Source organism: Corynebacterium sp. HMSC072A02, assembly GCF_001810085.1.
Lineage (GTDB): Bacteria > Actinomycetota > Actinomycetes > Mycobacteriales > Mycobacteriaceae > Corynebacterium > Corynebacterium hesseae.
In genome coordinates this window covers 52,642-137,562 of record NZ_KV799822.1, presented here as the reverse complement: position 1 = coordinate 137,562, position 84,921 = coordinate 52,642, and the positions used below count along the sequence as shown (strand labels likewise).

General features: G+C 59.3%; 71 protein-coding genes, 2 tRNA genes, 1 other RNA gene and 2 pseudogenes. 47 read left to right on the top strand and 29 right to left on the bottom strand.

Annotated features, from left to right (window positions below; genetic code table 11):
• Positions 1 to 174 precede the first annotated feature (174 nt).
• From HMPREF2698_RS03230 to HMPREF2698_RS03195, 9 genes and pseudogenes are all read left to right on the top strand, one after another.
• Positions 175 to 1,398, top strand: a complete 1,224-nt coding sequence (locus HMPREF2698_RS03230) for a glycosyltransferase (RefSeq protein ID WP_070562047.1) — start codon at positions 175 to 177, stop codon at positions 1,396 to 1,398.
• 41 nt (positions 1,399 to 1,439) lie between these two features.
• Positions 1,440 to 2,552 (top strand): hypothetical protein, encoded by a 1,113-nt coding sequence (locus HMPREF2698_RS03225; RefSeq protein ID WP_070562045.1) that lies wholly within the window; start codon positions 1,440 to 1,442, stop codon positions 2,550 to 2,552.
• 1 nt (position 2,553) lies between these two features.
• Entirely contained in the window at positions 2,554 to 3,372 is an 819-nt protein-coding gene (locus HMPREF2698_RS03220; protein ID WP_070562043.1) for a glycosyltransferase, read from the top strand.
• Positions 3,373 to 3,408: 36 nt separating this feature from the next.
• Complete coding sequence (locus HMPREF2698_RS03215; protein WP_141748917.1) at positions 3,409 to 5,931, top strand: glycosyltransferase; 2,523 nt, start codon at positions 3,409 to 3,411, stop codon at positions 5,929 to 5,931.
• Position 5,932: 1 nt separating this feature from the next.
• Entirely contained in the window at positions 5,933 to 7,882 is a 1,950-nt protein-coding gene (locus HMPREF2698_RS03210; protein WP_168164020.1) for a glycosyltransferase, read from the top strand.
• Between the two features lie 145 nt (positions 7,883 to 8,027).
• On the top strand, positions 8,028 to 8,933 hold the full coding sequence (locus tag HMPREF2698_RS03205; protein ID WP_070562038.1) for a UTP--glucose-1-phosphate uridylyltransferase: 906 nt from the start codon (positions 8,028 to 8,030) through the stop codon (positions 8,931 to 8,933).
• Between the two features lie 168 nt (positions 8,934 to 9,101).
• Entirely contained in the window at positions 9,102 to 9,464 is a 363-nt protein-coding gene (locus HMPREF2698_RS13580) for an APC family permease (RefSeq protein WP_246819429.1), read from the top strand.
• Positions 9,465 to 9,479: 15 nt separating this feature from the next.
• Positions 9,480 to 10,400: pseudogene (locus HMPREF2698_RS03200) on the top strand (APC family permease); the annotation flags it as partial.
• Positions 10,401 to 10,624: 224 nt separating this feature from the next.
• The gene (locus HMPREF2698_RS03195; RefSeq protein ID WP_083303778.1) at positions 10,625 to 12,391 is read left to right on the top strand and encodes a DUF726 domain-containing protein; all 1,767 of its coding nucleotides are present in this window, start codon (positions 10,625 to 10,627) and stop codon (positions 12,389 to 12,391) included.
• Positions 12,392 to 12,406: 15 nt separating this feature from the next.
• On the opposite strand, the gene HMPREF2698_RS13395 is transcribed toward HMPREF2698_RS03195, so the two are convergent.
• Positions 12,407 to 12,559, bottom strand: coding sequence for a hypothetical protein (locus HMPREF2698_RS13395; RefSeq protein ID WP_168164019.1), 153 nt, complete (start codon positions 12,557 to 12,559; stop codon positions 12,407 to 12,409).
• Positions 12,560 to 13,356: 797 nt separating this feature from the next.
• Between HMPREF2698_RS13395 and HMPREF2698_RS03185 the strand changes: the two genes are divergently transcribed.
• The gene (locus tag HMPREF2698_RS03185; protein ID WP_070562036.1) at positions 13,357 to 14,784 is read left to right on the top strand and encodes an APC family permease; all 1,428 of its coding nucleotides are present in this window, start codon (positions 13,357 to 13,359) and stop codon (positions 14,782 to 14,784) included.
• Positions 14,785 to 15,225: 441 nt separating this feature from the next.
• Positions 15,226 to 16,698 carry an ApeA N-terminal domain 1-containing protein gene (locus HMPREF2698_RS03180; RefSeq protein ID WP_070562034.1) on the top strand — a complete coding sequence of 491 codons (1,473 nt, stop codon included), beginning with the start codon at positions 15,226 to 15,228 and terminating at the stop codon, positions 16,696 to 16,698.
• A 193-nt stretch (positions 16,699 to 16,891) separates the two neighbouring features.
• Here the strand turns inward: HMPREF2698_RS03180 and HMPREF2698_RS03175 are convergent, their stop codons facing one another.
• Complete coding sequence (locus HMPREF2698_RS03175) at positions 16,892 to 19,156, bottom strand: DEAD/DEAH box helicase (protein WP_070562032.1); 2,265 nt, start codon at positions 19,154 to 19,156, stop codon at positions 16,892 to 16,894.
• A gap of 217 nt (positions 19,157 to 19,373) precedes the next feature.
• On the opposite strand from HMPREF2698_RS03175, the gene HMPREF2698_RS03170 reads away from it, so the two are divergent.
• The 4 genes from HMPREF2698_RS03170 (at position 19,374) to HMPREF2698_RS03160 (ending at position 21,738) form a co-directional block, all read left to right on the top strand.
• Entirely contained in the window at positions 19,374 to 20,510 is a 1,137-nt protein-coding gene (locus tag HMPREF2698_RS03170; RefSeq protein WP_070562051.1) for an AAA family ATPase, read from the top strand.
• Positions 20,511 to 20,642: 132 nt separating this feature from the next.
• Complete coding sequence (locus tag HMPREF2698_RS03165) at positions 20,643 to 21,185, top strand: DUF4276 family protein (RefSeq protein ID WP_070562030.1); 543 nt, start codon at positions 20,643 to 20,645, stop codon at positions 21,183 to 21,185.
• An 8-nt stretch (positions 21,186 to 21,193) separates the two neighbouring features.
• A complete protein-coding gene (locus tag HMPREF2698_RS13390) occupies positions 21,194 to 21,346 on the top strand; it encodes a hypothetical protein (RefSeq protein ID WP_168164018.1) in 153 nt (50 codons plus the stop codon).
• 170 nt (positions 21,347 to 21,516) lie between these two features.
• Entirely contained in the window at positions 21,517 to 21,738 is a 222-nt protein-coding gene (locus tag HMPREF2698_RS03160) for a hypothetical protein (RefSeq protein ID WP_049064468.1), read from the top strand.
• A gap of 20 nt (positions 21,739 to 21,758) precedes the next feature.
• Here HMPREF2698_RS03160 and HMPREF2698_RS13680 read toward each other — a convergent pair whose 3' ends face one another.
• Complete coding sequence (locus tag HMPREF2698_RS13680; protein WP_083303776.1) at positions 21,759 to 22,034, bottom strand: HNH endonuclease; 276 nt, start codon at positions 22,032 to 22,034, stop codon at positions 21,759 to 21,761.
• Here HMPREF2698_RS13680 and HMPREF2698_RS03155 point away from each other — a divergent pair.
• The gene (locus HMPREF2698_RS03155) at positions 22,015 to 22,377 is read left to right on the top strand and encodes a hypothetical protein (RefSeq protein WP_168164016.1); all 363 of its coding nucleotides are present in this window, start codon (positions 22,015 to 22,017) and stop codon (positions 22,375 to 22,377) included. The two genes, HMPREF2698_RS13680 and HMPREF2698_RS03155, sit on opposite strands and share 20 nt — an antisense overlap.
• Before the next feature lie 160 nt (positions 22,378 to 22,537).
• Here the strand turns inward: HMPREF2698_RS03155 and HMPREF2698_RS03150 are convergent, their stop codons facing one another.
• The 6 genes from HMPREF2698_RS03150 to HMPREF2698_RS03125 all read right to left on the bottom strand — a co-directional run bounded on the left by HMPREF2698_RS03150 (position 22,538) and on the right by HMPREF2698_RS03125 (position 31,621).
• Positions 22,538 to 23,692, bottom strand: coding sequence for a DUF3322 domain-containing protein (locus tag HMPREF2698_RS03150; protein WP_246819426.1), 1,155 nt, complete (start codon positions 23,690 to 23,692; stop codon positions 22,538 to 22,540).
• On the bottom strand, positions 23,685 to 27,083 hold the full coding sequence (locus tag HMPREF2698_RS03145) for an ATP-binding protein (protein WP_070562024.1): 3,399 nt from the start codon (positions 27,081 to 27,083) through the stop codon (positions 23,685 to 23,687). The genes HMPREF2698_RS03150 and HMPREF2698_RS03145 overlap by 8 nt, the downstream gene beginning before the upstream one ends.
• On the bottom strand, positions 27,076 to 27,741 hold the full coding sequence (locus tag HMPREF2698_RS03140) for a DUF4194 domain-containing protein (RefSeq protein ID WP_070562022.1): 666 nt from the start codon (positions 27,739 to 27,741) through the stop codon (positions 27,076 to 27,078). The genes HMPREF2698_RS03145 and HMPREF2698_RS03140 overlap by 8 nt, the downstream gene beginning before the upstream one ends.
• On the bottom strand, positions 27,738 to 29,210 hold the full coding sequence (locus HMPREF2698_RS03135; RefSeq protein ID WP_070562020.1) for a DUF3375 domain-containing protein: 1,473 nt from the start codon (positions 29,208 to 29,210) through the stop codon (positions 27,738 to 27,740). The genes HMPREF2698_RS03140 and HMPREF2698_RS03135 overlap by 4 nt, the downstream gene beginning before the upstream one ends.
• Before the next feature lie 260 nt (positions 29,211 to 29,470).
• Positions 29,471 to 30,172 (bottom strand): DUF3800 domain-containing protein, encoded by a 702-nt coding sequence (locus tag HMPREF2698_RS12885; protein WP_246819425.1) that lies wholly within the window; start codon positions 30,170 to 30,172, stop codon positions 29,471 to 29,473.
• Positions 30,173 to 30,286: 114 nt separating this feature from the next.
• Positions 30,287 to 31,621 carry an AAA family ATPase gene (locus tag HMPREF2698_RS03125; protein ID WP_070562016.1) on the bottom strand — a complete coding sequence of 445 codons (1,335 nt, stop codon included), beginning with the start codon at positions 31,619 to 31,621 and terminating at the stop codon, positions 30,287 to 30,289.
• 150 nt (positions 31,622 to 31,771) lie between these two features.
• Between HMPREF2698_RS03125 and HMPREF2698_RS03120 the strand changes: the two genes are divergently transcribed.
• The 10 genes from HMPREF2698_RS03120 to HMPREF2698_RS03075 all read left to right on the top strand — a co-directional run bounded on the left by HMPREF2698_RS03120 (position 31,772) and on the right by HMPREF2698_RS03075 (position 40,465).
• Positions 31,772 to 32,197 (top strand): hypothetical protein, encoded by a 426-nt coding sequence (locus HMPREF2698_RS03120; RefSeq protein ID WP_070562014.1) that lies wholly within the window; start codon positions 31,772 to 31,774, stop codon positions 32,195 to 32,197.
• A gap of 211 nt (positions 32,198 to 32,408) precedes the next feature.
• Positions 32,409 to 32,482 (top strand) — tRNA-Ile (locus HMPREF2698_RS03115).
• 132 nt (positions 32,483 to 32,614) lie between these two features.
• Positions 32,615 to 33,064, top strand: a complete 450-nt coding sequence (locus HMPREF2698_RS03110; RefSeq protein ID WP_070532722.1) for a Panacea domain-containing protein — start codon at positions 32,615 to 32,617, stop codon at positions 33,062 to 33,064.
• Positions 33,065 to 33,138: 74 nt separating this feature from the next.
• Positions 33,139 to 33,495 (top strand): hypothetical protein, encoded by a 357-nt coding sequence (locus HMPREF2698_RS12880; protein WP_083303775.1) that lies wholly within the window; start codon positions 33,139 to 33,141, stop codon positions 33,493 to 33,495.
• 100 nt (positions 33,496 to 33,595) lie between these two features.
• Complete coding sequence (locus tag HMPREF2698_RS03100) at positions 33,596 to 34,669, top strand: trimeric intracellular cation channel family protein (protein WP_070520138.1); 1,074 nt, start codon at positions 33,596 to 33,598, stop codon at positions 34,667 to 34,669.
• A 38-nt stretch (positions 34,670 to 34,707) separates the two neighbouring features.
• Complete coding sequence (locus HMPREF2698_RS03095; RefSeq protein WP_083303773.1) at positions 34,708 to 36,306, top strand: peptide ABC transporter substrate-binding protein; 1,599 nt, start codon at positions 34,708 to 34,710, stop codon at positions 36,304 to 36,306.
• A 43-nt stretch (positions 36,307 to 36,349) separates the two neighbouring features.
• Positions 36,350 to 37,930 carry a mechanosensitive ion channel family protein gene (locus HMPREF2698_RS03090; RefSeq protein WP_070519701.1) on the top strand — a complete coding sequence of 527 codons (1,581 nt, stop codon included), beginning with the start codon at positions 36,350 to 36,352 and terminating at the stop codon, positions 37,928 to 37,930.
• A gap of 256 nt (positions 37,931 to 38,186) precedes the next feature.
• Positions 38,187 to 38,807 (top strand): excalibur calcium-binding domain-containing protein, encoded by a 621-nt coding sequence (locus HMPREF2698_RS03085; RefSeq protein ID WP_070562010.1) that lies wholly within the window; start codon positions 38,187 to 38,189, stop codon positions 38,805 to 38,807.
• A gap of 20 nt (positions 38,808 to 38,827) precedes the next feature.
• Positions 38,828 to 39,631, top strand: a complete 804-nt coding sequence (locus tag HMPREF2698_RS03080; RefSeq protein WP_070562008.1) for a serine hydrolase domain-containing protein — start codon at positions 38,828 to 38,830, stop codon at positions 39,629 to 39,631.
• A 399-nt stretch (positions 39,632 to 40,030) separates the two neighbouring features.
• A complete protein-coding gene (locus tag HMPREF2698_RS03075; RefSeq protein ID WP_070562006.1) occupies positions 40,031 to 40,465 on the top strand; it encodes a hypothetical protein in 435 nt (144 codons plus the stop codon).
• Positions 40,466 to 40,468: 3 nt separating this feature from the next.
• Here HMPREF2698_RS03075 and HMPREF2698_RS03070 read toward each other — a convergent pair whose 3' ends face one another.
• A complete protein-coding gene (locus HMPREF2698_RS03070; RefSeq protein WP_070519713.1) occupies positions 40,469 to 41,248 on the bottom strand; it encodes an HAD-IIA family hydrolase in 780 nt (259 codons plus the stop codon).
• On the bottom strand, positions 41,245 to 41,547 hold the full coding sequence (locus tag HMPREF2698_RS03065) for an acyl carrier protein (RefSeq protein ID WP_070519714.1): 303 nt from the start codon (positions 41,545 to 41,547) through the stop codon (positions 41,245 to 41,247). The genes HMPREF2698_RS03070 and HMPREF2698_RS03065 overlap by 4 nt, the downstream gene beginning before the upstream one ends.
• 26 nt (positions 41,548 to 41,573) lie before the next feature.
• Here HMPREF2698_RS03065 and HMPREF2698_RS03060 point away from each other — a divergent pair, with 26 nt between their 5' ends.
• Positions 41,574 to 42,587, top strand: a complete 1,014-nt coding sequence (locus HMPREF2698_RS03060; RefSeq protein WP_070562004.1) for an alpha/beta fold hydrolase — start codon at positions 41,574 to 41,576, stop codon at positions 42,585 to 42,587.
• Positions 42,588 to 42,768: 181 nt separating this feature from the next.
• Here HMPREF2698_RS03060 and aceE read toward each other — a convergent pair whose 3' ends face one another.
• Positions 42,769 to 45,525 (bottom strand): pyruvate dehydrogenase (acetyl-transferring), homodimeric type, encoded by a 2,757-nt coding sequence (gene aceE / locus HMPREF2698_RS03055; RefSeq protein ID WP_070532701.1) that lies wholly within the window; start codon positions 45,523 to 45,525, stop codon positions 42,769 to 42,771.
• Between the two features lie 173 nt (positions 45,526 to 45,698).
• Between aceE and HMPREF2698_RS03050 the strand changes: the two genes are divergently transcribed.
• Positions 45,699 to 46,136 (top strand): DUF3052 domain-containing protein, encoded by a 438-nt coding sequence (locus HMPREF2698_RS03050; RefSeq protein WP_070562002.1) that lies wholly within the window; start codon positions 45,699 to 45,701, stop codon positions 46,134 to 46,136.
• Between the two features lie 109 nt (positions 46,137 to 46,245).
• Positions 46,246 to 46,321: transfer RNA gene (locus HMPREF2698_RS03045), tRNA-Val, on the top strand.
• 507 nt (positions 46,322 to 46,828) lie between these two features.
• Here HMPREF2698_RS03045 and HMPREF2698_RS03040 read toward each other — a convergent pair.
• Together HMPREF2698_RS03040 and HMPREF2698_RS03035 are read right to left on the bottom strand one after the other, a co-directional pair.
• Positions 46,829 to 47,812, bottom strand: coding sequence for an SURF1 family cytochrome oxidase biogenesis protein (locus tag HMPREF2698_RS03040; RefSeq protein ID WP_070562000.1), 984 nt, complete (start codon positions 47,810 to 47,812; stop codon positions 46,829 to 46,831).
• A 31-nt stretch (positions 47,813 to 47,843) separates the two neighbouring features.
• Positions 47,844 to 48,335 carry a low molecular weight protein-tyrosine-phosphatase gene (locus tag HMPREF2698_RS03035; RefSeq protein WP_070519723.1) on the bottom strand — a complete coding sequence of 164 codons (492 nt, stop codon included), beginning with the start codon at positions 48,333 to 48,335 and terminating at the stop codon, positions 47,844 to 47,846.
• Positions 48,336 to 48,437: 102 nt separating this feature from the next.
• On the opposite strand from HMPREF2698_RS03035, the gene HMPREF2698_RS03030 reads away from it, so the two are divergent.
• From HMPREF2698_RS03030 to HMPREF2698_RS03010, 5 genes are all read left to right on the top strand, one after another.
• A complete protein-coding gene (locus tag HMPREF2698_RS03030; protein WP_070519725.1) occupies positions 48,438 to 49,286 on the top strand; it encodes a Nif3-like dinuclear metal center hexameric protein in 849 nt (282 codons plus the stop codon).
• Positions 49,287 to 50,003, top strand: coding sequence for a zinc ribbon domain-containing protein (locus HMPREF2698_RS03025; protein ID WP_070519727.1), 717 nt, complete (start codon positions 49,287 to 49,289; stop codon positions 50,001 to 50,003).
• Entirely contained in the window at positions 50,000 to 51,181 is a 1,182-nt protein-coding gene (locus tag HMPREF2698_RS03020) for a bifunctional RNase H/acid phosphatase (protein ID WP_070561998.1), read from the top strand. Before HMPREF2698_RS03025 ends, HMPREF2698_RS03020 begins: the two co-directional genes overlap by 4 nt.
• A 15-nt stretch (positions 51,182 to 51,196) precedes the next feature.
• An RNA gene (gene rnpB, locus HMPREF2698_RS03015) (RNase P RNA component class A) lies at positions 51,197 to 51,630 on the top strand.
• 37 nt (positions 51,631 to 51,667) lie between these two features.
• Complete coding sequence (locus HMPREF2698_RS03010) at positions 51,668 to 53,071, top strand: RNB domain-containing ribonuclease (protein WP_070561996.1); 1,404 nt, start codon at positions 51,668 to 51,670, stop codon at positions 53,069 to 53,071.
• Here HMPREF2698_RS03010 and HMPREF2698_RS03005 read toward each other — a convergent pair.
• Positions 53,068 to 54,339, bottom strand: coding sequence for a galactokinase family protein (locus HMPREF2698_RS03005; protein WP_070561994.1), 1,272 nt, complete (start codon positions 54,337 to 54,339; stop codon positions 53,068 to 53,070). The genes HMPREF2698_RS03010 and HMPREF2698_RS03005 overlap by 4 nt on opposite strands.
• A 146-nt stretch (positions 54,340 to 54,485) precedes the next feature.
• Here HMPREF2698_RS03005 and HMPREF2698_RS03000 point away from each other — a divergent pair, with 146 nt between their 5' ends.
• Entirely contained in the window at positions 54,486 to 54,674 is a 189-nt protein-coding gene (locus HMPREF2698_RS03000; RefSeq protein ID WP_070519735.1) for a hypothetical protein, read from the top strand.
• A 135-nt stretch (positions 54,675 to 54,809) separates the two neighbouring features.
• On the opposite strand, the gene HMPREF2698_RS02995 is transcribed toward HMPREF2698_RS03000, so the two are convergent.
• Both HMPREF2698_RS02995 and HMPREF2698_RS02990 read right to left on the bottom strand, forming a co-directional pair.
• A complete protein-coding gene (locus tag HMPREF2698_RS02995; RefSeq protein ID WP_070561992.1) occupies positions 54,810 to 56,534 on the bottom strand; it encodes a CYTH and CHAD domain-containing protein in 1,725 nt (574 codons plus the stop codon).
• Positions 56,535 to 56,644: 110 nt separating this feature from the next.
• Positions 56,645 to 57,514 carry a DUF2786 domain-containing protein gene (locus HMPREF2698_RS02990; protein ID WP_246819424.1) on the bottom strand — a complete coding sequence of 290 codons (870 nt, stop codon included), beginning with the start codon at positions 57,512 to 57,514 and terminating at the stop codon, positions 56,645 to 56,647.
• Positions 57,515 to 57,919: 405 nt separating this feature from the next.
• Here HMPREF2698_RS02990 and HMPREF2698_RS02985 point away from each other — a divergent pair, with 405 nt between their 5' ends.
• The 4 genes from HMPREF2698_RS02985 to HMPREF2698_RS02970 all read left to right on the top strand — a co-directional run bounded on the left by HMPREF2698_RS02985 (position 57,920) and on the right by HMPREF2698_RS02970 (position 63,282).
• Positions 57,920 to 59,257, top strand: a complete 1,338-nt coding sequence (locus tag HMPREF2698_RS02985; protein WP_070561987.1) for a glutamine synthetase family protein — start codon at positions 57,920 to 57,922, stop codon at positions 59,255 to 59,257.
• A 7-nt stretch (positions 59,258 to 59,264) separates the two neighbouring features.
• A complete protein-coding gene (locus HMPREF2698_RS02980) occupies positions 59,265 to 62,324 on the top strand; it encodes a bifunctional [glutamine synthetase] adenylyltransferase/[glutamine synthetase]-adenylyl-L-tyrosine phosphorylase (protein WP_070561985.1) in 3,060 nt (1,019 codons plus the stop codon).
• A gap of 174 nt (positions 62,325 to 62,498) precedes the next feature.
• On the top strand, positions 62,499 to 62,816 hold the full coding sequence (locus tag HMPREF2698_RS02975; protein WP_070519746.1) for a hypothetical protein: 318 nt from the start codon (positions 62,499 to 62,501) through the stop codon (positions 62,814 to 62,816).
• Positions 62,817 to 62,850: 34 nt separating this feature from the next.
• A complete protein-coding gene (locus HMPREF2698_RS02970; protein ID WP_227485674.1) occupies positions 62,851 to 63,282 on the top strand; it encodes a hypothetical protein in 432 nt (143 codons plus the stop codon).
• 309 nt (positions 63,283 to 63,591) lie between these two features.
• Here HMPREF2698_RS02970 and HMPREF2698_RS02965 read toward each other — a convergent pair whose 3' ends face one another.
• Positions 63,592 to 64,893 (bottom strand): MFS transporter, encoded by a 1,302-nt coding sequence (locus tag HMPREF2698_RS02965; RefSeq protein WP_070561983.1) that lies wholly within the window; start codon positions 64,891 to 64,893, stop codon positions 63,592 to 63,594.
• Between the two features lie 38 nt (positions 64,894 to 64,931).
• Here HMPREF2698_RS02965 and thrC point away from each other — a divergent pair, with 38 nt between their 5' ends.
• From thrC to HMPREF2698_RS02945, 5 genes are all read left to right on the top strand, one after another.
• Positions 64,932 to 66,377 (top strand): threonine synthase, encoded by a 1,446-nt coding sequence (gene thrC / locus HMPREF2698_RS02960; protein WP_070530154.1) that lies wholly within the window; start codon positions 64,932 to 64,934, stop codon positions 66,375 to 66,377.
• Between the two features lie 4 nt (positions 66,378 to 66,381).
• A complete protein-coding gene (locus tag HMPREF2698_RS13385; protein WP_168164017.1) occupies positions 66,382 to 66,534 on the top strand; it encodes a hypothetical protein in 153 nt (50 codons plus the stop codon).
• A gap of 61 nt (positions 66,535 to 66,595) precedes the next feature.
• Positions 66,596 to 67,375 (top strand): trypsin-like serine protease, encoded by a 780-nt coding sequence (locus HMPREF2698_RS02955; RefSeq protein ID WP_246819423.1) that lies wholly within the window; start codon positions 66,596 to 66,598, stop codon positions 67,373 to 67,375.
• 17 nt (positions 67,376 to 67,392) lie between these two features.
• Positions 67,393 to 67,923: an NUDIX hydrolase gene (locus HMPREF2698_RS02950; RefSeq protein ID WP_070561981.1), complete on the top strand. Its 531-nt coding sequence runs from the start codon at positions 67,393 to 67,395 to the stop codon at positions 67,921 to 67,923.
• Between the two features lie 127 nt (positions 67,924 to 68,050).
• Positions 68,051 to 68,632, top strand: a complete 582-nt coding sequence (locus HMPREF2698_RS02945; RefSeq protein WP_246819422.1) for an META domain-containing protein — start codon at positions 68,051 to 68,053, stop codon at positions 68,630 to 68,632.
• A gap of 36 nt (positions 68,633 to 68,668) precedes the next feature.
• On the opposite strand, the gene HMPREF2698_RS02940 is transcribed toward HMPREF2698_RS02945, so the two are convergent.
• Complete coding sequence (locus tag HMPREF2698_RS02940) at positions 68,669 to 69,628, bottom strand: TDT family transporter (protein WP_083303770.1); 960 nt, start codon at positions 69,626 to 69,628, stop codon at positions 68,669 to 68,671.
• Between the two features lie 148 nt (positions 69,629 to 69,776).
• Entirely contained in the window at positions 69,777 to 69,920 is a 144-nt protein-coding gene (locus HMPREF2698_RS13380; protein ID WP_158011570.1) for a hypothetical protein, read from the bottom strand.
• Between the two features lie 438 nt (positions 69,921 to 70,358).
• Between HMPREF2698_RS13380 and HMPREF2698_RS02935 the strand changes: the two genes are divergently transcribed.
• Both HMPREF2698_RS02935 and HMPREF2698_RS02930 read left to right on the top strand, forming a co-directional pair.
• Complete coding sequence (locus HMPREF2698_RS02935) at positions 70,359 to 71,516, top strand: EcsC family protein (RefSeq protein ID WP_070519761.1); 1,158 nt, start codon at positions 70,359 to 70,361, stop codon at positions 71,514 to 71,516.
• 197 nt (positions 71,517 to 71,713) lie between these two features.
• Positions 71,714 to 72,034 (top strand): annotated as a pseudogene (locus tag HMPREF2698_RS02930) (transposase); the annotation flags it as partial.
• 273 nt (positions 72,035 to 72,307) lie between these two features.
• Here the strand turns inward: HMPREF2698_RS02930 and glnA are convergent.
• Positions 72,308 to 73,741: a type I glutamate--ammonia ligase gene (glnA, locus tag HMPREF2698_RS02925; RefSeq protein WP_070561975.1), complete on the bottom strand. Its 1,434-nt coding sequence runs from the start codon at positions 73,739 to 73,741 to the stop codon at positions 72,308 to 72,310.
• 128 nt (positions 73,742 to 73,869) lie between these two features.
• On the opposite strand from glnA, the gene HMPREF2698_RS02920 reads away from it, so the two are divergent.
• Positions 73,870 to 74,304: an RDD family protein gene (locus HMPREF2698_RS02920; protein ID WP_070530143.1), complete on the top strand. Its 435-nt coding sequence runs from the start codon at positions 73,870 to 73,872 to the stop codon at positions 74,302 to 74,304.
• 320 nt (positions 74,305 to 74,624) lie between these two features.
• Here the strand turns inward: HMPREF2698_RS02920 and HMPREF2698_RS02915 are convergent, their stop codons facing one another.
• The 8 genes from HMPREF2698_RS02915 to sucB form a co-directional block, all read right to left on the bottom strand.
• Positions 74,625 to 75,410: a DUF4191 domain-containing protein gene (locus tag HMPREF2698_RS02915; protein WP_070519767.1), complete on the bottom strand. Its 786-nt coding sequence runs from the start codon at positions 75,408 to 75,410 to the stop codon at positions 74,625 to 74,627.
• Positions 75,411 to 75,452: 42 nt separating this feature from the next.
• Positions 75,453 to 76,526, bottom strand: a complete 1,074-nt coding sequence (lipA, locus tag HMPREF2698_RS02910; RefSeq protein WP_070519769.1) for a lipoyl synthase — start codon at positions 76,524 to 76,526, stop codon at positions 75,453 to 75,455.
• Positions 76,527 to 76,635: 109 nt separating this feature from the next.
• Positions 76,636 to 77,442 (bottom strand): lipoyl(octanoyl) transferase LipB, encoded by an 807-nt coding sequence (lipB, locus tag HMPREF2698_RS02905; RefSeq protein ID WP_070561973.1) that lies wholly within the window; start codon positions 77,440 to 77,442, stop codon positions 76,636 to 76,638.
• A 70-nt stretch (positions 77,443 to 77,512) separates the two neighbouring features.
• Positions 77,513 to 77,905, bottom strand: coding sequence for a glycine cleavage system protein GcvH (gene gcvH, locus HMPREF2698_RS02900; protein ID WP_070561971.1), 393 nt, complete (start codon positions 77,903 to 77,905; stop codon positions 77,513 to 77,515).
• A 42-nt stretch (positions 77,906 to 77,947) separates the two neighbouring features.
• Complete coding sequence (gene gcvT / locus HMPREF2698_RS02895; protein WP_070519776.1) at positions 77,948 to 79,060, bottom strand: glycine cleavage system aminomethyltransferase GcvT; 1,113 nt, start codon at positions 79,058 to 79,060, stop codon at positions 77,948 to 77,950.
• Positions 79,061 to 79,063: 3 nt separating this feature from the next.
• Positions 79,064 to 81,931, bottom strand: coding sequence for an aminomethyl-transferring glycine dehydrogenase (gene gcvP, locus HMPREF2698_RS02890; RefSeq protein WP_070561969.1), 2,868 nt, complete (start codon positions 81,929 to 81,931; stop codon positions 79,064 to 79,066).
• A 73-nt stretch (positions 81,932 to 82,004) separates the two neighbouring features.
• Positions 82,005 to 83,159, bottom strand: coding sequence for an MFS transporter (locus HMPREF2698_RS02885; RefSeq protein ID WP_070561967.1), 1,155 nt, complete (start codon positions 83,157 to 83,159; stop codon positions 82,005 to 82,007).
• A gap of 260 nt (positions 83,160 to 83,419) precedes the next feature.
• Positions 83,420 to 84,921: 2-oxoglutarate dehydrogenase, E2 component, dihydrolipoamide succinyltransferase (sucB, locus tag HMPREF2698_RS02880; protein WP_070561965.1), on the bottom strand; the 1,502-nt coding region annotated here is incomplete at its 5' end.

The window sequence follows — 84,921 nt, the reverse complement described above, 5'->3', positions numbered from 1 at the left end:
CCAGAACACCGGTACCAAAAACTCGCATCTGACAGTAGTCTTCCCTTCAGAACAAAGGGAAGTTCGTGAAGTTCGTGAATGCAGTGTAATCTAGCGTTGGGCCGCTGAAGTCATTGGTGGTGAAAAGATATTCTAAAGTGTCACCAATTTTCACCTATCTAGGAGAATGTAAAAATGTTCATAGGAGCGACTAGATTCAGTATCTTCCAACCGAGTTCCCATGCTTGGAACTTGACGAAAAATGCTGGAAGGGGCACCCCAGACGAACTGAAAAGCGTATTATATTCTCCTCATCGGATTGAGCCTAGGCTCGACATATTCCTCAATTTCTCGTTGCCCATAATCGCGAAGGCTGCCGAGCATCACTTCATTAGGCACGTTGTAATGTACTCGGAAGAAATGCCGAAACAGTACAAGGAAAGGTTGGAGGAAGCCGCTGCAAGGTGGGATTTTCTTGTGCTCAACAAGCACGTTGACGGAAAGTCTGATGAGACCGTGCCTGGGCCTCATATGATCGCCAAGAAATACTTGGGTGATGAAGGCACTTATGGTATTTACCGACTGGACGACGACGACTTGTTATCTGAATCGTTTTTTAGCCGAGCTGAGCGCTTTATTAAACCCGCCTTTGCGGGGATGAGGTTGAGCTTTGCGAGTGGTGTCACCGGATTCTACGAAAATGGTGAATTCTCCTATCTGAAGACTTGCTATCACCCGATGATTGCCATTGGACTCTTAAATATCTGTCATCGAGTTGACGCGCACAATATTATCCAACCCAGCGACGCGCCTCATATATATTCGGACCGGTATGATCCTGTGATCCTTGATTCAGAAGAGCCGATGTACTTTTGGACGCGTCATTGTAATCAAGATACAAATGTCGCCGACGAGGGCGATAGTCGCGCTAGTATCCTAAAGGAGCTAAATTCTCGCCCCAGTTTCGGAGGCACAGAAAAAGCAATTGAACTGTTTCCTACTCTAGAGGGGAACCTAAGACCTATTAATTTCAAGCCCATTGTGCAGAACGCAATGGAAATCGGTGCTTCACCTGTGTCTCTGGCAGTAGAGGTGAATTCCTCAACCTTTGAGGTGAAGCTGGAAGTAGAAGCCCCACTAGGGACTGTGTCTCGCGCTGGCTTGGTTTCGTTTCAATTTGAAGACTCCGAGGGAATGCCGGTTAAGGCGAAGGACGTGGTTATTGAAGGCTTAACGTCCTCGCCCAACGATGCAATCGGGTGGTATAAATATTTGCAAACTGATGCGGGTCGAGTCTGGCAAACTTTTACGGTGGGCGTCGAGAGCGGACATCGTCTATCGCAAATAACTGTTATGCAATTCGGCAAAAATTCCCGAGATTTCACTGTCCACAATATCCAGATCGGCTCTGTCGAATAGAGCACGCGGTTCGACAGCAGACAACCTAGCGGAGCTAACACATGATCTATCAGTTTATTTGCGAGCTTGAACGAAATGTCGACAATATCAGGAGTTGGGACAATCACTATTCGGAAAAGCGAGTAGTTGAAGCTGCGCCAAAGAACGACCAAATTTCATTTTTGAAACATGTGGCTTTACCCTGGTATGAGAAGATTGCACAAACAAAAAAGATCGTCTTTAAGATCGTTGCGGGCGAGATCACGGGAGAGTTAAAAGAGGAACTCTATAGTCTTTCGGGCCGATATCCCTTTGTCGTTTTCCAATCCATAATTGACACAGACGATGCTGCGGCGAATCGATTTCAGGAAGATAAATGGCGGGAACCGCTGGCACTTCTGCCGATCGTGCCATGGCAGCTATATACCGAGCAGGCCCTCGATCTACTGGCGAGCGAGGGTGCCCAAGTGGGCCGAACCCGATGCTATACATTTGAGAGCAATTACTGCGCACGTTCGGTGGCACAGGGCTTCAAGCGTATTAGGAAGTTGGAAGCGCCGAGTATGGTGGTGTCCGTATCATACTCTAATGAAAGCGATCCGCGGGCATTCAGCTACAAGAGCTTGGACGCGGCAGCCTATTACCATCCCATCATTCACGTTTCAAATTGCCCCGGGTTTCTGTTAGCCGCCCCAGCGATAAATGAACAATTGCAAGGCAGTATACGACCTCTCGATGAGTATGAAGAGCAAGCCCTGCCGTACGGTATTAGAGAACTTTTAATCGAGCCTCGAAGGGAAATCGTAGTAGATGAGCCAGCTCGCCTGGCCGACACCATTGAGGTGAGCGCAGATATTACGGGCCCATTTGAACTAGAGACGACCTTGGAACTTGGGGAAGGGATCGAACCCAAGAGCGCGTTGTTTTCATTCGATCTCGTCGACTTCGACGGTAGACAGCTGTCTACCGAAGTCGAAATCGAAGGGCTGGCATGCTCTCCTTCGCCTGCTATCGGCTTCTTCTTCTATCTTCTTAGCTCGAATCCGGGAATAAATACTTTTACTCACAAAATTCAACTGCCAGAATCTGTTCGATGTGTCAAGATCAAGTTGCTTCGTTGGGGCAACTCTGACGCGGCCATTGCTCTCAACTCGCTAGCAGTCAAGGAAAATTAGTATGACTATAGGCGCTCGCAAATTTGCTTACGTAACGGCTCTTAATTCCGAAAACTACCTCGAGGGCGTATTTGCCTTGGATCGCAATCTTCGAGCGGTTTCATCGAGATATCAACTCGTAGTGACAGTGCCAGAAACGCGCGAAGATTTGGTCGAGAAGCTCGGCGAAAGAAACATAGCTACGGTTACGTTTCCGGAAATAGACTTGAAGTGTCTGGAAAAGTTGGGAAGCCACTACTGGGCAAAGACGTTTTTCAAATTGCAGGTGTTCAACCTTGTGCAATTTGACAAGATTGTCTTGCTGGATTGCGATATATTACTGCTTCGAAATATCGATGATCTTTTCGCGCTGCCACATATTTCTGCTGCAAGCGTTGGACCTGCTATTGGCTTGCGCGGCGCAGCTTGGCAAGGACTCACTTCGGGTGTTCTGGTCCTGGAGCCTAGCCCTAGCTCCTACGAGAATGTATTGAAGGCTGTGGAGGACGTAGTTGAGCGAAAATTGGCGAAAGGACACAAGGCCGGCGACCAAGATGTAATAAACATGGTCTATGGCGCTATTTGGGCTAATGATGACCGTCGGAAATTACCCGAAACATACAATCTGATTTGGGCCTTTTTGGAAGAATACTGTCGAGATCACCTCGTCGGAGGCTTGGCGGACGTAGCAGTCGTGCACTTTGCTGGCAGCAAGAAGCCTTGGCACTATAGCGAAACCGAGGTCACGCAGCTTAGGCATGACCTTGCGAAAGAGGGAAAGTTTTGTATGCTCGAGACCTTTGAGCGCTACTTAAACCTGTTCGATGACGTGAGTCTCTAAGACTACAGACAAATACCGTGCATAGGGAACAATAAATTGAGGAAGCTAATTAAAACTTTAGGAAAGAAAAGTTTATTCATTTCTGCAACGGGTCTAATTCTGGCGGTGTTGGGCCTTAGTTTGTTTACGAGTAGTTTTTCGCGCTGGATTTATATTCTATTCTTGAGCTTAGTCTTCGTTTATGTCTTAGGCACGGGCCTTTATGTGACGTTGATTATGCGCAACTCTTTGAGCCGCTTGAACACGCGGGTTAATGGACTCCATCACTATTCGAAGGGGGTTCGGGATACCTTGAGGGATATGGACGAGTCGTTGCAGCGACAATATATTGAATCGACCGGTCAGATGGAATCCCTCAGGTACCTCTCCAGCCGCACCGGCGTCCTAATTTCGCAGTTAGAAAATATTGACGCTGTTCTTCACAGCAAGGCTGCACTTCCAGTAGTGACACGAGAGAGCAAGGTCGAGGAAGACCGTACTGGTGCGCAGGATCTTGAAAGAGTGCCAGAATGGCGCTCTGTGTGCAGTTGGCCTAGAGCCGATAGTCGTGCGAAGTCGGGAAGCGTTGAGCATCCAACGGGTTTCTCTTCGTCTATCGACGAGATTGTGCCGCATGAATCCGAAAACGCATCCATCCCGCGGTTCGTGGATGAGGAATCGATTATCCAATGGAGACATCAGTCTGCCAGCGATCTCCCAACGCAAATTACGTTGGAAAAGGGCGGTAACGGTGTGGAAGTGAACTTCGATGCTAAGCCGGGGGACGTCTTGGAAATTGAAGTTCCGGTTATCGCGGATCTTGATTCCGATGGTTCCAATAAAGCAGGGCTTATTTGGGCGAGGGCCTTTGCTGCGGATGGCGAGCCCATCGACGCGCAGTTACTGTCTTCGCCAAATCCTCGGCTCGGCAGTTACTCCTATTTAGACGACCGGCGGTTTAGTAACAAGTGCGTTGACCTAGTTATACCTACTGGTACAACCCGTCTTCATATTGGTATTGAGCCGTGGGAAAAGAACATTTCCGTAGCGCCGACCTTTAAACTACGCCGTAGCGTCCCTAATCGAGAGTGGCTCCAAGCTCGTAATCTTAAGGATCTTCGGGTCGCGGTTGTTTTGGACGAGTTTTCGTTCAAGAGCTTTGCCCCAGAGTTTCAACCTATCGTGGTCTCGCCGTCTAACTGGCGGGAAAAGTTCTTAGTGGAGCGGCCAGACTTATTTCTGTGCGAATCGGCTTGGAGTGGGCCAGATTCCGTAAACCGAGAATGGAAAGGAAGTGTCTATTCCTCGATCAACTTCGAGAAAGAAAACCGACACGCCTTGCTATCAATTCTCGAGTACTGTAATGAGCACTCAATTCCCACAGTATTTTGGAACAAGGAGGACCCGACTCACTATACGGACAAAGTACATAACTTCGTAGATACTGCCGTTCGATTTGATCATATTTTCACCACAGATGCTGAGTGCGTTGAACGGTATAAACAGGACTTTAATCACCCCAGCGTCCATTGTCTGCCCTTCGCGGTTCAACCGAGATTGTTTAATCCGATAGAAGATTCTTCAAGAACCAGTGCTCTCGTCTTCGCAGGGGGATGGTATTCCAACCATGAAGATAGAAGCGCCAGTATGACCCGAATCTTCAGGTCTGCGCTCTCAAGCGGCAGAGGCCTAAAGATTTATGACAGGTTCCACGCTTCTGGTGATCCTTTGCATATGTATCCGGAGGAGTTCGAGGAATTCACGGTGCCGCCAGTGTCGTACGACCAGGTCTCCCGTGTTTACAAGGAGTCCGAATTGGGACTTACTATAAACACGGTAGTCGACTCAGAGACTATGTTCGCGAGGAGAATTTTCGAGCTGATGGCCTGCAATACTTATGTAGTATCTAACTACTCTAAAGGGGTCGAAGATTTTTTCGGCGACACTGTTACCTTTGCAGATCTGCATCCTGACGAGCTGAAGCTGATTAGCCGTGAGGAAATCGCGAGGCGTCGTCGAGTGAATTTGAACCGGGTTCTCCAGGAGCATACTTATAGGAATCGCTTTCAGAGCATTGTCGATACGGTGGGGCTGAAGTATCGGCGAGAGCACAATAACGTCGACTTGGTGGTTACTGTAGCTACTGAAGCGGACTGTCGTGAGACGCTCTATCGGTTTGATTCTTTGGGCCTTAACAGGGCTCGCCTCTTCCTGATGGTCCAGCGAGACTGCCCAGGAACTCAAGCTGCCAAGTTGTTTGAAAAATTCAATCGAAACAACACACTGGTTTTCTCCGAACGCATGTTGGTTGACGGAAGGCTACGAACGTCTGCGCTGTTTGGTAGTAGTGCAGAAATCCTTTTCTTTCCTGCGGGTGTTGGGCTTAGTACGTCCAATGAGGAGATACGTATGTTACGAGCCCATCGCCAGTATATTTCCGACCCAATTGCTCCGGTCTCGTCCCAAAAGTATAAGTACCAGTTGTGGAATGGAAATACCCCGATGCTTGTAGCTACGGATGGGTTTGAAAGGTTACTACAGGTAGTTGGTGAACCGACCGTGCGAGTATATGGAGTCTAAGATGCCTACTGTAGATGTATCATTTGTAGTACCGTGCTATAACGCGGAGCGCAAGATGCAATGTTGTCTCGAGTCGCTGGAATCTCTATCGAGGTCTGGTGTAAAGATCGAAGCGATTTTCGTCGACGATTGCTCGACGGATCATACTCGGGAGCGGTTGGATGAATTCTGTAGTGGCCGGGGGAGTGGTTGGGCTGTAGCGGCCACAACTAGTAGTAACTCAGGATCTCCTTCGGAGCCGCGCAACCTCGGGATGTCACTTGCAACTGGTGAATACATCTATTTTTTGGATGTAGATGATGGTTTGATTCAAGCCGGATTTTTGAAAGCGTTGGAAATTGCTCGGATACATGATGCCGATGTCGTTCGGGCACCATTGATGAGGCGTGAGGAAGGTAGTGAACGTCTTTTTAACGAATTGCGCTGGAATGATAGTGTTGCCCGCAAAGACGCAATCGCAAACATAATTAGATACCAGAGCACGACTGTCGGTGGGTTAATCAAGAGGGAATTGATTAAGTCCAATTCGCTAAGCTGGCGCAGCGATTTGAGAATGGGAGAAGACACGCTTTTTCTCTGTTCCGTGCTTAAAGTTGCTGAGACAATTTGCTATTCTCCTGACCCTGACTACCTCTACAACGTCAAGCGTGTGGAAGGCTCTGCGTCCTCGACGCAGATGTACGATGACCGAGAGTTGGAAAATCACCTTGAGGTGTGGCGCGAAGCTGAAAAGTTACTTAAATCCATTGGGCTTTCATATTTTTCACTGCGAGGTAAGGTTGCCCTCCAAACGGTGATGCTGAATCTTATTCACGTTAACCGTGGTGGTGTGTGTGAACGGCTTTTTCTTCAACTTCGGGATTTTCTAAAAACTCACAAAAAGACTGTAAATGGATTTAGGTACAACGATCGTCTTTCCCGTGTTCTGAGTTTAATCTTGTCGGGGAAATACAGCCTTTTCCTCGAGGAGATTAAGGAGCGGCTCCTCGTTGCCGGATATGATTTGAAATTTATTGAAAAATCGTTTCCGAAATTGAAGCGTTTTTACCAACTGAAAGTTGACAGATGGAGTGGGCATGATCGACACGATGAGGCGGAGAGCCGCAAGCTTTTGGAATGGGCCGAAGTTATTCATTGTGAGTGGCTCCTAGGGAATGCTGTGTGGTACAGCGAAAACAAGAGGCAGGGACAAAAGCTGATTGTGCGTTGTCATCTATTTGAGATGACGCGGGACTTTGGCGACCGGATTCGTGTTGGTGCGGTAGATAGATTCGTTGTGGTTTCCCTACCGACTCTTGAGGATTTTGTCGAGAGGTTCGATCTGCCGCGTGCGCGGACGAGGCTCATGCCTAACTTCCTTGATGTGGATTCATATGAAAAGGGGGAAGGCGAAGATCGTTGTTTCAATTTGGGAATGGTGGGCATTCTTCCTGCCCGAAAAGGATTTCATAGGGCGATTGAGCTGCTGCAACAGCTTCAATGGGTTGATGACCGCTATAAGCTCGTCGTGTTCGGTAAAACTGTCGAAGATGTCGATTGGGTAGCAAACAATCCTGTTGAAAAGGAGTATTTTGATCGTTGTGAAAGCTTGATTTCCTCTTATGGGTTATCTGACAAGGTTGAATACCGAGGCTGGCAGGATATGCGTTCGGCTATCTCTGAAATTGGGTTTTTGCTTTCGATGAGTGATTTTGAAAGTTTTCACGTCGCCCCTGCAGAGGCATTTGCTGCCGGAAATGCTGCGTTATTTCTCCCTTGGAGAGGGGTAGAGTTCATCTATCCTTCTAAGTATATCGTCGAATCCATAGGGCAGATGCTGGATTCTATTGTGTCAGCCAACACGAGTGAGGCCATTGAGGACTTTGCAACCGAGGGGCGCGACTGGGTGCGCAACAATTTTGACGTGGAGAAGTTTGTCATCGAGTATGATCGAATGGTTCTAAATATCTAGCCGACTGGGTAAAATCCCAGTCGGCTAACAGCCGTGCCAAAACAACACGGCTAAACAACCCCGGCTAATCCACCCGCGAGGTTGACAAAACTAAATGGGAACACCCCAGAGAGTTTCGCGGCGCGTCGTCCTCTAAGATTGGTTTATGGCTAATTCCACTTCCGTCCGCACTGTTGTTGTCCCCGCAGCTGGTATGGGTACGCGTTTTCTGCCTGCTACGAAAACTGTCCCGAAGGAATTGCTTCCAGTCGTGGACACTCCAGGCATTGAGATGATTGCCGAGGAGGCCGCAGGGGTCGGCGCGACGAAGTTGGCAATTGTAACCTCGCCTTGCAAAGACGAAGTGATGCGGCACTTTGATGAGTTCCCGGAACTTGTGGAGACTCTCCGCGCTCGTGGTAAGGATGAGCAGGCGGTAAAAGTTGAGCGTGCTGCGCAGATTATTCAGCCGGTGGCAGTTGTGCAGGACAAGCCTTTGGGGCTAGGGCATGCGGTTGGACTGGCTGAGGGAGTGCTCGATGATGACGAGGATTTCTTTGCCGTCATGCTCCCGGATGATGTCATCGAGCCCACTGCTGCTATGAGCGAGATGATTCGTGTGCGCCAAGAACAGGGAGGCTCCGTGCTCCTAGCGGTTGAAGTGGATCCTGACCATGTATCTAACTATGGCGTGTTTGATATTGAGGATACTGACAACGACCGCGTAAAGAAGGTCGTGGGCATGGTGGAAAAGCCCGCGGTGGAGGATGCGCCCTCAAATCTGGCGGCTACTGGGCGCTACTTGCTCGACAGGGCGATTTTTGATGCTCTGCGGCGCATCACTCCCGGGAAGGGTGGAGAGCTTCAGTTAACCGACGCAATTGATTTGCTTATCTCTGAAGGCCACCCCGTCCATGTTGTTGTGCACAACGGTATTCGTCATGACCTAGGAAATCCCGCCGGTTTTATCCCGGCGAGCGTGGAGTTTGGCCTGCGCCACCCGAAGTATGGGCCGACCCTCTTCCGAGACCTTGAGGCGATTATGGAGAAGTACCGGCCACAGTTGGGGTAGCGGTTAGTATCGCGTCCCCAAATCATTGGGTCTGTAGCGGCACCTAATTAGTGATCTCTAGACTTGTCAGGATCTCGCTGGGGATGACGGCGTCGGCAAGCTCCTGCACAATCGGTTAATCGTCTGGGATGAAGCCAGCCGTCGGACAACACGACCCTGCGGAAAACTATGAAGCCCTCATGGGTCTTCGCCATGGCGCTCGGCGCGGCAATTGGTTGGGGCGCCTATATCTTGCCCTTCGATTGGATGCAGAAGGCGGGGCTGGCTGGTACGGTCATCGGCTTTGTCGTTGGTGGCCTGATGATTGCCATTATTGGTTTGAGCTACGGCTTTACAATTCGCGCGCTGCCGCTGACGGGTGGTGGGGTGGCTTTCGCTATGGCGGCGCTCGGCCGGTCTCATGCGTTTATCGCGGGGTGGGCGCTGACGCTAGGGTACTCGTGCGTCGTCGCGTTGAATGCGTCGGCGGTCACGCTCGTCTTCCGTGTCACGCTCCCTGAATTGGTTATGTGGGGCGCGCTTTCTGGCTAGTTCCAGTTCTTTGCCGTTGTGATCATGGTTGTGGCGGTGGTGGTCATTGTGGCTTCGATGGTGGTGTATTACGTCGCCAAGCGCCCGGAGCTTGCCCCCGCTTTCCCTGTCGACGTCCCGCCGGCGGCAGCGGTTGCGACCATTATCGCTTTTGCCCCGTGGGCCTACGTAGGCTTTGATTCTATTCCACAGCTAGCGGGCGAGTTCAATTTCTCGCCGAAGAAGGCGCTAGGCCTTTTGATGTGGGGAATCATTGCGGCGACCTTGATCTACTTGGCGATGATGCTCGCGACCTCCATCGCTGTGGGAACCCATCACGATGCTTATGAGGGGGAGCCATGGCCGCCGGCGGCAGCGATTAGCGAGGTGATGGGGCCTGCCGGATTGGTGCTCATGGTTGTAGCCGTCAGCGCCGGAGTTCTTACTGGGTTGAACGGATTCTTCACTGCGGCAAGCCGAGTCTTGTTTACTCTTGGCCGCGCCAACCTAGTCTCGAGTCGGCTGGGTGAGCTAAATGGTAAGCAGCGCACCCCGCGCAACGCGATTCTTTTGGTGTGCGCGGTGTGCTTGGTAGCTCCTTGGTTTGGGCGCGCGGCGTTGACGTGGGTCGTCGATATGTCCAGTGCTGGTATCACGGTGGCGTACTTCTATACGTGCTTCTGTGCATGGAAGATTGCGCGTACCGGGCAGGTTCCCGGGATGCCCAAGCCGATAGCACCGAACCAGTTTTACGAGTACTTCGCGCTGGCAGGCTGCATTCTCTCCGTCGGGTTCTTGGCGCTGCTCTTCGTTCCGGGCTCGCCTGGCATGCTGGGAACAGCCCCGCTGATCGCGCTGGTGGTCTGGGTTGTGCTGGGGTTGGTGTCTTGGGCTATCAAGAGCCGTCAGCTGAAGGGCGTGCCGCTGGAGGAGACGGCGGCGTTGATTCTGGGATAGCAGATCGATATCGCAGGTACGTTCTTACATAAGTACAGGATTTGTCGCTTTGAACGGGGCGGGGGAGAGGCGTCGTCAAGCGCCCGCTCATTATGCCCAGCTCTATTTGAGCTCGTGCAGTACTCGGCACGGGGCGTCGGCAGGCTGCTCTAACGCGATACTTTCAGAAGGATTGGTTTAAGGTTTATATTATTCCTTTTTCCTTTACTGAAAGGTTACGCGCCATGGCCAAGAAGGACTCCATTGAGTCTGCTGCAGTTTCGTTTAGCACCGAGGATGATGGCTCTTTTTCCTGCGAGCTGCGTTCCAATCTTGGGCGGGTTGTGCGCGTTGCGCAGCATGGTGACAGCCAGTCACCGGAGGTAGAGGGCGACGCCGAGCTTACTGGGTCGCCGGCTATTGTTGAGGCGCTGTGGTCTGCCGCGGTGGGGCAGAAGGAATCGGATGATGCGGAAGCGCAGCTTCCGTCTGTCGTGGCTGCGGTTGAGGAAGACTTCAATTTCAATAACGATTCTATTAGCCCAGACGACCAAGGGGACTCCGCCGCTAAGGCGGTAAAGCGCGCAGTCAAGCGCCATGAGCGAAAGGTCCAAGAGCTTAGGAAGCAAGCTATTGCTTCCGCAAAGTTGGCCACGACTTTGGCCGAGCTCATGGACACTCTCAGTAGCGACACCGAAGAAGGCTGGTGCTCTCGTTGCCTAACCAAATCCAGCCACAGGAAATCTAAGTCTAAATCGCTGTACGTGTGCGAGAGCTGCGGCTCGGCCACGTCCCACTGCATCGTGCCTCAGTGCGATAACTTCGCTGCTGCTGGCCTCGGCTTGGTGGCTTTGCCGGCCTTGTGTGCAGAACACCTTCATCAGGTTCCGGCTTTTGAGCGCCTTAATTACCGCATCGATGACCTCACCCAATGGCGCGAGCTGCGCGCATTCAAGGAAGCTGATGTTGGCCGCGCAGCCAAGTTTGCTGCTGTTGGTGTCGGCGCTTTAGTTCTCGGAGCTGCCGGTGGATGGGTTGCCGCACCGATGGTAGGCAGCGCTTATGGAACCACGATTCTTGGTTTATCGGGCGCAGCTGCTCACAATGCTGGCCTAGCTGCGCTCGGCTTCGGCTCCTTGGCATCAGGCGGATTTGGGATGGCCGGCGGAAGTATGGTCGTCGCTGCTGCTGGTGGGCTGCTCGGCTCCGCGTACGGAATAAAAGCGCTTAACTCTTATATCGGCGAGGATGATTCCTTTGATATTCAGCGCGTCCGCAAGGGAGGCGGCACGCCAGTTCTCATCGCCCGTGGTTTTACTACTGAAAAGAAGCTGGACTGGCGTACCGAAGTTAAATCGGTTGAAGCCGCGTACCCAGATTCCCCGATTTACCTGGTGACGTGGGGCAGCAAGGAAATGTTGGAGCTTGCTGGCTTCCTTTTCCCAGGTGTTGGCCTCGCTGGCGGCGCCGTGTTGAAAGGGAGGGTTAAACATGCTGGAAAGAAGCTGGCCAAGAAGGCAACGCCTGTCGGCTTGGCGCTTGGTGCCGTGGATCTGGTCAAGAACCCGTGGACGGTTGCAGTTAACCGAGCGAATAAGACCGCCATGGCGCTCGCAGCAATTGTTCAGCGCTCCAACCTAGAGTCCGTGGTACTAGTAGGGCATAGCTTGGGTGGCCGCGTCATGCTCAACCTCGCTACCGCACTTGCGGGCGCTGCCGAAACCGAAAACGAGGTGCAGGTTGAAGCCGTGCATCTTCTGGGCGCGGCCATTGGGCAAGATGCGAAGTGGGATTCTCTTAGGGAGGCGCTTTCTGGTGTCGTCCACAATTACCATTCTTACAATGACTGGGTCCTCGGATATCTATACCCTGCAGCAATGGGCGGAAGGAAGGCGATAGGCTTCGAGGGCCTGGACGCGAGTTTCGCGGTCAATCACGATGTGAGCGAGGCGGTCAAGTCGCATTCTGCTTATTACGAAAATGTGGAGTTAATTAGCGCCGTCTCAGGCTAGGCAGTGGATTGCTGCCTACCCGATAACTACTGGCAACGCAAACGCCATCCCGGTGCTCCAGACCAGGCGCAGCGTGGTGGCGGAGATGAGGTTGTCCGCGCGGCGGGCTTCGAGAGCTGCGATGCCGCCGATGAGGACGGAGGCCACCAGGAGCAGAGGGACGCCCATGGCAGTGGTGACGGCGGTGTAGAGGGCACTTTGAAGATGAGTGAGGGGGTGGGGGAGGAGGCGTCGGCAAGTGCGCGGCGTGCCACGTCGCGGAAGAAGAGTTCCTCGCCCACGCCGTTGATGATCAGCGTGGCCAGCGTCATGGGGACACTGCCGTGGCGCATGTTGTCCAGCAGGTCACTCACCGGCCCGGCTAGGGCGGGGATGGAGCGCACGATGAGGGCGCCGAGGAAAACAGGATGATGAGCAAGATGCCGATGACAACACCCCGGGCCAGTTCACGCGGGGCGTGGCCGGAAAAGCAGCGGCGGTCGCCCCACTTTAGCCACGTGCCCAGCCAGACGGCGGCGGTAAAGAACGTGGCCAGGTAGAACTGCCGGGAGCCGGGGTCCGCGTGGCAGTCCGCCCCTGAGCATGGAGTGGTGCTTGCGCCCTACGCCGCGTGGACGGGCTTTGCCACGCTGCTCAGCGCGGAGATTGCCCGACGCAACCGGCGGTAGGCAACGCGAGGATAGACGCTACGGCCTGGGCGTCAAGTGCCCGGTGCGGAGTTAGAGCACGATCCTTGGGCCAATACGTAGTGGCATCGGAAGGGTGCAGGGCATGCGGGTGGTTGGTAACGGAGCTCTGCAATGGCCAACATTGGTTACGTTTGAAGAATGAGCTGTAGAACTCGATGTTGAATCTGTGAGATCTGCAGCACGGTTAATCAAGAATCTCTAGACTTGCCAGAAACGCGCGCTGGGATCGTCCGCAAGGTCCTCGCGCTTAAGGTGAATTGTCTGGAGTGAAACTACATGTCGGAGAATGCGACACTGCGGAAATCTATGAAGCCCTCGTGGGTCTTCGCGATGGCCCTTGGGGCCGCGATTGGCTGGGGTGCTTATATCTTGCCCTTCGACTGGATGCAGAAGGCGGGACTTGCCGGAACGGCCATCGGCTTTGTTATTGGCGGCCTGATGATTGCCATTATTGGTTTGAGTTATGGCTTTACCATTCGTGCGCTGCCGTTGACCGGTGGTGGCGTGGCGTTCGCCATGGCATCGCTCGGCCGGGCTCATGCGTTTATTGCGGGATGGGCGCTGACGCTGGGGTACTCGTGCGTCGTCGCGTTGAATGCGTCGGCGGTCACGCTCGTCTTCCGTGTCACGTTCCCTGAATTGGTGATGCGGGGCGCGCTTTACGACGTCGCCGGGTGGACCATCTATCTTCCCGAAGTAGCGATCTGCTCGTTGTTTATCATTGGGTTCGCGTGGTTGAACTCTAAGGGTGCTGCGCTATCCGGCCGGTTCCAGTTTTTTGCCGTCGTGCTCATGATTCTGGCAGTGGTGGTTATCGTGGCGGCGATGGTGATCTATTACGTCGTCGAACGACCGGAGCTTGCCCCAGCTTTCCCTGTAGATGTGCCGCCGGCTGCGGCGGTGGCGACGATCATCGCATTTGCCCCGTGGGCTTACGTGGGGTTTGATTCCATCCCGCAGCTGGCGGGCGAGTTTAATTTCTCTCCGCGGAAGGCTCTTGGGCTTTTGCTGTGGGGGATTACTGTAGCGACGCTGATTTACTTGGCGATGATGCTCGCGACGTCGATTGCCGTGGGGACCAATCACAGTGACTTTGAGGGTGAAGCCTGGCCGCCAGCGGCAGCCATCAGCGAGGTTATGGGGCCAGCCGGATTGGGGCTCATGGTCGTTGTGGTGAGCGCGGGTGTACTGACAGGTCTCAATGGGTTCTATACCGCGGCGAGCCGTGTGCTGTTTACCTTGGGGCGGGCAAACTTGGTCCCGCGCCGTTTGGGTGAGCTGAAGGGCAAGGGGCACACACCACGCAATGCGATTCTCTTGGTGTGTGCGGTGTGTTTGGTGACTCCCTGGTTTGGGCGCGCGGCATTGACATGGGTCGTCGACATGTCCAGTGCCGGCATCACGGTGGCGTATTTCTATACCTGCTTCTGCGCATGGAAGATTGCGCGTACTGGGCAGGTGCCCGGGATGCCCAAGCCGATTGCGCCGAACAAGTTCTATGAGTACTTCGCGTTGGCTGGATGCATCCTCTCCATCGGGTTCTTGGCGCTACTCTTCGTTCCGGGCTCTCCTGGCATGCTGGGAACGGCTCCGCTCATCGCGTTGGTGGTCTGGGTTGTGCTGGGGCTGGCGTCGTGGGCCATCAAGAGTCGGCAGCTGAAGGGCGTGCCACCGGAGAAGACCGCGGCGTTGATTTTGGGGTAGTGGGCAAGGAGGCGTAGCGGCTAGTCACAAGCTACTGAGGTGAAGAGAGTGAACGCGTTTGGCGGTGTCAGTTTGCGCCAACTCCGACCTGCTAAAACCTGCCCAACTGAGAAGTGGGCGGATTACACTCGCCGATGATGTCGCGACCACAAGGAATCGTTAGCCGAAGGGAACGAAGCTAGAACGTGCATCGTGTCCAAAAACGCAGACACTAGTTCAAAAAGGTGCCGATTGGGTGAGGGTAGTTTTAGATAATGGATTGCACCGAAGCGATCATGTTCGTTCTTTCCTACAATCGGTCTTGGAGAAGCTCCCCGAAGAAAATGAAGCGAGCTTCTAAGAGACAAGCGATTCGATCTAACAGTCACCGTCAATATGCCGGGAATTCTTGCTTGGTTTCCAAAGTAGCCCGCCGTTTTCGGATCCTGTGAGGAGAGAAAAATGAATACGGAGTATTTAAAGCAGCTTCGCCGAGGCGAACACCTTTCGGGGTTCCTAATGTGGTGCGATGGAGAAGAGACATTTTCGGTACCAGGCGTGATTCTTCTTGAAAAGTCCGGCCAAGTAGTCATCAGACTAATTCTGCATAGTGAGTCTCCGGTCAAACTCGGATTCGAACCGGGCACATATGCCGTAGCCAACGGCGTAGAGATCAAGCCGATTCTTATTCCTGAAGTCTGTTCATTTGATTCCAACGGCGGTGTGCTGACTTTAGTACAATCGCGTAGTCACCGCCGATTTACCGAGCTAATTGGGCACCCTGTCGAGCTTGCTATATGTCCGCGGTATGTGATTGCCAGTCATATTGAATCGCCACATTGGAAACACCCAGTTGAGATGCGAGCGGAGATTGAGGGGCTGGACGCTTGGATATGTAGTGGAATTTTTGGGCGTTCAATCAGTGTAGATAGGGACTCTGAGACCTACCCGTCGAAGGATCGGGTGACGCTAGAGAGCTTCGACTACCAGGCCCAAATTTTTTCGGGCAAAGCGTCGGGGAGGGACTTTCGTCTTAGAGTTGTGCCTTTATCTGAGTCTTTTCGCGGCGATAATGGGGAAGAAATTGGTATAAGATTCCGCAGCGTACTCGAGGTGTCTTCGCAAGGTGAGATAATGACTTGGGATGACGCATTAAAGGAGCTTCGGTATTTGAGGGAATTGCTGATGCTTCTAGCATGGAAAACCCTGCATGCTATGAACCTTCAAGGACGATTTGGTCAGAGCCAAGGTTGTAACAAGGACTTCTGGGAAAGTATCGGGTTTCAGGCTCCAGAAGTGCCGCCGGTAGGTGACTGGGCCGATATTTTCAATTCTAGTTTTTCTCTGTCGAAGCCATCGAATACACAGAACTCGAGGTATTCCTTTATCATTCCATTTCACGAATTTGACCAAGAGATGCTTGATAAGTGGCGTCATACCCGCGAATACTATTCGCATCCCATCCAGCTATTCATTCAAACTATCGACAACTATCAGATGGCACCTGAGGTAAAAGCCCTGCAATTAGGTGCAGGCATCGAATCTTTGGGGTTCAAAGTTCAGGAGAAAAAGACCAGCATAAAATCAGCTGATGGGAAAAAGGCGATTCAGTTATTCCGTCGGGTAGAGGAGCCAGCAAGAAAGATTTTTCCACATTTATTCGAGAGCTGGTCGACCGATGCCAACGAGGTCTATCAAGCCATGAAACACTTGAATCGAGAACTTTCGGATACAGGAGAAATCGCGAAAACAAACTACCAATCGATCTTGGTAATCCAGATATGGCTGGCCCATGAACTTGGTGCAAGCGAATCGAGTATCAAACGTCACGTCGAAGAGCGGATGGCTCAGGTGCCTAAGTACTCAAAAATTGAAGACCCATCGATGCTGGACGATAACGCAACTACCATCATGAATGACGATTCTGCTCGCTAAGCTAGATTTGCAATACTAAGGCTAGGACTGTTATGTCTAGAGACTTTTTGGACATGGAGTCCAGGAGGTTTTGGACAGGACCTCAATACTGCCCATGAAATACCTTGAACGCGACTTTTCAAGGACTCCAGGGCGGGCGCTGTAATGTGCACGGCCTCTAATCCAGTAGCAATGGGTCATGAATGGGGCAGCTCTAACCGTTGTTGCGAGTGAATCCTTGCTTGGCTATGGTCGAGCTTCTCTTTCTGAAAGCCGAGGCGAGGGCATGGACGTTGGCATCGAAAAAGTCGTGGACGGTGGCAGAGATGCTCTCCTTGTCATCGGTTTCGCGAGTGACTCGGCCAACCTGCTGAATGACAACGCCGCGGAAGCTTACTGGTGCGGCCAGCACGAGGGTATCCAGCGTGGGAAGATCAATACCTTCACCAGCCACCTGGGACATGGCTAAAAGGACGAAATGCGGTGTTGCCGCAATTTGTTCACGGACGGCTTGCCGCTCAGTGGCTTTTTGCCCGCCATGAAGTTGGAGGACGGGGAAGGGGGCGTCGGTAAGCAGGGCGTTGAGGGCAGCGAGGTGTTCGCGTCGTTTCACCAGGACGAGGACCGTGTGCTCGTCTTGCGCTGCTTGTGTGATGACATCGGCGATGAGGCGGTTGCGGGGCTCATCCGCCGCCAGAGTGGTGTCGAGGTCGGGCCAGAACAGGTAAGGGGAGTCGTACGTGAACTCGGTGTTGTGGACTACGTAGTCGCGGCGTCCGGGGCGCTCGAGCTCGACGGTATGGCGGATAGGGCCGCAGATCAAGGGAAGCAGCTTATCGAGGCCATCGGAGCGGTACGGTGTCGCGGTCATACCGAGCATGAAACGAACATCGAGGTGAGCTAGAACGTTGGTTAATCCGGCGGCGCCGACTCGGTGGCATTCATCAACGATGATGTGGCCATAGCTGGAGAGAAAGTCAGTCTTGGAATCGCTCCGGCTGATGGACTGAGCTGTGACAATGTCTATCTCTCCACTGAGCTTCTTCTTGGTGCCCGAGTATTGCCCAACCTGAACTTCCGGGAGGAACTGCTTGAGGGCTTGGCGCCATTGGGTAGCAAGCTCCCTGGATGGAACAATCACCGCAGTGGGAACTTGGCGCCGGGCGATGATTGCACACGCCATGACGGTCTTTCCGGTGCCAGGAGGAGCAATGAGCATTCCAGACTTGTGTTTGAGCATCTGTTTGACGGCCGAATGCTGGTAGGGGCGTAGTTCGCCGGCAAATGACGCATCGATGCGCCGGGGCTTGGGCGTATGACCACGACGTGTGACGGTATATCCTGCAGTCTTCAGGATGTCGAGGACGTCATCGAGCGTGCCGCGGTCGAGTGTGAGGACTTGGTCCTTTTCATCAAAACGTACGATGAGCCGTGGAGTGCCGAAAGTGGAGAAACGTTGGGCCTGTTTTATATAAAACTGCGGGTTGGCAATAGCGCCTAGGTGCCGCAGGGCCGTACGAGTGGTGGCATCGACGCCTGATAAATCGACGTGGACGTGCGAATCGTGCGTGACGTTGACTTTTCCGGAGGCCTTGAGCTTCTTTAGCTCTTCGCGGGTGGGTGCCTGGGGAAGGGACGTCTCGGGATCGGGCTGAAGCGCAGCGTAGATTTTCTTGAGCTCGGAAAGCGATGACTTCTTCGTTCTTGCCAAAGCCTCAAATTGGTCTGGCAAAGGTTGAAAATTACTGTCGACGAAGACCGTTGTGCCTTCGGATCGATGGTGGCCTGCTAATGGGAGGGCAATAAGGTTGCCGAAACCGCGGCCTTTCGCCGGCAGCGTGTCTTGGGACGGAAAGAATCGGTCGAAACTGGAGAAGTAGGAATCCGGGCTAGCCTTGGCAAGAAGCCCGATGCCCACGGAACGAGCGAGGCTGGCGGGAATAGGTTCGCCGAAAAACACCCAGACGTGAGCTCCGTTCCCAGAACGCGATACTTCAATGAGCGGATCGAGGCCCTGGTTCCTGCATTCCTTCGCGTAGGCGCGGGCAGCTTGCTTGAAGTCGTCATCATCAAAATCGCAGACCAACAACCGGCAACTGTCATCTGTGCACAGTGGGTAAAGCCCGACGTGGAAGCGGTTGTCCCGGCGCAAATGTCTTTCGATCACTTTCGGCGTCAGGGGTTTTAGGTCGGGATTTCTTCGGTCATAGTAGCCATTGCTAGCCGGGTACCAAGCCTTCTTTCCCGCAGTATTTTTGGCCACTGCGTAGACGTCTGTCCTCCCCGTGAAGTAATCCATGAAGAGCGCGATCTTTTCCTCCGGTGAGCGGTTTTCAGAGTGAACATTCGCCGGCGGCGGTGTGTCTGCAGTACTAGGGCGCGAAGGACCATGACCGAGGGCTTTCAGTAATTGGGCCACCTGGGACTCCAATTCGCTAACGCGAGTTTCAAGTGCTTGGAGGCGTTCCTGTTCAGTCATGGTGCGTGTTCCTTGTGCGTCGGAACTAGTTTATCGGACGGTGTGCGGCTAAAAGCCCCAATTAATCGTGGAGTCCAAACTTACTTGTTCGACAAATATGATGTTGAACGCAAAAGCGTGAGGACACTCTCCGCCCCAATTGAACGGGGGTATGCCGACGGTGGGCTTAGCCCACGGTGACGCGCCCGGCGGGGAACAAGATTGTATTGTTTCCTGTATGAGCACCATTCAGCCAATTGAGTACGTCGCCGTTAAAGGCTTTGCGTCCATCAAGGACGTAAAGCTCACCTTGGCACCGGACGTGACAGTTCTTATCGGTGCAAACGGTGCAGGCAAATCCAACATCATCCGAAGTTTTGAACTGATGGCCCACATCATGAAGAGTCGACTTCAAAATTATGTGCTCGCACGTGGCGGGATGAATAATCTCCTCCACGTTGGACCACAAGGGCGTGATTCAGCTCTTTCCTTGAATGTGCAGTTCAGCCCCAACGATGCCGACACATCAAATGGATATATTGCGCGTCTCAGGAGCACAGATGAGGATAGCGCTTTTCTCGAGGAGTGGTTGACCTTCCACGACCGCAAGAAGTATACGGCGCCGTACGATAGCCCGCTGCCGGCTGGAACTGAGACTGCTTTAGAGAAACTCAGCGGTAAGGAGCAGCGCTTTGCTGAATATGTTCGCCCACTTCTTGCCGGTATTCGGGTATTTCACTTCGACGATGTCGGTTCCCAGGCCCCACCGAAAACCTTTTCTTCGGTGGCCGACAACTTAAGTCTTCATCCCGATGCTGGCAATATAGCTGCGTACCTTCTGCGGCTAAAGGACGAGCTTCCTGATGACTACTTTGAGATTGTCTCGGCAATACGCAACGTGGCTCCTTTTTTTGATGACTTCGTCTTGGTCCCGGAAGGAGCCTCTCAAGACAACGTGCGTTTGAGGTGGGCACAGAAAAACCTTGATACGGTTTTTAATGCTGCACAGCTTAGCGATGGCACACTGAGATTTATCTGCCTGGCAACGCTGTTGCTTTCGCCAGGTAGACCACAATGCATTGTTCTCGATGAGCCTGAGTTGGGTTTGCACCCACACGCAATTGTGCAGTTGGCGGCACTGTTACGCAAGGCTGCCCATGCTGGCCGTCAGTGCGTGGTCGCTACGCAATCGGCCCTCCTTCTCGATGAATTCTCTGTGCACAACGTGGCGGTGCTCACTAGGAACAACGGAGAAACCCAAGTGGTTTCTCCATCTGAAGATCAGCTGGAAGCGTTCTTGAGTGATTACACCCTAGGGGAGATGTGGCGGATGAACTTATTGGGCGGAAATCTACGATACGAGGAAGCTCTGTAATGATGTCTGTGCGTCACTTGATTGTAGAGGGACAGACTGAACAGCAGTTTGCCCAGCGTATTTTGGTTCCGCTTGCGGACTCTAAAGGCATCTATGTAGTCACGAATCCTCCAAAGACAGGCACAAACAAACGTGGCATCAGCGCTCGTGGTGGAGGCGCGTGGAAGCACATGGTGGATCCTGCGCGGAAATTTCTTAAAGAACCCAGGGATAGACAAAGTAGGTGTTCTCTTCGATGTCTATGGGTCAGAATTCCAGAAGAAGCACTCTGAGCTTGCTGGCCCTGAACTCCGGAATGCGGTGAAAAGTGACGCAACGGAATCGATCCTCAAAGGTCTTGACGTTGACGAGAGCAGATTAGTGGTTGGCCCCGTCCTCTATGAGTTTGAGACACTCGTGATTGCGGCTCTGGCCTCTGGAAACACTAGGGAAAAGCCCACTGTCGTCCGAGAAGCGCGAGCAGCTTTAAAGAAGGCGCACGGTGATGTCGAAGCTATTAATGGGTCGGTATCAACGTCACCATCTCATCGTGTTGCTAAGTGGTGGGAAGACAGCCTAGGCAAGCGCTATGAAAAACATATTGATGGACCACGAATACTCAATGAGGTCCCGTGGCCTGTCGTGAAGAAAGCATGCCCCACCTTTGCGCAGTGGGTGGATGCGTTTCTTGATTAGGAGTCCGATTGGACGCTTTTCGCTACGGTGCGGCTAATACGCCAGTCAGCGTGGCCTTCACTGAAGCCGGAGAAGTAAAACTCAAAGGTGAGGTCATCGCCGCTGCCGTGCGGGACGAGGGCGGACTTGTAGAGGTTGGGGTAGCCGGACTCTTCATGTGAAATGATTGGCGTGTCTGAGCGCTTCCAATCGATGCCGTTTTGGAGCGAAGTAGGTACAGGTTGCCCCTCTGGACAGTTTGAGCATGCTTTGGTCTAGCATTGAATAGTAATAAGAATAGTAATAAGAGTCGTGTTACATTGTCGCCGCTGCGGGAGAAGAAAGAGTATCTATGTCAACGATCTACACTACCAATGAGTGGAAGGGCTACGGCAAGCAGAACTACTACTGGAACGAGTATCGACTCGAGGGCGGCACTGTCTACAAGTACAAGTGCAACCGATTCAAGTTCTTCGACGGTCATGAGAACAACTGGGAACGCGACGAAAAACTTGTCGAGTCATGGAACGTTGACGATCCGAGCATGCCCGAGTGGCTTAAGGGCTACCTATAACAATATGTTCCCCGATCCCGCTACCGATCTCCGTCGAGAGCAGAGATTCGTGAGTGGCAGGGCTTGAACAAGGCCAAGAGATTAGTGAAATCGTGGCTTCCTCCGCGTGAGAGTGGGAGCACGCGGTGGACTTCCTGGGTCGGGGTGAGCTGTCCTTCTTTCTGACACTGCTTGCATACTGGATGGAGTGCTACGTAGCGGGCACGTATCTTGCGCCACTGACGTCCATAGCGTCGGTTGATCTTCGGGTCGCGCTGGTATGAAGTGCCCCGAATTTTGGAAGCAGACCCCGCCACAGGAAATAATAGAAATCAAGGCAAACGCCGTGGGACAAAACTCGGGGCACTTCAGTTTAAAGGCCGCGAGATGTACAGCCAGTTCAATCGATCAGTGCGCCACAATGTCGTCCGCCAAATTGAAATAGCGATGTCAGCTGATATTGGAAGTCGTGGCAATGCAATTGAAACCTACGAGGTGGGTATCCGAACCGCTATCGCGGTCGGTGCGGCAGCATTCAGCCTGAAGGAGTTCCGGCACTGCGACGACGTTGATGAAGCACCGTTACATCTGCTTGCTGACGTTTTTAAAAGTTGGAGCGCGTACCTTGATCGGCTTGGTGATGATGGCTTCGTAGATTGATGTTCGCTTCATCGAGATGATTGCCTGCCGGCTCATTACTGTGACACAGGCGTTGACTATCTCTGCGCTCGTTCGGCATAATTCTCGGCAGGAGCAGCCCTACATTGCGTACAGCTGCTCGACCCTCACCGGGGCTACTGGCAGGTGAGGGTCATTTTTTCTAGCGCGGTTCGGAAGTTGGTGCGCTATTTGGTCCTAGTGCCTTATAAATCGCCATACTCGCATGCGTAAACGGAATCCGCTCCTGCTCAATGCGCAGCCTTCCTTTGGTGAAGAGGAGGCGGTAGGCGCGCTGCTCTTCGGTGGTGAGGTGGGTAAGCGTGGCGGAGCCATCGCCGGGGTCGGGGACGGCGAGGTGTTGGAATGTGGTGACGGTGGCGGTGTCCATGAGTAGTGACGTCGTGTGGGGGAAGTGGGCGCGCACGGCGTTGAGGATGGCAAAGCCGGCGGCATCGAGGTCGCCCCAGTAGGTGATGTCGGTGCGGTGGAGCCAGTCCAGTGCCTGGAGCTGGTGGGCGGCGGTGCCGGAGCCGAGGAGGGCGATGGTGGGAGGGGAGGCGTCGGCAAGCGTGGGCAAGGCCAGGAAGGTTTGTTTGTTTTCCACGATGAGTACGCGGGGAGGGGTATCCGGGAAGAGTTTGGCGGCGTCGGCGAGGGGGATTTCGATATCGGTGAGCGCTGGTGCGTGGTTGAGGTAGCGCAGGCGCACGCGGGTATCGCTGCGGCGCAGGCCCAAGTCCGCGATGCCGAAGGGCGAGAGGAGTGTGAGGAGTAGGCGGCGGTGGTTGCCAATCCACTTGCCGTCGACACCTTCCACCGGCACGGCGCGCTCCCACTCACCGGAGTGGGGGTTGGCGCGCAGCCAGGTCAAACACGGTCCAAGGCAGCGTAGATCGTAGGCGCTTAAATCCTTCCATTGGTTGTAGGAGCGGTGGACGGCATGGGTGAAGTCCGGGGAGTCCGGGAAGATGACGGCGATGTCCTGGGCGTGCTGCCGGGCGGTGGAATACTCGCGTTCCAAGCCCGCGGCGGTGGCGATGCGCGCGGCGCCGGTGAGTTCTACGCGGGTGGGAACATCGTTGGTGCCCAGGCCCGCGCGGGACCAATTGCGTGTTTCATAGATGACTTCGTCCTGGTGCGGCCAGCGCTGCCAGGCGCGGATGAAATCCTGGGTGGTGCTGATATCGCGGGCGGCGGCAGTGGCCGTTGGTGGGTGCAGGGGCCACGCCAGGTGCAGCGCATCCGGTTCGGAAAGTGCTTCGGCAAAGTGATTGCGCAGGTATTTCGCCGCATGCGCCTGCAGGTCTTTAGGCATCCGCATCGGCGGGCTCCTCGGGGTGGGGCGGTTCGGAGTTGGGGGAGGAGAGAGTGGAGGCGTCGATAAGCGAATAGCCCGTGCGCGCCTGCGGGCGGCCGTTGATAATCGGCTCGTCGTAATTGACCACGATGGTGCCATCCACGTAGGGGGAGAGCGTCTGGATGAGCTTGAAAGGCGTGGCCAGAATCATGTGGAAACCAAAGGAGGCGAAGACGGACATGGCCGTGCGGGTAAAGGTGGGATCGGCGCGGTCAAAGGCCTCATCCAAGATGATGGAGCCATAGGTGGGCACATCTTGGTCCGGCTCCGCCAGGCGGAAGCGCAGGGCCGCAGCCAGGCAGAAGAAGACGAGTTTTTGTGCTTGGCCGCCGGAAAGTGACGCGGAATCCTGGTAGGTATTGGCCGTCGAGCCGTCGGGATAGAGCTCGCGGCCGATGAAGCTGACGTGGCGGCGGGTATCCAAGACCACGTTGCGCCAGCGGATATCCTCCGGGTGGCTGGAGCCCAGGCGGCTCAAGATCTTGTCGAGGGCGTGGTAGCGCTGCAGGGCGGCTTCGTGCTCATCTTCGCTGATTTCGGCCAGGCTGTGGGAGGTGACAGCATCCAGGTCCCGTTGGAAGTCGTGGACCACCTGTCCGCGGGCATCCTTGACATCAATGCGCAGGGTGCGCTCACCGTTGAAGGGCGAGCGTTCCAGGGACTTGTTGATGAACTCCATGCGCGTTTCAATATCGCTGCGCGCATGGCGCAGGGAAGAAGCCAGATGGGAGAGGTTCTGGACCGTCGTGCCGTTGAGCAGCTCGAGGAAGCGGGCGCGGAAATCCGCCAAGCGGTCGGCCCGGAGGTACTTCAGCTTCTCAATGCCTTCGCCGGCGAAGCTGGCCTGAGGTTCCAGGTCGGCGGCTTCTGACGGCCACTGGGACAGGTATGTGTGGAGGACGGAGACGATCGTGCCGTTGGTCTCCTCGATGCGGCGCGCGGCTGCGCGGGCAGCGTCCTGTAGGGCGGCCTGGACTTCATCGCGGCGGGCGTCGATGTTATCGATGGTGAGCGTACGTTTTCCCTTGTGCAAGGCCTCCTCGACGGCTTTCGCGATGTCTTTGTCGGTGATCTCCGGTACGGTGCCGATGACGCGGCGGCGCTCGGTGGAGCGCTTCAGCTCGCCTTCGACGTCCCCAAGGTGCTTCTGTGCCTGGGTAAGCCGGGCGCGGGCCGCATCCAGTTTTTCCTTAGCGCGCTGATGGGTGGCTGCCAAAGCTTGGGCCTCTGGGGAGGATGCCAGGGCATCGTATTGTGCTTGAAGGTCTTGCTTGCGGGCCTTCGCGGAGGCGGTGTCAATGTCTTGGAACTGCGTGTCCAGCACCTGCTGGGCTTTATCGCGCTGGGTGCGCAGGATGTCCATCTTCCGGCTGAGATCGTGGACCTGCCTGGCCGTGGCGCTGACGGTGGCTTTGGCCTGCGTCAACTGGGCACGCAGAAGCTCAATCTTGGCAGTGTTGGTAGAGCCCACCCGGTACCATGCGGTACCGGCAAAGCGCGTGCGGTCATCCTTGATGAAACGCGTGGAGCCGTCCTTGTCCTTGGGGCGGCTTTCCAGGCCATCGCGGGTAACGGCCGGAGTTGTGGTGACCTTGTCCAGTTCCGTAACCGACTCCACGCATTCATAGTTGAAGCGGCGGGAAATGTGCTGGCGTACCCACGCCGCCATGGGGTGATCCTGGAATTCCAGCTTGTGAATGAGCTGCCGTGGGCTGCGCGCGGAGGCAGGCGCTGACGTGAACTCCGGGATGGTGCGGTATTCCAGACGGGTGCCCACGTTGCGGGAGTTGACCCACTGGTTAATAGCTTTCCGTGCTTCCTCCGGTATGAGGAGCGTGGCGGCGAAGCCGTGCAACAGCTTTTGGATGACCGGCTCCCAATCCGCCTGCTGCGGGCTGATGTCGATGAGTTCGCCGGCGAAGGGAAGCTCGGATTCGGCATAGCCGGTATCGCGGGCGAGCTGGGAGCGCAGCTCCACCAAAGCCTTGTCGATGTTGGTGCGCCGCGAGCTAAAAGAGCGCAGTTCGCTATCCAGCCGCGCGCACGCGGTGGCTGCGTCGCGGGCGGCCACGCCAGCTTCTTGCTGCTGGTTCGTCAAATCGGCGGAGTCGGTCTCGAAGTCGGAAAGGCGCAGCTGTGCGTTGGCCTGCAGCTCGGCGAAACCTTGCGGGCTGAGCTCATAGTGCTCGGTCCACTGGCCCGCGGCAGCAGCAAGACGCTGGAATTCTTTTAAGCGGTGCTCAATCTCCTTGTCCGCTGTCTCCATCTTGGCGCGCAGGGCATCGAGCTCGCCGGCGCTGAGCTGGGAAACGGCCATCGCGGCGCGGCGCTCCGCATCATCGAGGTGGGCGACATCGGCCTCAAGGGATTCCACTTCCGACTGGGCTTCTACCTGCTGGGCGCTGAGTGCACGAATGCGAGAGTCCAGCTCCTCTGCCACCAGGCGAGCGCGCACAGCAGGTAGCGCCTCGCTCATGGCTTCCGCCTTGTGCTTATCTGCCTCCGCGGTGGCGCGCTGGGAATGCAGCTGGGGCAGGGGAGCGAGCGTATCAATCTGGGCCTTGACGTCCTCGACCCGCAGGTACGCTTGGCGCAGATCCTCAAATTGTTCCACGGCTTCCTCCGCCCTGGAGAAGGTCGAGGGCCGGTCCAGCATGTAGTCCCGGAAGAGCTGATCCAGGCTGGACAGCGACTTCGCGGACTGCGTGCGGTGGAGCAACAGCTGGCCCTCCACGTTCTTGATGCCAAGGCGCTTGCGGAAACGATCCGCAAACGTGGTATACGTCGGCGTAAAGGACGCGCCGGGTCCCTTGTACAGGGTTTTGATCTTGCGGGTGTCCAGGCTGCGAGACAGCAAGGGGCTGAGCTTATCGACGTCCTCATCACCCGGCACCAGCCCATACAACTTCTTGATCTGGCCTACTGAGTTCTCACCACCGTTGAGGCGGAAGATAGCAATGAGCGTGTGTTGCTTGCCTGCTCCGTTGTCATAGGTCAGGGCAACCACCGAGTTGGTCGCACCCTCCCGTAGGTACTCGGGGGCGATTTCACCGGTCTGTGCGTTTTCTTGCTGCCGCCATGCGCCGCGCACGTAGGAGACCAGGCTGCGTCCATTGTGCCGGCCGAGGTCCTGCTGCGAAGCCGCGTTGAACTTCAGGTGGCTTTGTGGAACCAAGACCGCCGACATCGCATCCAACAGCGTGGACTTGCCGGAGCCCGATCCGCCGGTGATGAGGAAACCTTTGCGCGCCACCGGGATGGAAAAGTAGCCGTGGAAGGTACCCCAGTTAATCAGCTGAATGCGGCTGATGCGGAACTGGCCGGGGTACAAGCTAGTGTTGCTAGTCATCGGAAGCTTCCTCCTTCTCCTCATCTACCTGCGCTTCCTCGGCCTGAGCTAGGCGGGCGTATTCGTCGCGGATGGCGGTGACGGTGGAGGCGTCGAAAAGCTGGCGGAGCACCGGTGAGACCTCCAAGCGTCCTTCGGTCTCGGTAGCGCTCAGCAGTGAGTAGTCGTTCTGAATACGCTTGATGGCGGCGTTGAAGCGGCGGTTGAAACCGGCTTCATCGCGGTTGTCCACCGCGCGGACATAGCCGATGCTCTCCCGGAGATCCTCCACGTCCACGATGACGCGCTCGCCGGGCAGCGCAAGGCCTAGCTCTTGGCGCAGGTTCAAAAGGATGGCGGTGTCGATGTGCTTGAGCTTGTCCGTGCGCAGCACCTGCGGGATGGCCAAAGTTTCTTCTTCCACCATCCGCGTAAACGCGAAGCCCTCGGTCTCGTCCACGACGAGTTCTAGGAATACGTCATGCAGCCGGGCGCGGAGGTTCTCCTCGTCCGAGATGATGGCGGCCCACAGCACTGGTTCCTTCTGTGCGCGAATGAGCGGGCCCTGCAGGAGCTGTACTAATGCGCGCCGCGAATGGTAGGTCAGCGTTCCTTTATCGTGTTCCCACAGCGGCGGCTCGTGCGCGGCATCGACGCGGGGGCTGTTGGCGGCGGTCACTGTAGCTCCTTAACGGTTGTGTGATCGAAAAACAGAGTAGGTATATGGGCGGAGCGCACCGTGCCGTCCTCTTCGGTCCATGTGACCTTCTCGCGTGACTGGCGCAGCACCGGCACGGGGTGTTGGTCTGCGATGTGCACCAAGCCCACCACGCTGGCAAGGCCCTGGGTTGGAGGATGGGCTTGGAGAACCTGGCCCACCGTGCAGGGGCCGGACTGGGCGACTGCCGCGCGTATCGCCTCGTGCAATTCCTCAAAGTCGATTTCTGATTCGCGCACCAGCTCATACAAGGCTTGAGGGTCTTCGGCCTCCGGCTGGTATGCCACTGGTGATTCTTCCACGACTTCGCGGCCTGGGTTGGCCAGGCGGATACGGGAGACGGAGTGAACTGACATACCGATGCGCTGTAGTGGTGTCTCCATCCGGTGAAAGGCTTTGAGCTCGGAGTTTTGCGCGGCATCGATAGCCATACCGCGGGCCTCTCGCAGTAGCTCAATCATGCGCCGGTCTTCCGCGAACTGCTCGGAGGAGACATAGTTGCGCAGGCTGCGTGCCAGCCCCGTCATGGTCTGATTGACCTCGAAGCTGGTTTCTTCCATATCGCGGAAAAGCCTGCGCAGCCGCTGCCTTCTCTCTGGGGGCAGCGCCCGCCCGGCTTCGCTGTCAAGGACCTCCATGATCCACTGATCCAACCAGGCGCTGCGCTCCCTATCCATCAAAAGGGAATAGAAGCCGCGGAAACTGCGCCCGGCGTCCGACTCCGCGATGTGGTCCACGCCGTTAAAAATCTCCTCTAGCACCTCGCCGCGGTAACCCTCTGGATCCAGAAGCTGGCGGCGCAGCTGGTGGTTGAGGGCCTCGAGCTCGTGGCGCACCCGGGCGAAATCGCTCGGCACGGCCATGGCCATGTTCAGCACGTCCTGGACGCGTTCCTCTGCCTCCGCGGCGGTGAGCCTTTCGAACTGCCCGAGGTGCGCCTTCTCAATCTCACGGTCGATGCGGGCGCGCTCTTCCTCCAAGCTTGCTACGCGGCTGGCAATGTCCTCATTGGTGTCCCGCGCTAGCCTTTGCAGCGCGGAGCTAATCGATTCCACGCGTGACGCCGTCACCGTTGTCACTGGAGCTTCCCAGCGCTCAATGGCTTCGAGCGCGGACAGGGCCTCCTCGCTGGGCTCGAGCGTTTCGCCGTGGGAGCTCTTTCCGGATTTTCTGATGAGCCACCCGGCCTTGACCCAGTCATTGCAGTAATTCTGTGGCGTGCGGGGCATGGAAAACTCACTGGCCAAGACCTCGAAATCGGTGACCATGAGCTCGTAAACCTCGGCCGCTGGGCGCGCCCTAGTACCGCGTGGGAAGTACTCCGCGATCAACGCCAAAATCACGGGCGCGTTGTCCGCGGCCAGGAGCCGGATCGCGGCGGAATCGCGCATCAGGCGCCGCAGCGATAGGGCGCGTGCTTCAACAGACATGTCTTGATTCTGACAGGTGTGCCGAACATGCGCAGCGAAGACTGGCTCAAATATTCGACGCCCTATTATGTGTTCTTGAGTTCAGGTTGCTCTGACCTAACTGGAATGCATAAACCTACTTTGTAACAACGATTTTTAGAGCTCGGCTCTTGAATTAGAGCTGCTGAATTGTTTAGAATATAGGCACGACGAGCCGGTCACCGGAACGTTGTCGCCTGGAGCCGCGTAGGCTCCAGAGCTTTCTTGGGGGTCTTTAGGTTTCAGGGAATCCATTTTCGCTCGTGTACAAGTGCAGGACCCAAGGCTTTCATGAGGCGTCTAGTGGCGCGAGCTGCAGATTTACTGCCGTGGTTTTCCTCTCTGTGGCGCCTCAAGATGTAAACAGCCATGTCAGCGGCCTGAATGCCGCGGCTGGTTCTCGAATCTACGAAATGGATGTTTCCCTCTACGCAGAGAAGGCGTTGACTGCGAAATCCAGGGGTTTCAATTTCGGTAAACCGCTGAATACTTTCGTTGAATTCGTCTTGTCCTGGCACGGTATCGGCAATGACCTGGCATCGATGGCCGGAACTTGCGCAATACTCATTTACTCTTTCGAGTAGGTGGCGCAGTGTGACCTCATGAGGGCTTTGGGGGTAGCGGTAGCGTGCATTGAGGCGTCTTACGTCAACGCCTTCGAGAAAGACTTTTGCTCCTGAGTTTTGAATAGCATGCATCACTGATTGATATATTGTTATGCAGGCTCCAAAGTGCTCTCGTAAATCTGTCCAGTCGTCGAGACCGTTCATCAGCGCGTGGCCGTGAAATTCAGGCGAGTGTTCCCAGTGATTCCGTGCTTGGGCGTGATCAGCCAAACGATCGAGGCGTTCTATCAAGATCGATTCTTGCTTCTCGTTAACTAAGACTCCTGCGACGTAATAGTGATCGCGTTGGTAAGACTCGTCAATGAAAAGCTTAAGCAATTCTACTTCCTTAAAATGGGACGTGAGTTAGATTTTGCGCTGCGTAAGCGGAGAGATCAATGTTTTCGTGAGCAGCTATGAGAAAGGGGAGTCGTCGCCAAGCGCCCGCCCCTTTCATGCACCGTCCGTGACAAGCTCCCGCAGCGCAGTCAGCGCCTCCCGTGAGGCGGTGCCGTAGCGCTCGCGCAGGAAGTGGTGGGTGGCGTCGGGATTGCCCAGGGACACGGGCGCGTCGCTGAGGTTGTGCAGTTCCGATTCGCCGGCGGAGGTCTTCTCCACGGACCAGAAGCTCTCGGGGTGCAGGCCCAGCTCGCCGGCGCGCTCGAGGACGCTGAAGGTGTGGGAGGCAAAGATGAGCTGCGCGCCGTTGACGTTGATACTGGGCTCGCGGAAGGCCTGGATGATGAAGTCAAGGAGCGCTGGGCGCAGGGCGGAATCCAGCTCATCGGCCACCAGGATCCCGCCGCGGCGCAGAGTATCGAGAACCAGGGGAGCGGTGGCCATCCAGTTCTGCGTGCCGCCGGATTCATCGGTCAGCTTCAGCTCGTAGAAGGAATCATCGGACTTGTGCTCCACGATGATGGCGTGCAGCAGGGATTCAATCTCCGCATCGGAGTAGGCACCAAACTCATCGGGGCGGCGGATGCTGCCATAGCTGTGGCTGAGCGCATCGATGACCGGGCGCATCTGGCGGAAGACGTGCTCGGGGATGTGGTCCTGGTTGAGCCGTACGGAGTGGATACCGGCATCGGCCGCGCGCAGCAGCGCGGCAGCCTCATGCAGGCGCAGCTTGCCCTCACGGATAAGGGTGGTGATGCGGGAGGCAGTGCTCATGGAAGTATGGCCGTGCGGCAGGTAAGCCACGTCGTGCACCAGGGCGCTAGCCAGCGGGGCGAGGACAGGGTGCTCGTCGCGCAGGCCGGCGGAGAGGATTAGCTCGGTGTCCGTAACGGGGCCGAGCTTGGCGACGTCCCCCTTGTCCATGAAGGACCTCGTCCACTGCACCTCCTCACCGCGGGTCCGCACGAAGCAGGGGCTCCACCTCGTCGATGGCACGCGGCTGAGCCATTCCGCGTGCACGCCGGTGAAGCTCCACTGGAATCCGTAGAGGTAGCGCACGCCATCGAGCTCAAAATCCAGCTCGAAGGTGCTGGGCAGGCGCTGCGTGCGGGGATCCAGGCGGTACGGGGCGTGGGGGAGTTGGTTGGGTGGGGCGTCGGCAAGCCAGGTGGTGGCGGAGGATTCGATGGCGAGCAGGGCGAAGGCGAGAGCATTGAGGACGCTGCTCTTTCCCGACGCCGTGGGGCCGATGAGTACGGTGGTGGGCTCGCTGACCTGTGCCCATCCTTCCTCCGGGGCGGTGGAGTGCTGCCAGTGGTGGTACAGCGAGAGCGTTTGCGTCGCGCGGATGCTGCGGAAGTTAGACACGCTAAAGGAAAGGAGCCTCATGGTCGCGACACTACAGGCTCACACATGCCGGATCATAGACAGCTGTCCTAGGCCCGGGTGCGTGCCCTCATCCGGATTTCAGACTCACCCCGGCGGGCGCTGGTAGCGTTTACTACACACCGCAACAGCAACCACAGGAGGCCGCATCCTATGGACGGAGATATCACTGGGCTGCTTGTGTGTGTCGGTTTAGTGCTGGTCATGGTGGCCTATTGGACCTTTTATATCCGGTACGTGCGGAGGAATCCCCAATCAGAAGAGTGGTACGACTCAGCTGATGCAACAGGTGCAGAAAGCGATGGCGTCCTTTTCATTTATCCTTATGGCACGCTCATTATGGGCGCGGCCGGTGCCACAGGGTTGGTGGCAAGTGCGAACCTTCCCGAGTCCGTCGAAACGGTGCTGATTGTTCCGCTCGTGGCAGCTTTCGTCATTGGAGTTATTGGGTTTACGGGGGCGATTGGGATTCCGCTTCCGTGGCCTTTTGTTCCGCGGTGGGTCGTGGACATCCGCACAGCAAAGCGCGCGCGACGCCGCGCGCGCAGACAAGCCAGAAAAATGAAGAAGAAAGAATAGGCCTGGCCGTTATCCCAGCGCCCTGAAACTCAGCCCGGCCAAAATTGAGCAGAAGCGTGCCGTGGCTCCGTCCTGGTGGTGAAATGGCGGAGGAGCGCTGCTGAAGCTTAGACAGCGATTTCAGGGGCCTAAATTGTCGTTTTCTGGGCCCGCCGATTAATGTTGCTGGGAGCGGATTCGCTGTGTGCATAAAAGCAGGCGGGGAATACGCGGGGCTATAGCTCAGTCGGTTAGAGCTACGGACTCATAATCCGTTGGTCCCGGGTTCGAGCCCCGGTGGCCCCACAGCTTAAAGCTCTCATTGCGCCCTCTTGATGCTGCCCTTATGACGGGTGTTCTTACTCCTGCTCGATCGTTGGGATGGTGCCGTGTCTTGGGCCTGTTGTACTCTTGGCAGGAACCGGAAGGAGGGCAGACATGGAACAATATACGGCGCGGCAAATAGCTGAATGGTTCGTAGCGTGGGCTGATGAAACTGACGATGCAGAAATTACGCAGCTCAAGCTTCAAAAGCTTCTTTATTACGCCAAAGGTCTGCATATGCGTTCTTCTGATGGCCTGCCGCTTTTCCCTGACCGAATGGAAGCATGGGCGCATGGCCCAGTAGTTGTAGACATCTACCATGACGTCAAGCACTACGGAAAGCTTCCCATAGACCCCGATGAGTTCATCTCAGATGACTTTGATTGGGATGATTACCGTGACGTCGAGCAGGATCTGATTGAGGTGTGGGACAAATATGGCCCATACTCTGCATGGGCATTGCGTAATAAAACCCACACCGAATCTCCTTGGAAAAAGAACTTCGTCGAGGGCAAACGAGGGCTAGAGATTACGGATGCCGATCTGAAGAACTATTTCTGCTAGCCGTGGGCAAGAAAAGTAAACGGCGGGGGAGCAGGCCAACCAGAGGGGCGAGGAGCGCCCCAGAGTCGAGTGTTGTGGATGCTCTTCGCAGTTCTAGGGCTGACTATCCGCTCCTGTCAACGCGGTTCCTGCAGAAGGGGTGGGGCTTCGGGGAGCTAGATGACTCGATGCGCGCGGAGTTTTTGGAAAAGTGGCACAAGCGGTCAGTGCTGTCATGGAAAGAGCTGGCACAGCATCCCAAGCACGGACTTGGCTCAGAGTTTATTCCGGCAAGCGCGATCATTCCTAAGATTCCTCGGCAGTTTCAGGACGTCGAGAGGTTCCGGGTTTACCGCCACAAAGGGAATCTCCCTTTTGCGGGCTGGAAAGACGGGGAAGTGTTTTATGTCATTTGGATTGAGAAAGCCTACAACGAGCTCTACGTGCATTAGCGCCTTTTCTAAGCGTCCGTGGCCCGCCAGCCAGGCGGCGTATTTCAAGGAATAGCTCCTCAATGCGAGATATCGCACAGCACCCGATACGATGACCACCATGAGCGTTGTCGAGATGGACCCTTTGATCGAGTCGCTGTACTACTGGTCCGACATCATTGGTGTCCTCCTCATGGGCATGATTGGCGGCACCATGGCCCGCCAGCGTGGCTATGACATCGTGGGCTTCTTCTTCATTGCGATGTTCTCGTCTCTCGGCGGCGGCATGATCCGTGACGTGCTGATCAACCGCGGCACTGTCGCCGCGATGAGCCAGCCGGAGTATCTCTACCTGGCGTTTGCCGGCGCAATCATCGCCCGCTTCGTCTACTTCAAAGGCAAGACGTGGGACTATGTCCAGTCCCATGGGGATGCGGTGGTCTCGGCGCTGTGGGCGTCGACAGGCGCGCTCAAGGCCATTGCTTATGGGCTGCCGCTGATTCCTTGCATCATGATGGGCGTGTTCACTGCCACGGGAGGTTCCATGATCCGTGACATCGCCATGGGGCGCGAGCCCGCCGTCTTTGGGGATAACACACCCACCGTGATCCCCGCGGTGGCCTGCGCTTTGGTGGTCCTCGGCGCGGATTCGGCCGGCTACTTGGCCTGGGGAGTCATTCTTGGTCCGGTTGTCTCTTTCGTGATGACCATGCTGGGTATCTGGGCCGGGTGGCGCGTGCCCGCCCGCCAAGAGTGGGCGCCGGTTAATGACACCGCGGCCTACGTCATGGTGATGGCGCGCAAGGCGGAGAGCAAGGGCAGGGCCGTGGGGCGTCGCCTAGAGCCCTCCAAGCTCCGTTCTTGGCGCCACAATCAGATGGAAAAGGCACTGCAGCGCCGTATTGAGCGCGAGGTGCGCGCCGGCAAGCGCCGTTCGGAAGCAGCCATCGACGCCACCGAGTTCCTCGATTCCTTCAATGAGGAAGTGGCGGAGATGTCGCAGATGATGAAGCCGCCTGCCGCGGAAGCGGAAACCTCCGATTTCGGCGTGGACTTGAGCGGCGATTCCTACGAGACCCCGAGCGCCGAGGGGCCGACACCACGCGAGCTTTTGGATCGCATTTTGGCCGATGACCAGCTCACCGATGAATTGGTGGAGAGGCTCATGCGCCGTTATGAAAAGAGAGATGATTAGATCCTTTAAAGTATTAGTGAGAGTGAGGTGATGAACGCGTGACTTCGAGGCGTTCTTTTCTAGGCATGCTGGCGGCGCTAGCGGCGTCGGGCGTCGTGGCGCCCACGGTGGCGGGATGCACGGCGGAGCCTGGCAACGTCGACACCTCTGACATGAACCTCATCACCACGGATATCTCGGAGCCACAGCGCACCCTCATCCCGGCTGATTCCAACGATGCGCCGGGGCAGACCATCATCAACCTTGTGTACTCGGGGTTGATGTACCTGGATGAAACCGGTGGCGCTCACTATGACTTGGCGGAATCCATCACGCAGGTCGATGACACGACATATGACGTGGTGATTCGAGATGACGCCGTGTTTTCCGACGGTTCAACCGTGGAAGCAGAAGACTTCGTCGATACGTGGAATACCGCGGTGCGCCAGTCGCTGCTCTCCGCGCATCACTTTGAACCAATCCGTGGCTTCCACGAAGGCAGGAAGTCAATGCGCGGCCTTAAGGTGACGGGGCCGAAAACTTTCCGCATTGAGCTCTCACGCCCCACGGCGGGATTCCTCGAGCGCCTGGGATACTCGGTCTTTTTCCCCATGCGCTCCGAAGACCAGGATAGGCTGAGTGATCGCGGAACGGATCCCATCGGCAGCGGGCCTTATGTGCTGGCTTCCTGGGAGCGCGAGAAAGCTGTGACCCTCGTGCCGAACCCTCGCTACAAGGGGCCGCGAACGCCGCAGAATGAAGGCATCAAGTTCGTGGTGTATTCCTCGGAGGAGCAGGCCTACCAGGACCTCGTAGATGGCAAGCTGGACGTGCTCACGCGGATCCCGGCGGAGAAGCTAGGCAGCTTCGAAAAGGAACTGGGCTCCCGCGCCTTGACCAAGCCCGGCGGCTCCATCATGGAAATCACCATCCCCGCCAACGATGCGAACTTCCGCGGTGAGGCCGGACGCTTGCGCCGTCGCGCGTTGTCCATGGCAATCGACCGCGAAGGAATGGCCCGGGACATCTTCCACGGTATGGTGCTTCCCACCACCGGCTTCGTCGCGCCGCTGGACGGTTCCATTCCACCAACACCGGAGGGGGCCGACGTCTTGACCTACCAGCCGGAGAAGGCCCGCGAACTGTGGGAGCAGGCGGAAAAGCTGGAACCGTTTGATGGGATTTTCAGCATTTCCTATAACACCGACGGCGGCCATAAGACGTGGATCGACGCCGTGGCGAAGCAACTGTCGGATACCCTCGGCGTGCCGGCGGAGGGCCATGAGTTTGCCACTTTGAAGGACCTCAGACAAGAGGTAATTGCCCGTCATCTCACCGGTGCCTTCCGCACGATTTGGCAGGCGGAGTTCCCAGAGGAATCTACCTTCCTGGTGCCGCTATATGCGTCCTACTCTTCGGAGAATGAATCAGGCTTTAACAGCTCTGAATACGATGAGCTGCTGAAGAAGGCGGGTCAGGCGAAGAGCCGGGAGGAAGCCCAAAAGCATTACACGGAGGCTCAAGGCCTGTTGCTGGAAAAGATGCCTGCGATTCCACTGTGGACGACGAAGACTTTCTGCGCTTTCGGCGAGGACATCGTCCCCGCGGGCTACACGTGGAAGCCAACCCCGAATTACTATCTCATCCACCGCGCTTAAGGCTCCAAGGGTTCTGTCAGGCTGAAGGACTAGGCTTGGCGCAATGCTGAAGTATTACTTGTTCGCCGTGTGGCAGGCCATCGTGGATCACGGCCTGCCGCTGTTGGGAATGCTGTTGTTGGCGATTCTCATCCCGCGCATCGGCCGCTTGGCAGTGCGGGTCATTGAGTCCCGTCTGGATGAGAATCAAGAATCTACCAAGGCGCGTTTGGCGCTTGCCGGTGCACTGGTCTACGTGGCGCAGGCGGTGGCCTATTTCCTTCTTGTGTTGGCTGCGCTGGCCAACCTCGGGGTGCCGCCCCTCGGCGCGGCTATCCCGGCGACAGTCGTTTCGGCCGCCGTCGGTTTTGGCGCGCAGGCCATCATCGGTGACTTCCTTGCGGGATTCTTCATCCTCTCGGAAAAGCAGTTCGGCGTGGGTGATTACGTCAGCTTCGACGGTGTAACTGGCGTGGAGGGCACCGTCGTTTCGCTGACGCTGCGCACGACGACTGTGCGCACACCTACCGGTGAAGTGGTCATGGTGCCGAATGGTTCCGCGGGCGTGGTCACGAACTTCTCGCAAGAATGGTCGCGCGCGGTGGTGGATATCGCTATCCCGGTCCACGAGGGCGAGTCCTTGCCGGAGATCACCGAACAGGTGGAAAAGATTTCGAAGCGAGCCCTTGAAGCCCCAGACATCCACGCGGATGTGGCCGGTGAGCTCGACGTTCTGCCCGCCACTGGGCTCACGGCCCCCACTGCGGCCGGCCAGCCATGGCAGGTGCAGTACCGCGTCCTTGTGCAGGTCAACCCCGCCCGCCAGTGGGCGGTGGAGCGCGCGATCCGCTCGGCGCTGCTCTCCACCTTCTGGGATCTGTACAAGCTTCCCACCACTGAGGGCGTGCCGGGGGATGCCTCGCAGGAGCTTGGCGACGTCTCCGCTGCCGACGCCCCCACCACCATCATTCCGGCGGCAGATACTGCGGAGCCTTCGCACAAAGACGTGGCATCGGATGCGGAGACGCAGGTCATTGCTGCCGACGCCGTCGCTGATGCCGGCGCTATGCCCCAAGACAGCAAAGATGACGGGCCGGGCCGGCCGGCTTATGCGGGCGACTCCGAGGAGGAAGAAGAAGACGATTATCAGCGCGGCATCTGGCGCGACGATAAGCCGGACAACAAGTGGAACTATTTCTGGACTCTAGGCGGGCGCGTGCGGGCCTCAACGACGGGGCTCATCGCCGGCCTCGGTGTGGTTGGCCTGTTGCTGCTTTCCTCCGCTAACCCTGATGGGGTGGACGCTGGGTGGCTATCGCCCTCGCGGTGGATGGGGCAGTCCGAATCCACTTCTGAGTCGGCGCAACCTTCTGCGTCTTCCTCCGCGCCACTGACCACACCTCAGGAGGCGCCGGCAACTGACTCCACGGGCTCCGCAGAACAGGAGCCGACGGCAGAAGTTGATCCGGACACGCCAACTGATAGCACCCCGGACAGCGAAGCTGTGTATGCCCCCGCGGATCCGCAGGACGCCGAAACCCAGGCCCCAGTGGAGCAAAACTCCGAAACGCCCGCGCCCACGGCGAACGAGCAGCCTTCCGCGATCGTTTCTGAGGGAGCCGCAGAGCCGTCCACCGTGATGTAGCTCCGCGGCATCACCGAGAGGCGCCACAAAGAGATGAGAGAGGCGCGTGGAGAGGGCGCACCAGAGATATGAGTGATAGGGAAGTGCAGCGACGAAATGCGCTACATTTTTGATATCGGCGCGGCGGGCTCATCCGTTAACTCATGCGGTGTAGCCCGCTGCTGACTTCCAGCTCGCTGTGGCTTTCGGGCGTGATGTAGCCCTCGGATGAGCGCGATTTCCTGCGGGGTAGTGCTGCAGGATATAACTTGAGTTTATGAAGAAGTTCTCTCGCGCGGTCCTCGCCGCCTCTGTTTCTGTATCTGTCGCACTGTCCGTTGTTGTTCCTGCTCAAGCGGAGACCACGGCCCCTAACGCCGAGGCAACCGCAACGGTTTCCTCCGAGTCTGACTCCTCCTCCCAGGAAGCTGATTCCTCGAGCCAGGGTTCTGGCTCCTCCAACATGGACGAGGATGACGCCGAATTCCAGCAGTCGTCCGAAGGCGAAATGATTGCGCTCGGCGTGGGCATTACCGCAGCGGTCCTCGCGGCTGCCGCCGGTGGCGTGTACTGGGCGGTGCAGCAGCGCATCATTCCGAACCCGCTGCCGGGCATCATCCCTTCTCCGCCGGCACCAGCTCCGGCACCTGCTCCTGCACCGCAGCCTGCCCCCGCCCCCGCGCCGAAGCCAGCTCTGGCTCCTGCTCCAGCCCCGGCGCCCAAGCCGGCTCCCGCACCTAAACCGGCTCCGGCACCGAAGCCTGCCCCCGCGTCCTTTACTCGCTGCGCAGACGTGTGGAACGCACTAGGCCGCCCGATCTATGCGGGTGAGCCAGGTTTCCGCTCCAAGTTCGACCGTGACGGTGACGGAGTAGGCTGCGAAATCGATCCGCGCTAAGTCCCGTTAAGCTTGGGCGCATGAGCGCATTTTCTTCCCTTGAGTCCTGGCCCGTCGATACCGTTGCCGCCGCCTTGTTGCACCGCGGCGAGGTAGTAGAGCAGCTGGGGGATGTCTCCCGCCGCTTCCCGGTGGCCTCCGTGACCAAGCTGGTGACCGCCTATGGGGTGATGGTGGCCGTGGAAGAAGGGGCGGTGGAGCTGGATCAGCCGGCAGGCCCTGAAGGCTCCACGCTGCGCCACCTCTTGGCACATGCCTCGGGCGTGGGCTTTGATTCCCGCGAGCCACAAAAGCCCGTAGGGGAGCGCCGAATCTACTCCTCGGCCGGCTATGAATGGGCCGCCGAGGAAGTAGAAAAGGCCACCGAGATTCCATTTGCTGAATACCTTGCTGAAGGCGTGTGTGCTCCTCTGGGCATGCGGGCCACTACCTTGGAAGGCTCGGCCGGGCACGGTTTGGTTTCTAGTGTGGAGGATCTCGCTGCCTTTGCTGCTGAGGTCTACTCGCCGCGCCTGCTCGATCCTTCGACGGTGGAGGAAATGCGCAGCGTTCAGTTTCCGGGACTGCGGGGCATCGTGCCCGGCTATGGCAGCTTCAAAGACTGCACGTGGGGGTTGGGCTTTGAAATCCACGGTGAGAAGCAGCAGTGGATGGGTGGCTTGCCCGCCGATGCCGTGGGGCACTTCGGCATGAGCGGTACCTACCTGTGGGTGGCTGGTGACTGGGCCATGGTTTCGCTGACGGACCGCGATTTTGGCGAGTGGTGCAAGCCTTTGTGGGCCGAGACCAACACGGCCATCTGGCAGGAGTGCCAGGCGGGCTAGCCGGGGTGGCATGACGGTGTTGAGCGTCGTCGCGGCGTACCGTAGGGCGCCGCAACGGGGGTAGTGGGGTAGCTGTGGCGACAACGCGCGCGTGTTACACACGTTGACTTATGTGACTGAAGTGATTGATGGGGCGAATTTCGGGGTGAAAGTCTCAAGTTCTTGTTGAGGCTGTGGGGGCTTAAGCGCAGGTTGAGGGTTGTTGTGGCTCAAGTGGCGGGGGAAAATTGTGGGCACACAACGACGCACCGTGTGGCCGCATACTGCGGTCGCACCAAGCGGTGTTCGCGCCTCGGCGCGAGTGACGTGATGAAGACAAGTTCGTAGGGGAAGACGAAGCTCGTCTTGCGTCGGCACATGCCGGCGTGCCATCACTCGCACGTCAAAGGAGTTTAAGGAGTGAATCAACGCGTTCACCCGCAGCTGGCCGGTGCCACCGCGCCGGCCGCTTCAGCCACCCCACTTGGCAGCCCGGCAGATAGCTGGCCCAACCGCGCCTGCGGTGAGGTCTGTACCGCCGTGCTGCAGATCTCGGGCATGCCGCGCAGTCTGCGCCCTGCCATCGAGCGCGCCATGGCGCGCTGCATCAGCAGCGAAAGCGAGTTCATAGTGCCTGGTGATGACCCGCTGACCGCCCAATGGTGTACCCGTTGGCACCGCGACCCAGTATGGGATCCGCTTAGCGGCCGCGTTCCTGACAACGCAGGCGGCCTCGGGATAGGCTGCCAGCAAGTTATTACGGGAACGCCCAGCGAACTGGACGCGTTAGGCCGCGCCGTAGAGATGTTGGCGGGGGAGTACGGATTCAGGGGCGTCGTCAAGCGTGCGGTCTAAGTTCTAGTCCGCGAAGGGATCCAGGATGCGCTCCGGAAGCTCCGCCACGGAGTCGATTACGTGAGTCGGGCGGAAAGGGTAGCGCTCGATGATGCTGTCATCACTGATGCCTGAGCGCACCAGGATGCTGCGCATGCCTGCCTCCAGACCGGACTTGACGTCGGTATCCATGCGGTCACCGATCATGACGGTATTTTCCGAGTGCGCGCCGATGTTATTCAACGCGCTGCGCATCATGACGGGGTTCGGCTTGCCCACGTAGTAAGGCTCGCGGTTGGTCGCCGCAGTAATGAGTGCCGCGACCGCACCCGTGGCTGGGAGCACGCCTTGCGGGGCCGGGCCCGTGACGTCCGGGTTGGTGGCAATGAAGCGCGCGCCGTCGCGGATAAGGTTGATCGCCGTGGTGATGGCTTCAAAAGAATACGTGCGGGTCTCACCCAAGACCACGAAGTCCGCGTCGCGGTCGTTGAGAATCCAGCCGGCCTCGTGTAGGGCGGTGGTCAGCCCGGACTCGCCCACGACGTAGGCCGTGGACAGGCCAGCTTGAGTGGACAGGAAGGCCGCCGTGGCCGTCGCCGAGGTCCAGATGCGCTCCGCCGGGATGTCCAGGCCAGTGTTCTTCAGACGTGCGGAGAGATCCCGCGGGGTGGACATCGAGTTGTTCGTTAGCACCATGTACTCGATGTTGTTATCCTTCAGCGCCTGGATGAATTTATCCGCGCCGGGAATCATCTCCCCTTCCTTGATGAGGACGCCGTCCATGTCTGAGAGATAGGAAATCACGAGTGTTCCTCCACATAATCAGCAAGTTCGCCCACCGTGGTGACGGAGAGCATGGTTTCTTCGTTGAGGCGGACTCCGCAGGCTTCCTCGAGGCGCACGGCTAATTCGATGCGCTCGAGTGATTCAACCCCCAGGTCCTCTAGTTTCGCTTCGCGCTCTAGGCCTTCCTCCACGCCGGTCACCTTCGTGATGAGGCGAGTGAGCTCGCCGTATGCGTCCCCGGCTGGGGAAGCTTCTTTTTCTTCTGCCGGCGCGGAGCCGAAGCGGGCTTGGAGTTGCGCTGAAAGGTCATTAGCCATGGGGCCCAGTCTAGTATTGAAATGTCATGGTTATTCGAGCACGTTCCTCCGCCATCGCCCGCAGCTGGTCGCGCCGGGCCCGCCCCCGCATGCGCTCCATCGAGCACACCGTCCACGATCAGTTGCATGATCTCACGACAGAGCCGGGCCTGACCGGGGTGAAGGACTCGGGCTTCGTGGACAACGACGGCGTGCGCGTGGCATGGTACGAGGTAGGCCCGCAGGACGCGGAGGTCACCGTGGTTTTCATCCACGGCTACTGCTTGTCTGCTGAGAGCTTCTACTCCCAGGTCAACGACGTGCGCCGCAACTACCCTTCGGTGCGCTGCCTGCTTGTCGACGTCCGCGGCCACGGCCAATCCACCCACGTCACTCCCGCGCAGTGCACGGTTCGGGGCGCGGCCGACGACGTGCTGGCCGTCATCGCTGAGCGCGCCGCCGAGGGGCCGTTGGTGCTGCTTGGGCACTCGATGGGCGGAATGATTGCGCTCAACCTGCTGCGGCGCGCCCCGCGGGAGGTTTTTCACCGCGTTAAGGGCATGACGCTGGTGGCTACCTCGATGCAGCGCTTTGCGGCCGAGGGCGTGGCGCGCGTCTTGGAATCGAAGACGCTGGGCATGGTCTATCGCGCTTGTTTGCGGTTGCCGAGCCGGCTCAACCGCGTGCGCTTCGAGGCCGCGGCGCTTATCGCCCCGGCCTTCGCGGCACTGTTGCAGGGCTTCCCGCAGATGGACAAACTGCAATTCCACGTGGCGATGCTGCTAGATACCCCGATGTCGAGCTACGCAGGCTTCTTCGACGATCTGGTGGAGCACTCCGAGTTCGGCGCGGCGGCCAGGCTTAGAAACGTGCCGGGCGAGATTGTGGTGGGCAGCCTGGACATCGTGACCCCGCACCGCCAATCGGAGGTCATTGCCCGCCACTGGCCGGACTCCACCCTGACTGTCATCGACGGCGCCGGGCACATGGTCATCTTGGAGGAGCCCAGCGAGGTCTCCAAGGCTTTGGGGCGCGTCCTCGATGGAGTGCTGGGCAGCTAGGGTCTGCTGTGGTGGTCGAACTGCCCGTTCTGCCAAAGTTATAGCCTCTGATTCAAGATCTGGCCCGATCTTTGGCAACAAGGGCAGTTGCCCCTCGGCTTGAACATGAGTTGAACATGAGAAAGCCCCTCCTGCTCAGGCAGAAGGGGCTGGAAAGCTTGAGGCTCTTAAGGCCTAAGCCTTAGTCCTCATCGGAGGACGTGGAGAGGGTGGACGTCGGGTCGTCGAGCTTGAGCTCGCGAGCCGCCTTCTCCACGGTGCTGCGCTCCACCTTGCCCTCGCGAGCCAAGCCCTCGAGGACTGCGACGACGATGGACTCGGCGTCGGTGTTGAAGTAGCGGCGGGCACCCTCGCGGGTATCAGAGAAGCCGAAGCCGTCTGCACCCAGGACGATGTAGTCACCCGGGACGTAGGGGCGAATCTGCTCCTGCAGGTCCGTGGCGAAGTCGGAGACACCAACGAACGGTCCCTCGAAGCCCTTGAGCTGGGAGGTGGCGAATGCCTCGGTCGGCTCAACGCCCTTGCGCAGAGCTTCCTTGTTGCGGGCAGCGCCGTCGCGCGCCAGCTTGACCCACGAGGTGACGGAGAACAGCGACGCCTTGACGTCGTAGCTTTCCGCCAGGATTTCCTGTGCACGCAGGGCCTCGTACATGCCCACACCGGAGGCCAGGATGTTGGCCGGGATGGAGCCGGACTCAGCGGTGTTGTAGTGGTAGATGCCCTTGTGCAGGCCCTCGACGTCGAGGTTCTCCGGCTCGGCAGGCTGCTTGACCGGCTCGTTGTACACGGTGATGTAGTACATGATCGGCTCGTTGTCCTCGCCGTACATGCGCTCGATACCGCGCGGGACCAGGTGCGCAATCTCGTAGCCGAAGGCTGGGTCGTAGACCTCCACGGCCGGGTTGGTCGACGCCAGGATCGGGGAGTGGCCGTCCATGTGCTGCAGGCCCTCGCCGGTCAGGGTGGTGCGGCCGGCGGTAGCGCCGATGATGAAGCCGCGGCCCAGCTGGTCGCCGGCAGCCCAGAAGGCATCGCCGGTGCGCTGGAAGCCGAACATCGAGTAGAAGATGTACAGCGGAATCATCGCCTCGCCCTGGGTGGCGTAGGAAGTAGCAGCTGCGGTGAAGGATGCGGCTGCGCCTGCCTCAGAAATACCCTCGTGCAGAATCTGGCCGTCGGCAGCCTCGCGGTAGGAGAGCATGAGGTCATGATCCACCGGGACGTAGTTCTGGCCGCGCGGGTTCCAAATCTTGAGAGTCGGGAACCAGGAGTCCATGCCGAAGGTGCGGGCCTCATCCGGAATGATCGGAACGACGCGCTTGCCCAGCTCCTTATCGCGCATGAGCTCCTTGAAGGTACGCACCAGAGCCATGGTCGTTGCCACGTCCTGCTTGCCCGAGCCCTTGCGCACCGAACGCAGCTTGGACAGATCCGGGGTGGTGAGAGTTTCGAAGTTCTCACGGCGCTCCGGCAAGAAGCCACCCAACTCGTTGCGGCGCTCCAGCATGTACTTGATTTCCGGGGCGTCCTTGCCCGGGTGGTAGTACGGCGGCAGGTACGGATCGGCTTCGAGCTGCTCGTCGCTGATCGGGATTCCCTGCTTATCGCGGAAGAGCTTCAGATCCTCCAGCGTCAGCTTCTTCATCTGGTGGGTCGCATTGCGGCCCTCGAAGTTGTGGCCCAAGCCGTAGCCCTTAATGGTGTGGGCCAGGATGACCGTCGGGCGGCCGGTGCCCGCGTAGCTCAGCGCCTTGTCGTATGCGGCGTAGATCTTGCGGTAGTCGTGGCCGCCGCGGCGCAGTGCCCAAATCTCATCATCGGACATGTCCTCAACCAGCTTGAGCGTGCGCTCATCACGGCCGAAGAAGTGCTCGCGGACGTAGGCGCCGTCGTTAGCCTTGAACGTCTGGTAGTCACCATCTGAGGTGGTGTTCATGATGTTGACCAGGGCGCCGTCCTTATCGGCTTCAAGCAGCTTGTCCCAGCCGCGGCCCCAGACAATCTTGATGACGGACCAGCCGGCACCGCGGAAGAAGGACTCCAGCTCCTGAATGATCTGGGTATTGCCGCGCACAGGGCCGTCGAGACGCTGCAGGTTGCAGTTGACCACGAAGGTCAGGTTGTCTAGCTCGTAGAGGGACGCCATTTGCAGCAGACCGCGGGACTCCGGCTCATCCATCTCGCCGTCGCCGAGGAAGGCCCAGACGTGCTGCTTGGAGGTGTCCTTGATGCCGCGCTTCTCCAGATACTTGTTGAAGCGTGCCTGGTAGATGGCGTTGATGGGGCCAAGGCCCATGGACACGGTGGGGAATTCCCAGAAGTCCGGCATCAGGCGCGGGTGCGGGTAGGACGGCAGGCCCTTGCCTTCGCCGCGCGAGTGCTCCTGGCGGAAACCATCGAGGTCTTCCTCGGTGAGGCGGCCTTCCATGAAAGCACGTGCGTAGACGCCCGGTGAAGCGTGGCCCTGGAAGAAGACCTGGTCACCGCCGGAGGGATCATCCTTGCCCTTGAAGAAGTGGTTCAGGCCCACTTCGTAGAGCGGGGCAGCACCTGCGTACGTGGAAATGTGTCCACCGACGCCAATGCCCGGGCGCTGTGCGCGGTGCACCATGATGGCCGCGTTCCAGCGGATCCAGCGGCGGTAGCGCTTCTCCAATTCCTCATCGCCCGGGAACTCCGGCTCGAGGGAGGTCGGGATGGTGTTGACAAAATCCGAGGACGTCAGGGACGGCAACGGCACGCGCTTGGCGGTAGCGCGCTCAAGAAGACGCAGCATGAGGTAGCGGGCGCGCTCCGGATCGGAAGAGTCCAGAAGACCGTCGAGGGAGTCCATCCACTCGCGGGTTTCTTCCGGGTCGGAGTCGTGCAGGTATGCTGCCACGCCATCGCGAACGATGGGGAAGTTGGAGTCGCCGTTGTGGGCGTCCAAGTCGGCCATTAAATCCTCCTGGTTCGTAGTACAAAGATCTGTTCCTAGGATACGCGCCGCTTTCACGGCGGGGCATTTGGAGGCCCCCAGGGGTGGTTTCATGAGGGAAAATTTCCACCACTGGGGAAGATGGGGGGAGGTTCGTCGCGAAAAAGTGCACCGTAGACGTTAAAATACTCTGCATGACATCAACTACTTCATCGGAAGGAACTCAGCGAGTGACGGGATTTGCAGCCAAGCTCGGCATCGAAGAGGGGCAGATTGCTCTGGAGCTTGGCTGGGACGAGGACTGTGACTCCACGATTTCTGAGTCCATCGAGGACGTGTTGGGGGAGGATTTCCTCGATGAGGAGACCGACGAGCTGTGCGACCTCGTGCTGCTGTGGTGGCGCGCGGAGGACGGCGATTTGGTCGATGGGCTGGTCGATGCCACCCGTCCCCTGGGTGATTCCGGCCGTATCTGGCTGCTGACCCCAGGTGCTGGAAAGCCGGGCAACCTCGAGCCCGGTGAGATCTCCGAATCCGCACAGCTGGCTGGTCTGGTGCAGACCAAGGCTGAGCGCCTCGCCGAGTGGCAGGGGTCCTGCCTTGTAGCCCGCGGCTACACCAAGAAGCCTTAAGGCAAACGCAGGATATGCCTGCTCACGCGGCATTCGCAGCGACTAGTTACACCCTGATTTGTTGCTGCGGGTGACCATAGGCTAATCTTGTGCGAGCACACAGTGCACTGCGGCTTTAGCTCAGCTGGAAGAGCAACTGGTTTACACCCAGTAGGTCGGGGGTTCGATCCCCTCAGGCCGCACCAGTTCAGACCCCTTTTCGAGGAATCGAAAAGGGGTCTGTCGCATATTCACGACAGTTCCACGACAGGCCTCGGGGGTTAAGGCCCGAGGAGCTGGTGGTGCTAGTAGCGCTCCTGCCGACGCCTGCGGCCCGACCTAGGTCATGGGTGGGCGAGTAACTTCACTCTTGACATTGCTACCTGGTAGCTTTCGGCGGTGGCGGCGCCTGCCTTTTCCGCACTGAACGACCTAAGTCAGAAGGGCGCATTGCAAAGGGCATCTGGCAAAAGGCATCTTTGGGTCTGAAAACGCCATCTGCGATGACTAAAAGGCGTTTTAGGCGTGAAAACGCCTTATGACTGATGCCTTTTGTCAGGTGCCTCCCTCATGTCGATAGAGGTACACAGACGTTTTGCGTTGCTGGGGAGTGAAGGAGGTAGTCCGTTTCGCGAAGAGACCTGCAGTACTCTACGGAAACGGTCATTGCGATCCACGACGAGCCGATGGAGGGGTCGATGGTGCTGGTGGTGCTAGTAGCGCTCCTGGCCGCGCTCGCGAATCTTCTCGTAGAAGTCCGGCTTGGCGGAGCCATAGCGCGAGCGGGAGCGGCGCGAAGGCTGCGTGGCAGCGGCAGGCGTCGAAGGCGGGGCAGCAGGCGTCGTAGCATCAGAGTGCTCGCCGGAAGGATCCTCGTGCTCGGAGCTATCGACGTCCGCAGCCGCATCGGGAGAGCTGGTACCGGCACCGGTGGCGGCCGCAGTGGCCTCAGCAATCAGGGCATCCTCATCGCGGGCGCGGCGGCGCTCCCGAATCTCAGACCACACGAAATACGCAAACCCCAGCGGTGCCATCACACCGAAGGCAATCCACTGGTAGCCATAGGACAAGTGGTTGCCACGGTCCAGCTTTGGAACCGGTAGCGCATGTAGCTCACCTGGCTGCTCGGGGGAGAGTTGGAGGTAGTCGTGGGCTAGGGGGACGTCGACAAGCTCTGCAATCTGCTCCGTATTGATGGAGTAGACCTGCGTATAACCCTGTTCCTCAATGGGTGCGGAGGTGTGCTTGCGCTCGTCGTAGCGTGCCATGGCCACGATGGTCACCTTGTCCGTGGGCGCCGGATCGATGTGGGGGACGGAGTTGCCCTCATCCGTGGGCATCCAGCCGCGATTGACCAGGAAGGTCTCACCAGACTCGGTTTCAAAGGGGACCAGCGATTGGAATCCCGGGGCGGATTCCACCGGGCGCAGGCGCAGGAGCACCTCATCTTCTGAGAGGTAGTGGCCGGTTAGCTCCACGCGTTCCCACTCCTTGTGCAAGGATCCATCATCAGAAAAGACTTCGGTGACCGGCTGGGGGTCGGCGTCGTAGGCCTCCTCAATGAGGTGGTTGCGCTCCACAATCTGCGCGTCCTTATTCAGCTGCCACGGAGCGAGCACCGTGAAAGACAAATAGGAAAACGCGACGATGAAGATGAGAGAGAGCACCCACCCAGGCTTGAGGAATGTCTTAAGCATGATGACCAGTCTAGTAGCCGCGCAGAATTATCTAGCCGTGGTTTTCTTTAATCCAGTCGAGCAGCCCCGGAACGGAAGCATCGATCTCACTGCGGGTGCGGGCGAAGTCCTCCTCCGTGCCGTAGAAAGGATCCTCCACGCTGGCATCCTCCGGTGAGTTCGGATCGAAGCTGCGCATGAGGCGCACCTTGTCTTCCGGGATGCCGCGCTCGATGAGGGCATCGCGGTGGCCGGTGTCCATGGCCACGAAGAGGTCCGCGTCCATATGGTCCGGACCCAGCTGGGCGGCCTGGTGGCCGGCGCCATCGTGGCCGCCGCGGCGCAGCTCAGCCACGGCGCGCTCGTCCGCGCCCTGGCCCACGTGCCAGCCGCCGAGGCCGCAGGAAGAAACTCGCGCGAGGAGATCGAGCATGTCGGTCTCCATGGCGTCGCGTGTAATGATTTCCGCCATGGGTGAGCGGCAAATGTTGCCCGTGCACACGAAGACGATGTGGAGCTGGTTGTCGTTCTCCGGAGGCGTCATGCAAAGGCTCCTTAAGCTAGAGGGGTGCGCTGGCGAACGAAAGCTAGGATATAGCAGCGACGCGACTGACGTGAAACCTCAAGCCAACAAGGAGCATACGAGATGGCAGAACGAACGACCGTTGGCGAGATCCGCCGCGTAATCCACGAGGCCTACCCGCCGCAGCTGGCCGAGTCCTGGGATGCCGTTGGCCTGGTGTGCGGCGACCCCACAGACGAGGTGAGCACCGTGGCCTTCGCTCTGGACTGCACCCAGGAAGTGGCAGACAAAGCCGTGGAGCTCGGCGCGCAGATGCTCGTGGTGCATCACCCGCTGCTGCTTCGCGGGGTGACCTCGGTGGCGGCGGATACGCCGAAGGGCAAGGTCATCCACACTCTGATACGCAATGGCGTGGCCCTGTTGGCCGCGCACACCAACGCGGATAAGGCCCGCCCGGGTGTCAACGACAAGCTGGCTGAGCTCGTCGGTATCACGCCCGGCCGCCCCATCGTCCCGGTGGAGCCCTATGAGAACCTCGACGAGGCCTTAGGGCTAGGGCGCGTGGGCGAGCTTGAGCAGCCGGTGACTCTGCGCGAATTCACCCAGCGCGTGGCCGATGCCCTTCCGGAAACCGAATGGGGAGTGCGCGCGGCCGGCGATCCGGAGCGCATGGTGAAGAAAGTTGCCGTCTCCAGTGGCTCGGGGGATTCCTTCCTGGACCACGCGGCGGCTCTCGGCGTGGACGTCTACGTCACCTCCGATTTGCGCCACCACCCAGTGGATGAGCACCTGCGCGCCGCGCACCTGGCGGAGCCGGAGGGCCCGGCCGTGGTGGATACCGCTCACTGGGCCAGCGAGTTTCCCTGGACTGCCCAAGCGCGCGATATTGTGGAGGACGCATTGCGCGTGAACACCGAGATCATCGATGTCCGCACCGACCCATGGACGATTTCTGCGCATAAGGAGAACTAAATGAAACTGCCACAGGACCTGCAGAGCATCTTGCTGGAGCTGGCCACCCTCGAGCGCTCCCAGGCGCTAGGTGGGGCAACCACCATCCCGGAGCAAGAGGAGTACGAGAAGGCCCAGGCCGCACACGCCCGGCTTGTCGACGCCTCCGGCTCCGCCCAGCTCGCCGTCGACGACATGGAACTGGAGATCTTGCGCATTCAGGCTGACGAGCGCAAGCTGCGTCAGCGCGAGCGCGATGACAAGGCGCAGCTTGGTGCTGCGACCGACCCAGAGACCCGCAAGGACCTGGAGCACGATCTCTACGCTGCAAAGTCCCGCATCGCGGATCTTATGAGCGAGCTACAGGAAGCCCATAACGAAATCCACGCACTGCGCGCCAACCTTGATGTTCACGGCGCGAAGGTCTCCGATTCCGAGCGTAAACTCGAAGTACTCAAGCGCGCGGCCGAGGCCGCCCAAGAGGCCGCGGCGAACCGCCCGGATCCGCAGGTGCGCATCGGCGAGCTGCGCGAGCAGCTGCCCGCGGATGTCCTGGAGGAGTACGAGACCGTGCGCGAAGAAAACGGCGTGGGCGCTGCGGCCTTCACCGGGCGTGGTTGCGGTGGTTGCTTCATCGTGCTGCCGCCGGCCGAGCAGAACGCGGTGCGCAACGCTGCTGCCGACGAGGTTCCGCAGTGCAGCGACTGCGGCTCCTACCTGGTGCGCCCGGCCTCATGAAGCTAGTCATCTTTGCTGACGGCGGCTCCCGCGGCAATCCCGGGATCGCCGGCTCCGGAACTGCGGTCTATAACGAGGACCGCTCGCAGCTGCTCAGGGAAATCGCTTACGTCGTGGGCCAGAAGTCCACGAATAACGTGGCCGAATACCACGGGTTGCTGCGCGGTTTGGAGGCCGCGGTGGAGCTGGGCGCGGATGAGGTGGAGTTCTATATGGACTCCAAGCTCGTGGTGGAGCAGATGAACGGGCGCTGGAAGATCAAGCACCCGGACATGCAGAAGTTGGCCATCGAGGCGCGCCGCCTGCTCAACCAGATTCCGCGCTTCAGCCTCGAGTGGGTTCCGCGCGCCAAGAACTCGGTGGCCGATGAGCTCTCCAACGTGGCGATGGACGCCGCCGCGAAGGGCGAGCCCGTGGGCATCCTCGATATGGGTGCCGGCGACGCCGTTGAAACCGGCGCCGCTGTCGATGCTGCGGGCAGTGAAGAACCCGGCGGGGAGGCAGGGGAGACGTCGCCAAGCACGGCGTCTTCAACCGCGGCCGACTGGCGCTCCGAGACCGGACAGTCCACCCGCTTCATCCTGCTGCGCCACGGGCAGACGGCGATGTCCGCCGCCAAGCAGTACTCCGGGCGTGCAAACCCCAAGCTGACCGAGCTGGGCAAGAAGCAAGCGCTCGCCGCTGCCCAAGCCCTGGCCGATACCCACATCGATGCCGTGGTGTGCTCGCCGCTGCGCCGCTGTCAGCAGACGGCTGCCGCCGTGGTTAAGGGCCGTGAGCTGCGTGTGGAAACCGTCGAGGACCTCATCGAGGTGAACTTCGGGCGCTGGGAAGGCAAGACCTTCGCCGAAGCAGATGCCGCCGACCCTGAGCTCCACGCGCGTTGGCTGAAAGATACGTCCGTGGCCTGTCCGGGCGGGGAGTCCCTGCGCGCCGTGCACCGCCGCGTCAGTGCTGCGCGCCGCGAGCTGCAGCAGCGCTACGCGGGGCAGACCGTTCTCGTGGTCTCCCACGTCAACCCCATCAAGTCCTTTGTGCGCCAGGCGCTCGATTCCGGACCGCAAACGCCCAACCACCTCTTCCTTGAGCTGGCTTCCTTGAGTGAGGTCGAGTTCTTCGAGGGCGGCAGCACCCTGCACCGTTTCAACGATGTGGGGCATCTGGGCGCGCTGCGATAAACTAACAGGCGCGAATGAGCCGACCGGGCAAACGCGTTCCGTCGAACCGGCCCCTTTTTGGGACTAGGCGCGGGCCGAGGAAAGTCCGGACTCCACAGAGCACGGTGGTTGCTAACAGCAACCCGGGGTGACCCGCGGGAAAGTGCAACAGAGAGTAGACCGCCGCGTGCCTCCACTGCGTTTCGGCGCGGCGAAAGGGAAGCGGTAAGGGTGAAAGGGTGCGGTAAGAGCGCACCAGCACCGTCAGCGATGGCGGTGGCTGGGTAAACCCCACTGGGAGCAAGGCATCACGGCCCGCCACGCTTGCGGGCCCGATCAGGCGTTAGTAGGTTGCTCGCCGAAGCCTGAAGGTAGCTGCTTGAGCCAACTGGCAACGGTTGGCCTGGATGGATGTTTGCCACCGCGCCGCGTGCGCGGCACAGAATCCGGCTTATAGGTTGGCTCATTCGCACCCACACTTTTATTTTTTTGGAACAATGGGGCGGCATGAAACTGTATGCCGCGCCCTTGGACTTTCGGCCCATCGCTGAGGAGTTTTCCGTTCCGACCGACTTCCCAGAGGAGGTCACCGCCCAGGTTGCCTCCGCGCAGGACCGCTATGCCGAGCAGCGCCGCGATGCCCGCGACATCCCGCTGGTGACCATTGACCCGGCCGGCTCCAAGGACCTGGACCAGGCCGTGTTCATCGAGGCGCGCGATGGCGGCTACCGCGTGCTCTATGCCATCGCGGATGTCGCCGCGTTCATCGAACCGGGCTCCGCGCTGGAGACCGAGTCCCTGAAGCGTGGCCAGACCATTTACCTGCCGGATGAGCCGGCGCGGCTGCACCCGGCAGAGCTCTCCGAAGATAGGGCTTCGCTGCTTGCCGACGTCGACCGCCCCGCCGTCCTCTGGACCTTCGACCTCGACTCCGCGGGCGAGGTGGAGGACTTCTCTGTGGAGCGCGCGCTCGTGCGCAGCCACGCGCGGCTGGACTACGACCAAGTGCACGCCGACTTGGAGAAGGGCACGCTGCATTCCTCCATCGCCTTGCTGCCGGAGGTGGGAAAGCTGCGCCAGGCTTCCTCGCTGCGCCGCGAGGCGATCAACTTGCGCATTCCCTCGCAGCGCGTATCCGAAAGCAGCGATGGGGAGAAAGGCCACTACGAGCTGGTCATGGAGCCGCGCCATGAGGTGATGGACTATAACTCGGAGATTTCCTTGCTCACCGGGATGTGCGCGGGGCGGCTGATGGAATCACATGGAGTTGGTTTCCTGCGCACCCTATCGGCGGCCACCCCGGAGGCTGAGGCCACCTTCCGCTCTGAGGCGGAGGCCCTGGGTTTTGAGCTGGGGGAGAGTAGTATCTCTGAATTCCTGCATTCCGTGGATGCGGATTCACCGCGCGGGATGGCGGTGATGCGCGAGGCCCAGCGTTTGCTTCGTGGCGCTGACTACGTGTGGCTGGAGGATGGCCAGGCGGACGTGCACGCGGGAATCGGCGGCTACTATGCGCACGTGACGGCCCCGCTGCGGCGTCTTGTCGACCGCTTCGCCACAGAGGTCTGCCTGGCGCTCAGTGGCGGCTACGAGGTTCCGCAGTGGGTACGCGAGCGCGCCGGGGATGTCATTTCCACGATGCGCTCGACATCGCAGCTGGCCTCCCAGGTGGATAAGGCCTGTTTGAACCTTACGGAGGCGACGGTCTTGGCGCCGTGGGTAGGCACCAACTTCGAAGCCGTGGTGGTCGATGGCGGGGAACAGCGCGAGAAGGCGCGCCTCTTCGTCCTAGACCCGCCGGTGATGGGGCAGGCCGTGGGCCACCCGGAGACCGGCAAGGAGACGATGGTGTCCTTGGTCAAGGCCGACGTTGAGGAGCGCGATGTGCTCTTCGCGTGGCCGGCGGACTAGTCCTCGGTGATTGCTGGGCTTCCTGCAGTAAGCGGGACGACAAGCAGGCCGTCCTCGGCCAAGTCGGCCGCAAAGTTTGCGGCCTTGGTGCTCGGCACGTAGGCGATGACCGCGGAGGACGTGCCCGCGTGGGCGGAGCGTGCCGCGACGGCGCCGCGCGCGGTGGTCAGCTGCGCGAGTTTCTCCGCGGAGCTGAATTCATACACGGTGGACAAGGCTGACTGCGACTGCGTGAGGAGCGGGAAAAGCTCGGTGCCACGGCGCGAGCGCAAAGCGCGGGCAACTCCTTCGGCGCGCTCGGTTTCCTCTGAGTAGAAGGTCAGCCACGCGGTGGCTTGCGCGATGGTCGGCTGATTCTCGGTGCCGTGCACCTTGTGGACAGCGGCGAGCCACTCGAGGACGCGTTGGGGTGCATCCGGCAACAGGCGCAGCGAAGGCGTGCCGAAGGCGCGGCAGGCGGCGTCGATGAATCGCTCGCGGGTGCGAATCTCTGCGACGGCTTCTAAGGAATCGGCATCACTTGGCACGGCCAGCGCGAAAGCCGCGATGTCTTTGTTGACCATGTGCGGTGCCTGGGTGACGGAGCCGTCGGCGTAGTCGATGATGGTGATGGACTCACCAGCGCCGCGCAGCGCGGCGGAGTGGCGGGCGCGCAGCGCAGGGAATCGGGCGAAGGTGCCAACTGCTTGGGAACACACCTCCGCGATGCGGGCACGCAGCGGAGCATCATGCAGATCATCTGCGTTGCCGAGCAACGCTAGCGCTGTGGCAATGTCGATGGCTGCGGCGGCGCCGAGCCCGGTCGAATCGGGGATGTCGTTGACCACGGTGATATCGGCGCCGGCGGTCTCGCGGGTAAGGAGCTGGCGGTTGATCATGGTGTAGATGATGCCGCCGAGGCGCGCGGCGATGGCCCCTTCGGGTGCAGGGGGTTCGATGGGCTGGCCTTCGGAATCGACGCTGGGCTGTTGCTCCGCGGCGAGGGAAGAGACCTGCTCGAGGGAAATTTGGTCTTCAACGGTCTCGCCGTTGGTGTGCTCTAGGCGAACCTTGACCAGGCCGTCGCTGCGGGGGCTGACAGCTGCTGCCGCGCGGATGTTGGCCAGGCCCATGATGGCGATGCCGCCGTAGTGATCGATGTGCTCGCCGATGAGTGCCCAGGTGGCAGGGGCGCTGGCAACATGAGCTGCATCAGCGCCCACGTTCTCGCGGTGTGCGGCGCGAACGCGGTCGACGGCCGGGGTCGAAGGGGCAGTCCACAGGGGCATCGGGAAGGTTCTCCTTTGCTGGTGGCGAAAGCCTGCCTAAAAGAAAAGGCAGGAGTAGGTGACCAATCTATTCTAACGGGCGTGACCCGCGGGCGGTCTGTAGTGTGGGGTGCACTGATTACTTGCCCGACAGAACGGAGAAAACTATGGCTGAGGCTGACAACAAGTGGTTCTACGACCCGTCTACCGGTGAGGTATCCCAGGGAAAGGTGTCCGGCTGGGAGAACCGCATGGGCCCCTACAATTCCCGCGAGGAAGCCGAGCGCGCTATTGAAATCGCGCAAGCCCGCACCGCCGCGGCTGATGCTGAGGATGCCGCCGAAGACGATAACTAGGCGATAGCTAAACGTCTCATGGCCGGCCATGAGGCGGATGCGAAAAGCTCGGGCCCACACCACCGCAAGTAGGCGATGGTGTGGGCCGTTGTGGTGACTGCATAACTACGCAGCCACGCAGGATGAGCCGGCGGCCTAGCGCAGCTTCTTGCGCAGTGGCTTAAACGCGGACTTGATGGCCTTAAAGCTGTCCGAGTAGGCGTTGAGTGCTTCCAACCCGATGACGCGCTCGCGCTGGTAGAGCAGACCATAGCCGAAGGTATCCTCACCCCGTCGGCGGGCAGTTTCTGCCAATTCGAGCAACTTATCGCGAGAGGTCACGGAATCCTGGAAGTCTCCCAAGACAGATTGCATCTGCTTGCAGGCCTTGTAGAGGTTCTTGGTCTTTAGCGTGGTGGCTGAACCAGCGGCCTCAGCTGCATAGCGCAGTTTCTTTGCGGCCTTGCGCATATCGTGGAAGTACTCTTCACGCTCGTGCAGCGTCAGCTCGGTGTTATCCCAGTTTGAGATAGCCTTCTTGTGGCGTTTAACCAGCTTGTCATAGGCCTGCTTGAGGTGCAGCGCCATCACCGTGTCAAGATCGTGGGACTCTTCTTCATCGCGTTTGGCGTGCTTCGGCGCATAGTCCTTCGCTGCGTCCTGCTGCTCAGATGGTTCAGCGGAAGCTGTATCAGCGGAATCAGATTCCACCGCACCGTTGTCCCCAGCGCTGGTGTCTTCGTCTGCTGAAGCATCCTCGGCGGCGACTGGCGGGTTGGAGAGGAATGCATCGAGCGCATCGAGCAGAGCCAGGTACTGGTCAGAATCGAGAGCGGCGATGACACGACGATGCGCGCGGCGGTAAGCACGGCCCATATCGTGCGCGATGTGTTCGCGGGTGGCTTCATCAAGCACATCGGAGTCCTCGGAGGCGAGGAGATTCTGCCAGCGCTCTTCTACGACCTCGGCGTCACGAGCAACGCCAAGCATGGCCGCAAGCTCCTTGAGATCGGACTCTAGGCGCTGGATCTCCGGGCCCACGACAATGCCGTGGAAGGTTTGAAGGTGGCTGCGCAATTCGCGGGTAGCAACGCGCATTTGGTGCACGGAATCCCACTCATCACGGCGTACCCGCGGATCAAACTCGACGAGCTTATCCCGATTAGCTCGCAGTGCCTCCACGACTGCCGCCGCGGGGGAGCCGGGCTCCACGTTAGACGTTGCGAGTGCTGGGGGAAGCTCGACATTGTTGATGGACTGCCCCAATGCTGACTTCAGCTTGGACGGTGAGGAGGAAACCCGCGCGCCAGAACTGATCAACAGGGAGGTGGCATGACGCAGTAGCGCGCTGCCCTCCTTCGTACCGGGCAGTTCTCCTGCGAGCTCTACTTCCCACTCGCGCCATGTGCTCTGAGAGCCACCTGGTAGGAAAGAGAATGCGGTGACATGGTCATCGCAGAACTCAGCGACAGGCTGCTCGTCCGTGTTTACGAGGAGCAATTCGGTGCGGTTGTTGTCCACTTGTGCAATGGGTTCAAGCGGGTGGTTACGGATCACCGAACGAACCTGGTGGAGGAGTTCGGCCGGGACTTCGTACTTGCCGTCGACGGGTTCACCGAGTTCGGCTCGGATTTCGGTACGACCTTCCGCGCCGGGAATTTTGATATGCCAGCCATCGTCATTTCCACCGGTGCGGCGCCGCAGCGTGATCTTCGCGTGGGTAAGGCGGAGATCCTCAGTGTCGTAGTAAATCGCCGACAACGAGTGGTGGCGAGTTTCTGCGACTCGGGCTACCTCATCGAGGCGGGCGAGATCTGGTACCGGGGTGGTTTCATCCACGGCGAACTTGGCTTCGATTTCAAGAAACGTCTTTGGAGACATGTACACACCTTCGTCGGGGAGCGAAATGATAAAAGAAGAGGTATAAAACCTCTGCACTGCCTTCTAGGTTACCTGGCTAATAGTGCAAATGTGCCAACCCTTGCTGGTCCTTAACCGGTGAGTTGGCGGCGCCCACCCAAGCCCGAGGAATCACCACCCAAGTGGGAATTCTCCGCGGCAGTTGCACCTGCGGACATCCCTGCATGGTTCCTCATTGCTAAGGAGATGGTTCGCGAATCAGGGAAGAGGTGATCAGCTAAAGCTTCTGCCTTATGTCTGCGTACTTCCACCGCTGATAAAGATCGCTGAGCGAGGGCTACGTCGTTTTTCCTTTTGGCGTTGCTGCCCGCAGCCGAGTCTGTCTGTTTCTCGTCGTGAGGCGCCAATGAGGCGTTCGCTTCCTCCAAAAGCTCCCCAATGCGGGTGGCGTAGGCCAAAATGAAGCTTCGGCGAAACGACGCCACATTGCCGAGTAATCGCGCGTTGTCGGCAGCCTCCCCATGAGTCATGTGCCATTCGCACTGCCGCAGGAGGGAAGCGAACAGGTCGCTGACATGATCAATGTCCGCCTCGGCGCCAAAGACGGTGATGATTCCCATGGGGTGAAGCTTGAGGACGGTGCATCCATTTCGATCCGCGATGACGCTAAGAAGCGTGGTCTTGTGGTTGATATAGGGCGCGCTGATACGGATGCGTGTGGACATCACCGTGTCCGGGGATTCGGCGAGTGCCTCATCGAGGCGGTGCCGTTGTTGGAGGCTCTGTGCTTTGGCAATGAGCGCACTGGCTTCCTCTTCATAAGGAGTGGATTCAGCCTTTCGCAGAAGCTGGGTGATCTTGTTGCGGAACCGATTCTCTTTGCTGTCTTGGCTTGCCCGAGAACTAGTTTTCTCTGCTGCGAGCACGTCAACGTCACGCAGCGGGGGCAGAGCGGAAGTAGCGTCAATGAGCCGTATGAGGTCATCGGTCGACATAGTCATCGAGTTAGGCGGGGAGACGCTTAACCATTCCTTGCGCAGCACAGTAGAACTAATCTGCGCGGGAATATGGGCAGCGGCACGATAAATAAGAGGGTGGCAAAAGCTGCCTAGGACGTGGAGTAAGTCCTTAGGTGACCATCCTTGACTGGCAGCTTGGCAAATGAGCTCGAGTCCTCGTGCGCTTAAGGTTCCGTGGTGGTTGTTCATAGCTGTTCCTGTTCCGTTTGTATGTGTACATCTGTTCGGTTGTGAGGCCATTCAAGCACGTGAGACTGATATCTGGTCTAAGAGTCGAAAAAATTTGCCCCCGAGATACTCTTGCCAACTGGGACAATAGTTGGAAGGGCGGGGGCAAAAGCTGCAACTCCCGCCGTTACTTGGGCCCGCGGCGGTAGGGTTTAGAACATGAACAGCCAACACGAATTCGTCCTTCGTACAGTTGAAGAACGCGATATCCGCTTCATTCGCCTTTGGTTTACTGACATCTTGGGGGCGCTGAAATCGGTGGTAATGAGCCCCTCAGAGTTGGAATCTGCCTTTGAGGAAGGTGTTGGCTTCGATGGTTCCTCGGTGGAAGGGTTCTCCCGCATCTCAGAGGCCGACACTATCGCAATGCCGGACCCTTCAACCTTCCAAATCATGCCCTTTGACAAGGAAGAACCAGAGCTTCTTTCGGCACGCATGTTCTGCGATATTACCCAGCCCGATGGGCAACCTTCCTTGGTGGACCCGCGCCACATTCTGCGCCGTCAGGTTACTGAGGCTGCCAATGAAGGGTTTACGTGCAAGGCTTCTCCTGAGATTGAGTTTTATCTTCTGGAAGACGCCCGCGATATCAATACCCTGATTGCCACCGATAACGGAGGCTACTTCGACCAAGCCACGCACGATAACGCCCCGAGTTTCCGGCGCCGGTCGATGTACGCGCTGGAATCCATGGGCATTGCCACGGAATTTAGCCACCATGAAACCTCACCTGGGCAGCAGGAAATCGATCTGCGCCATGCCGACGTGCTGTCCATGGCAGACAACATCATGACTTTCCGCTACCTCATTAAAGAGGTTGCCTCCCAGCAAGGAGTGCACGCCACATTCATGCCGAAGCCATTTGAGCATCGCTCTGGCTCGGGCATGCACACGCACTTGAGCCTTTTCGAGGGAGATTCCAACGCTTTCCACGACCCCGACGATGAGATTTCACTTTCCAGTACGGGGCGGCAGTTTATCGCCGGCATCCTTGAACACGCTGTGGAAATGACCGCAATCACCAACCAGTGGACCAACTCCTATAAGCGCCTGATGTTTGGCAGCGAAGCCCCGGGATCAGTGACGTGGGGAATCTCCAACCGTTCGGCGCTGGTTCGAGTTCCTACCTATCGTCTTTCCAAAGAAATGTCGCGCCGCGTTGAGATCCGTTCACTAGATTCAGCGATGAACCCCTACCTGGGCTACGCGGTGTTGCTTGCCGCTGGCCTGCGCGGAATCAGGAAAGGCTATGAGCTTGGTGATCCCGCCGAGGATGACGTCCATCAGCTGACCCGTCGTGAGCGCCGCGCGATGGGGTACAAGGATCTGCCAAGCAGCTTGGACCAGGCACTCCGTGAATTCGAGCGCTCTGAGTTTATGGCGGAAGTCCTAGGAGAGCACGTCTTTGAGTACTTCCTGCGCGCCAAGTGGGATGAGTGGCACGAGTATCAGCAGCAGATCACCGCATTCGAGTTGCGCAACAACCTGAATTTCTAGGAGAAGCATGCGTCCAGCATCTGTACCGTCCCCGGCAACTCTTGGCCTTACCCGGCCAACTGCTGCGGAGGACTTGTCCCGCCTTGGGTGGGATAATCCTGAGTCCCTTGAGCTGCTGTGGACCCTGGCCGCGGCCGGTGATCCCGATATGGCCCTCAATACGTTAATGAGGATCATCGAGTCAGCGCCTGAGATCGGCCCGGCGATGCGTGAAGACGAAACCTTCCGGGTACGGTTGATGGCCCTGTTGGGCGGCTCCTCGGCGTTTGGTGATCACCTTGCCGCCCACCCGGAGACCTGGCGCGAGCTACAGCGCCCGCTGCCGACTCCCACGGAAATGCTGCACACCTTGTTGGAAGAGGTAGGGGCGGAACCGGCGACGTATGCCGAGCAGCCCACTCGTCCTGATACCGCGAGCGCCGATCTGACCTCTCCCGGTACATACCGGGCAGCTCCCGGAGACCACAAGGCATTGCTCAAGGTGGCCTACCGGACGCTCATGATGCGCATCGCCGCTCATGACCTCGCAGGGACTTTCCATTCGCGCAAGGGGCAGTCACGACCGCAGCCGCGGGTGGGTTTCCGTGAAGTCACGCGGCTGACGACGGCCCTCGCTGACGCCTCCTTGACGGCAGCGCTCGCCGGTGCTGTCCGAGTGGTCTACGAGGACCAGCCACTCGATACGCAGCTGGCAGTCATCGCGATGGGTAAGTGCGGTGCGGGCGAATTGAACTACATCTCCGACGTGGACGTGATCTTCGTGGGTTCGGAGGCAACGCCACGGATCACCCGTCTCGCGTCAGAATTCAATCGAATCGGCTCGGCGTGCTTCTTTGAGGTCGACGCCAACCTGCGCCCGGAAGGCAAGTCTGGTGCACTAGTCCGAACTCTGGATTCGCACGTGGCCTACTACAAGCGGTGGGCGGAAACGTGGGAATTCCAAGCCCAACTAAAAGCGCGGCCGCAGACCGGCTACTTGCCCTTGGGCACGGACTATCTCGACCAGATCGGACCCATGGTGTGGACTGCATCGCAGAGGGAATCCTTCGTGGAAGACGTCCAGGCTATGCGCCGTCGAGTGCTGGACAACGTCCCGGAGGATATGCGCCTTCGCGAACTCAAACTCGGCGAGGGCGGCTTACGGGACGTGGAATTCGCCGTCCAACTATTGCAATTGGTTCATGGCCGCTCAGATGAATCGCTGCGCACGCTGGCGACGGTCGATGCCCTCGCAGCGCTCGTGCGCGCCGGGTATGTCGGACGCGAAGATGGCACCCAGCTCATCGAGGCCTATGAGTTTCTTCGCTTGCTCGAGCACCGCCTCCAGTTGGAGCGCTTCCGCCGTACCCACACATTGCCGGAAAAAGATGACCTCAAGGCGCTGACGTGGCTGGCCATCAATTCAGGATTTCACCCACAGGGGCATCAATCAGCAGCGGATCGGATGAACGCCCACCTGCGGAAAATTCGCCTGCTCATCTCTGAGCTGCACTCGCGCTTGTTCTACCGCCCGCTGTTGAATTCCGTGGCGTCGATGTCTGCGGATGAGCTCAAATTGTCGCGAGAAGCAGCGCTTTTGCAGCTGGCAGCACTTGGCTATCGCCACCCGGATCGCGCCTTCGAGCACCTCACCTCCCTGGCGGCTGGGCAGTCACGCAAGGCCCGTATCCAGGCCATCCTGCTGCCGACCTTGATGGAGTGGCTCTCAAACACGGCCGATCCAGACATGGGCCTGCTGAATTATCGCAAGCTGTCTGAGGCGGCCTACGACCGAACGTGGTTCCTGCGCATGCTTCGTGACGAAGGCGTCGTCGGCCAGCGCCTCATGAAGATATTGGGCACCTCGCCATTTACATCGGAGCTCATTATCCGCGCGCCGGACGTCGTTAAGCAGCTCTCCGATGGCGCGGCAGGGCCCAAGCTATTGGAAACCAAACCGGCGCAAGTTTCCTCCGCCTTGATTAATTCCACCAAGCGTCACGCGGACCCTGACAAAGCCGTGTCGGTAGCCCGAGCCCTTCGCCGCGCGGAGCTGGCGCGGATCGCTGCCGCGGATCTGCTGGGATTTTTGCCGGTCCAGCAGGTGTGCTTTGAGCTGTCCACCATCTGGAATGCAGTGCTGGAAGCCGCGCTGCGCGCCGAAGTCAGGGCCTGGAGGCTGGAGAACGATGACGCCGAACCACCAGCCCGCATCGCCGTGATTGGAATGGGGCGGCTCGGCGGCATGGAGCTGGGCTTTGGCTCGGACGCCGATGTCATCGTGGTGGCCGAGCCAACCGAAGACAATGCCGAAGAGGAAGCCCTGCCGTGGGCAATTGGCATTATCGAGAAACTGCGCCGCCGCTTGGCAAAGCCTTCCGGGGATCCGCCCCTGGACGTTGATTTGGGCTTGCGCCCAGAGGGGCGGTCGGGAGCAGTTGTGCGCTCGATCGAGTCCTATGAGCGTTATTACTCGCAGTGGGGCGAACCCTGGGAGATGCAGGCACTACTCCGCGCGGCTTTCGTGGCGGGGGACAAAGACGTCGGGCAACGTTTCCTCACCATGGTGGATGCCTTCCGCTATCCGCCGCAAGGCGTGAGCGAGAAGACCATCCGCGATATCCGCAGAATGAAAGCGCGCGTTGATAACGAGCGTTTGCCGCGCGGCGCTGACCGCAATACCCATACCAAGCTGGGGCGCGGCGGGTTGACCGATATCGAATGGACCGTCCAGCTGCTGCAGATGATGCATGCTCATGACGTGCCGGCGCTCCATGATCCCTCCACACTGCGCGTTCTCGACGCCCTCGAGGAGAGCGAGGTCATTCCAGTCCAACAAGTGCGGGAGCTGCGAGAGGCCTGGCTGTTGGCCACCGATGCCCGCAACGCCCTGGTATTGGTGCGTGGTAAGCGCGTGGACCAGCTTCCGGCACCGGGCCCTCAACTGGCGCAGGTGGCTGGTGCGGCCGGCTGGGAGCCCGAGCACAACCAACAATTCCTAGAGCACTACCTCAAAGTCACCCGGCACGCCCGGAAGGTAGTCGACGAGGTGTTTTGGGGTGAGACTGAGTCATTCGAGCACGATTAGTAGAGCACAGCGAGGAGAGGCGTTTATCCTCCCTGACCCGCACCCTGAGTTAACCCGGATCTATCCCTGAACTAAACGCACGCCCCTGTTCAATCAGGTGATAAGCCGTTAGCCTTAGACAGCAGTGAGCGGCACTTGCCCCGCGCCCTTCAAGGAGCCGAAAAGGAGAACACCATGAGCCTTAATCTTTCTCTCGACCTCAACGCTGCCACGCTTGCTGATCTCGATGCATTCTTATCCGCGGCCCGAGCCGCCGGGTGCGATCCCGCCGCCGCGCTGAGCGTGGAGGGGACGGTGATGCGGTTGGACGTCGACAAGCCCCGCGTTGTCCCTCCTGAGCCGAAGCCAGAGACCCCACGCCGCAGCAGCCTTGATCGCTCCGTGGCAGAGTCAACTATCCGGTCCATCATTGATGCGCTGTCCGAGCGCCTGGATTCGCCGCATCCCCCGCGCGGTACCTCTTTTGGGACCTTTGGCCCTGGCGCGGATTAAGCCGGCGGTGTGAGAAAAGTCTAAGGTTGTGGCCGTGAAGTCCAAGCAGTTTATCGCCGTGTGGGTCCTCGTTGTGATCGCTGTCATCACCGCCGTCGGCGCAGGCTGGTGGGCCACAGAGAGGCACCAGGTGCCGGAGGGTGCACTGACCGTGGAGCAGGTGGTCAACGGTGGCGTCCCGCAGGATCAGTCGGTTGATGTTCAGCTCGACCCTGCTGAAAATGACCGCATTGTTTCGCTGGCAGAGGCACTGGGGATCCCGTCGGAGTCGGTTCCTCGCGGCCTCTTGTCGGTGGCATCAGACAGGTACCGCTCCCGCCAGATCCTCGAGACTGATCTCAAGAAGGCCGTGGAGGCGGGTGCAATTACGAAAGATGATGCGAAGGGTGTGCTCGCCGCCTTTGACGCCGGGGTCGTCGCCCCGGTGGATGGCCCGATTCTCGTGGAATCGACCCCGGCCGAATAGCCCGATGATCTCGCCCGGCTGGGGTGCCGGCGCGAACACACAGGGATTGGCAGGTGATACGCAGTCAACGGGGATCTGCCTGGCAGCCGCGGATCTTAAGCTCTCACGCACAGATAACGAATCGATAAAGGTTGGTGCGTTGAGGTGGAGAAACAACGAAAACTACGCGAGCTGCTCAGAACCGCCCTAGGGGTGAGCATTGCCGTCCTCGTTCCGATTGGCGGTGGGCTCGGGGTCTTCGAAGTGGCCAATTCGGTACCCCTTGAGGCGGCGTTCAGCGCCGCGGCCCTTCATTAGCCCAGCCCTGAACTAACCAACCTGCACGATGGTGACGTGCGGGCCGCCGTCCTCGCCCCGGCTGCGCAGGATGTGCGTGATGAGAACACCCACGATGCCAATGCACCACACGCCAAAGACTGCCCAAGCAGCGAGCCGGAAGTCATGGAAGGGGTAGTCAGGCCCATTACCCAAGTGATCGAGAACCATGCCGACGAGTTGGGCGCCGATGACCGTGGCGATGAAGCCTCCCATATTGGCCAGGCCCGTCGCCGTGGCAACGATAGTGCGGTCGAGGTTTTCACGGACAATGTCGAAACCGTAATTTGCCACCGGTGTGCACAGGGCTACCAGGCTGATGAGGATGAACAGCGAGAGATAGCTGCCACCGAAGAGGAAGAACAAGGCCCACACCGCGCAGTGGGTAGCCACAAACCCTAAGGCGAGCCACGGGCGGAAACCGCTGGCCCTGGAGGAAAGCTTGCCGTGCAGTGGGCCGACGAGCACCATGCACACGCTAAACCACGTCAGGATCCAGCCGGCGCTAGTCTTAGAAAAATCCATGCCTGCAGTCATCAGCGGCACGCCCCATAGCATGACGAACACGTTGGTGGCCCCCAGGCCGATCCAGTGAATAAAGAATGCCTGCCAGGCTACGGGGGAACGGAAAACGGTGGATAACAGCGCTGCTGTGCTTTCCGGCTTCGCGTTAGGTTTTTCTTTCGGCTTGGGCACGATGCCGAGGGATTCTGGGGAATCAGCCACCGCCACCGCGGCCGCAACGGCGATGAGGATGCCCACCGCACCCAAGCTAACGAAGGCCATGGTCCACCCACCCCAGCCCAGCAGCATGGCGAAAGGAAGGGCGGACAAGAACTGGCCCAGCTGCCCAAGCGACGAGGTGACCTGAGTGAACATGGGGGTGCGGTGCAGCGGGAACCAGTAGGGCAAGATACGCATCACGGAGAGGAAGGCGGTGGCATCGCCCGCGCCGATGAGCAGGCGGGCGGCGATGGCTACCCAATAATTGTTGGTGAAGCCAAGGAGTACCTGACCCACGCCCATGATGACGGAACCAATGACGAGCAGGCGCCGCGGCCCGAACTTATCGATGAGCATCCCGGTAGGGATCTGCGCCAGCGAATAGATACCCAATTGCACCGCGGTGAACACGGCAATGCGGGAGGCATCGACCTCGAAGCGATCGATGGCTTCGAGGCCCGCCACGCCAAAGGACGTGCGGCCGGTCATCGCCACGATATAGACCAACACCGCAGCCACCCACACAGAGAGAGCCTTCGTGGTAATTACATTGCGTGGATGAGGAACCGACATGGCTGATACTTTACGCGTCACCAACTAAGATGCAGGGGGTGAAGTACATTTCGACCCGCGATACCGCCCGCCAGCCCGCCGCCTTTACGGATATCCTCCTTGGAGGTTTGGCCCCTGATGGTGGGCTCTACCTGCCGGAAACCTATCCCCGCATTGATGACGCCACCCTTACCCAGTGGCGCCAGACCTTGGCTGAGGGCGGCTACGCGGCCCTGGCCGCGGAGGTGCTCAAGCTCTTCGTGGACGATATTCCTGCAGAGGACCTCGAGGGGATTGCTCAGCGCGCCTACACCTACCCGAAGTTCGACGATGAGGAAATCGTCCCCGTCAGCGAACTGGGGGAGGGCCTGTACATTGGTCACCTCTCTGAAGGGCCGACGGCCGCCTTCAAGGACATGGCCATGCAAATGTTGGGCGAGCTCTTCGAATACGAGCTGGCCCGCCGTGGGCAAACCCTCAACATCTTGGGCGCTACCTCGGGTGACACCGGTTCCTCGGCGGAGTACGCCATGCGCGGGCGCAAAGGTATCCGCGTCTTCATGCTGACCCCGGCCGGGCGCATGACGCCCTTCCAGCAAGCCCAGATGTTCGGCCTGGATGACCCGAATATCTGCAATATCGCCCTCGACGGCGTGTTTGATGATTGCCAGGATGTGGTCAAGGCGGTATCGGCCGACGCTAACTTCAAGGCAGAAAACCGCATCGGCGCGGTCAACTCCATTAACTGGGCCCGCCTCATGGCGCAGGTGGTCTACTACATCAACTGCTACCTCAAGGTCACAACGGAGAACACCGAGAAGGTCTCCTTCAGCGTACCCACCGGCAACTTCGGTGATATCTGTGCCGGCCACATCGCCCGCCAGATGGGCCTGCCCATCGACAAACTCATCGTCGCAACCAATGAGAATGACGTGCTCGATGAGTTCTTCCGCACCGGCAGCTACCGCCCGCGCTCCTCGGAGCAGACGTACAAGACGTCCTCGCCGTCGATGGATATTTCCCGCGCCTCGAACTTCGAGCGCTTCGCCTTTGACCTGCTGGGCCGCGATGCCGCACAGGTTAAGGAGCTGTTCGGCACGAAGGTGAAGGAAGGCGGGTTTAACGTCGACAAGCAGGCGCTCGACGCCGCCCGCGCCGAGTACGGCTTCCTGTCTGGTTCCTCCACCCACGCCGACCGTCTCGCCACCATCAAGGATGTTCACGAGCGCTACAACGTGCTGGTGGATCCGCACACCGCCGACGGCATCAAGGTTGCCCGCGCAGTTAAGGATGAGTTCGGCGTTGACACTCCCATCGTGTGCCTAGAAACCGCACTTCCGGTGAAGTTCGCGGAGACCATCGCGGAAGCCATCGGCAGCGAGCCGGAGGTGCCGGAGCGTTTCGCCGGAATTCTGGAAGCCGAGCGCCACGTCACCGATCTGCCCAACGATGCGGCGGCGGTGAAGGATTACATCACGCAATACATCAAGAGCACGGAGGTTTAAGCCAATGGCACAGGAACAGTTCTCGGGCCCGGAGTATTTCACGGAGTTTGACCCGGAGAAGTTCATCCGTGACATGAAGCAGGTCGCTGAGATGGAGAAGGAAAACAAGGATCAAAAGGCGGACCCGGGTGAGGCTGCATCCGCTCAGGAGGGCTAGGCCTTACCTTCTGGTGGTGCTCAGCGCGACTGCGCTGGCGGTGGGTGGATGCTCAATGCCTATGGGGGTTGACTCCGTTCCCGAAGCTGCCTCGAGCACGTCCGAGTACACCACGATTTCACCGGCCCCGCCGCAGACGCATACCCCCGATGCCTCCCCAGTGCCGCCGGGCGCGGCGCTCGACATCTCTGCTATGCAGCCCGTTCCCGGCGAAGCCTTTGACTTCAACCTCTGCACGGTGGCGTGGAGCTTCGTGCTTGACGACGCCCGTACCATCGCCGTCACCGCCTCCCATTGCGGTGAGCCAGGGGATACGGTGTGGGCGGGCGCTGAGGATAGGGAATTCGTGTACCCAGCGGAGCCCGTCGGCACCATCATCTATTCCGATCTCAGCTCACCTGACACACACCAGCTCGACTTCGCGTTGGTGGAGATCACGCGGCAGGCGGAGTTTTATGTCCCGCAGGACATGCCTACCAGCGTGGTCGCTGCGGGGCAGGAGGAGCTTCCGGATGAGGTGTGCAAGCTGGGACGCATCACGGGAGAGACGTGCGGACCACTGACGCATGGAGAAAGCCACGGGAAACTTCAGTTTGGCGACCGAACGGTAGACACCGTCTCGGCGAGTGCCCGAGTCTGTTCCACGCATGGTGATTCCGGGGCGCCGGTCTTTGGCGCGCCGGGCAGTCCCTTTGAAGGCGTGATCGTCGGGGTTCTGTCAGGGACGACGGAAGCCGCGGCAGGCAGTCAAGGCTGCACCGACGGGCCTGAGGCGGAGATGTCCTTTACCGCTGCCTCCGACATCGAGGCACTCCTGCCGGAGATTCTGGAGCGGGTTTAGGCGCTAAGATTAAACCCATGCCGACTCCTGATTTTATTGTGTCCCTGCGTGAGAAGATTGGTCACGAGCAGCTCTTCCTTCCCAGCGTGACCGCGGTTATCGTGCGGGCGGTTCCTACCGGTTCTGCGATATGGGAGCTGCCGTCCGTGCTGCTGGCCCAGCGCGCCGATAACGGTACCTGGGGTCCCATCTCCGGCATCTGCGAGCCCGGGGAGGAGATTACGGCGACCGCACTGCGTGAGGTTAAAGAAGAGATCGGTCTTGATGGCCGCATCGAAGCGCTTCTTGGCGTCGGTCAGGTGGGCCCAGTGGTCTATCCCAATGGCGATGAGTGCATGTTCATGGATACTGCCATCCGGGTCTCCGTTCCGGATGGTGCGGAGCCGGTGATTTCCGATGAGGAGAACCTAGCCGCGCAGTGGTTCTCGGTGGCGCAGATGCCGACGTCCGTCAGCGCCCGCCACCGCATGATCATTGGAGATGCCGTGGCACAGATGAAGCACCCACAAGGCTTCCGCCCGCGGATGGGATACGTCAAGCGCACTTAAACCCCAGCGCAGTGCCGTTTCTGCGAAGCTTGTCTGAGGGTTTAGAGTGTTGGAGTTGCCGTAAAATATCATCAGAAACGCATGATATGGGTTGATGCCGCCGGTGATGCTCGATAGCTTCGGGGCCATGATTTCACGCACACTGAAGAAAGTAACCACTGCAACCGCGTTCGTCGCCCTCGCCGGCGGCGTCCTGGGTGCCGGTACCGCCGGTGCACAAGAGATGTCCTCCGCCGACTCCGTGAAGACCAGCCAGATTCAGGAGCTGAGCTCGCGCCTGTTCGGTGACTCCTTCTCCTCCTCGAAGGATTCGGAAGCACCGGAAGGCTCTGGCTTGATTGAGAAGTATGAAGACGTTGACGGCCTGCAGGACAAGCTGCCGGCTGATGAAGCACAGAAGGTTCTCAACGGCACCTTCACCGCAAAGAAGAACCCAGCGATTTCCGTGACCTTCAATGACGACGGAACGCTGACCTACAACGATGGCTGCAATTCCGGTGGCGGCAGCTACAAGCTTGATCAGACCGATGCCATCGTGGTGGAGAACCTGACCTCCACGATGCGTGCTTGCTCCCCTGAAGAGATGGCCGATGCCGATGCGCTCAACACCATCCTCACCGCCAAGCCAGTCGTTATCCCCGTGGAGGGCAACACCTTCGCGCTGGGCAGCCAGGGCCAGGCCATCCAGTTCACCAAGGCTGAAAACTAAAGCCTGATAAACACGCTGACAGCGTGCACTGCGGAGCTAGTTCGAGATTGGGCTAGCTCCGCTTCGCTGTGCGCGCCGTCCTTCGATGAGCCAGCTAATGAAGCGGCAGGAGCAAGCAGACCAGTGCGCGATGAGGAGCAACGGGATGCTGAGCGCGATGACGTCGAGAAGCTCCGAGCCATTCACCAGCGCTACTTGGTGCCCGCCCATGCTGACCGTCCCGGGCGGGAAGGTGCAGCCCCACCATGCGGGCGAGTAGTCCACCCAGCGAGCCACATTGGGGTAGAAGGTGATCATGGCATAGAGCGCGAGGGGGACGGCGATCACCATAGCGGTCAGCCCGTAATAGACGGAAACATGACCGGGGTAGAGGATCTGCATCGCGGTGGTGGATTGGCCCACCACGCCCAGCGGAACCCAGGCGGTAGCTGAGTTGGCCCCGGAGAGATTTACCTTGCCGTGCCAAGCGGCCCAATACACGCGGATGAAGGTGGGGACCGCGGTAGAGATCGACATGACGAAAAGAATGGTGCCCATGACGTGGTAGGCATGTCCGTAGTCGAGGGCAAGGAAGCCAGCCACGGAGGATGAAATCATGGGACCAACCAGCGGCAGACCCCAGGTAAAGCGCGGTTCACCGTCGAAGCGGGTGAGCTGAATAGCCCACGTGATGACGGTGACGGGTCCGCCGATCCAAAAGCCGACGAGGCGGAAGGTTCCGATATCCGTCAACCCGGACAGCGCTGCGCCGAGCGCCAGGATGCCGATGAAATACATGGACCATTCAGCCATCGAGGTTCGCGCGAAGCTGGGCTGGCGGTATAGCGCAAAGCCAACCGTCAGCACGAGGAGAATAATGCAGGATAGCGCTGCGAAAACGGCGGAGCCTGTCAGCATGCCCTCCTCAACGAGCAGCCGAGAGACGATGGAGGTACCCATGAGGCTGCCGCCCCACGCGGGGCCGGGCGGCGGTAAGTGGCGGAATCTAGTAGTCACGCGGTTAGCGTAGTTGTTTAGCTCGTGTCGTGCCCCATCGTCATGCCTGATAGAGCGGTGAATTTACTCCGATTTCGCCTGCTCAGTAAGCGGCCCCACATTCCTCAATGTCGCTCCACCAAGAAGTAGGGCGGCCGGTGAGCTGTATCTAGCACATTGCCTGCCGTAGGCCGTTGAAGTAGTAGTTGCCGTCGCCGCCTTGGTAGCACTCGGTCGAGTTGGAGGGCCACATGCTTTGCGCCTGGGAGCAGTCCATGAATCCACCATAGGGGCCAAAGGTTGCCCACTCCATGCTGGGCGCTTTCTGCTGCGGTGCGGCAGGTGCCGGAGCTGGTGCTGTTGCTGGTTTGCTGCTGCTGTTGTTCGCGTTGCGCGCTGGCTTGTTCGGGCCTAACTCCCGACGTGTCTACTATCCGGGGGCAGGCCCCACAGTGGAGTAGCCGCTTCCCGGCCGTCCGCGCAAGTCTAATTCGGTCAACGCCGAGTTAGGCTTTTGGCGTTTTCTCCCGTTTGCGAACTGCTTTTGTCCCATCACAGACACAAAAGCCTAAGCCGGATTGAAGCGAATTGGATTTCTGCGAATCTCTCCGAGTTACTTCCGCACTCCCGCATCGATTTCGCCCTAGGGCGGAAGAAACCAGTGCTGAGAGGTACCTCTTACTTTGTAGCTGCAAACCATGGCGTTGCAGTAACATTTGGTCCACATTCCCTGATTACGAAAGGCTGTCTCATGTCACAGCAACCCGACGATTTATCTCTTGAACTGACCGATGACATTCTCGATGGCGAACTTGTTGAAGAATCGCTCGAGGGAGTCGAAGTCCCCACTGAGCTTGAGGACGTACAAGACCTAGAGACAATGACCGCCGAGCAGGACGCAGCGGCGCAAAAATTCGCCATGGATTTTCTCAAGAAAATCATCCGTCTTCGCGGGGTGCGCATCGATCGCGAAAAATTCCTTGCGCAAGAGCTACGCAAGGTCGGTGTATCCAATGACGTCATTTCACAGGCTCTGAGAAGCACGCCAATACATGCTGAATTAACCTTGGCGCAGCTGGATTCAATTGCAGATTCGACCATTAGCTTTGAGACCACCAAGTCCGCAGCGATTTCTTTCACGGCGGGCCTGCCAGGCGGCCTAGCAATGGCCGCCACCGTTCCTGGCGACATCACTCAGTTCTATGTGCACGCATTCCGCGTGATGCAAAAGCTCGCCTATCTGTACGGCTGGCAGGATCTGCTTGGCGACATGGATGAAGCTGATGATGAAACCGTTGGCAAGCTCGCCGTTTTCTTGGGTGTGATGATGGGCGTGGGTGGCGCCGCGAATAGCCTCATTGCATTCTCAAAACAAGTCGCTCGCCCCGCGATTCAGAAGCAGATTTCTCAAAAAGCTCTGACCAAGACCGCCTGGTTCCCAGTGGTTAAGCAAACCCTCAGGCTCGTGGGTGTCAAGGTCACCAAAGACTCCTTCGCGAAGACAGTCACAAAGGTAATCCCCTTGCTGGGCGGTGCGCTCTCCGGCACGATGACCTTTGCAACCTTGCGGACGCAGTCGCAGCGTCTCAAGGATCACCTGCGCGAACTGCCGCCCCCGGGTGTCGACGGCGCAGAATATCTCGCCATGGTCACGGTGGCCAACGACATCGCCGAACGGTCAGGGTCGACGCGACTCGCGGACTTGGGCTCCTCTGTCAAAGGCGTGTCTGAAAGTGCACTCGGATTAGCTGGAAGCGCGGCTGTAAGTGCACGGGATATCGCAGGCACAGCTGCTCAGGCAACCAAAGAGCAGCTCGGCAGCCTTGGGAGCAATGCTACGGGGCTCGCGAAAGGGCTTCGTGGCCGATTTGCGAAAAACAAAGATACAGACGAGGACTCCACTACATAACTAATTGCCGATGCGCCTGCCAGGGCATTTGCTTCTAATTTAGGAATTTGGTGGGTTGCGTCCCTTAGTGTGGTGTATCTGTGCCCCGGTGATGTCGGTGCCGTGAACGAATGCGGCGACCATCGCGGGTACCTTTCGAATCAACTTCTACCTATCCTCGAAAGGAAGTCCACCGCGATGGCCGCTGCCCCTATCATATCGACCCGACTGCCTATCTCGAAGAACTGCTGCCCCAAGTCTCCCCAGACTTAATGCGCCAAATGCTTGGCGATTTCATCAATCAGATCCTCTCTGCCCAAGCCGATAGCGTCTGCGGTGCTGATTACGCCACCATGTCCGATACTCGCACTAATTCCCGCAACGGCTACCGTCACCGACAACTCGATACCAGGGTGGGCTCTATCGGCATAGCCGTCCCGAAGCTGCGCCGTGGTTCCTTCTTCCCCGACTGGCTTCTTGAACGACGCACCCGCACCGAACGGGCCCTGACTACAGTTATCGCAACGTGCTACCTCAAAAGGGGTCTGGAGAGTAAAGAGAGCGCCCTTTCACACGCGAGGAAAAACGCGCACAAAGAGCTGAGAGATCAGGATGAATATACCCCTTGAAGCGTGCCAGAGTTGCGTGTTTTCGTGAGCTGGGAAGCGCTTTCGGTGTAGGCCGGATCCCGCAGAAATCCCGCACAATTCTGAAAGGCGGATGCTTTCGCCCATTTTCATTGAAATCTGCGGGCATGAAAAAGCCCTGACCTGGGAAAGTAATTTCTCAGATCAGGGCGATTCTGCCAGAAATTAGCAGTCGTAGTACATCTCAAATTCCTGCGGAGTCGGACGCAGGCGGACCGGCGCGATTTCGTTCTCGCGCTTGTAGTTGATGTAGGTCTCGATGAGGTCTTCAGAGAAGACATCGCCTTCGGTGAGGAACTCGTTGTCTTCCTCAAGCGCTGCGATGGACGCCTCCAGGGAGGTTGGCGCCTGCGGGATGGAGGCGGCCTCTGCCGGCGGCAGCTCGTAGAGGTCCTTATCCACCGGAGCGTGCGGCTCGATGCGGTTCTTGATGCCGTCGAGGCCCGCCATCATCATGGCGGCGAAACCGAAGTAGGGGTTGCCCGACGGATCCGGCGCGCGGAACTCGATGCGCTTGGCCTTCGGGTTGGAGCCGGTAATCGGGATGCGGATGGCAGCCGAGCGGTTGCGCTGCGAGTACACCAGGTTGATCGGAGCCTCGAAGCCCGGAACCAGGCGGTGGTAGGAGTTCAACGTCGGGTTCGTGAACGCCAGCACAGCCGGTGCGTGGGCCAGGATGCCGCCGATGTAGTAGCGGGCCATGTCGGACAGACCGGCGTAGCCAGCCTCATCGTGGAAGAGCGGTTTGCCGTCCTGCCACAGGGACATGTGGGCGTGCATACCGGAACCATTATCGCCCGCCAGCGGCTTGGGCATAAAGGTTACGGTCTTACCAAACTGCTCCGCGGTGTTCTTGATGATGTACTTGAAGGTCTGAATATCATCAGCCGCGTGCAGCAGGGAGTTGAAGCGGTAGTTGATCTCGTTCTGACCGCTGCCCACCTCGTGGTGGAAGCGCTCGATGGTGAAACCAGCCTTCTGCAGTTGTTCCACCATGGCATCGCGGACTTCGCCGTGCTTGTCGACGGGTGCCGTCGGGAAGTAGCCGCCCTTCACGCGAGTCTTAAAGCCGGTGTTCGGGGTGCCGTCGAAGTTGGTCTCAGAACCGCGGTTCCACCAGCCCTCGTCGGTATCAACCTCGTAGAAGCCGTTGTGGACATCGGTGCCGTAGCGAACGGAGTCGAAGATGTAGAACTCAGCTTCAGCGCCGAAGTTACAGGTATCCGCGATGCCGGTGGAGGAGAGGTATTCCTCAGCCTTGCGGGCGATGTTGCGCGGGTCGCGGCTAAAGGGCTCCAGGGTGAACGGGTCGTGGACGAAGAACTTGATGTTCAGGGTCTTCGCGGTGCGGAAGGGATCCACGAAGGCAGTCTTCGGATCCGGCAACAGCGTCATGTCGGACTCATCGATGGTGGTGAATCCGCGGATGGACGAACCATCAAAAGCAAGGCCGTCGGCGGCTGCGTCTTCAGTAAATTCCTCGGCCGGAATAGAGAAGTGGTGCTCGGTGCCGGGGACGTCCGTAAACCGGATGTCAACGAACTTGACGTCCTCTTCCTTGATGAATGTGATGACGTCCTGGATTGTCTCAAAGGACACGGTGGTCTCCTGTTGGTTGACGTGTAGTACTCCCGACTAGTTTACAGGTATTGGCTGCATCACTGGGACGCGTGGGCACCTGAAGGCAAAATTTCTGCTCGGGATGGACGGCGGCTAGATTGGTGGGCATGGCAGATAACAACGATGGCATCGGGTCGGGGCAGTGGCCTGGGCAGGCATTGGGCTTGCCCAAGGAGGGGCCAGGTGCCCTGGCGTCGGTAATGCGGCGTACGTTCGGCGTGTTAATTGACTGGATTTTGGCCATGATCATTGCCAACGTTCTCGTGCTCTTCACCGACAATCTGGGCGGTCCCGCCTTCTTGGGTTATGCAGTGTGGGTAGTCATGGGCATCGTGTGCGGGTGGCTGTTCGCCCGCACCCCGGGCATGGCGTTGCTCGGTATGGGCGTGGCGCGCCTCGATGTCCCAGGCACTTCCGTCGGCCTGTGGCGTGCGGTGGTCCGTACGTTGCTGACCGCCGTGCTGTTTCCTGCAGCGATGGTCGACGCCGACGGTCGCGGCCTCCACGACCGCGCCACCGGCACCGCCGTCATCATGGCCTAAGTCTTGTCCGGTGCCAACCGGGCCGTGTTCACTACAAACCACACGTGGGATGGAGCAGATGGCGTCCAGCAAACGGCACCTAGCAAAAGGCATCTGTTGAATGGCGTTTTTGAGGTTAAAAACGCCATTTACGCGGTGCAGACGGCGTTTTCAGAGTTAAAGACGCCTTTTGATAGGCGCCATTTAGCTAGAGCTGTTGGGACCAGTGATAAAGCTGCTGGGGGGCCTGAGGCAACTAGGCCGGGAGGCTTCGAAGGCAACGTAAAAGGTCCCTTCCGAGAATCTCGGAAGGGACCCTTGCTGTGCTTGGAGCTAGTGGCTTATTTGCCGCCCTTGCGCTCCTGCATGCGGCGCATACGGCGGTTCATACCCGCCATGTTCTGAGCCTGGCGGGGCATCGGACCCTTGGGCAGACCCGGGGTGGTGCCCGGCAGATCATCCATGGCCTCGATACGGCGAATGTTGTCGTAGGTTTCGTTCTTGTTGTAGTTGCGCGGCAGCTTCATAATGTGGCTGCGCAGCTTAGACACGGGAACCTCGTCCTCGCCATTGCCCACGAAGACCTCGTACACCGGCACGCCGCCGGCCATGCGGTCCACGCGCTTCTTCAAGCGGTTAAGAGTAGGGCCGACGCGCTTGCGGTCGCCCTCGACGACGAAGATGACGCCCGAGTTGCCGATAACGCGGTGGATAAGGTCCTGCTGGCGGGTAGCGGCCACACCAGTCTTGACCTTCCACACCACGCCGACGGTGTTGCGCAGCTGCTGCTCCAAGGCCCAGCCGGCGGCGCCAGGCTGATCCTCCACCTTCTTGTACATATCGCGCTCGAGGCGGCGGGTAAACAGGAACATGGCCAGGATGGCGCCGATGCCCAAGCCCAGGATGAGCATGAACCACTCGCCGTTGAAGAGCATGCCGATTAGGAAGAAGAGCAAGCCCATGCCCAAGAATGCAGCCAGCATGATGGGGATGAGCGCCTTGTCCTGCTTGCGCTGCATGTTGAACGCTTGCCACATTTGTGACCAGTTTTGCTTGCGCTGGGCGCGCTTGGCCGCGCGCTCCTGCTTCTTCGCTTCCTTCAGCGATGCCTTGTCGTCGTTAGCCATGGCTCCTACTTTAGAGGTCAGAGGGTCAAAAAGAGAATCGAACTAGCGAATAGTGGACGCCGCAGAGTTCGGGTTCGCTGCACCAGCCGGGGTCTTAACCATACGCGTGGTCACCGGAGTCTCCTCGGAGGGGCCGTACTTCTCCAGAAGCGTGGAGGCCTCCTGGGCGGTAGCACCCTGGGAAGTCTCAGCCAAGTGCTTCAGGTTCTCCGGAAGCTCGAGGCCGCGGGCCTCCATGGCCTGCACGTAGAGGCGGCCAGCGCGGTAGGAGGAGCGCACCAGCGGGCCGGACATGACACCGCCGAAGCCCAGTTCCTTGGCCAGCTTGGAGTGCTCCACGAACTCCTCTGGGCGCACCCAACGCTCGATGGGGTGGAAGCGCGGACCGGGGCGCAGGTACTGGGTAATCGTGATGATGTCGCAGCCGACCTCGCGGAGATCGCGAAGGGCTTCCTCGATCTCCTCGGCGGTTTCACCCATGCCCAGGATGAGGTTGGACTTGGTGATCAAACCAAAATCGTGAGCCTGGCGGATGACGTCGAGGGAACGCTCATAGCGGAAGGCCGGGCGGATGCGCTTGAAGATGCGCGGCACCGTCTCCAGGTTGTGGGCGAAGACCTCAGGGCGGGCTTCAAAAACCTCTTGGAGTAAATCCGGCTTACCGGAGAAGTCCGGGGTGAGGTTCTCCACGCCGGTATTGGGGTTGAGCTCATGAATCTTGCGCACAACCTCGGCGTAGAGCCAGGCACCCTCGTCGGGCAGATCATCGCGGGTCACGCCGGTGATGGTGGTGTAGTTGAGATCCATCTCCTGGATGTTCTCGGCCACGCGGCGCGGCTCGTCGCGGTCCAGCTCTTCCGGCTTGCCGGTGGCGATATCGCAGAAATCGCAACGGCGGGTGCACTTGTCACCGCCGATGAGGAAGGTGGCCTCGCGCGATTCCCAGCACTCGTGAATATTAGGGCAGCCGGCCTCCTGGCACACAGTGTGCAGGGAAGCACCAGACACGCGAGATTTCATGTCCTCATAACCAGGGCCGGTGCGAACCTGGTTGCGGATCCAGCGTGGCTTCTGTTCGATGGGCGACTCCGCATTTTTCTTCTCAATGCGGAGCATCTTGCGTCCTTCAGGCTTAACAGTCACGGAACCTCACTTTACGCGTTAGAGTTAGCTCTTCCTAATACAAGTCCTGTACGAGCCGGGTTTATTCCACCGAGGGTATCTTCTACTTTCCCTCTGCTGCTTTGCGGGCTTGGCGGGCCTTCTCGTTGGCCACCTTGATGGGATCGGGCGCCGAGGCGAAGGTGTGGTCGGCCACGGTGAGTTCGCCGGAGAGGGCTTTGAGGAGGGCGTCGAGAAGCGGCGCTTCCGCTTCCTGAATGGTGACCTCGCGGCCGAGCTCCAGCGAGAGCGTGGACACGTCGGCATCGTCGATGCCGCAGGCCACGATGTGCTCGTAGTACTCCAGGGTATTGGTGCAGTTGAGCGCTAGGCCGTGCATGGTTACCCCGCGGGTAACGCGGATGCCTAGCGCACCCAGCTTGCGGTCGCGCTTCGGGGCGGACGGATCGGCGGCGCGGGTGGTGGACGGAACCCACACGCCCGAGCGGCCATCGATGCGCCCGGCGGTGCTCACTCCGAGTTCGCGGACGGCCTGGATGATGGCTTCCTCGAGGCGGCGGACGTAGTCAACGACGTCGACCGGCTCGGCCAGCTTGATAATGGGGTAGACAACCAGCTGGCCCTCGCCGTGCCAGGTGATACGCCCACCGCGGTCGACGTCAATGACCGGCAGGCCGTTATCGGGCATATCCTCCGGCTGCGTGCGCTTGCCGGCGGTGTAGACGTTGGGGTGCTCAACCACGAGGATGACATCACCCTGCGTGCCCGCCGCCCGCGCTGCGGCGAGCTCGGCCTGGAGATCCCACGCGTCTTGGTAGCCCATGCGGCCCAAGCGGCGGATCTCCAGTGGCTCGTCGGAAGCGCGAATAGAGCGGTTGGCGGGAAAGAAAGGTTCGCGGGGAGCAGTCATGGATACCCATGCTAGTCCCCGCGAAGATTCAGCCAGACAGGGGCTGAATGCGCGCTGTTCAAGCGCAGATTTAGGCCACGCCGTTGGCGGAGGCGTACTCCTCAGCGGTCATCAGCTCGCCGGCTTCGGTGACCTCGACCTCGAAGAGCCAGCCCTCACCGAAGGGATCGTTGTTGATGACGGCGTAGTCATCGTGCACGGCCTCGTTGACGGCGGTCACGGTACCGGTGACCGGGGAGTAGAGGTCAGACACGGACTTGGTGGACTCCACCTCGCCACAGGTCTCGCCGTGCTCGACGGTATCGCCCACGGCCGGCAGCTCGGCGAAGACGACCTCCCCCAGGCGGTCGGTGGCCACGGAGGTGATGCCGACGCGGACGGTGGAACCGACGACGGAATCAGCAGCTGCGTTAATCCACTCGTGGTCCTCGGAGTAAGAAAAATCGGAAGGAAGATTAGCCATGAGAAGGGATGTCCTTTCGGTAGATGGATTCAGTAGTGGAGTTTACTTCTCGCGCTTGTAGAAGGGCAGCGCGGACACTTCGAAGGGGTAGCGCTTGCCGCGGATGTCGATCTCCACGGCGTCGCCAGCCTCCAAGCCTGCGGCGGTATCGATGAGCGCGAGCGCGACAGGGTGGCCCAGGGTGGGGGAGGGCTGGCCGGAGGTCACCGTGCCCACCTTGTTCTCACCAACGAAGACCTCCGCTCCGGCGCGGGCGGCGCGGCGCTGCGAGGAAACCAGGCCGGTAATAACGGCCTGCGGGCCTTCTTCGGCGCGCTGGCGCAGCACCTTTGCACCCACGAAGTCCTGCTCCTTCTTGGCAAAGGCGCGGGACATACCGGCCTCGACCGGAGTGATGTCGCGGGTGAGCTCGTTGCCGTAGAGCGGCATGCCGGCCTCCAAGCGCAGCGAGTCGCGCGCAGCCAGGCCGCAAGGCTTAATACCGTATTCTTCGCCGGCCTTGAGCAGCTCTTCCCACAGCTCCGGGGCATCGGAGTTGTAGACGATGAGCTCGAAGCCGTCCTCGCCGGTGTAGCCGGTACGGCAGATGAAAGCGTACTTGCGCGCCACCTTGCCGGTCATTGCGGCATAGTAGGGCAGGTCCATCACGGCCTGCTGCTTGGTGTCCTCCACCAGCGGGACGAGAATCTCCAGCGCCTTCGGGCCCTGGACAGCAATCATGGCCACATCGCGGGACTCGTTCTTCAGGTCCACGTCGAAGCCCTCGGCGCGCTCGTTGAGAGCCTCCCACACGGTATCGGCGTTGCCAGCATTCGGCACGACGAGGAACTTGGTCTCCTCCAAGCGGTAGGTGATGAGGTCATCCATGATGCCGCCATCCTCGGCGCAGATCATGGAGTACTTTGCCTTGCCCACCTTGAGGGGAACCAGGTTGGAGATGAAGCAGTAGGACAGGAACTCGGCGGCGTCCGGGCCGTTGACCCAGATTTCACCCATGTGGGACAGGTCGAAGAGGCCGGCGGCTCCGCGCACCGCGCGGTGCTCCTCAAGCTCGTTGTCATATTTCAGCGGCATCTCCCACGGCCCGAAGGGCGTGAAAGTGGCGCCGAGCTTCTCGTGCTCAGCGTGCAGCGGGGAGTGCAGGTAGTCAGTCATTGATTAAACCTCCTGGTTGTCGTCGGAGTAGTCAAAAGCCTCTGGCGGCGGGCAGGTGCACACCAGGTTGCGGTCACCATAAGCCTCGTCGATGCGGCGCACCGGCGGGAAGTACTTGTTGGCGCGCAGCGAGGTCACCGGGTAGGCGGCCTGCTGGCGGGTGAAGGTGAAGTCCCACTCGTCGGCCGCGACGGATTCGGCGGTGAACGGAGCATGGTGGATGACGGAGTCCTCGTAGGCCACCTGGCCGTCGATGATCTCCTGGATTTCGGCGCGGATGGAGCGCATGGCCTCGATGAAGCGGTCCAGCTCACCCAGGTCTTCAGACTCGGTGGGCTCCACCATGAGGGTGCCGGCCACTGGGAAGGACAGGGTCGGCGCGTGGAAGCCATAGTCCACGAGGCGCTTGGCCACGTCGGCGGCGGTGACGCCGGAGGCGTCGGTCAGCTCGCGCAGGTCAAAGATGCACTCGTGAGCCACCAGGCCGGCATTGCCCGTGTAGAGCACAGGGAAGGAATCCTTCAGGCTCTGCGCCAGGTAGTTCGCGCCGAGGATGGCGTGGCTCGTGGCCTCTGTGAGTCCTTGGGCGCCAATCATGGCCAGGTAGGACCAGGAAATTGGCAGCACGCCGGCGGAACCGTAGCGCGATGCGGTGGACGGCACGCCGGTGGTCTCCGCAGTCGGTTGCGAGGGATCCAGCTTGGGATCATTGGCATCGGCCGGCAGGAAGGGCACCAAGTGCTTGGCGACGCCCACCGGGCCCACACCCGGGCCACCGCCGCCGTGCGGGATGGTGAAGGTCTTGTGCAGGTTCAGGTGGGACACATCGCCGCCGAAGGCACCCGGACGGGCCCAACCGGCTAGCGCGTTCATGTTGGCGCCGTCGATGTAGACCTGGCCGCCGGCCGCGTGGACCTTGTCGCAGACCTCGCGTACCTCGGGGTCGAAGACGCCGTGGGTGGAGGGGTAGGTAATCATGATGCCGGCGATGTGCTCGCCGTGTTGCTCGATCTTGGCGTCGAGGTCGGCGAGGTCAATCGAGCCATCGTCCGCGGTCTTGACCACGACGACGCGCAGGTTGGCCAAGGTGGCTGAGGCCGCATTGGTGCCGTGCGCGGAGGCCGGGATGAGGATGACATCGCGGCCGTGATCGCCGTTGGCCACGTGGTAGCGGCGAATGGCCAGAAGGCCGGCCAGCTCGCCCTGGGAGCCGGCGTTGGGCTGGATGGAGACCTGGGCGTAGCCGGTTATCTCGGCGAGCCAGGACTCGAGTTCGTCGATCAGCGCGCGCCAGCCCGCGGTGGTCTCCTCCGGGGCATACGGGTGGATGCCGGCGAATTCCGGCCAGGAGATGGGCTCCATCGCAGCGGTGGGGTTGAGCTTCATCGTGCACGAACCCAGAGGGATCATCGTGCGGTCCAGGGCCAGGTCCTTATCCGCCAAGGTACGCAGGTAGCGCAGCATCTGGGTCTCGGAGTGGATGGAGTTGAAGATCTCGTGCTGCAGCGGGGCCTCGGCGCGCTGGACGGAGGACGGAATCTCGAAGGAGCCAGACGCGGCCGGCTCGGAGTTAGCGGAGGACTCGGCGCCGAAGGCGGCGGTGAGGATGTTGACATCCTCGTTGGTGGCGGACTCGCCGAAGGAGACCGAGACCTTGTCCGAGCCGATGGTGCGCACCAGGTAGCCCTGCTCCTGCAGCTGGGTCTTGATGGCCGCGGCATCCACGCCGGTGACGGTCACGGTGTCGAAGAAGTCGCGCGAGACAATGTCCTTGCCTGCGTCGGTGACTGCCTTAGCGAAAGCAGAAGCGCGGTCGTGGACACGTTGCGCGATGGCCTTGAGGCCCTCAGGCCCGTGGTACACCGCGTACATGGAGGCCACGTTGGCCAGAAGTGCTTGGGCGGTGCAGATGTTGGAGGTCGCGCGCTCGCGGCGGATGTGCTGCTCACGAGTCTGCAATGCGAGGCGGTAGGCGGGGCGGCCGGCGGCGTCCTTCGATACGCCCACGATGCGGCCGGGCAGCTGGCGCTTGAGCTTGTCCGTAACAGACATGAAGGCCGCGTGCGGGCCGCCGAAGAAGAGCGGGACACCGAAGCGCTGAGAGGAGCCGAGGACGACGTCTGCGCCCATCTCGCCGGGGGCTTCCAAGAGAAGCAGCGATAGGGGGTCAGCCACGACGGCGGCTAGGGCGCCGCGGGTGTGGAGCTCTTCGATGGCGGCGCGGGGGTCGACGATATCGCCCTCGGTTCCGGTGTAGGCCAGAACGGCGCCGACGAGGTCTTCGCCGACGATGCCATCGCGGACATCAGCAATCTCGACCTCGAGCTCGATGGCTCGGGCGCGCTCGGCGGCGACGGCGAGAACCTGCGGGTGCAGGCGGGAATCGAGCAGCACGCGGCGGCCCTTCTTCACCGCGCGGGCCATGAGGCCGACGGCTTCGGCGGTGGCGGAGGCTTCGTCGAGAAGCGAGGCGTTCGCGATGGGAAGACCGGTCAGGGACTCAACCATGGTCTGGAAGTTCAGCAGCGCCTCGAGGCGGCCCTGCGAAATCTCCGGCTGGTAGGGCGTGTAGGCGGTGTACCAGCCGGCATCCTCCAGCAGCCCGCGGCGAATGACCGCCGGGGTGAGGGTATCGGAATAACCCTGGCCGTAGAAGGACTTCAGCACGACGTTCTGGGAGGCGTACTCGCGCAGCTTCGCCTGCGCGTCATCTTCGCTCAAAGCCTCCGGGAGGTTCAGCGCCTCGGTGGCGCGGATGGAGGTGGGCAGGGCGGCATCGACGAGTGCCTCCACGCTGTCATAGCCCACTGCCTTGAGCATCGTCTCACGCTCGGCCGCATCAGGCCCGAGGTGGCGAGAGATGAAATCCATGTGTTTTATCTCCTTTGTGGCGTTAGTTTGTGTGACCTAAACTGCCCCCAAGTATAAGGCGTAGGCCATGACATTAGCCCCGGTTACCCCTGACATGGAGGCGCAGCGCTACGGCGGTCGCTGCCGCGACGGTGAGGCCGATGACGAAGGCCGTGGAATAGCCAACGGCAGGGCCCAAAAGTGACAGGATGAAGGGGGCAAAGAAACCCAGATAAGTCAGTGAATAAAACACCCCCGTCGCTGCGCCGAGCTCCTCTGCGTCGGCGATGGCTTGGGTCTCCGCGAGTCCGCTGAGCATGCCGATTCCATAGGAGCTGCCCATGATGATGGCCGCGATAGGCAGGAGAAAAACTGCCCAACCATGATGAGCCGCAGCGAGGACGGCGAGGCACAGTGCCATTCCTACTGCGGCCAGCGCCATGCCGTGGAACGAGGTCACGCGGATGCGGCCAGCCAGTTGCTGGATAACCACGCCGCTGCCCATGGTGAGAAGCGCGCACAGGCCGGCGACAAGAACGGGGTGGCGTAGGTGCTCGCTGAGCTGCGCGGGCAGGAATACGAAGGCGGTGGTGGCGGAGCCGAAGACCCATGGTGCGTAGGCCACTACCGGTAAGTAGCGGGGAGTAATCAGGCTGGTCGGGACAAAAGAATGGCGCCTCGAAGCTGACTGTGTAGATCTCGGTTCCGGCACCGTCCACACGAGTGGGACCACGATGAGTGCTAGGCCGATATGCAAAAGATAAGGCACAACGGTGGGCCAGGGGAGGAACTCGGCGGCGATACCAGCCACGCCGGGTGCTGATGCGAAACCGGCCGACAGGGCTATGGAGGAACGCTTGGCGCCAACACTCAGATGTGTGCTGAGCTCCTTGATCCAGGCTGCGCCGGAAGACATAGCGAGGCCCACGGCGGCACCGGCGCACAGGCGGCCGATCAACAAGGGGAGGAAGGCGCCGCCTGCGCCGGTGAGGAAAACGAGGGAACCGGCGGTGGTGGTGAGGACAGCTGGGCGCATGATGGCGCGGCGCCCTAGCGAATCCGAAAGCGGACCACCGATGAATAGAGCGACCATGATGCCGAGGGCATAGATGCCAAAAAGGAAGGTCGTTTGCAGAACCCCGAGGGAGGTGGTGGTTTGGTAGACCACGACCATGGGGGCGAAGAGATTAGCGCCGCAGGCGACGAGGAACATACCGAGTGCGACGCGAAACCACTTCTGAGAAACCATGCGGCTCAGTCTAGTGTGCTGAGTCACAGGTGTCGGGTCTTGGTGACAAGACGGTTGAAGAAAACGCGACTAACTGCCAAAGTTGGCGCCGATCTCTGAGGATCTGAAGGAAACTTCGTCAGTTTTGGAGGGGGAGCGGTTCCTCTGAGCGATGTCACCGAGCTGTGTTTGCGGGATGGAGGAAAACAGGGCGAAAACGACGAAGCTCCCCCGCCGCAGTGGCGGGGGGGCAAGCCTAGGGCTTAGAGGGCTTCGAAGCCTTAGAGGTCAAGGTCAGCTTCGAAGTCCGCGGTTTCGAGGCGGTCCTTGATGGTCGTGATGAAGCGACCAGCGTCGGCACCGTCGACCACCTGGTGGTCGTAGGTGAACGGCAGGTAGCACATCTGGCGGATAGCGATGGCGTCCTGGCCGTCCTCGGTGACGACAACCGCGCGCTTGGTAATAGCGGCGGTGCCCAGGATGCCGGCCTGCGGCGGAACCAGAATCGGGGTATCCAGCAGGGCGCCCTCGGAGCCAATGTTGGTCACGGTGAAGGTTGCACCGGTCAGATCGTTCGGCTTGAGCTTGTTGTTGCGTGCCTTGTCAGCCAGCTCGGCGATCTTCTGAGCGATCTCCGGAAGCGTCAGCTCCTGAGCCTTGTGGATGACCGGGGTGAGCAGGCCCTTCGGGGTGTCTACGGCGATGGCCACGTTGACGTCAGCGTGGTAGGTCATCTCCTTGGTCTCCGGGTTGTAGGAAGCGTTGACGTTCGGGTGGGACACCAGTGCCTCAACGGTTGCCTTCACGATGAACGGCAGGAAGGAGAGGTTGGCCTCGTACTTGTCAATGAACGCCTGCTTGGACTGCTTGCGCATATCCCAGATGGCAGTCATATCGACTTCCTGGACGTGGGTCAGCTGAGCGGAGATCTGGAGGGCCTCAACCATCTTGGACGCCGTGATCTCGCGGATACGGTTGACCTTCTGGGTGGTGCCGATGAGCTCCTGCTTCTCCGGATCCACGGACTTGGTGGACCAGCGAGCACGCGGGCTGCTGGAAGCTGCCTTAGCGGAGGAAGCCGGTGCCTCACCCTCGCCAGCAGCGGCCAGCACGTCCTGCTTGCGGATGCGGCCGCCAACACCGGTGCCAGAGACGGTGGAGAGATCCACGCCGTGCTTCTCAGCCAGCTTGCGTACCAGCGGAGTGACGTACGGGACGTTGTCACCGTTATTGACCTTCGTAGAGGTCTCGGAAGCCTTCGGCTCAGCGGACGCGGCCGGCTTCTCGTCCTTCTTCTCAGCCTTGGCCTCGGACTTCTCCTCGGACTTCTTGTCGGCCTTTTCCTCTGCCTTCGGCTCTTCCTTCTTCTCGGCCTTTTCTTCCTTGGCCGGGGCGGCGGAGCCGTCGCCGATGCGGGCGATGACGGCGCCGACGTCGACGGTGTCGTCTTCCTCGGCGAGGATTTCAACGAGGGTGCCGGCGACCGGGGACGGGATTTCGGTGTCGACCTTGTCGGTGGAGACCTCGAGGAGTGGTTCGTCGACCTCAACGGTGTCGCCGACGGACTTCAGCCACTGGGTGATGGTGCCCTCGGTGACGGACTCACCGAGTTCCGGCATCTCTACGTCGGTGGCATCACCAGAAGCAGCAGGAGCCTCGGACTTTTCTTCTGCCTTGGGCTCTTCCTTCTTTTCTTCTGCCTTCGGCTCTGCCTTTTCTTCCTTGGCGGCAGGCTTCTCGGAGGCTGCAGCGGAGCCGTCGCCGATGCGGGCGATGACGGCGC

Excerpts from the sequence above, each read along its gene's own strand:
- HMPREF2698_RS03060 (WP_070562004.1), top strand. The coding sequence starts at position 41,574 with ATGGTTATTCGAGCACGTTCCTCCGCCATCGCCCGCAGCTGGTCGCGC.
- HMPREF2698_RS03110 (WP_070532722.1), top strand. The coding sequence starts at position 32,615 with ATGGAACAATATACGGCGCGGCAAATAGCTGAATGGTTCGTAGCGTGG.
- HMPREF2698_RS03030 (WP_070519725.1), top strand. The coding sequence starts at position 48,438 with ATGGCAGAACGAACGACCGTTGGCGAGATCCGCCGCGTAATCCACGAG.
- HMPREF2698_RS03170 (WP_070562051.1), top strand. The coding sequence starts at position 19,374 with ATGAGCACCATTCAGCCAATTGAGTACGTCGCCGTTAAAGGCTTTGCG.
- HMPREF2698_RS13395 (WP_168164019.1), bottom strand. The coding sequence starts at position 12,559 with ATGGGCGTCCCTCTGCTCCTGGTGGCCTCCGTCCTCATCGGCGGCATC.
- HMPREF2698_RS13580 (WP_246819429.1), top strand. The coding sequence starts at position 9,102 with ATGAAGCCCTCATGGGTCTTCGCCATGGCGCTCGGCGCGGCAATTGGT.
- HMPREF2698_RS03160 (WP_049064468.1), top strand. The coding sequence starts at position 21,517 with ATGTCAACGATCTACACTACCAATGAGTGGAAGGGCTACGGCAAGCAG.
- HMPREF2698_RS03020 (WP_070561998.1), top strand. The coding sequence starts at position 50,000 with ATGAAGCTAGTCATCTTTGCTGACGGCGGCTCCCGCGGCAATCCCGGG.
- HMPREF2698_RS03025 (WP_070519727.1), top strand. The coding sequence starts at position 49,287 with ATGAAACTGCCACAGGACCTGCAGAGCATCTTGCTGGAGCTGGCCACC.
- HMPREF2698_RS03050 (WP_070562002.1), top strand. The coding sequence starts at position 45,699 with ATGACATCAACTACTTCATCGGAAGGAACTCAGCGAGTGACGGGATTT.
- HMPREF2698_RS03180 (WP_070562034.1), top strand. The coding sequence starts at position 15,226 with ATGAATACGGAGTATTTAAAGCAGCTTCGCCGAGGCGAACACCTTTCG.
- HMPREF2698_RS03220 (WP_070562043.1), top strand. The coding sequence starts at position 2,554 with ATGACTATAGGCGCTCGCAAATTTGCTTACGTAACGGCTCTTAATTCC.
- aceE (WP_070532701.1), bottom strand. The coding sequence starts at position 45,525 with ATGGCCGACTTGGACGCCCACAACGGCGACTCCAACTTCCCCATCGTT.
- HMPREF2698_RS03085 (WP_070562010.1), top strand. The coding sequence starts at position 38,187 with ATGAAGAAGTTCTCTCGCGCGGTCCTCGCCGCCTCTGTTTCTGTATCT.
- HMPREF2698_RS03225 (WP_070562045.1), top strand. The coding sequence starts at position 1,440 with ATGATCTATCAGTTTATTTGCGAGCTTGAACGAAATGTCGACAATATC.
- HMPREF2698_RS02920 (WP_070530143.1), top strand. The coding sequence starts at position 73,870 with ATGGCAGATAACAACGATGGCATCGGGTCGGGGCAGTGGCCTGGGCAG.
- HMPREF2698_RS02955 (WP_246819423.1), top strand. The coding sequence starts at position 66,596 with ATGGGGGTTGACTCCGTTCCCGAAGCTGCCTCGAGCACGTCCGAGTAC.
- HMPREF2698_RS03210 (WP_168164020.1), top strand. The coding sequence starts at position 5,933 with ATGCCTACTGTAGATGTATCATTTGTAGTACCGTGCTATAACGCGGAG.
- HMPREF2698_RS03100 (WP_070520138.1), top strand. The coding sequence starts at position 33,596 with ATGAGCGTTGTCGAGATGGACCCTTTGATCGAGTCGCTGTACTACTGG.
- HMPREF2698_RS03005 (WP_070561994.1), bottom strand. The coding sequence starts at position 54,339 with ATGCCCCTGTGGACTGCCCCTTCGACCCCGGCCGTCGACCGCGTTCGC.
- HMPREF2698_RS02965 (WP_070561983.1), bottom strand. The coding sequence starts at position 64,893 with ATGTCGGTTCCTCATCCACGCAATGTAATTACCACGAAGGCTCTCTCT.
- HMPREF2698_RS03150 (WP_246819426.1), bottom strand. The coding sequence starts at position 23,692 with ATGCCTAAAGACCTGCAGGCGCATGCGGCGAAATACCTGCGCAATCAC.
- HMPREF2698_RS03185 (WP_070562036.1), top strand. The coding sequence starts at position 13,357 with ATGTCGGAGAATGCGACACTGCGGAAATCTATGAAGCCCTCGTGGGTC.
- HMPREF2698_RS13380 (WP_158011570.1), bottom strand. The coding sequence starts at position 69,920 with ATGGAGTGGGCAACCTTTGGCCCCTATGGTGGATTCATGGACTGCTCC.
- HMPREF2698_RS03125 (WP_070562016.1), bottom strand. The coding sequence starts at position 31,621 with ATGAGGCTCCTTTCCTTTAGCGTGTCTAACTTCCGCAGCATCCGCGCG.
- HMPREF2698_RS02945 (WP_246819422.1), top strand. The coding sequence starts at position 68,051 with ATGATTTCACGCACACTGAAGAAAGTAACCACTGCAACCGCGTTCGTC.
- HMPREF2698_RS02950 (WP_070561981.1), top strand. The coding sequence starts at position 67,393 with ATGCCGACTCCTGATTTTATTGTGTCCCTGCGTGAGAAGATTGGTCAC.
- HMPREF2698_RS03120 (WP_070562014.1), top strand. The coding sequence starts at position 31,772 with ATGGACGGAGATATCACTGGGCTGCTTGTGTGTGTCGGTTTAGTGCTG.
- HMPREF2698_RS03145 (WP_070562024.1), bottom strand. The coding sequence starts at position 27,083 with ATGACTAGCAACACTAGCTTGTACCCCGGCCAGTTCCGCATCAGCCGC.
- HMPREF2698_RS03065 (WP_070519714.1), bottom strand. The coding sequence starts at position 41,547 with ATGGCTAATGACCTTTCAGCGCAACTCCAAGCCCGCTTCGGCTCCGCG.
- HMPREF2698_RS03205 (WP_070562038.1), top strand. The coding sequence starts at position 8,028 with ATGGCTAATTCCACTTCCGTCCGCACTGTTGTTGTCCCCGCAGCTGGT.
- HMPREF2698_RS03000 (WP_070519735.1), top strand. The coding sequence starts at position 54,486 with ATGGCTGAGGCTGACAACAAGTGGTTCTACGACCCGTCTACCGGTGAG.
- HMPREF2698_RS03080 (WP_070562008.1), top strand. The coding sequence starts at position 38,828 with ATGAGCGCATTTTCTTCCCTTGAGTCCTGGCCCGTCGATACCGTTGCC.
- HMPREF2698_RS02980 (WP_070561985.1), top strand. The coding sequence starts at position 59,265 with ATGCGTCCAGCATCTGTACCGTCCCCGGCAACTCTTGGCCTTACCCGG.
- gcvT (WP_070519776.1), bottom strand. The coding sequence starts at position 79,060 with ATGACTGACTACCTGCACTCCCCGCTGCACGCTGAGCACGAGAAGCTC.
- HMPREF2698_RS03035 (WP_070519723.1), bottom strand. The coding sequence starts at position 48,335 with ATGACGCCTCCGGAGAACGACAACCAGCTCCACATCGTCTTCGTGTGC.
- HMPREF2698_RS02885 (WP_070561967.1), bottom strand. The coding sequence starts at position 83,159 with ATGGTTTCTCAGAAGTGGTTTCGCGTCGCACTCGGTATGTTCCTCGTC.
- HMPREF2698_RS02985 (WP_070561987.1), top strand. The coding sequence starts at position 57,920 with ATGAACAGCCAACACGAATTCGTCCTTCGTACAGTTGAAGAACGCGAT.
- gcvH (WP_070561971.1), bottom strand. The coding sequence starts at position 77,905 with ATGGCTAATCTTCCTTCCGATTTTTCTTACTCCGAGGACCACGAGTGG.
- HMPREF2698_RS03040 (WP_070562000.1), bottom strand. The coding sequence starts at position 47,812 with ATGCTTAAGACATTCCTCAAGCCTGGGTGGGTGCTCTCTCTCATCTTC.
- HMPREF2698_RS03230 (WP_070562047.1), top strand. The coding sequence starts at position 175 with ATGTTCATAGGAGCGACTAGATTCAGTATCTTCCAACCGAGTTCCCAT.
- HMPREF2698_RS02935 (WP_070519761.1), top strand. The coding sequence starts at position 70,359 with ATGTCACAGCAACCCGACGATTTATCTCTTGAACTGACCGATGACATT.
- lipB (WP_070561973.1), bottom strand. The coding sequence starts at position 77,442 with ATGACTGCTCCCCGCGAACCTTTCTTTCCCGCCAACCGCTCTATTCGC.
- HMPREF2698_RS02990 (WP_246819424.1), bottom strand. The coding sequence starts at position 57,514 with ATGACTATGTCGACCGATGACCTCATACGGCTCATTGACGCTACTTCC.
- gcvP (WP_070561969.1), bottom strand. The coding sequence starts at position 81,931 with ATGGATTTCATCTCTCGCCACCTCGGGCCTGATGCGGCCGAGCGTGAG.
- HMPREF2698_RS02995 (WP_070561992.1), bottom strand. The coding sequence starts at position 56,534 with ATGTCTCCAAAGACGTTTCTTGAAATCGAAGCCAAGTTCGCCGTGGAT.
- HMPREF2698_RS02975 (WP_070519746.1), top strand. The coding sequence starts at position 62,499 with ATGAGCCTTAATCTTTCTCTCGACCTCAACGCTGCCACGCTTGCTGAT.
- HMPREF2698_RS03090 (WP_070519701.1), top strand. The coding sequence starts at position 36,350 with ATGCTGAAGTATTACTTGTTCGCCGTGTGGCAGGCCATCGTGGATCAC.
- HMPREF2698_RS03010 (WP_070561996.1), top strand. The coding sequence starts at position 51,668 with ATGAAACTGTATGCCGCGCCCTTGGACTTTCGGCCCATCGCTGAGGAG.
- lipA (WP_070519769.1), bottom strand. The coding sequence starts at position 76,526 with ATGCTCCGCATTGAGAAGAAAAATGCGGAGTCGCCCATCGAACAGAAG.
- HMPREF2698_RS02915 (WP_070519767.1), bottom strand. The coding sequence starts at position 75,410 with ATGGCTAACGACGACAAGGCATCGCTGAAGGAAGCGAAGAAGCAGGAG.
- HMPREF2698_RS03175 (WP_070562032.1), bottom strand. The coding sequence starts at position 19,156 with ATGACTGAACAGGAACGCCTCCAAGCACTTGAAACTCGCGTTAGCGAA.
- HMPREF2698_RS03135 (WP_070562020.1), bottom strand. The coding sequence starts at position 29,210 with ATGTCTGTTGAAGCACGCGCCCTATCGCTGCGGCGCCTGATGCGCGAT.
- HMPREF2698_RS13385 (WP_168164017.1), top strand. The coding sequence starts at position 66,382 with ATGGCACAGGAACAGTTCTCGGGCCCGGAGTATTTCACGGAGTTTGAC.
- HMPREF2698_RS03195 (WP_083303778.1), top strand. The coding sequence starts at position 10,625 with ATGGCCAAGAAGGACTCCATTGAGTCTGCTGCAGTTTCGTTTAGCACC.